This is a genomic window from Methanothermobacter sp., from assembly GCF_049720995.1.
Lineage (GTDB): Archaea > Methanobacteriota > Methanobacteria > Methanobacteriales > Methanothermobacteraceae > Methanothermobacter.
Genome location: NZ_JBNASF010000004.1, coordinates 1 through 86,735, shown reverse-complemented (window position 1 = coordinate 86,735; position 86,735 = coordinate 1). Strand labels below are relative to the sequence as shown.

Annotated in this window: 81 protein-coding genes and 2 pseudogenes; 38 read left to right on the top strand and 45 right to left on the bottom strand. The window is 50.0% G+C overall.

The annotated features are described in order from the left end of the window. Both ACPLJI_RS02530 and ACPLJI_RS02525 read right to left on the bottom strand, forming a co-directional pair. Positions 1-1,188: PAS domain S-box protein (locus tag ACPLJI_RS02530; RefSeq protein ID WP_424741115.1), on the bottom strand; the 1,188-nt coding region annotated here is incomplete at its 3' end. Positions 1,189-1,213: 25 nt separating this feature from the next. Further along, positions 1,214-1,912, bottom strand: a complete 699-nt coding sequence (locus ACPLJI_RS02525) for a DUF169 domain-containing protein (protein ID WP_424731454.1) — start codon at positions 1,910-1,912, stop codon at positions 1,214-1,216. Between the two features lie 315 nt (positions 1,913-2,227). Between ACPLJI_RS02525 and ACPLJI_RS02520 the strand changes: the two genes are divergently transcribed. After that, entirely contained in the window at positions 2,228-2,881 is a 654-nt protein-coding gene (locus ACPLJI_RS02520) for a M48 family metalloprotease (RefSeq protein WP_424741117.1), read from the top strand. A 4-nt stretch (positions 2,882-2,885) separates the two neighbouring features. Here the strand turns inward: ACPLJI_RS02520 and ACPLJI_RS02515 are convergent, their stop codons facing one another. The 7 genes from ACPLJI_RS02515 to ACPLJI_RS02485 all read right to left on the bottom strand — a co-directional run bounded on the left by ACPLJI_RS02515 (position 2,886) and on the right by ACPLJI_RS02485 (position 14,981). Beyond that, positions 2,886-5,861 carry an Ig-like domain-containing protein gene (locus tag ACPLJI_RS02515; protein ID WP_424741114.1) on the bottom strand — a complete coding sequence of 992 codons (2,976 nt, stop codon included), beginning with the start codon at positions 5,859-5,861 and terminating at the stop codon, positions 2,886-2,888. Beyond that, on the bottom strand, positions 5,834-6,343 hold the full coding sequence (locus ACPLJI_RS02510) for a hypothetical protein (protein WP_424731456.1): 510 nt from the start codon (positions 6,341-6,343) through the stop codon (positions 5,834-5,836). Before ACPLJI_RS02510 ends, ACPLJI_RS02515 begins: the two co-directional genes overlap by 28 nt. A gap of 1 nt (position 6,344) precedes the next feature. Beyond that, positions 6,345-7,301, bottom strand: a complete 957-nt coding sequence (locus ACPLJI_RS02505) for a hypothetical protein (protein ID WP_424731457.1) — start codon at positions 7,299-7,301, stop codon at positions 6,345-6,347. Beyond that, on the bottom strand, positions 7,228-10,401 hold the full coding sequence (locus tag ACPLJI_RS02500) for a carboxypeptidase regulatory-like domain-containing protein (protein WP_424731458.1): 3,174 nt from the start codon (positions 10,399-10,401) through the stop codon (positions 7,228-7,230). The genes ACPLJI_RS02505 and ACPLJI_RS02500 overlap by 74 nt, the downstream gene beginning before the upstream one ends. After that, positions 10,349-11,611, bottom strand: a complete 1,263-nt coding sequence (locus tag ACPLJI_RS02495; RefSeq protein WP_424731459.1) for a carboxypeptidase-like regulatory domain-containing protein — start codon at positions 11,609-11,611, stop codon at positions 10,349-10,351. Before ACPLJI_RS02495 ends, ACPLJI_RS02500 begins: the two co-directional genes overlap by 53 nt. 146 nt (positions 11,612-11,757) lie before the next feature. Continuing rightward, a complete protein-coding gene (locus ACPLJI_RS02490) occupies positions 11,758-12,174 on the bottom strand; it encodes a YkvA family protein (protein ID WP_424731460.1) in 417 nt (138 codons plus the stop codon). Between the two features lie 50 nt (positions 12,175-12,224). Further along, on the bottom strand, positions 12,225-14,981 hold the full coding sequence (locus ACPLJI_RS02485) for an ATP-dependent DNA helicase (RefSeq protein ID WP_424741113.1): 2,757 nt from the start codon (positions 14,979-14,981) through the stop codon (positions 12,225-12,227). A 160-nt stretch (positions 14,982-15,141) separates the two neighbouring features. Between ACPLJI_RS02485 and ACPLJI_RS02480 the strand changes: the two genes are divergently transcribed. The 5 genes from ACPLJI_RS02480 to ACPLJI_RS02460 all read left to right on the top strand — a co-directional run bounded on the left by ACPLJI_RS02480 (position 15,142) and on the right by ACPLJI_RS02460 (position 18,544). Then, complete coding sequence (locus ACPLJI_RS02480; RefSeq protein ID WP_424731463.1) at positions 15,142-15,933, top strand: ZIP family metal transporter; 792 nt, start codon at positions 15,142-15,144, stop codon at positions 15,931-15,933. 83 nt (positions 15,934-16,016) lie between these two features. Further along, positions 16,017-16,253: a hypothetical protein gene (locus ACPLJI_RS02475; protein ID WP_424731464.1), complete on the top strand. Its 237-nt coding sequence runs from the start codon at positions 16,017-16,019 to the stop codon at positions 16,251-16,253. Next, a complete protein-coding gene (locus ACPLJI_RS02470) occupies positions 16,216-16,536 on the top strand; it encodes a ferritin-like domain-containing protein (RefSeq protein ID WP_424741112.1) in 321 nt (106 codons plus the stop codon). The genes ACPLJI_RS02475 and ACPLJI_RS02470 overlap by 38 nt, the downstream gene beginning before the upstream one ends. 19 nt (positions 16,537-16,555) lie before the next feature. Next, positions 16,556-16,789 (top strand): cytochrome b5 domain-containing protein, encoded by a 234-nt coding sequence (locus ACPLJI_RS02465; protein WP_424731466.1) that lies wholly within the window; start codon positions 16,556-16,558, stop codon positions 16,787-16,789. Between the two features lie 9 nt (positions 16,790-16,798). Further along, positions 16,799-18,544 carry a thiamine pyrophosphate-dependent enzyme gene (locus tag ACPLJI_RS02460; protein ID WP_424731467.1) on the top strand — a complete coding sequence of 582 codons (1,746 nt, stop codon included), beginning with the start codon at positions 16,799-16,801 and terminating at the stop codon, positions 18,542-18,544. Here the strand turns inward: ACPLJI_RS02460 and ACPLJI_RS02455 are convergent. The 4 genes from ACPLJI_RS02455 to ACPLJI_RS02440 form a co-directional block, all read right to left on the bottom strand. Then, positions 18,537-19,631 carry an ABC transporter ATP-binding protein gene (locus ACPLJI_RS02455; protein WP_424731468.1) on the bottom strand — a complete coding sequence of 365 codons (1,095 nt, stop codon included), beginning with the start codon at positions 19,629-19,631 and terminating at the stop codon, positions 18,537-18,539. The two genes, ACPLJI_RS02460 and ACPLJI_RS02455, sit on opposite strands and share 8 nt — an antisense overlap. A 14-nt stretch (positions 19,632-19,645) precedes the next feature. Continuing rightward, positions 19,646-20,332 carry an ABC transporter permease gene (locus tag ACPLJI_RS02450; protein ID WP_424731469.1) on the bottom strand — a complete coding sequence of 229 codons (687 nt, stop codon included), beginning with the start codon at positions 20,330-20,332 and terminating at the stop codon, positions 19,646-19,648. An 82-nt stretch (positions 20,333-20,414) separates the two neighbouring features. Further along, a complete protein-coding gene (locus ACPLJI_RS02445) occupies positions 20,415-21,290 on the bottom strand; it encodes a substrate-binding domain-containing protein (protein ID WP_424731470.1) in 876 nt (291 codons plus the stop codon). 251 nt (positions 21,291-21,541) lie between these two features. Beyond that, positions 21,542-21,814 carry an ATP cone domain-containing protein gene (locus ACPLJI_RS02440; protein WP_424731471.1) on the bottom strand — a complete coding sequence of 91 codons (273 nt, stop codon included), beginning with the start codon at positions 21,812-21,814 and terminating at the stop codon, positions 21,542-21,544. A gap of 419 nt (positions 21,815-22,233) precedes the next feature. Here ACPLJI_RS02440 and ACPLJI_RS02435 point away from each other — a divergent pair, with 419 nt between their 5' ends. Both ACPLJI_RS02435 and ACPLJI_RS02430 read left to right on the top strand, forming a co-directional pair. Further along, the gene (locus tag ACPLJI_RS02435) at positions 22,234-22,371 is read left to right on the top strand and encodes a hypothetical protein (protein ID WP_424731472.1); all 138 of its coding nucleotides are present in this window, start codon (positions 22,234-22,236) and stop codon (positions 22,369-22,371) included. Positions 22,372-22,386: 15 nt separating this feature from the next. After that, a complete protein-coding gene (locus tag ACPLJI_RS02430; RefSeq protein WP_424731473.1) occupies positions 22,387-23,085 on the top strand; it encodes a hypothetical protein in 699 nt (232 codons plus the stop codon). A 35-nt stretch (positions 23,086-23,120) separates the two neighbouring features. Here ACPLJI_RS02430 and ACPLJI_RS02425 read toward each other — a convergent pair whose 3' ends face one another. The 8 genes from ACPLJI_RS02425 to ACPLJI_RS02390 all read right to left on the bottom strand — a co-directional run bounded on the left by ACPLJI_RS02425 (position 23,121) and on the right by ACPLJI_RS02390 (position 34,840). Then, positions 23,121-23,402: a hypothetical protein gene (locus ACPLJI_RS02425; protein ID WP_424731474.1), complete on the bottom strand. Its 282-nt coding sequence runs from the start codon at positions 23,400-23,402 to the stop codon at positions 23,121-23,123. After that, positions 23,399-23,683, bottom strand: coding sequence for a hypothetical protein (locus tag ACPLJI_RS02420; RefSeq protein WP_424741111.1), 285 nt, complete (start codon positions 23,681-23,683; stop codon positions 23,399-23,401). The genes ACPLJI_RS02425 and ACPLJI_RS02420 overlap by 4 nt, the downstream gene beginning before the upstream one ends. 55 nt (positions 23,684-23,738) lie before the next feature. Then, a complete protein-coding gene (locus tag ACPLJI_RS02415) occupies positions 23,739-25,706 on the bottom strand; it encodes a histidine kinase dimerization/phosphoacceptor domain -containing protein (RefSeq protein ID WP_424741110.1) in 1,968 nt (655 codons plus the stop codon). 42 nt (positions 25,707-25,748) lie between these two features. Further along, positions 25,749-30,620, bottom strand: coding sequence for a DUF3320 domain-containing protein (locus ACPLJI_RS02410; RefSeq protein ID WP_424731477.1), 4,872 nt, complete (start codon positions 30,618-30,620; stop codon positions 25,749-25,751). 97 nt (positions 30,621-30,717) lie between these two features. After that, on the bottom strand, positions 30,718-31,044 hold the full coding sequence (locus ACPLJI_RS02405) for a hypothetical protein (protein ID WP_424731478.1): 327 nt from the start codon (positions 31,042-31,044) through the stop codon (positions 30,718-30,720). After that, positions 31,044-31,355: a hypothetical protein gene (locus ACPLJI_RS02400; protein ID WP_424731479.1), complete on the bottom strand. Its 312-nt coding sequence runs from the start codon at positions 31,353-31,355 to the stop codon at positions 31,044-31,046. The genes ACPLJI_RS02405 and ACPLJI_RS02400 overlap by 1 nt, the downstream gene beginning before the upstream one ends. Before the next feature lie 86 nt (positions 31,356-31,441). Next, positions 31,442-32,356, bottom strand: coding sequence for a ribonuclease H-like domain-containing protein (locus ACPLJI_RS02395; protein ID WP_424731480.1), 915 nt, complete (start codon positions 32,354-32,356; stop codon positions 31,442-31,444). Positions 32,357-32,371: 15 nt separating this feature from the next. Next, positions 32,372-34,840 carry a DEAD/DEAH box helicase gene (locus ACPLJI_RS02390; RefSeq protein ID WP_424741109.1) on the bottom strand — a complete coding sequence of 823 codons (2,469 nt, stop codon included), beginning with the start codon at positions 34,838-34,840 and terminating at the stop codon, positions 32,372-32,374. 254 nt (positions 34,841-35,094) lie between these two features. Here ACPLJI_RS02390 and ACPLJI_RS02385 point away from each other — a divergent pair, with 254 nt between their 5' ends. Further along, positions 35,095-35,460, top strand: coding sequence for a thermonuclease family protein (locus tag ACPLJI_RS02385; RefSeq protein ID WP_424731502.1), 366 nt, complete (start codon positions 35,095-35,097; stop codon positions 35,458-35,460). A 52-nt stretch (positions 35,461-35,512) separates the two neighbouring features. Continuing rightward, positions 35,513-35,758, top strand: a complete 246-nt coding sequence (locus ACPLJI_RS02380) for a DUF5654 family protein (protein WP_424731482.1) — start codon at positions 35,513-35,515, stop codon at positions 35,756-35,758. A 75-nt stretch (positions 35,759-35,833) separates the two neighbouring features. On the opposite strand, the gene ACPLJI_RS02375 is transcribed toward ACPLJI_RS02380, so the two are convergent. The 4 genes from ACPLJI_RS02375 to ACPLJI_RS02360 are packed head-to-tail and all read right to left on the bottom strand — an operon-like array spanning position 35,834 to position 39,817. Next, positions 35,834-37,120, bottom strand: a complete 1,287-nt coding sequence (locus ACPLJI_RS02375; RefSeq protein ID WP_424731483.1) for a hypothetical protein — start codon at positions 37,118-37,120, stop codon at positions 35,834-35,836. A gap of 4 nt (positions 37,121-37,124) precedes the next feature. After that, the gene (locus tag ACPLJI_RS02370; RefSeq protein ID WP_424731484.1) at positions 37,125-37,505 is read right to left on the bottom strand and encodes a hypothetical protein; all 381 of its coding nucleotides are present in this window, start codon (positions 37,503-37,505) and stop codon (positions 37,125-37,127) included. Next, a complete protein-coding gene (locus ACPLJI_RS02365; RefSeq protein WP_424731485.1) occupies positions 37,502-37,999 on the bottom strand; it encodes a hypothetical protein in 498 nt (165 codons plus the stop codon). Before ACPLJI_RS02365 ends, ACPLJI_RS02370 begins: the two co-directional genes overlap by 4 nt. 48 nt (positions 38,000-38,047) lie before the next feature. After that, positions 38,048-39,817: a hypothetical protein gene (locus ACPLJI_RS02360; protein WP_424731486.1), complete on the bottom strand. Its 1,770-nt coding sequence runs from the start codon at positions 39,815-39,817 to the stop codon at positions 38,048-38,050. A gap of 45 nt (positions 39,818-39,862) precedes the next feature. On the opposite strand from ACPLJI_RS02360, the gene ACPLJI_RS02355 reads away from it, so the two are divergent. The 5 genes and pseudogenes from ACPLJI_RS02355 to ACPLJI_RS02335 all read left to right on the top strand — a co-directional run bounded on the left by ACPLJI_RS02355 (position 39,863) and on the right by ACPLJI_RS02335 (position 43,728). Further along, positions 39,863-40,045, top strand: coding sequence for a hypothetical protein (locus ACPLJI_RS02355; RefSeq protein ID WP_424731487.1), 183 nt, complete (start codon positions 39,863-39,865; stop codon positions 40,043-40,045). Next, positions 40,042-40,886, top strand: a pseudogene (locus tag ACPLJI_RS02350) (DUF3578 domain-containing protein); the annotation flags it as partial. The gene ACPLJI_RS02355 and the pseudogene ACPLJI_RS02350, both read left to right, overlap by 4 nt. Positions 40,887-41,087: 201 nt before the next feature. Next, positions 41,088-42,023, top strand: a complete 936-nt coding sequence (locus ACPLJI_RS02345; RefSeq protein ID WP_424741116.1) for an McrB family protein — start codon at positions 41,088-41,090, stop codon at positions 42,021-42,023. A 6-nt stretch (positions 42,024-42,029) separates the two neighbouring features. Next, entirely contained in the window at positions 42,030-42,410 is a 381-nt protein-coding gene (locus ACPLJI_RS02340) for a hypothetical protein (protein ID WP_424731488.1), read from the top strand. Continuing rightward, positions 42,349-43,728: a DUF2357 domain-containing protein gene (locus tag ACPLJI_RS02335; protein WP_424731504.1), complete on the top strand. Its 1,380-nt coding sequence runs from the start codon at positions 42,349-42,351 to the stop codon at positions 43,726-43,728. The genes ACPLJI_RS02340 and ACPLJI_RS02335 overlap by 62 nt, the downstream gene beginning before the upstream one ends. A 25-nt stretch (positions 43,729-43,753) precedes the next feature. On the opposite strand, the gene ACPLJI_RS02330 is transcribed toward ACPLJI_RS02335, so the two are convergent. Continuing rightward, positions 43,754-44,101 carry a roadblock/LC7 domain-containing protein gene (locus ACPLJI_RS02330; RefSeq protein WP_424731489.1) on the bottom strand — a complete coding sequence of 116 codons (348 nt, stop codon included), beginning with the start codon at positions 44,099-44,101 and terminating at the stop codon, positions 43,754-43,756. Positions 44,102-44,112: 11 nt separating this feature from the next. Then, positions 44,113-45,138, bottom strand: coding sequence for a H(2)-dependent methylenetetrahydromethanopterin dehydrogenase-related protein (locus ACPLJI_RS02325; RefSeq protein ID WP_424741108.1), 1,026 nt, complete (start codon positions 45,136-45,138; stop codon positions 44,113-44,115). 258 nt (positions 45,139-45,396) lie between these two features. On the opposite strand from ACPLJI_RS02325, the gene ACPLJI_RS02320 reads away from it, so the two are divergent. Then, positions 45,397-46,158: a potassium channel family protein gene (locus ACPLJI_RS02320; protein WP_424731491.1), complete on the top strand. Its 762-nt coding sequence runs from the start codon at positions 45,397-45,399 to the stop codon at positions 46,156-46,158. Positions 46,159-46,234: 76 nt separating this feature from the next. Here ACPLJI_RS02320 and ACPLJI_RS02315 read toward each other — a convergent pair whose 3' ends face one another. Beyond that, on the bottom strand, positions 46,235-46,882 hold the full coding sequence (locus tag ACPLJI_RS02315; RefSeq protein ID WP_424731492.1) for a heavy metal-binding domain-containing protein: 648 nt from the start codon (positions 46,880-46,882) through the stop codon (positions 46,235-46,237). Positions 46,883-46,898: 16 nt separating this feature from the next. Continuing rightward, positions 46,899-47,225 carry a YbjQ family protein gene (locus ACPLJI_RS02310; protein ID WP_424731493.1) on the bottom strand — a complete coding sequence of 109 codons (327 nt, stop codon included), beginning with the start codon at positions 47,223-47,225 and terminating at the stop codon, positions 46,899-46,901. Between the two features lie 184 nt (positions 47,226-47,409). On the opposite strand from ACPLJI_RS02310, the gene ACPLJI_RS02305 reads away from it, so the two are divergent. Both ACPLJI_RS02305 and ACPLJI_RS02300 read left to right on the top strand, forming a co-directional pair. Then, positions 47,410-47,961: a PsbP-related protein gene (locus ACPLJI_RS02305; RefSeq protein WP_424731494.1), complete on the top strand. Its 552-nt coding sequence runs from the start codon at positions 47,410-47,412 to the stop codon at positions 47,959-47,961. Positions 47,962-48,012: 51 nt separating this feature from the next. Next, complete coding sequence (locus ACPLJI_RS02300; RefSeq protein ID WP_424731495.1) at positions 48,013-48,474, top strand: hypothetical protein; 462 nt, start codon at positions 48,013-48,015, stop codon at positions 48,472-48,474. Between the two features lie 2 nt (positions 48,475-48,476). Here the strand turns inward: ACPLJI_RS02300 and ACPLJI_RS02295 are convergent, their stop codons facing one another. Then, positions 48,477-51,236 (bottom strand): ATP-dependent helicase, encoded by a 2,760-nt coding sequence (locus tag ACPLJI_RS02295; RefSeq protein WP_424731496.1) that lies wholly within the window; start codon positions 51,234-51,236, stop codon positions 48,477-48,479. Positions 51,237-51,499: 263 nt separating this feature from the next. Between ACPLJI_RS02295 and ACPLJI_RS02290 the strand changes: the two genes are divergently transcribed. From ACPLJI_RS02290 to ACPLJI_RS02270, 5 genes are all read left to right on the top strand, one after another. Continuing rightward, entirely contained in the window at positions 51,500-51,937 is a 438-nt protein-coding gene (locus ACPLJI_RS02290) for a hypothetical protein (protein WP_424731497.1), read from the top strand. Positions 51,938-51,992: 55 nt separating this feature from the next. After that, complete coding sequence (locus ACPLJI_RS02285; RefSeq protein WP_424731498.1) at positions 51,993-52,319, top strand: hypothetical protein; 327 nt, start codon at positions 51,993-51,995, stop codon at positions 52,317-52,319. Between the two features lie 20 nt (positions 52,320-52,339). Further along, the gene (locus tag ACPLJI_RS02280; protein WP_424741107.1) at positions 52,340-52,831 is read left to right on the top strand and encodes a hypothetical protein; all 492 of its coding nucleotides are present in this window, start codon (positions 52,340-52,342) and stop codon (positions 52,829-52,831) included. A 266-nt stretch (positions 52,832-53,097) separates the two neighbouring features. Further along, entirely contained in the window at positions 53,098-54,183 is a 1,086-nt protein-coding gene (locus tag ACPLJI_RS02275) for an ARPP-1 family domain-containing protein (RefSeq protein ID WP_424731500.1), read from the top strand. Positions 54,184-54,470: 287 nt separating this feature from the next. Beyond that, positions 54,471-58,928 carry a cobaltochelatase subunit CobN gene (locus ACPLJI_RS02270; protein WP_424730417.1) on the top strand — a complete coding sequence of 1,486 codons (4,458 nt, stop codon included), beginning with the start codon at positions 54,471-54,473 and terminating at the stop codon, positions 58,926-58,928. Positions 58,929-58,990: 62 nt separating this feature from the next. On the opposite strand, the gene ACPLJI_RS02265 is transcribed toward ACPLJI_RS02270, so the two are convergent. Both ACPLJI_RS02265 and ACPLJI_RS02260 read right to left on the bottom strand, forming a co-directional pair. Next, positions 58,991-59,857: an AAA family ATPase gene (locus tag ACPLJI_RS02265; protein ID WP_424730416.1), complete on the bottom strand. Its 867-nt coding sequence runs from the start codon at positions 59,855-59,857 to the stop codon at positions 58,991-58,993. Positions 59,858-59,903: 46 nt separating this feature from the next. After that, positions 59,904-60,497, bottom strand: coding sequence for a CRISPR-associated transcriptional regulator Csa3 (locus ACPLJI_RS02260; protein ID WP_424730415.1), 594 nt, complete (start codon positions 60,495-60,497; stop codon positions 59,904-59,906). Between the two features lie 422 nt (positions 60,498-60,919). Between ACPLJI_RS02260 and ACPLJI_RS02255 the strand changes: the two genes are divergently transcribed. From ACPLJI_RS02255 to ACPLJI_RS02225, 7 genes are all read left to right on the top strand, one after another. After that, positions 60,920-61,249, top strand: a complete 330-nt coding sequence (locus ACPLJI_RS02255; RefSeq protein ID WP_424730414.1) for a DUF2085 domain-containing protein — start codon at positions 60,920-60,922, stop codon at positions 61,247-61,249. A 12-nt stretch (positions 61,250-61,261) separates the two neighbouring features. After that, positions 61,262-61,825, top strand: coding sequence for a zinc ribbon domain-containing protein (locus tag ACPLJI_RS02250; RefSeq protein ID WP_424730413.1), 564 nt, complete (start codon positions 61,262-61,264; stop codon positions 61,823-61,825). 83 nt (positions 61,826-61,908) lie between these two features. Beyond that, on the top strand, positions 61,909-62,454 hold the full coding sequence (locus ACPLJI_RS02245) for a pseudomurein-binding repeat-containing protein (protein WP_424730412.1): 546 nt from the start codon (positions 61,909-61,911) through the stop codon (positions 62,452-62,454). 78 nt (positions 62,455-62,532) lie between these two features. Further along, a complete protein-coding gene (locus ACPLJI_RS02240; protein ID WP_424730411.1) occupies positions 62,533-63,222 on the top strand; it encodes a hypothetical protein in 690 nt (229 codons plus the stop codon). A 133-nt stretch (positions 63,223-63,355) separates the two neighbouring features. After that, positions 63,356-63,538, top strand: a complete 183-nt coding sequence (locus tag ACPLJI_RS02235) for a hypothetical protein (protein WP_147671907.1) — start codon at positions 63,356-63,358, stop codon at positions 63,536-63,538. Positions 63,539-63,547: 9 nt separating this feature from the next. Continuing rightward, a complete protein-coding gene (locus ACPLJI_RS02230; RefSeq protein ID WP_424730410.1) occupies positions 63,548-64,237 on the top strand; it encodes a DUF169 domain-containing protein in 690 nt (229 codons plus the stop codon). Between the two features lie 30 nt (positions 64,238-64,267). Beyond that, positions 64,268-64,477, top strand: coding sequence for a hypothetical protein (locus ACPLJI_RS02225; protein ID WP_424730409.1), 210 nt, complete (start codon positions 64,268-64,270; stop codon positions 64,475-64,477). Between the two features lie 92 nt (positions 64,478-64,569). Here the strand turns inward: ACPLJI_RS02225 and ACPLJI_RS02220 are convergent, their stop codons facing one another. From ACPLJI_RS02220 to ACPLJI_RS02200, 5 genes are all read right to left on the bottom strand, one after another. After that, positions 64,570-65,208, bottom strand: coding sequence for a nucleotidyltransferase family protein (locus ACPLJI_RS02220; protein ID WP_424730408.1), 639 nt, complete (start codon positions 65,206-65,208; stop codon positions 64,570-64,572). Between the two features lie 9 nt (positions 65,209-65,217). Beyond that, complete coding sequence (locus ACPLJI_RS02215) at positions 65,218-66,387, bottom strand: hypothetical protein (RefSeq protein ID WP_424730407.1); 1,170 nt, start codon at positions 66,385-66,387, stop codon at positions 65,218-65,220. Then, positions 66,365-69,373 carry a Mur ligase family protein gene (locus ACPLJI_RS02210; protein ID WP_424741106.1) on the bottom strand — a complete coding sequence of 1,003 codons (3,009 nt, stop codon included), beginning with the start codon at positions 69,371-69,373 and terminating at the stop codon, positions 66,365-66,367. Before ACPLJI_RS02210 ends, ACPLJI_RS02215 begins: the two co-directional genes overlap by 23 nt. 151 nt (positions 69,374-69,524) lie before the next feature. Continuing rightward, a complete protein-coding gene (locus ACPLJI_RS02205; RefSeq protein ID WP_424730405.1) occupies positions 69,525-70,736 on the bottom strand; it encodes a Mur ligase family protein in 1,212 nt (403 codons plus the stop codon). A 20-nt stretch (positions 70,737-70,756) separates the two neighbouring features. Further along, positions 70,757-70,996 (bottom strand): hypothetical protein, encoded by a 240-nt coding sequence (locus tag ACPLJI_RS02200; protein ID WP_424730404.1) that lies wholly within the window; start codon positions 70,994-70,996, stop codon positions 70,757-70,759. Between the two features lie 53 nt (positions 70,997-71,049). Between ACPLJI_RS02200 and ACPLJI_RS02195 the strand changes: the two genes are divergently transcribed. From ACPLJI_RS02195 to ACPLJI_RS02175, 5 genes are all read left to right on the top strand, one after another. Further along, positions 71,050-71,607: a class III signal peptide-containing protein gene (locus tag ACPLJI_RS02195; RefSeq protein WP_424741105.1), complete on the top strand. Its 558-nt coding sequence runs from the start codon at positions 71,050-71,052 to the stop codon at positions 71,605-71,607. 75 nt (positions 71,608-71,682) lie between these two features. Further along, positions 71,683-72,174, top strand: a complete 492-nt coding sequence (gene msrA / locus ACPLJI_RS02190; protein WP_424730402.1) for a peptide-methionine (S)-S-oxide reductase MsrA — start codon at positions 71,683-71,685, stop codon at positions 72,172-72,174. A 52-nt stretch (positions 72,175-72,226) separates the two neighbouring features. Further along, on the top strand, positions 72,227-73,900 hold the full coding sequence (locus tag ACPLJI_RS02185) for a 2-oxoacid:acceptor oxidoreductase subunit alpha (protein ID WP_424730401.1): 1,674 nt from the start codon (positions 72,227-72,229) through the stop codon (positions 73,898-73,900). Next, positions 73,897-74,763 carry a thiamine pyrophosphate-dependent enzyme gene (locus ACPLJI_RS02180; RefSeq protein ID WP_424730400.1) on the top strand — a complete coding sequence of 289 codons (867 nt, stop codon included), beginning with the start codon at positions 73,897-73,899 and terminating at the stop codon, positions 74,761-74,763. Before ACPLJI_RS02185 ends, ACPLJI_RS02180 begins: the two co-directional genes overlap by 4 nt. Positions 74,764-74,839: 76 nt before the next feature. Further along, entirely contained in the window at positions 74,840-75,193 is a 354-nt protein-coding gene (locus tag ACPLJI_RS02175) for a hypothetical protein (protein ID WP_424730399.1), read from the top strand. Positions 75,194-75,349: 156 nt separating this feature from the next. Here ACPLJI_RS02175 and ACPLJI_RS02170 read toward each other — a convergent pair whose 3' ends face one another. From ACPLJI_RS02170 to ACPLJI_RS02140, 7 genes and pseudogenes are all read right to left on the bottom strand, one after another. Continuing rightward, on the bottom strand, positions 75,350-75,859 hold the full coding sequence (locus tag ACPLJI_RS02170; protein WP_424741104.1) for a hypothetical protein: 510 nt from the start codon (positions 75,857-75,859) through the stop codon (positions 75,350-75,352). Positions 75,860-76,336: 477 nt separating this feature from the next. Then, positions 76,337-78,850, bottom strand: a complete 2,514-nt coding sequence (locus ACPLJI_RS02165; RefSeq protein ID WP_424741103.1) for an AAA family ATPase — start codon at positions 78,848-78,850, stop codon at positions 76,337-76,339. 81 nt (positions 78,851-78,931) lie between these two features. Continuing rightward, a complete protein-coding gene (locus ACPLJI_RS02160) occupies positions 78,932-80,188 on the bottom strand; it encodes a DNA repair exonuclease (RefSeq protein ID WP_424731624.1) in 1,257 nt (418 codons plus the stop codon). Positions 80,189-80,197: 9 nt separating this feature from the next. Next, complete coding sequence (locus ACPLJI_RS02155) at positions 80,198-81,721, bottom strand: ATP-binding protein (protein WP_424731623.1); 1,524 nt, start codon at positions 81,719-81,721, stop codon at positions 80,198-80,200. Further along, entirely contained in the window at positions 81,721-82,770 is a 1,050-nt protein-coding gene (locus ACPLJI_RS02150; protein ID WP_424731622.1) for a DNA double-strand break repair nuclease NurA, read from the bottom strand. The genes ACPLJI_RS02155 and ACPLJI_RS02150 overlap by 1 nt, the downstream gene beginning before the upstream one ends. Positions 82,771-82,888: 118 nt before the next feature. Then, the gene (locus ACPLJI_RS02145) at positions 82,889-83,212 is read right to left on the bottom strand and encodes a YbjQ family protein (RefSeq protein WP_424731626.1); all 324 of its coding nucleotides are present in this window, start codon (positions 83,210-83,212) and stop codon (positions 82,889-82,891) included. A 48-nt stretch (positions 83,213-83,260) separates the two neighbouring features. Next, positions 83,261-83,395: pseudogene (locus ACPLJI_RS02140) on the bottom strand (zinc-ribbon domain-containing protein); the annotation flags it as partial. Positions 83,396-83,459: 64 nt separating this feature from the next. Here ACPLJI_RS02140 and ACPLJI_RS02135 point away from each other — a divergent pair. Both ACPLJI_RS02135 and ACPLJI_RS02130 read left to right on the top strand, forming a co-directional pair. After that, positions 83,460-84,743: a hypothetical protein gene (locus ACPLJI_RS02135; RefSeq protein WP_424731621.1), complete on the top strand. Its 1,284-nt coding sequence runs from the start codon at positions 83,460-83,462 to the stop codon at positions 84,741-84,743. Between the two features lie 85 nt (positions 84,744-84,828). Further along, positions 84,829-86,121, top strand: coding sequence for an amino acid permease (locus tag ACPLJI_RS02130; protein ID WP_424731620.1), 1,293 nt, complete (start codon positions 84,829-84,831; stop codon positions 86,119-86,121). Positions 86,122-86,215: 94 nt separating this feature from the next. Here ACPLJI_RS02130 and ACPLJI_RS02125 read toward each other — a convergent pair whose 3' ends face one another. After that, positions 86,216-86,443, bottom strand: coding sequence for a hypothetical protein (locus ACPLJI_RS02125; protein WP_424741102.1), 228 nt, complete (start codon positions 86,441-86,443; stop codon positions 86,216-86,218). A 40-nt stretch (positions 86,444-86,483) separates the two neighbouring features. Here ACPLJI_RS02125 and ACPLJI_RS02120 point away from each other — a divergent pair. Then, a partial coding sequence (locus ACPLJI_RS02120) for a hypothetical protein (RefSeq protein WP_424741101.1) occupies positions 86,484-86,735 on the top strand: 252 nt, incomplete at its 3' end.

The following is an 86,735-nucleotide window of genomic DNA, read 5'->3' as shown; positions in this document are numbered from 1 at the left end:
AGGGTTATCTGTGTAGGCTGACTGAAGTGAGAGGAGGCTTGATATTATCTGGAGGTTGTTCTTGACCCTGTGGTGTATCTCCCGCAGAAGCACCTCCTTCTCCCTGAGGGATTTGATGATCTCCTCCTCAGCCTCCCGGATATCTGTGACATCAACGAGTGAAGCCACTATCATGGTGGTTCCAGGGATGGGATCCGCAGTCATCCTTATGTACTTTATATTACCCCAGCGGTCACGGAACCTGAAGTTATAATTTCTTGGCGCGGCATAAGGGTCCCTCATCCAGAGGCGGTGATACTCTTCCATTCTTCTGAGATCACCCTCCATCAAAAATTCCTTCCAGCTCTTCTTACCCTCTATCTTCTCCCGGGAGTAGCCGCTTAGCCTCTCAAATTCCCTGTTAACCATTAATATTGTGGTGTCATCATCAACTATGGTTGTAGCAGACCCTGTATTCTCGAATATGCTCCTGTATAAACTCTCCTTCTCTTTAAGCTCATTTTCAAGCCTTTTACGCTCTGTAAGGTCCCTATAGACCGCTATCACCTCACCTGATGGGAGGCGGTATACGAAATTCTCCCTCCACCCACATATCCTATCATCACGGTAAAAAGCGAGGAGAAATTTTTCTGCCCTTCCGGCCCTGTATACTCTCCTTAGAACCTCAAGAAGTCCGAAATCATCCACCCCTGGAAATACCTCAGTCACCCTCCTTCCAAGTATCTCCTTCCTCTTAACCCCCTCAACGCGTTCAGCGGCACGGTTGAAATCCCTGATTAGGAAGTCATCACCATTATCCACTGCCTCATAGACAGCCACACAGCTATCGATGTACTCGAAGAGTTTCCTGTAGCGCTCCTTATCAAGGATGATCCTGTTTATGACAAAATCAATGCATCCTTTAAGGTCATCGTCATCCACAGGCTTCTCAATACATCCATAAGGAAAGGTTAAGACAAGCCTCCCCTCCTCCTCAAAGTCGATGAGGTACATGAGGGGGACCCTGGTATCTCCTGGATCCAATTCCCCCACCCTCTGGGGGGTTGTGTATATGATGATCAGATCGGCTTCAGTTTCGCCGGTATCCTCAAGACCTGTGGCAAAATCCACCCTGAAACCCTTGCTCCCAAGTTTTTCCTCTAAATCTGGAAAACCTTCCCCATCCTTTACAAGGAGAATCCTGAACATTCACCTCAGTCCCTGAAGTACTGATTTATTTTTTTGCATCATCCTCCCTGAATAGCTTTCGGGTCCTCATCTCCTCAAGGTTCGAGACGATACGCTGCAGATCACCCCCGGGGATACTCACCATGACCACATCATCCCCCAGGCCCATGTACCTCCTTGAGCCAGCATCCCCGAATCCATAGCTCACCTTCCCTGTGAGGTAGGGGAGCGCCGCCATTGAACTGCATATGGGTCCTGAGTCAGCGCCGATGCCATGTGAACCTGAGTCATAGGCGTTGGCATGGAGGACCTCCATCGCCTGTCTGGCATTGCAGAGGATGAATAGGACGTCGGGCTCATATTCAGCCAGTTTAAGGGGGGCGAATATGAGGGCCCTGAACACCCCATGTTCAATATTCAGGTTACCCCTCCATGAGCGCTGCACAGCCTGTATGTTCCTGTAGACCCCCATGGGCACAAGGAAAGCACCGCTTCGCATGTTCGCAGGAAACTCCGATGGATCCCTCAGCCCAGTGTACCTTGCACCCCCCATGCACTCCTCCTCATCCCTGGTCGCATAGAAGACCTCACCATTCATTGCCTTCACTAGTTTTTCACAGAACCTTGATTTAAACTTCTCCCTTTCAATGCTGGCTGGCTCCCTGACGGACCATTTTATGGCAACAGGTTCATATTCAAGTCTGAGGAGTTCCTTCAGTTTCTTTCTCAGTTCATTATTGTCCAATAGAACACCCCCACTCTTATTGCACATGCTTTTTAATTTTTGTTTGAAACTATTTTAATCATTGCTTCCCTTTGCTAACTTCACACAGATGTGGGGCGAGGTTTTGTGCATTGACATGGGGTCTTGAAATTACCGTGGTTGTTTTACGGAAGTTCTGATGTGCTTAAATTCGAGGTCCCATTCCAGTTTTTAGTAATTCAGATGCTTATCAGAATTCAGATAAGCACATTTCTCTGAAGTTCATGATATTCTTGTTGATGTCTGTAATACCATTCACCTCAAAAGGATACCTGAACTTTATATAGGAGGAATGGCATTAATGGGTGTGCCATAGGATCAGAAAACCCTATAATCATCTTAACGCCAAGGGTCATCAATTTACTCACAGAGGATGAACTGCGATATCTGATCGGTCATGAGGCTGGGCATATAAAAAGTGGCCATATGCTGTATCATACGATGGCAGAGATTATACCTGTGGCTGGTAAAATCCTCGGAACGGCTACACTGGGGATAGGTGGACTGATAAGTACCGGCCTTGAACTGGCACTCCTCTACTGGAATAGAATGTCAGAGTTCACCGCTGACAGGGCAGGGCTCCTGGCATGTCAGGATGAAGATGCCGTGATAAACACCATGATTAAAATATCAGGCGCACCTAAAAGGTTCTACGACAGGATTGACAGAGATCAGTTCATTGAACAGGCAAGGGAGTTTAAGGGGTACGATTATGATGCCCTTGATAAGATAGGGAAAATCATGCTTATAATTGGATCAACACACCCATGGACTGTTATGAGGGCTTCAGAAATCCTTGATTGGGTTGAATCAGGAGCATACAATCAAATTATAGAAAAACACACTGGTTCTCAATTAGAAATCGATTTAAAGTGTCATAAATGTGGAACACCTCTTATGGGTGATGAGAACTTCTGCGGGATCTGCGGATCAAAATTATGGGGGAGATGAGCCCTCACGTATTCCTCCTTCTAAGGGCCCCGTACACCCCGATTATGAGCACTGACACCAGGAGGGACACTGCAAGCCATGTGTAGTCATATCCACCCTCCATGCCTCTGGGTGTAGCGTTAACCATTTCAGCGGGTGGTGCCACAGCCCTAGATGGGACCTCACCTACAGCACCTGAAACATGGTAAGCAGCATGCACTATTACAGTCTCCCAGGCACCGCCGTGTTCACCCTCCTCGGGTGGCTTTACTGGTGAAACCCCCTGTATCATGAAGATCACTGTACTGTAGACCACGTTAACTCCATCGGTTGCCCTCACAACCAGTGTGTAAACACCCGGTGAACTTATGGGTCCCCCACTGTAGAGTTTGCCGTTGAGTGTTGCGAACCATCCCTCAAGGTTGTCATCAGAAACTGATATGATGGGTTTAACCGTACCGGTGTACATTCCACCCCCTGATACGCCTGTAACCCTGATAACCGGTGCCCTTCCATCATATTTGTAGGTTGAGCCGTACTGGTCTATGAGGAGGCTGAAGAATTTATATACACCAGGGGTTATGTTACCGGTCCACTCTGAACCTGAGATGGGGGTTCCGTTCTCATCAAGGACCTCAACGGTTATCCTGTAAGTGTCTGAGTCAACCCCGAAGGCCTGTATCCTGAGCTCACCTATACCTGCAGGTATGACCATGACCTGCGGTTCACTGTAGGGGCTGTTGTAGAATGCACTGTCACCGAAGTCGTTAACTATTCTCTGACCTTCAGGGCGTGTGGGATCATATCCTATCCTGCGGCCGTCAGGTGCGGTTACAAGGAGCGCAACCGGTGAATAGGCGGCCAGGTATATCTTTGAGGGTTTACCCGCCGTGCCCCCCTTTATGAGGGGGAGGAGACGCATTATGTCAGTGTTTGATGATAGCACCTCGGGTATGAAGCTGCCACTCCTTTTAAGGTACTCTGAGGCGTATCTCTCATATACAGCTATTGCAGCGTCCCATGAACTACTATCAGATGTTGGCCAGTTTCTCACTATCCTGGCTATCTTGAGCATGGTATCATAGAAGTATCCCCCTGCACCGTACCAGAGCCTTCCAGCCGCCGCAGGGTAGGTCACGTCCTCAACTGTAATTCTGTCAGGTGATATGAGCCTGAAGGTACTTACCAGTGCCTCCCTGGCATTGTGGAAGCTGTACTCTGCGTCGGAGTATGCTACTGCAACATTTGATGATGCATGGACATCATCCCACCTTGTGAAGCTTGCTATCTTGAAGAAGACCTTCAGTGTCGTCGCCACAATCTTACCGTAGGGGTTTTTGCTGATGACCTCAATAACAGCGTCCTTAATGAGGCTTACAGTGGTTTTACCTATGTGCTCAGCCACCTTGAGGGCTACATCCCTTTTCACAGTGTTTATACTTGCTGATAGGAATTCACTGAGGGCCTCATGTGTACCTCCAGATGTATATGGAAGTATGGCTGTTAACTGTGGCCGGTAGTTCTCTGCAACCCTCAGCTGCCACATGCACTTGAAGACGTACTCCCAGAGCTCCCTCTGGAAGTCAAGTTCTCCATTAACAAACTCTGCTATCTCAAGGACATCACCAACCACACTCTCCTCGAACTTGTTACCGGCCTTCTTTGCCTTCATCTCCCTCAGTTTTTCCACTGCATCGTTTATTTTACCTGCACCTGTGAGTCCCGTTGAGAACCAGGATAGTGCCTGTTCGACACCTGTAAGTGTGGCTGGTGTTGAGCCATCACCCAGTATGAGGGCTATCATGTCCTTTATAACCTCATCATCGTCAGGGATCGGGGCCGGGTCTGAGACCAGCCATGCGAGTCCCCAGAGCAACCATCCGCTCCAGCTTCCTGCACGATCCTCAATCCATTCCCTGGTTGACTGGGATATGAGTTCCGATGATGTGAAACTGGATGTGCTGTAGAAGGCCTTTCTCTGGGCCGCCTGGAATATCATGCGTTTGAGGTCCATATCCCCGATCTCATAGTAGCTGCTTCCAACCTTCTTGATAACATGTATCTCCAGGAGTGTTCCATAGGTTGATACAAGTTCATTCCCTGAGTAAAGGTAGCCCGGGTTTCCTCCAGCGTAGTCAGGCCCCCAGACAAGGTATATGCAGTAGTCCTCTCCACCATACCTGATCGTCTGCCAGAGGACTGGATGTCCACGGGCAGTTGTGAATTTCCATGTGTATGGTTCCATCTTCGGGAGTACAACCCCATAGATCGTCCTTATGTCCTGGCTGATGTATCCTGTGAAGGTCTTGAGGCCCCCCAGTTCACTGAAGGGTGTGAAGTAGGCCCTCTGCAGTATTTGATCATAGCTGGCTGTTCCATTTATGATTCCACCTGCGGAGTTCCTGAGGTGGAAGACCTCTGACCCGAACCTTGCAGTATCCAGGGGAACCTTGAACTGGGCCCATATTGTTGGTTTGAGTTTAACGTCCTCCTCACCAAAGTCAGGGTACACGTAGTCCACTATGGACTTAACAAGTTCAACATGATCTATCTTTGATGAGACAGAGACAGTCATGCCCGCGCTGTTCTGGAACCAGTTTACGGTCTCCCATACGAATATCAACCTCAGGTTGGCTGTGTTAAGGCCCGGGGGTATCTTCACGATGTAGTTCTTCCATATCCTTCCATCAGCCCCCCTTCTGGATGCGATGCTGTTGTCCACAACACCTTTCCAGTTCACCCAGGGGGCTTCATGTCTGGCGTAGAGTATTGCGGGGGGGTCCAGTTTGCTGAGGAGGTCAAATCCAGGGATCCCTTTGGTGTTATTTACGAGGAGATTGTATCCCCGTCCATCGTCGAAGTAGACCAGTATGCCTCCACCCCACCCCCAGTAAACATTATTGATGACCTCTATATCGGTCATCCATAGTGAGAGGAACTCTGCACCAGCTGCATTCATATAGGGTGTTTCTGCTATGGTGAACGCCAGCTGGCCCCCCATTGGGAGTATCCAGTTAGTTGACCTTTCCTTGTGAATGTACAGGAGGTCCCGGGGGGCCCATCCATTGCACAGTAGCCGTGAAGGGCGCTGCTGCCCTGGGTGAAGTAGTATGAACTGTTGGTTTTAAGGTCATGGATGTGGTTTCCTGAGTATACACTGATGTCCGGGATGTAAATGTACCTCTTATCGAAGTTCTGCAGGTCTACAGGTATCCTTTCAAGGTGATAGAATCCCGTGTCCAGTGTGCCTGAGAATCCCCTGCCATCGGTAACTGTAAGGCTCACTGTATGCGGGCCCTCTGTAAAGTTTCCTGTAACCTCATACCTCACGTTACACATGTATGGACTGATGCCAGGTATTATGATGGGCTGTGCTGCTACCGTGGAGCCATCCACCTTGAGTTGGAATTTATCGAATCCTCCATCTGAGTTCTCCTGGACATCAAATATGAGAATCAGTGTTTCATTATCCTCTGAGATCATATCAATACTTTTTTTCCCTGATTTCAGGGTTTCCTGTAAAGCTGGAGAACCTCAGCTCAGATGTTTCCTCGTTACCCGCCCGATCCTTTACCGTGACCTGGAGTGTATGCTGACCATCGTTGAGGAAGCCATATAATCTGGGATTGTATGCTACCTCAATGGATTCAAGGGACGCTGTGTAGCAGTAGCCATATGTGCTTGAACTTACAGGGTCAGAATATGTCCTCCTGCCGTACTCCAGTCTGTCTGTTATGTCAGTTCCGTCAAGGAGGACCCTGAGGTCCTGAGGGACGGGATCAGGTCTCCTGTTGGAGCAGTACATGAGGTAGCCCCTCCAGAGTCCTGAGGGTCCATCTGATACCCTGAAGCTCAGCAAAGCGCCTGGTCTCACGGTGCTGTTCGCTCCTGGGGCTGTGAAGTGGACAAGGGGATTTGATGTGTCAATGAGGATCCTGTAGACCACCCTGCGGAAGTTTCCAAGGATGTCAGTGGCGTTCATCACTATCTCATGGTAGCCGTCGGAGGGGGCTGAGATTTCCACCGTGAAAGTGTTTGACGTGAAGCCAGGTGTCACATTACAGGTTTTTGATGTTGCATTGAAGCTGAAAATTCCTGTAAGGTCATTCAGGAGCCCCCTTATGGTTGTATTTCTTGATTTAAGAACATCAGAGTCTGTTAATATAATTTCAGGTCCTTCAGTGTCGATGATTGTTGAACCATCCAGTGTGTTTGAGAACGCCCCATCCATTCCCACAGCCATGATGGTGAAGTGTATCTCCCCATCCGGTGGGATGAATGGCCCCTGCAAGTTCCTCAACCATCCGCTCCAGTAACCATCTATTCTATCCTCAAATCCTCCAAGCCCAACACTGTTGGATGGTATCTCAAAGCGCAGCGAAACTGACCTGACGGGTTCGCTCACATCTGCGGTTATGCATGTTTTCCCTTCCAGGTACAAATGCAGGCGTCACCCTCAGATTGCTTATGATGGGCCCTGATGTATGGGATACGAAGATCCTCCACTCCACTGATGCGCCGAGGCCCTGATTGTCAATTGCAATGGCTGATAGTGTGTGCCATCCGTGTGTGAATTCAGAGAAAACAGCGTGAAGCTCCCAGTTTCCGGCGTCACCCCTCACCTCTGTTGGGAGTGGGGAACCATCCAGGAATATGCGGGATTCATTTGATGATAGACCATTTCCAGGGTCATTCCTGACAGCCACGGTTATGTTGATCTCTGATGGGCGCCTGAATAAGCTGCCATCTGAAGGTGTAACTGAAACTATCACAGGGGTGTTGCTGGTCACCGGGAAGTACCAGAAGGTCCAGCTGGCTGAAATTTCGTATCCAACATTAACCGTGACAGTGTATATCCCCGCCGCAAGGTCCTCAGGGTTCAGGGGTGTGAAGACAAGCCATGAGCCATCCCATGAAAGCGCACCATCAACCTGGGACATCTGATGACCTGTACCCCTGTAGAGTTTTAATAGGGCACCTGTTGCTCCGGGTCTTCCTCCAAAGATGAGTGCCCTCACATCCATGGTGCTGACGCGTTCATCTGCCAGGGGTCTTCTATCAACGAGGTAGGTGAGAATGTAGATGAGCTCATCCAGGTGCTGGGCGTTACCAACGTATTTTGTGACCTCATAGTGTTTTACCCCATCGATGATCACCTTTATATCGTGGAATCCAACCATGACATCCGTGAATTCAAATCTTCCATCAGATCCCGTTACATATGTTATACTATCATCAAGGACCACAGTGGCCTGCAGTGGCCCTGCCCAGCATGTTACCGTCCCTGAAATGGATGATAACACCAGTGGTTCAAGGGGCTGGTTGTGTTCGATTTCCTCTCCAACCTCCAGGTAGAACCACAGGTCCCCTGCAGGGGCGTAGCCCGGTTTCTCAAAGTAGAGGGTGTACTCCTTCCATGGGTAGAGGGACTGGAACATGTATGAACCATCAGCTCCTGTGAATGTTTCAAGTTGAAATTCAGGGAATTCTCCTCCTAAGCACGTCAGGACAACCCTCGCAGCCTCAATGGGCTCACCTGTAACCGCATCTGTTACAACCCCATAAAAGGCTGAATATGGACCTGGATTGAGTGTCATCTCCAGTAACACAAAGGATATTGGGATGTTCACGGTTTCATGTGCTGACTCATAGGGGTATTTGGTGGCTGTGATGTTGTATACACCTTGTGAGGGGGCCTGAATCTCATACCTTCCACTGGAATCTGTTAGGGCCGATGCTATGGGAAACCCTCCTGTGCTGAGCTCCACCATGGCCCCATCTGCAGGAACGGATGTTCCATCATCCATTGCGAACCATATGTAGCCGTAGATGGAATTCATGAGGTGAAGTTCAAAGTCCACAGGGACCGTTATTTCAGGTGCCACTGTGGTGGCCCTGCTCACGTATATGTAATGGGGGCTTCCGGCGGTGAACACATAGTTTCCTGCCGGCAGATCAAAACTGTAGAATCCATCCTGATCTGTTGTGGTTGATATGTCAGGGTACCCTATCCTTGATGCCACCACGGTTATACCAGCAAGTCCCTGCTGGAGGAAGTTCCTAACATAACCCTGGACCCTTCCTGTCTCCTCAACATCCAGGTTCAGGGTGAATGTGCGGTTCGCGGGTAGTTCCCATGGCATTATATCCACTGTCAGGTTCCTGTAGCCATCCTTTGAGAACACAAGCCTCATGATGTTGGCAGTGGTGTCATAGAGGGTGCATGAGAATCTACCCCATGAATCTGTTCTGGTGTTTGGTTTGTTTCCCCATCTCTCAGGGGTCCCTGAGTTTATGTAGTAGAGATCCACGCTGACGTTGTAGACCGGAACACCCACATCATCAACAACGGTTCCTCCTATCCTGCAGGGCACGGTTCTTGGAACAAGGATTGCGCTGACTGTGAGGTTCTGGTTATCCTCAAGGGTGTACCAGTACCCGTCCCATGCGTAATAACTGTCATGATAAATGTAGATATCCCATTCCTCTGATGGAGGGCACTTCTCGAATACAGCGAGGCCATCAGGACCCGTGCTGCCATCATACCTGTCTGGACCCCAGAGGTAAAGTTCAGCTCCGGACACAGGGTTGCCGTTTATGTCGGTGACATTCACGGTTATGTTTGAATTCCAGCTTTCAAGGTGGATGTCCCTGGTTATGGTGCCCTCACCAATCAGCACGGGTATCTCAGCGTCCCTGTAGTGGGGGAGGTATGTTTTGATGGTCCCTGCAAGACCTGATACAAGCTGCGGGTAACTCGCTGTCATGAAGATGTAGAATCCATTTGAATCTGTCCTTCCTGAAATTGAGGTATATCCAGGATTGGGGTCTGGCCAGAAAATTATCTGCACATTCTTCAGGGGGTTTCCATCGGTGTCATATACGTGACCCTGGAGGGTGACAGGCTGCCCCTTCCTTATGAGCCTGACAGTCACGGATTCAGATCCCCCTCCACTCACAGTTATGTTTCCGCTGACCGGCACGTACCCATAAGGATTGATGTTATAGATCCAGAGGCCATCGGGAAGGTGTGGGAACCGGACGGTACCATCGGATCCACTGACACCATAGAGGTAGCCAGGTCCATTGAGCTGAACACCCACTCCCTGCACAGGGTCCCCGGTCCAGTTCAGTATGGTGAAGGATGCTGAGCCATCATAGTAGCCCATAACGATGTCATGCAGATTTTCGGAGGACATGTTCAGGGTTATGACTGCATGGTAGGGCCTGTATAGTGGGTGATACGCGCGAATGTCATATGTACCTGTATCTGAGGGTCCGACACCATAGAAGAGATAATAGCCTCCCTCATCAACATCTGCGTTCAGCTCAAAGGTTTCACCACTGTGGGTGTAGCTGAGGGTAACATCCGCATACACTACTTCATCATCAGGGTCACTCACACGACCAACCAGTATGGTTTCATGTTCAAGTTCAATGTTTCTCACATCCCCTGCCTCAGGGATGGTGAAGGTCTCAGCGTATGGTTTATACATCCACATCTGCACGGTGAGTGTCACGGGAACACCTGATGAGGACAACCTCGGCACCCTCAAGGGGTGTTCCCCCATCAACCACGACCCCCCTCACCTCCACAGGAAGCCCCAGCCTTATGAGTTCAATGCTGAGGCTGTTTTCACCCTCATAAACCTCAATGGTTCTGTTCTCGGGGGCGTAGAGTGGATGTGAAACATGAACTGTGAGTTCACCTGTATCGACGGCCAGTTTAACTGAACCATCCTCACCTGTGCATCCCTCCATTCCAGCGAATGAGATAATAGCCCTTTCAACAGGCTCCCCGCCTGAGCTGGTGACGTTAACCGTGAGGAGAGCCCTCTCATTCAGGATTATATTAAGGGATATGTCATCACCCGGCTGCAGGGTAAGGTCACTGCTCCAGGGGTGGTAACCATATGCATCCACCCTTATTCCCCTCACAAGGGGGACCTCATCCTCTCTGAGTTCAAAGTAGAAGTTACCATACCGGTCAGTGTACCCTGTGCGGTTCTCACCCTCAAGGAGGATGGTTACAGGGATGCCTGATGGCAGGGTCTTCTGGCCCCTCACAGTCCCCCCGATGGAGGTGAGGTACTCCATTTCAAAATCAACGCGTGATGATTCACCGGGACCCATGAGGATGTTATAAGTCTCTGTGAACAGGTCATCGTTGAAGGCCATGAGAGTAAGATCGGCCTGTATGATTCCAGGGTGTTCATCGAAGTATCTGCCATAGTTTACCATATATCTGCCAGCAGAATCAGTGTAGTTCTCTGCAATGGTGGTGCCCATCTGGTCACGGACCTCAATGATGACGTTCTCCAGTGGCGCTCCTGATGTGTCATGGACGGTGCCGTAGAAGGAGTTGGGGTATGCAAGTTCAAAGTTGACCTCGAGGGGTTCATCCACGTCAATGATAAGGGATGATGAGGTGTAATTTTCGGCTGATGCCACAATTTCATAGGTGCCGGGGGGTAGAATAAGGTTATATGCCCCCGATGAACTGGTGGTGTTCTCTGCAACTGTCAAACCACCATCCATGGCCCTCACGGTTGCATTTTCGATCGGGTCCCCATTCCAGGACCTCACCGTCCCGTATGGGTCAATGTCAGGTGGTGGTATTGTCGAGTCGTTGAGTTCAGCAGCAGAAACAGGACATGTCATTGCCAGAATACCCAGTAGAAGTACAAAAACAGCAAGTCCGGTGTATGAACCCATTCCTGAAGAGAAGAATTCGTAGGTAATATCATTCAAGATTTACCCCCCCTCAGAATTAATATATTCTATCTCACCGTATTTAAAATTTTTTAATTTAACATTAAAAAATGAGTTCATTTAAAACAATGATCCCCTTCATGTAAAAAAACATGGAGTAATAATTAAAAATTAGCCTCGAGTTTTCATCTGAAACCGGCATATGAGAGTATTTCCTCTGTTTTTTCCCCCAGTATCTCCGAGGCCCTCTCAATGCACTCCTCAATAACATATTCAAGGTCCTCATCACCAGCCCAGTACTCCTCCAGGAACCCGTATCCGTGTCTGGATGCAAGCTCATCCACCACCAAAGCACAGAGGTAGACGTCATCTATGTATCCGTGGGGCCCGTAGATCTCCTCGGGTATCACATCGTATGGGGCCACCAGGTAGCCCATGGCGGCGGATATCCTCAGCCTCTCCTCACCCACCAGCTCATCACTCCTCAGCACGTCAGCCAGCAGCCGGAAGAGATCCGGGGCGTAGTCCACTATCAGCTCATATTCTCCACGGTAACTGTTAATATTCTCCCTTAAAACATCATAGAAATGCGTGAAGTCCATAAGAAACACCTCAATCACCCATAGAACTCTTAAAGTCCATGAGGAACGCCTCAATCGTTCATCCCGCAGAGGTTCCTGAATACACACCTTGAGCAGAACCGATTCCTCCGGGGCTCGAAACACTCCCTCCTTATCTTTTCAACTGTATCCTCTATCCTCTCCCTCACAGTGAAGTTGGGGTCAGAATCAAATGATATCCTCATGGAGTCCCTTATGGCATATGCAGAGAGCCTGTCGAAATGGTATCTTTCCCTCAGCGCATACTCGTAGGTCCGTAGCTGGTACTCCAGGGCCATCCTCTCAATCCCCCCATGCTCCCGGGCCTTGAAGTCCACAAGCTCCAGTTCACCCTCAGAGTTCCTGATGATGAGATCAGTCCTGCCCTCTATTATTACATCGTCATCGGGTATGGAGAACGGCTCCTCCACCGAAACAACCTCATGGATATGGTCCCTGGTGTCACGGTAGTAATTGAGGAGTTCCCTTTCAAGGCGCCTCTTTTTCACCTCATCGTCTCTCCCCATGGGTATCCAGCACCTTTCAACGAGTTCCCTTATGAATGCCCCGTTTATGTCCTCTGAATTCTTCATTGCAAGGTGTAGCTCCTCAAGGCACCTGTGGAGTATGATGCCATAGCGCTGCATGAAGGTCTCCGGGTAGACGAAGCCGTAATGGTAGATCATCATGTACCTGAAGGGGCATTCCTCGTAGGTGAAGAGGGCCGAGAAGTTGATCCTCAGCGGATCCTCGGGCCACTCCCTCTCAAGGCACCCCTCGATGGATGTGCATTCACACTCGTATATTCCGCACCTATCCCTCAGCTCGTTGATGTATGGTGAGATCCCCACCTTCCTCGTGTTGATGCGGGGTGCAGTGGAGATGATGAGTGCGTCCTGGGCCCTTGTCATTGCAACGTAGAAGAGCCGCCGGTCCTCATCCTCGGGTTCTCCAGATGAGAGAAGCAGTTCCCTGGGAATGGGCACGAGTTCCTTCCTCTTCTTTTTTCTGCCAGGAAACCTTCCATTTATAACAGAGCAGATGAACACAACCGGAAACTCTAGACCCTTCGCCTGGTGGACGGTCATCACCTTCACTGATGCCGGGTCCTCCAGTACGGCCTCGTCATGGTGGAGGTGCCCGGGGAGGAGGTAGAGGTACCAGAGGATGTCCTGTATCCTTGCCCCTGGTTTTATTGTCTCATACTTATCTATGAGGGAACTCAGCCTTGCAAGGTTGAATATCCTTGCCCTGGCTGTGTCGGTACCATCAAGGATGAGTCTTCTGAGGTAACCTGTCACCTCCAGTATCCTGTAGAAGGCCTGGAGCACAGTCAGTGAACCGTCTTCAAGTTCCTCCCTGATCCTGTTGAGGCCAAGTATCTTCTCTGCATCCTCACCCCGGATACCTGCGTCCTCGAGTTCCTGGGGTGAGCTGAAATCTGAGAGTTTCACATTCCTTTCAAGGGATTCAAGGGCCTCCAGTGTTTCCTTACCTAGATCCAGGAAGTCGCCACGGAACATGGAGATGTTCCACCAGCCACCCCATCTTCCACTGAATTTACCATCGTAATCAGGGGGGTCCACGTAGGCCAGGAAGTAGAGCATGCTCCTTACCTCGTACCTTTTGAGGAATGATCCATCACCGCGGACTATGTAGGGGATCCCCTCACTTCTGAGCTCCCTGAGCACCCTGTCTGCATGGTAGCGAACGCTCCTGAATAGAAGTGCAACGTATCCGTAGTCAGGGATTTTGCCTGTGGATTTGAGTTTCTTTATCAGGGATACTATGTTCCGGGCCTCAGAGTTGACGTCGCGATTCTTCAGTATCACCACGTCTGTCCCGCCATCCCTGACCGGTTTTATTGTTTTCCGGTAGTGCCTCTCCCCCCTCATGAACCTGTCGGCTGTGAGCACTATCCCTGCCCTTGACCTGAAGTTGTCCTCAAGGAACACCACATCTGCATCGTATTCATCCCTGAACCTTATGAAGTTCTCAGGGGTGGCCCCCCTGAAGCCGTAGATGCTCTGGTCCTCATCCCCAACAACGCATATGCTTGATTCGGGTCCTGCTATTTTCCTGAATATCCTCTCCTGGATGGGGCTAGTGTCCTGGTACTCGTCTATCATTATGTACCGGTATTTATTTCTGACAGATTCAAGGACATCTCTGTTTGATTCAAGGAGCATGTAAACCTCCTTTTCGAGTCCAGGGAAGTCTATCTTTTTCTCTTCCCTCAGGGCCTGGAGGTAGCGGCCGTAGCAGGCTGCCATGCCATGGTATCTCCTCTTCTCAGGGTAACGTTTTTTGAGGGCCTCCATGAGTTCATCCGGGTCCACGCAGTTCTCGGTGCACCTGTTGAAGAATTCTATTGCCTCATGGACCTCACCCATCTTCATGAAGCTGTTCAGACCGATCCTGTAGAAGACCGATCTGAGGAACATCAGCTGGGACTCCTCGTCCAGGATCTCAAATCCTGCTCCAAGGTCATGTTCCTCAGGGTGATCCCTCAGTATGGTGCTGCAGAATGAGTGTATGGTTGATATCTGCATGAGTTCGGCGTCCAGTCCAACGCAGTTTATGAGCCTTGACTTCAGCTCATGGGCTGCCTTCTCTGTGAAGGTTATAACGAGTATATTCTCAGGGCTAACCCCCTTTCTCTTAACAAGGTAAGCTGTCCTCTCAACAAGAACCCTTGTTTTCCCGGCACCGGGTCCTGCCACAATTACAAGTGGCCCGTCGGTCTTCTTAACGGCCCTCTTCTGGTTCTCTGTACACGCCTCCCCTTTCCTGCAGAGTGATCCTGTCATCGTGACTGTTTCATAGATTGGGTGGTGAGTATATTAATGTTTTCCCCCCGGGAACAGTGCAACAACCGGTGGTGACTAATTAATGTTTTCCAGGGCACTGAGTTCTCAGGATGTTTTTTTCGTGTAACTTTATTAGGTTACCACAGACATACTCTCTACAATGAACCCTGCAGACCCGATCCTCAACGCATTCCTTGCAACTGTCTTCACCTGGCTCATGACACTTGCAGGTGCGGCCCTGGTCTTTCTGCCTGTAAGGGCTGAGAGGAAACTCCTTGACGCTTCACTTGGCTTTGCAGCGGGTATCATGATTGCTGCAAGTTTCTGGTCGCTCCTGGTTCCTGCAATTGAATTATCAGCCCTCAACGGGTATGCTGAGTGGTTACCGCCGGCCCTTGGTTTCCTTGCAGGGGGGCTCTTCCTTTCAGGTGTGGACAGGATCATGCCCCACCTTCACCCTGGATGCGACCCTGAGGATGCAGAGGGGCTCCCCACGACCTGGAGGAGGAACAGGCTCCTTCTCCTGGCTGTTGCCATACACAACATCCCTGAGGGGCTTGCGGTTGGTGTTGCCTTCGGGGCCGCTGCAGCCACAGGTGAACTTGCAGCCCCAATCACCCTGGCCCTGGGTATAGGCATACAGAACCTCCCTGAGGGGGCCGCGGTTTCCCTGCCCCTCCGGGGTGAGGGCCTATCCAGGTGGAGGAGTTTCACCTATGGCCAGGTATCGGGTCTCGTTGAGATCCTCGGGGGAGTTGCCGGCGCTATTCTGGTTTACTCATTCTCATGGGTCATGCCATATGCCCTTGGCTTTGCTGCGGGTGCCATGATATTCGTTGTAATAGAGGACATCATCCCTGAGTGTCAGAGCGGGGGTAACACGGACCTTGCAACGGTATCCGCCCTTTTGGGTTTTGTTCTCATGATGATACTTGACCTGGCACTTTCCTGAAATTTTTTCAGAAATTGATCTGGAAGGGTATTCACTATCACATTTTATTAGGGATGTTATACATAATATTCAGAGGTGATAGTATGGCCCGGGTTACCCGTGAGATGGTTGAAAATTCAGGTATGGATGTGGATGAACTCGTTGAACTCCTTGTGAAGAACGCCGCGGCGGAACTCACAACCTTCTATTACTACACGATACTCAGGGCCAACCTGATAGGCCTTGATGGTGAGGGGATAAAGGAGATCGCGGAATCTGCAAGGATAGAGGATCGGAACCACTTTGAGGCACTTGTCCCAAGGATATACGAAATTCCATGATATCTCAGGCTGCCCCCCGGCGTACCTCCCCGAGAAGACCACGGACACGATGAAGATACTGGAGGTCCTTGTTGCCGCAGAGAGGTGCGCTGTGAGGCAGTACACCCACATATGCAATATAACAGCCGGTAAGGACCACAGGACCTATGACCTCGCACTCTCGATACTCCACGAGGAGATACAGCATGAGTCATGGTTCTCAGAGTTCCTGGGTGAGGGTCCCTCAGGGCACTTCATGAGGCGCGGTGAAACCTCACCCTTTGTGAGGAAATTCCTTGAATAGTCTCTCCCCGGGTGTTGGAATGAGGGAATTCACCCCGGAGGAGCTCAGAAAATTTGATGGGATTTCAGGTCCCGCATACGTCGCCTTTGACGGCAGGGTCTACGATGTATCAGAGAGCTTTCTCTGGAGGGATGGGCGCCACCAGGTCATCCACAGGGCAGGAGGGGATCTCACCCATGAGCTGGAGGACGCACCCCATGGGAGGGAACTCCTTGAAAGGTTCCCTGTGGTGGGCACCCTCAGGGTGAAGTGAGGGCTTCAGATGGCAGATTTCAGGTGCACGGTATGCAATTACATCTTCCATGAGAAATATGAGGGCGAATTCGACTCCCTGCCGGGTGACTGGCGCTGCCCTGTGTGTAACGCACCAAAGGATGCCTTCGTGAGGCTGGAGTCCAGCTCCATGGAAACCGGGAGGACGGTCTCGGATGTCTTTATAGCACAGCTTGCAGCCTGGGGTGTGAGGTACGTCTTCGGGATCCCGGGCACCTCAACACTGGGACTTGTTGATGCCATACGGAGGAACAGTGACGTGAGGTACATACAGGTGCGCCATGAGGCAGCGGCGGCATTCATGGCATCCGCTTATGGTAAGCTCACAGGGCACCCCGCGGTCTGCATGGCCGTGGCTGGCCCAGGGGCATCGAACCTAATAACAGGGCTCCTGGACGCGGCCCTTGACAGGGCGCCAGTGATAGCTGTGACAGGGCAGGTTGAAACCTACAGGATAGGTACAGGTGCAAGTCAGGAGATAGACCAGCGCAGCCTCTTCGAGTCCCTGACAGTGTACAACATGACACTCATAAGCCCTGATGAGACCCCTGAGATTGTGAGGGAGGCCCTGAAACACGCCATCCTTGAGAAGGGCGTTTCACATATTGACGTCCCGAGGGACGTCCAGACAATGGAGTGCAGTGCAGATGTGAGGCCGCTGGCCGGCTCAATTGCGCCGGTATCCGTGACCGTCCCCAGAAGCCAGTTACAGAATGCTGCATCCTTAATTGATTCTGCAGAGCGTCCAATAATAATCGCGGGCTTCGGGGCGCTTGAAGCCGCTGAAAGTGTTGTTGAACTTGCAGAGAGGATAGGTGCCGGGATTGTAACCACATTCAGGGGAAAGGGGGTTGTTGATAACCATCACCCCCTTTACCTGGGGTGTCACGGGAGTCTCGGGTCCACTGCAGCGGCCGATGCTGTCAGGAAATCAGATCTCCTCATTGTCATCGGGTCGTCCTTCTCTGACCTCACACAGCTACCCCCTGGCAGGATCCTGCAAATTGACACCAACCCCCTCATGATCGCAAGGCGCCACCCCGTGGAGATGGGCCTTGAGGGTCGATCCTCACTCACAGTACCCGGGCTTCTCTCCATGACCCGTGAGAGGAGTAGGGATTCCTACAGGGCAGAGCTCAGGGAACTCAGGGCAGGGTGGCTGGAGCTTCTTGAATCTGAAATTGACCCATCCTCAAGGCCCATAAGGCCACAGTACATAATGGCTGTTCTCAGTGAACTCCTTGATGATGGGGCCATCATAGCCCTTGATGTTGGTGAGAACGGCTGGTGGTTTGGAAGGAACTTCCAGATGAAGGGCACCCAGAGGCTCCTCTTCTCAGGGTATCTTGGTTCAATGGGATTCGGGCTTCCAGCCTCAATTGCGGCGCAGCTTGAGTTCCCTGATAGGGAGGTGGCATGTATAACAGGGGATGGGGGTTTTTCCATGGTCATGGCGGAATTTCTAACCGCGGTGAAGTACAGTCTCCCTGTGAGGGTGTTCATACTCAACAACCGGAGCCTCGGGATGATAATGCAGGAGCAGCGGGTTGAGGGTTTCCCCAACTGGCAGACAGAACTCCAGAACTGTGACTTTGCAGGGTTCGCTGAAAACTGTGGTGGTCGTGGAATCCGGGTCACTGAACCGGGTGAACTGGAGGAGGCTGTTTCAGATGCCCTCAGAACAGATGGACCGGTGTTAGTGGACATTGAAACCGACCCGAGGCGCTTCATCTGATTACATGGACCGCTGATGCCTTGAATTCAAGCCAGACCTCTGAACCTGTGGTGATCCCCATATCATGGAGTGACCTTGCTGTCATGTGGACAGTGAACATCTCACCGCCACACATCACCTCAAGTTCCTGCAGGGAGCCTGAATCACGTATCGCTTTCACTTTACCCTTAAGCTGGTTAAGTGCACTTGACTCCACCCTCCCCCAGGAGACAGTTATATCCTCGGGCCTCACAGTGGCCGAAACCACACCCTCAGCCTTCTCTGACGAGTAGATACTCACACCATCACATTCTATGATTGTTACACCGTCAGGGGTTACCCTCGCCCTTCCCCTGAGGATGTTCTCTGCACCCACAAACTCTGCAACGAACCGGCTCGCCGGCCTCCTGAACACCTCCCATGGTTCACCCACCTGGAGTATCCTCCTGTTGAGTATGGCGATCCTGTCAGAGAGCTTCTGCCCCTGGATGAGGTCATGGGTTGTGAGTACCACTGTAACATCAAGCTCAGCTATGACCTCCTCCATCCTCCTCGTGGATACCGGGTCAAGGCTCGATGTTGCCTCATCCAGGAGCACAAGTTCAGGCCGGTTTATGAGTACCTGGGCAAGGGCCAGGCGCTGCCTCTCACCACCTGATAGTTCAGTGGTTTTCCTTGAGGCGTCCTCAAGGCCCACCAGTTCAAGGACCTCCCGGACCTCCCGGGCCTCTGGTTTCATCCCCCTCACATGGGGGCCGTAGAGGATGCTCTCCCCCACAGTACCGCGGAATACAGGGGTGTTCTGGAATACCATACCCATCCTTCTCCTGACATCAACCTCCCTCTTTTCAGCGACGTTTTCACCCTGAAAGATTATCTCACCCGAGTCCGGCCTTTCAAGGAGGTTGATTATCCTTAGCAGTGTTGACTTCCCTGCCCCTGTAGGGCCTATGATCCCCAGGGTCTCACCATCCCTGACCTCCAGATTCACATCATCCAGGACCCTCACACCATTGTAGACCCTTTTTATACCATGGAGTTCAAGCACGTTCATTTCATCAAACCTCCGGTAACGGTTGTGTGGAGACCGGCTCTGGATGGATTTCATGCACCTTCATTTTATCACCTCTCCTGGAAATGGTTCAGCAGGGTGTTGACGGCGAGGGATATTATGAGGAGTATTATACCAAGGGCTATTGAGAGTTCAAGGTTTCCCCTTGAGGTTTCAAGGGATATGGCGGTTGTTATAACCCTTGTGAAGCCCCTTATGTTACCACCAAGCATTATCGCGACCCCGACCTCTGAGATTGCCCTCCCGAATCCCAGGATTACTGCGGCCATGACCGCGTACCTTGCCTCCTCCAGGACCCTCAGCATAACCTGGAACTCGGTGGCACCCAGGGATCTTGCAAGGTCCCTGAGCTCCGGTTTAACGCTCCTGAGGGCTGTGATGCTGAAGCCTGTTACCAGTGGAAGTATGAGTATGGTCTGGCCCAGTATCATACCGGCAGGTGTGAAGAGGAGGTTGAGTGGACCCAGGGGCCCTGAGCGTGATATGAGGAGGAATACAAAGAGGCCCACGAGTACTGTGGGGATACTGTAGAGGGTCTGTATTATGTTGAGGAGCGCCCTTTTCCCTCTGAATTCCGCTGAGTCAATCATTGCTGCTGCGGGTACCGCAATTGCAGATGCAAGGGCTGTTGATGAGAGGGAAACCATGAGTGTTCTTGCGGTTATATCCATGAGTTCAGGGTCAAGTGATGCCATGAGCTCAAGGGCCCTTATGAATCCTGTGATTATCTCGTTCAATCCCCAGCCTCTCCTTAAAGCCATGAAAAAAAAAATAGTTAAAAGATTTATGGTTTATGAATTAAATATCCCTGTTCATATTTCAGCTTTTTGGTTCAGCCCTTCCGAAGAGGGCTGTGAAGAGTGGCTGGCCGTATTTATCCTTTCCGTACTCTGATATAAGTTTCTGGCATTCATTGCTCATGAGGAAGTCAACGAATTTCTCTGCAGCTGCACTGTTTACACCCTTAACCCTTGAGGGGTTGAGGGGTATTGCTGAGTAGACGTTGAGGAGGGATCTGTCCTCTGTGAGGTATGTTACAAGTTTGATCCTGTCCCTGTAGGCAAGGTATGTGCCTGAATCTGTGAGTGTGTAGGCCCCCTTCTGGTCTGCAATCCGGAGTGTGTCAGCCATTCCGCTGCCGGTTTCAATGTACCATGATGATCCATTGACGGTTGCGTTGTAGTCTGTTATGTTCTTCCAGATCTTTATCTCCCTTGAATTTGTCCCGGAGTTGTCCCCCCTTGATACGAATTTAACAGAGGGGTTCTTCTCTGCGGCCTCAAGTATCCTTCTGAATGCATCCTCTGCTGTACTCGCATTTTTCACACCAGCGGGGTCATTCTCGGGTCCCACGATGTAGAAGTAGTTGTAGGCGAAGGGGTATCTCTTAAGGCCGTAGCCTTCCTCTATGAACTCTTTCTCCCTCTTTTTATCGTGGACTATCACAAGGTCTGCATCACCTCTCTTTCCGCGCTCAAGTGCTATACCCGTTCCACCTGAAACTATCTGCACATCGATATTGGGGTATCTTTTCTCAAATGCAGCCTCAACTGCATCAAGAAGTCCGGTATCCTCAAGGCTTGTTGTGGTGGATATTCTAAGTATCTGTTTGCTTTCATTGTTTAAAATTCCATAAATGGTCGCTCCGGCAATCACCAGAATAAGAGCCACCATGGCAACGTATTTTTTCTCCATACTTAAAACCTCCATTAGCGGTATACATGTATCTATATGCAATATATATACATGTCGATATCAGGTGGGTCACATCACACAAATAAAAAAATGATGCGATGAGAGGCCCTAAACCTTAAACCTTCAAATAAAGGGTGGAGCACTACAAAACCAATTCCCAGATCAGCAACTGCAGTTCCCCATCACCTGTACCCCCCCAAAACCACTACAAAACCAATTCCCAGATCTAAAAAAATGAAATTCAGAAAACCCTAACCCTTATATTTCTTCTCAAATCTTCTCCAGGACCTTGCAATGTAGGGCTCGCACTTATCAAGCTCAGTTAAAAGGCACATCCGTATGGTATCAGTTTTGATCTCATCCTCACCCTCTATCCTTTCTGTAACGGTCTGGTAAACCTTCTCAATGATCTCCCTCTTCTCCTCAGGACTGTAACCTGCATCAATGGCAGCCTTCTCAAGTGCGGCCCGTATCTTTGATGGGTCATAGGACTCCCTTGAACCCCTCCTCTTTATCACATTCATGATGATCACCCTGTATACTATCTTCATCTTTCAATAAACTTTTTTCCCAGTAAAAAAGGAAGAACCTCATAAAGCTTATTCAGAACAGATTACATAGAAATAAGGGTATTCAAAACACATGGTGCTTGAATGACTCCCTTGAAGAGAATATATGAAATGGATGTGCGGAGCACTTGATGAACCAGGAAAAATCACCCCTCTGGCCCTGAGGCAGAGGCCATTGAGTCACTTCAGAAATTCACTGAATCATATTCCACCATAATCAGGAAGAGAAAGGAAATGAGGATCCCCCCAGGACCCTCTCTTTCCAGGTTATATAATCGTGCCGTGAGCCTGTGAAAGTTCACCCACAGATATAAGGCTTATTGAATCAAATAACCCCCATGTGTATGAATCAGTCCTGAGGGGTGCATTCCCTGTTGAAGAGGACCCTACTCAAAGGAGGATATCCCCAGGGTGAATTCAGGGACATCATCTTCAGCGGGACAATGATAGCAGAGGGGAGGGCGCTGGGTGCTGTCATTCCAACCGGCAGGGGAAAAAGCTTGGCAGGATAGCAGAGAGGTTGAAGTATGGATGAATGCAGAGAGAACGGTTCATGGAAGAGGAAGCTGCTTACGGCAATGAGGATATTCCTTGTGGCTATGGGCGTGATAATAGTTGTCTTCGGAGCAGGGGGTACAAAGGTCTTCGGCCTCATGACGCTTCTTGCGGTGGCCGTGGTGTACCTCCCGGCCCTCAGACACCCCGATGGTCTCAGCGTCATCCCTGTTGAGATAGAGATCCTCTTCCTGACCGTGGTTGCACTGGAGTATGTACTTGGCAACACCTTCGGCCTCTACGGGAGGATAGCCTACTATGACAAGTTCATGCACTTCACAGTCCCCTTCATAGTGGCCCTCATCGGGATGATGCTCATGTACACAGCCTACGTATACGGAAAGATAAGGACCAGTCTCTTCATAATGGCTTTCCTCATAATATTCGTGACACTGGGTATAGGGGCCCTCCTTGAACTGGTTGAGTACGGCTACGACCACCACCTCTACAGGCACATAGAACACTTCCTCCCCACTGGCCCAACGCAGGGGTCCCCTGTGATGGACCCCCTGACCGATACCATGATGGACCTTCTCACGGATCTCATAGGCGGTATTCTTGGGGCTGTGACGGGAATAATACTCATAAGGAGGGCCGAGGAGAAGAACTACTGCCTTGACTGGGTTGATGAGATCGCAAGGTTAGAGGGGATAGATGAAGATGAGGACTAGATAGGCATCAGAGCACCCCTATAACTGTAGTAAAACTAGATGGGTTTCAGTATGTCCCTGTTAAGCTCAAATGACGCTGCAAGGATGAATGCCATCATAACTGGAAGAAGGCAGATCTTAACCACCTCAAGCTCAATGAGGGGTATGAATTCCTTTATGAACCTCACAGCTATGATTATGGCGCCACTTACAAGTCCCATGGACACGAATCCCCAGACCCCCGACGCGAACCTCGTGAGCATGTAGTTTCTCACAGAAACCACCGCTGCAAGGGTTATGAATATGAGGGCCGCTGCCTTGAGGAGGATTATTATCATGTCTCAGCCTCCAGCTTTCTGTTGGACCTCACCGAGGCATAGAGGAACACTGCAGCTGCAAGCATGATGAAGAACCACTCAAGGGTTCTCATAAGATCAAATGCCATCATTTCCCTCATAAAACCCAATACAGTTGATACGAAGAGCAGTGAAACCGCGATGGTCATCTGGATCCATCTGCCGTCATGGGCAGAGACCCTCACCATGTAGATCAGACTCAAACCGGTTATAACTGTGGATATGAGCTGGGCCACCTGGAATTCACGTCCATAGGGGATCATGTTATCACCATGTACATATATGTCCCCTGATAATTTAGTCCTTTCCATCACAGCGTCAGGAACTTCTCTCAGGAAAGGTTATCCTGAAAACCGCCCCTCCCTCATTGAAGGCTTCAAGTTCACCATCAAGCTGATCAGCAAGGGCCCTCACAAGGGTCATCCCCAGTGAATCCGATGAACCTGAACTGAAATCCTCTGGAAGCCCCTGACCCGTGTCCCTGTAATCCAGAAGGTACACCCCCTCCCAGAGGTTGAAGCTCACTATGATTCTCCCCTTACCATCAGGGAAGGCGTACTTTATTGAATTTGTGACAAGCTCACTGACTATGAGGGCCACCGGCACCGCCACCTCAATATCGAGGCTCACCTCCTCCACTTTGATGTCTGATACGATACCTGAGGCCCCATAGGTTGAGAGGATTTCGGTTACAAGGCGTGAGATGTATTTCCTCATGTTTATCTCTGAGAGGGTCTCCGACTGGTACAGGCTCTCGTGTATCATGGCCATGGACTTTATACGGGTCTGGCTCTCCTCAAATATCCTGAGGTCCTCAGGGTCTTTTATGTAGGGCTTCTGCAGGTTCAGGAGACTTGATATTATCTGCAGGTTATTCTTTACACGGTGATGTATCTCCCTTATAAGGGTCTCCCTCTCCCTGAGGGCGGATATCAGTGATTCCTCATAGCGCCTGGCCTCTGTAACATCCCTCACAAGTACAGCCCTGAGGCCGGGCATGATACTGAACCTTGAGATCTGAACCACCCTTTCACCCTCTATCAGGAACTCGTCATCCCCACGGGCCTCAAGGATCACCTCAGAGCATATCTCAGGAATCTTCCTTCCCATAGCATCGTCCCTTCCAGTGGATGTTATCTCCTCAAGTGCCCGGTTCCAGTAGATCACGGTATCTGATTCATCGGTTATGGCGATACCATCTGAGATGTTATCGGCAACTCCCCTGAACCTCATCTCACTCTCACGGAGCCTCTCTGTGGCCCTCCTCTGCAGGCTTATATCCGTTGCAATGAATACAAAGCCAATGGGCTCCCTGAAGCGCCCCCTGATGGGGGATGCTGTGAGGAGAACGTCAGTCATCTTTCCGTCCGCTGAGATTATCCGGGTCTCCATTTCAGATGAACTGAAACCCGAGACCAGCTCCCTCAGCATCTCCCTGTCAGATGGCTCAAAGAGGTTCCAGAAGGGTTTACCCCTGAGGTCTCTGGAGCTGTAGGATAGCTTCTCATGGACGCTCCTGCTGCAGCTTGTAATCCTACCCTCAAGGTCCGTTATGATGAGGAAGCTGGGAATCACCTCAGCTATGCTCCTCGCCGCGATGGCAGGTGAGAGCTCCGGAAAATCGTACCTCCAGACACCATAGGCTATTAAGAGCAGGCCAAGGGCCAGCATTGTCTGGGTGAACTCAGGGAAGACCATCCCCATAAGATCCCTGAAAATGAAATCGGTTGTGAAGCTCACAATCAGCGGCACGAAAAGACCTGTGAATATGTAAAGGGACTCCCTCTTCCTGTATCCCTCAGATCTCAGGTAGTCCCTGAATGTGATGGCTGCCGAAGTCAGTGTCACGGTAACGGTCCAGAGCGAGAAGAGTGCAAAGACCACAGGGGGTTCCGGGAGGGCGTAGGTCCAGCCATAATATGTGAGTAGTGGACCGGAAATGAACAGGTTCGTCATGAGTCCCGTTAATATGAATACAATCGCGGGTGCATAGATCACTGCAAGTACCGGTTTACCCACCCTCTTTCCTGTGTAGGTGAGGGCTGTGTGGAGGAGAATCGCCGGGATGATGGGCCAGAGGAGACTAAGCCTCAGCCATATCATGGCATCCCCTGGTGTCGCCACCGTCCGGTAGACGAACTCGGTGAAGGCCATGAATGATACAGCAACACCAAGGTTCGATACGAGCAGATTGAGGTTATTCCGGGGGTTCCTGTAGTAGATGAATACGGATGTGTAGAATGCAATCACAGATGCCAGCAGGGATATGATTGAGTAGGGGTTCATATAAGCCTCCATGCGAATTTGAATGGTTCCGGTATCCGGACGTTACCCTGGTCTGATCTTATCATCCTCAACCACAACCTCACCCCTCCTGGTCATCTCCTCTATGACCTTCCTGATACCTGTGGCAGTCTTCCTGCTGGTATTTTTGAAGCCGAACATCCTTGAGACCCGCGTTACAACCTCATCCATATCTGATGTGGACCTCAGGGCTATCCTCACAGCCTCCTCGATCTCCATGGGGGATATGAGGGAGATGTCAATCCTGCCAGTTCTCCTCCTCACGGTGACAGGCATGGATTCTGTGAGGAGAAGGAAGTCACCGCTTCGCTTGATGTTGCCGTTGTTCTCAGCCATCTCAATTGCAGAGTTTATTATGCTCCTCACCCTTCTCCCTGCTCTTCTAAGCCCACACGACTCCCTTATACGCCTTATAACCTCCTCTACATGCACCGGACCCTCCATTGATACTATCTCACTCACAACAGATGATATCACCGGTGTGGGGTTCTTGTAGAGGTCGTCGGGTTTTTTCAGTTTATCGGTGCTGTACTCAATGTAACTGGCAACGGACTCCCCCCGGGATTCATCAGGAAGTTCCACTGGTTCTGCTGAATCCTGCTCCTCTATGGTTGATCCAGATGAACCCTCCCCAACGGCGGATTCAGATGAAATTTCCTCAACAGTGGATCCAGATGAACCCTCCCCAACAGTGGATCCAGATGAAATTTCCTCAACAGTGGATCCAGATGAACCCTCCCCAACCACATCAGGTGTGTCAGGGTCATGGACCTCAACTGGCCCTTCCTCAACCTCCACCTCAGTAGCCTCATCTGCCTCCCGAGATTTCCTTGTTTTCTCAACTATCTCAGAGAGTCCATCTGCAACCTTCCTCTGTGTCTCATCCCTGTTGCGGTACCAGTCCGAGGACCAGAGGTGGATGATGTTCCAGCCCAGGTTCCTCAGGATCTCCTCCCTGAGCCTGTCACGGTCCCTTGCAACCTCCGCCCTGCTGTACATCTCACCATCGGTGAGGATCCCTGCAATGTACCTGCCAGGATCATCGGGGTCCTTAACCGCAAAGTCAACCCTGAAACCGGCACAGCCAACGCCCCTGTCAACCTCGAATCCATTGTCAACCAGGAACTCGTATACAGAATCCTCAAAGAGGCCCTGTGAGGTGCCTGCAGAATCTGAGTCAAGCACACCTATCTCAGCGTACCTGAGGAACCTCTTAAGTGCCCTGACACCGAAGGGGGTTCCTGGTCCGGTTTTAAGGTCCGATGCCCTGAAGTTGGTGAACACCACACACTTCTCACGGGCCCTGGTGATGAGGACGTTCAGCCTCCTCTCACCCCCCTCCTGGTTCAGGGGCCCGAAGTTGAGGGACATCCGTCCGTTCTCATCAAAGCCGTAACCCACGCTGATAAAGATAACGTCCCTCTCATCCCCCTGTATGGTTTCAAGGTTCTTTATGAAGAATGGCTCATCGGTCTCCTGATTTATGAGTCTTTCAAGCTCAGGATTCTCACGCAACCTCTCCTCAAGGGCCTCGAGGATGGCGTTCATCTGGGCAACAGAGAATGTACCGACACCGAGACTCCTTGATGTGCCGTACCTCATGAAGTGCTCCTCTATGGCCTCAACAACGGCTGCTGCCTCAAGGGGGTTTGATGATGTCCTCCCACGCTCATATACCGTGTCTGGAAGGTACCTGAGGTGGAGTCCCAGTTCATCATCCTCCCTTGAGGGTGAAGGGTACACCAGGAGCCTGTTGTCATAGAACTCCTGGTTTGACACCGCAATGAGGGATTCGTGCCGGCTTCTGTAGTGCCATCTGAGCATCCTGACAGGGAAGCTCCTCTTGCAGAGGTGGAGTATGCTCTCAATATCAGCCGCTGTGGCCACGTCCTCAGAGTCCTCCTCTGATGTAAGCATCTGGTCAAAGAAACTTGTTGGTGGGAGCTGATTGGTGTCACCCATAACCACAGCATTCCTGGCCCTGAGGAATGCCCCCAGCGCGTCCTCTGGTTTAACCTGTGATGCCTCGTCGAATATCACAACATCGAACTGGAGTTCGCTGCTCCTGGGGTCAAGGTACTGTGCAATGGAGAGGGGGCTCATCATGAAGCAGGGCTTTATTCTCTTTATAACGCCACCTGCAAGTTTAAGGAGCTTCCTGAGGGGCATATGCCCCCTCTTACGTGTGAATTCACCGCTGAGGATGCTCTCCTCAGAGTCCGGAGCCGCCCCGCCAAAGACCGTTGGCATGTTACTGTTGAGCTTATATATGAGCCTCTTCCTGTTGAGCTCGATTATCCTTGAGTCAAGCTCCCTGAACTCCCTTATCCTGGCCTCATGCAGGTCACCGATGAAGGTGTAGAGGGCGGGTATATCCCTGAAGGCCCTCTCAAGGAGTGCATCTGCAAGGTTACCCTCCATTGCAGGTCTTATATCATCCATGCTGATTATCCCGGACTCTATGAGCGGTATGAATGCCGCGCCACGGGTCTTCATGCAGAGCCTCTTCTTCTCAAGGTACTGGGACCAGAGGGGGAGGAGGTTGAGGGCATCCCTCCAGGCCTTAACCCTTGACCTCCAGGCACGGAACGGGACCTCCTCAGGGGGGGAGTTGAATATCACATGGGCATGGGTGTTTATCCTTGTCTGTAGCTTTGAGAGTTTATCCTCAAGTTCACCGTGAATTCTGAGGATTTCATTGAATTCAGAGAGAATCCTATCACCATCAAGGCCATCCGAGATGCAGCTGAGTGTCCTCTCTGATATGAGGCCCTTACTGTGGAGGTCCCTGAACCTGACTATCCACTCTGCGGTGGCCCTCAAGTCCTGGATGGGTGGGTTTTCAGGGTTCCACATTGAACCGAAGAACCTCTCAGCCACACCACTGTACCTTTCAAGTTCCCCCCTGAGGCTCATGACATCAATAAGGTTCTCAAGATCCTCCACAATCTCATAGTCATTCTCGGGGGCCCTTCCAACGTAGAGGGCATCTATCTCATTCCTTACCTTTCTGTACCTTCCGCTGAGGAATTTTATCCTGCTGGACGACTCCTTGAGGTACTCCCTGAGCAGTGCTTCCAGATCCGCGCTGTGGACAGATTCATGGAACCTCTCAAGTATCTCCCTCCTGTGTGTGTAGGCCTCAAGCTTATCAAGGAGGGTGAAGGCATCGGCCCTGTAGCGGTCCCAGATCTCCGATTCAAGAACACCAAGGTCGAAGGGGCGTGACTCTGCAACCACAGAGACAACCTCACCGAGCCTCTCAAGGTCCCCGACCGTTTTAACTGGGCTGAATCCGTACCTGTCCTGGAATTCCCTGAGTGCAGCAATCAGTCTATCGGTAACCTTAATTACTGACTCCAGGAGAACCTCAAGTTCCCTTACATCTGAGGGTAGCATCATCCCGGGATCGGTGCCTGACCATGGGTTCTCATGTAGGGGTGGGAGGAGCTCGGCGAGCTTTGCAAGGTTCCTCAGTTCCACGAGGGCCTCGTCCCACTCATCGGGGGTTATGGTCTCAGGTGAGGGTATCCTTACGAATGGGAGGTCCCCATCGAAGTACCTCTCTGAACTCTCCTTCATCCCGAATAACTGGAAGGGTGAAAGCTGTATACTGTACAGCGGCTCATGGAGGGCTCTCCTGTACTCGTTGAGCTCATCGCGCAGTTTCTCCACCCTCCTGAACTCCCTCTCAGCATCAGGTCTCTCTGCCTCGGCCTCCATGAGGGTTGACTCCAGTTCATTGAGGACGTCCTTCTTCCGGGCCTTGTGGGAGTGGAGTTCAAGGCAGAACCTTCCAAGGCCTATGGAGTCCAGTCTGCTCTTCACAACCTCGAGGGCTGCCATCTTCTCACTCACAAAGAGCACGGTCTTTCCCGCGGCCATTAGCTCGGCTATAAGGTTCACTATGGTCTGGGACTTCCCTGTTCCAGGGGGACCCTCAACCACAAGGTTCTTACCGGCCTTGACATCCTCTATAACCGCGATCTGGGATGAGTCGGCGTCAACCACGTGGTAGAGGTCCTCGTAGGGGATGCTGTCTATGTCCACCTCCCCATCGTCCTCATCGATTTCAATGGAGAAGAGGGCCCTGAGGAGGGGGCGCTCAACGATCTCATCCCAGTTTGAATAGGATGCAGGGTCAAGGTCCATGTACATGAGGAACTTGGTGAATGAGAAGAAACCCAGCTGGACCTCATCGGTGACCCCCCAGCCATCCATGGATTTCACCGCATCCTCAACCTTTCTGAGGTACTCTGAGATGCCTGCCGGGCTCTGGGGCATCGTGAACCCGGGTAATTCTATTCCCTCCTCCCTGAGCCTGGCCTGGAGTGACATGTTGGTTATGATCTCACTGCCATCCCAGCGTAGTGAGAATGATGAGCCAGCCCTGCGCCTCTCAAGGACCACCGGGACAAGAATCAGGGGCGCCCTCCTGATGTCAGGCTCATCTGCGGCCATCCACTCAAGGAAGCCCAGGGCAAGGTAGAGTATGTTGTAGCCCTGCTCCTGGATCATCGTCCTGGCCCTCTGGTTGATGTAGAAGAGCCTCCTCTGGAGTTCGGATTCTGTGAGGTCAGTCAGGAGGATATTCTCATCATCGGGTGCATGTTCAGGGTCCACCAGGTAATCACCGGCATCCACCTCACTGTCAGGTTCCTCCATGTCGTTACCATGGTCAATCTCCCCTTCAGGTTCCCTCCTGGGGGCCAGTTTCATCTTACCCCCGTTCAGGACAAGGTAGGTGTATATGTATTCAGGGTCGTGGTTCACAACCTCAACCGTCCTTGACCTTGGCCTGAAGTTCAGGAGCTGGTTTCGCATTGTGAGGTCAAGGAGTTTCTCCCTCAGGTTCTCAAATTCTCTTTCGATGATCTTCCTTGCAGATTTATCCATTCAGATTCTCCCTCAACAGTTATATAATGCACCGAAAGCAGCAGGCCCTCCATTCATGTTTATACTCAGACCATCGGCAGCTGGTTCTGCACTCATCTCAGATCTTCTTCTCCCGGGGTGCTGTTGTGGCGGCAACCCTGTAGAAGACATATACAAGGATGATGTCAACCACCCATATGGTGGCGGCTACTATCTCATCATTCCAGGGTATGGGGTAAAGGAGGTCAATGAGATCCATCACCCGTGTGGTCGAGAACAGTATCATTGAAACAGCGAATACCCTCAGAAGGAGTGTGGTCTCATTGATGTTGGAGAAGAGCATTCCCAGGGCCGCCTCACTGTATCTCAGGTTGTTGAGGAGTATCCTCAATGCAAAGTACAGGGTCAGGATGGGTGGTATCATGATGAGCCATCCCGGAAACATCAGGCATCACCCCCCATAACAGAGGCAAGGAGGCCAACAGCCACAAGGAGGAAGAGGGCGTTCAGGTTCAGCAGGCCCTCAACCACAAATTCTGACTGTCCTCCCACGAATGTGAGGCCCACAAGAACCGTGAAGATCGATGATAGGAATATGGATGCAGATATGATCCTGGACTCGCGCCTCTTAAGGAAGAGCATGGAGACCGCAAGTTCCCTGGACCTCAGCTCTGAGATTATCCTGAGACATGAGATTATTATCATGACCCCCAGGATGAGCCCGGCCAGCCGGTTTACAAGAATCAGGATATCCATGTAGAACACCACCAGATATTATGTTAAAGGGAATATTTATTTATTGGGTTTTTCACTTCCAGAATCCCCATCAGCATCATAACCGTTCAATCAGTGGACCCGGCGTTGATGTGTGAGAGTATAAGGGCCATATTGATTATATCCTCCCTGTTGTGCTCCACCACAGGTACAAGGGGTCCCGGGTTACCTGTTGAGAGGTAGGTGTGGTAGTAGTCAGGCACATATGCCCCTGGAATATCAAGGTCCCTCTTCAGACCCAGGATATGGCTCTCAACCGTGCAGAGCCTGCAGTCAGGGAGTCTGCAACCCCAGAGGCGCCTTGAAACATGGTAGAGGTCAATGTGACACTGCTCCAGCCGGTTACTCAGTTTATGGATCTCTGACCTCCTCCTTATATAGGGGATGTCAAAGCTTGCCCCGTTGAATGTTACAAGAACAGAGTCAGATGGGATGTGCCGGAATATCTCAAGGACGGCGGCCTCCATGGAGGGTTCAGGGGCGAGGCGCTGCCTAACATGGATCTCACCATCCTCAATCCAGGCCATGCCGGTGAGTATCACAGGTTCGTCTGAGAGCCCAAGGGTCTCGATGTCAAGGAAGGTGAACACCCCACCATCAAGGAGTCCCAGTGCACCGAGCACCCTCTCATCTGATGCTGAGGCGTTGAGGTAACACCTCAGGCCGTACACATCCCCTGATTCCATCATGGAAAGGACCCTTGAGGCCTCATGGCTGTACCTTTCATGTGCAAGGAGGTCGGGAACCGTGAGGTACCCCTCAGATTTCAGCCTCTCCTCGGTGACCGGCCCGACACCCCTGAGGAGCTTGAGGTCGGAGAGGATGTCATCCGCTGATTCGCGAACCCTGAACCTCACCCTCCTGCTGCAGGATACCTCAAACGCCTCCTTACCCGCAGCGGTAATCCTGGATGCCCCAATGGCCTCCTCCAGTTCCACCCCCTCGTACTTCATCATGAGGTCTCCTTTCAGTTTCTCAAACATCCAGTATCCCCCATATCAATGCATTCCATTCCTGGCCCTCTCATGGAAGTAATCTGCCATCTCAGCCTCCCCCTGTTCCCTGAGGATGGCCCCCATGAGGTAGCATGCCCCCGCATTGGCGGGTTCCTCCTCGAGGATCTCATGCAGCTTCAGCTTGGCATCAGAGAGCCTGCCCTCACTGCATAGGAGTTCAACCTCCTCCAGGGCATCAGGGGTCTCCCCACTGCTTTCCTCCTCAGCAACCCCCGAGACCCTGCCCATGAGGTGTTCAAGTATCATTACGGCGGCGTCCCTGTGTAGTGGTGAATTGTCGTTACCGCATTTTGGTGAGTAGATGCATGATGGGCACCCGTCACTGCAGCCACAGGATGCTACGAGTTCAAGTGTCGATTTAAGGAGGTCCTCGAAGACCTCAACACCCTTCTCGGCAAGTCCTATTCCACCCTCAAAGCCGTCGTAGATGAATACCGTTGCCTCCTGTGTGTCCTGGTGCCATGGGGTTGACAGTCCCCCTATATCCATCCTGTCACAGAGCACATGGAGGGGGAACAGTGCTATGAGGGCGTGCTCAGCCCCGTGGAGTCCTCCCTCAAATGCTTCATCACACCCGTACTTCCCTTCAACCCTCGCCCTGAGGGTTTCTGGTACTGTGAACCAGAGTGCCCTGGTCCTGAACCTGAGGGGTGGGAGGTCCAGGTCCCTCTTCCCCATGACCTTGCTGTAGCTCATAACCCTGTAACCGGTGTAGTGCTCTGTAACCTCAACCTCCCCGAAGTTAACCTCAAGGCTTCCCAAACGTCTCCTTCTGAGTTTCCTGATCACACTGAGCTCTGTCTCCCTGAGGACTGATGTGTGGTACTCCACGTCCCTCCTCTCAACGGTTATCCTCCTCTTCCGCAGATCAAAGTCCCTCACTATGTAGGTGTTGCCGTGGTTCATGAGCACCGCACCCTCATGGGCCTCCCTGTATGCCTGGGAGCGGCTCATGGTCTCAAGTGTCCGGCCATCACATATCACCGTGAATGTCTCGGATGAGATGTCATCCAGGCCATACCTGAACTGGGGGTCGTCGCTGCACACCAGTCCCCCATGTGAGATTTCAAGTTCGCCCTCTCCCAGCATCTCCCCTGCCACCGCCATGCTGAAGCCGTAGTCCAGGAAGTCGTCCAGGGTGAGTGGTAACTCTGAGGCCGCGCAGGCGGTATGGTTCCTGAGTATTAACCGGTTTTCAGGGTTGATTATGGCGTTCTCATGGGGCCTCTCAAAGATGAATGACGGGTTCTTCATGATGTACTGATCCAGAGGGTTCTCGAATGCCACCAGGATCACAAGGGAATCATTCCTGTTCCTCCCGGCCCTGCCTGCCTGCTGCCAGGTGGATATCATGGTTCCCGGGTAGCCTGATATTATGACAGCGTCCAGTGACCCGATGTCTATGCCCAGTTCCAGGGCATTGGTGGTGGTTACACCAAGGAGCTTCCCGGATCTGAGTCTGGACTCTATCATCCTCCTCTGGTCCGCAAGGTAACCGGCCCTGTAGGATGTCACACGGTCAATGAGCTTCCTGTTTTCCCTGTCAAGCTGTTCACGGGTCCACCGGGTTACAAGTTCAGCCATCTTCCTTGAAACCGTGAAGCAGAGGGTCTGAACACCCCTCAGAACAAGGTAGGTGAGTATGGATGAGGTTTCAAGGTGCGCCGATGGATCCCCCCTCTTACTGCAGGGGTTGTAGAGTACGAAGTGCCTGGCTCCTGAGGGTGATGTGTCCCCTGAGATGACATGGAAATCCAGGCCGGTCAGTTTAGCTGAGAACTCATCTGGGTTGGCCAGGGTTGCGCTTGCAAGGATTAACCTGGGATCTGAACCGTAATGCCTGCAGATCCTCCTTAGCCTCCTTATGAGGAGCGCCACACTTGATCCAAAGACGCCGCGGTACTGGTGGGCCTCATCTATCACCACGTACCTGAGGTTACTGTAGAACCTCCTCCACTGGTGGTGCCAGGGGAGTACACGGTGGAGCTGGTGTGGGTTGGTGAGGACTGCCCGTGAGTTCTCACGTATCCATGGCCTCATATCCCTGGGGGTGTCCCCATCATAGGTTGCCGGGTTCAGTGTGATTCCAAGCTCAGATTCCAGTTGCCTCAGAACCTTCAGCTGGTCCCTTGAGAGTGCCTTGGCAGGGTAGATGTAGAGGGCTGTTGCACTCCCATCAAGGGTCAGGGTCTCCATTATGGGGAGGTTGAAGGCAAGGGTCTTCCCTGAGGCCGTTGGGGTTGTTATGAGGATATTCCTCCCCTCCCTTATGGCCTCAAGGGCCTTGGCCTGGTGGCGGTAGAGTCTGATGCCGTGCCCATCAAGGTACTTCATGATGTTTTCAGGGAGATCATTGACCTCGGCGTATTCAGCGCGCCTTGCTGGGACTGTTTCAATGTGTTCCACAGCATCCCTGAAGCGCCAGTCCTTCGTGAACCTCTCAAGCACCATTTTAACCATGTTAATAGAATTGGGGGACGATCCTATTAAATGTTTTTCAGTTCATGGGTCCATCCCCCCATGATTCAAAATCAATATATACATGTAAACTCATATTATTAACAGTGAAGAGGGGGAGTGTTAATATCAGGAGAGTGGCTGTGATTATCCTTGCACTTGCTGTTCTTGCGGTGGCCGGGTGTGTTTCAGAGGAATCAGAATACCGGGACCTCAGCAATTACTCAGATGTGGGTCCAGATGATTACATAAACTCAGATACAGGTAATGCCTCCGGGAAAGGTGAATATGATGCCAGCGGTGTCTGCACCTACGTTGTTGATGGTGACACCATTGATGTTTCAGGTACGGGGAGGATACGCCTCGTGGGTGTCAACACCCCTGAGAGGGGTGAGCCAGGCTACAGGGAGGCGAAGGACTTCATGCAATCAATGTGCCTCTCAAGGACCGTGCAGCTCGATATAGATGATGCGAAAAGGCATGATAAATACGGGAGGGTCCTCGCTGTGGTCTACGTTGACGGGGTCAACATGAACAGGGAACTCCTCAGGAGGGGATATGCGGAGGTCATGTACATTCCACCATCTGAGTTCAACCCATATGAGTGGACCTGAAATAATAAGACATGAAGAATTAATTAGTATTAAATTTAAGGGGGGTGATAAAATGGGGGAATTCAAATTCGAAGTTCTTAAGACCATGGGTGCACTTATAACCACTGCATTCGGCCTGATAGCGGCTCTTGCCTGGAATGAGGTCATAAAGGCACTGATAACACAGTTCTTTAAGGCAGGCAATGAACTCACAGGACTATTTGTCTATGCACTCATTGTGACCATCCTTGCAGTCATTGCAACGATCCTCATTGCAAGGAGCCTTGCTCATTACGGAATAGAACTGCCTGAAGAGTGAATAACTATCACTATATTCCAGGATCTATACTGAGAGTGAAAATCTAATCAGGGATTACTCTTTCACTAAAAAGACTTAAATTAGTTTCATTTTGCTATTGATCCATTCTATCTGACCATTATTTCCTTTAAATAAATATTCAGATCCTTTAGACAACTTAATATTATTTAAAACCTCCTTAACTTTTTGTGGATTCATGTAGGGAAGTAATTCATCGATGTTTCTAAACTTTGGGGAGTAAACCTTAAATTCATAGCTACATTCCTTCCCATTGAGTCTTAAAAGATAATAGAATACCCCATATTCCTCAATTTTCTCAATAGTATACGTTCCCCTGTCCAAAAGAATTACATCATCATAAAAAAGATTTTTATCGGAACTTCTCTCTCTGGCGTCAAATGCTATTACATCATTAACCATAATTGAGTCAATTGTAAAGGTAACCGGTTTTGTTTGAATCAGAGGTATGAACCAGTTACTATCATTCTCAAGGTATATTATAGGATTTGTAAGTCCACTTCGAAAAATTTGAATTGAAAATTTCTTTTCATTTTCATCAGCATTATGATTAGCCAGGACCTTTTCAAAGATAGTTTCCGGTTCAAAGTTGAATTGGAAAACCGCCGGTAAATCCTGACACATATCATCCTTCTTTACTTCTCCCAGATTAACATATTCCTTTTTATAATTATTTAAACTCTCAAAAACAAGGTTCAAATGGCTTTCGCCATTATTCAGAATAAAATACTCATAAACCAAAGGTACAAATTCCATTGCTCTATATCTATTTATCAATAAATCAACTTTTTTTCGAATTTTATTATCCCAAAAGACTTCATAAGTGGATTTGAATAAACTTATCCTCTTTTTACTATAGTTATTGACTAATTTATCCAAATCTTTGAAATATAAGCACCTGACTTCTTCTTTGCTTTCAGGAGATTTTTTGACTGGAGCCGCACTCACAATCAATGGAATTATATTCTTTATTTTTGCAGGATTTAATCCAACATATTCAAAATACTTTAAAAATATTTTATGCTGATAAAAAAGCTTACCATCGTTATTAACATAATCAAGGGTCTTTTTCATGAGATCTTTATATTCTAGAACCTGAGACTCCACAGATTTAATGGATCTTATAGCATTTTTTAGTTCAAGGATGTAAATATTCTGTTCCTCCTCGGCGAGAACAATGTCACAGTATCTATTCTGCAGTCCAATAACATCTATTGGGAGGGGAAGTTCCTTTGATATTAATCTAAATTCATGATCTGCGCCTATCTTTTCATTTATCATGCCTGAAAGAATTTCAAGGTTTGAATCAACACTTAGGATATCTCTCAGTCTCGTTTCATGCATGATATCATCTCCTGGATTTAAGCCTTTCAATGAAACTCCTTTTTTGGTCAGAGGAAAGTTCACTGTTAAAATAACAGTAATCTGCTAAAAAACATTGAGTGCATTTAAGGTTTTGGCAGAAATCAGAACCCAAAAGAAAAAAGTATCTATTTATCTGTTGTGGATTGAATCCCTCTTCAAAACATGATCTGAGCATCTTATCAGATATTTTCTTGTAATTTCCCGGATCATTTCTTTTGGATACTCCTACAACAGATTCAATTATGGTCTCAAAGGGTGGCATCCCATCTTCTCTAATGAAAAAAAGACCTGTTAGTTGAAATGAGTATGCAACATTAACATCAACTGGAAGAATATCATATTCTATACCTTCAATATCTCTCAAAAAAAGGAAGCTGATTTGTAAGAAATGAATTTTAGAGTATTTAACTCCTTGAAAATCGCTTCAATGTTATTTTTGTGACTTATAATAAAATTCAAGAATGAATCAGGATCATATTTTTTATATACATCAATAAATGCGTCCGTTCTAGAAGCCCCTCTTTTACCGGCAAGTTCGAGATCTTCGCGTGTGTGATATTGCTGATGACCATAGGCCTGAAGAACAGATTGTACCAGTTCACTAGCATGCTCGGATTTGGATAAGAATTCATGGTTAACTCCAAGATACATCAGAGTTACCCAAATGGGGATAACTACCGATGAAACGTCTCTTTGCTGATCAATGATTGTATATGCAAGACGGTTAAGAATCTCAGAAGAATCAAAACTTCCATCTGAGTTCATATTTACTATGATAGGCTCTATAATTTTATTAAATTTATTACAATCTTCATAATATTCAACAATCTTTTCAATCATTTCTCTAATTTCTATCATGATAGTAACATAATTAGTTCATTTATATATAATTAACTTAATTATATACTACCCCTCAGCCCAAATCTCAAATATCTTTCTCTTCACTTCTTCAAAAGCATCATCTCCAAGTACTTTACCATACTTAACAAGATGTCCTCTAAAAGTCCTTAGAATAAACGAAACTATAGCATGCCCTATCATATCCCCCTTAAGACCATATGGTGGTTCTGAGAGGAATCTCAGCTCCTCAACAAGATCAACGTTCTCCTTTTTCGAGAGCCTTTCAACGGTGCCCTCCACCATTGTCGTAACAGGATGGTATGTGCCGGCCTTCAGATTGAGGTCCTCATCCACAATCCATTCGCCATTTGTGTCACGTAGAAGGTATGATAAAAACCTGAATAGACCACTGCTGGATTTCCTCCTGAACTCATCAAGGTTTCTTGAGAGGAAGAATATTTTGAAAACACTTGGATATTCCTTCCCGTTTTTCCAGATGTTTATGTTTCCACGTATCTCAGGTATATTCTCAGGTCCAAGGGGGAAAATCCTTCTTGAGAGTTCACTGTTTATCAGCTCACTGACACCGTAGAGCCTATCACCCACACCTGATTCGCCGTTGAGGTACCACCGGAAACCTGACTGCATCATATCCCCGATCCACGTCGCGATTATCCTCTCTGCGATCCTTCTGTGCTCACCCTCATCCATGGTCTCTGCAAGTGTCATGTGATCAAGCAGGAGCTCAAACCTCTCCCCTGCAAGGGCCACATCCGGGCAGATGACAATGACGTTCCTGAAATCATCAAAATTGATTTTAAAATCTGTGTCGCCGATTTTAAGTAGAATAAGAACATTTACAGACGGGCCGGCTCCTTTGAACTTTTCTGAGGTTAACCCACGATCTGAGGTCGCAAACACTGTGATGAGTTCTCTGAGTGAGACGCCCCTTATGAAACCATAAAGGTCATGGATCCTTTCACCGAACAACCTCTCAGGGCTCTCTATGATCTCATCACGTAATTTCTCCCTTAATATGATCTCATCAGGAGTCAGATCCGGTCTCTCAGTGTTAAATGTTTTGAGGAATGTTATATAGCTGTCAAGAACCTCAGTGGATGGTGTTTTTTTAAGGTGGATAACCCCATCGGCAATATTCACGAGCCCATAATCCTCCAGTTCTTCAATCAAACGCTTTAGTGGTTCCTCCTCCAGTCCAAAAATCCTCAGTGGACATCCAGGGACTTCACCTTTTAAGAGATCATTTATCTTTATTTCCCTCTTTTTCAGCTCCTCTGAAAGCCTGTAAAGGCAGTATGCAACCACATGATGGTCAGGATCATTGAGGTGAACCCTTTTAATCCTCCTGCCTCTTTTATTTCCTCTGAAAGTAACGAGTTTCCCCATCAGAGGGGAATGGTCAAACATGTTAATGATGGCTAAGACAGGGTTTTTCAGGGTTGATTCTTTGAATTCGGGCTCTTCAGCCTTCAGTATAGCTGTAATATCATCCTGACCCAGGTAATCGTCGAAAACGACACTGTCACAGAATATTCTAACTGCAGGGGAACCATGGTACAGTTCTGTCCATATTATCTGCCAGGCTGATTCAGGTTCCATGAAGTAGATATCACGGATTCTCCTGAAGAGGGGCGTTACCCTTTTCTCCAATACGAGCCCGGCGTCCTCAAGCCAGGACCCAACTGCCTTAACCTGGATGGGACCGAGGTTATTCCTTTCAGTCCACTCCTCCCCCCACAGAAAGATGGATGGCAGCCATTCATCCCTCAGACCAAATGTGGAGTATCTGTCAATGCCCCTTTTTGAATTCATCATAGATTAAATACTGGATAATAAAATAAATAAATTTGGGTGGCTTCCTTGATTGAGTATGTTAATCTGAGAATAGTATCTGATGGGAAAGAGATAGAGAGATTTCAGGAGCGAATGAAACGTATTCTTACTGAAAGGGCTGACAGGGTCGTTGATGGTGGAGCAGGCTTCCAGGGGGGTGAAGAGAAGGGAAAGATTTACTGGATATCAGACCTCCAGATAGGTACATGACCCGTTTTATCGAGGGAAGCAGGTACTGGAACAGTTTCGGGACGGATGAACCTGCTGAGGGTGAAAACAGGACTATCGTCTGTGAGATAAACTTTCCTCCTGAGGGTATAGACAGGAGGATCGGGGCTGCCATAGCACGTGACCCCCTTGGAAACCATTACGTGGTGCACAGGGGCAAACTTGGAGGCAACTATAGTAAAAAAATCTTTAAAGAAAGATATCATGGGGAATGGATAAAGGTCATTGATGGTGACCGGGAAGAAGAAGTGGTTTTAATAGGGAAAATTGATGAAAACCTCCCTGAAAAGATAAGGGACTTTGTATATGAGGTTAAAAGGATAAAAGAGATGGAAAACTTTGAACTGAGGGAAAAACTTCAGAGGGTCCTGGGTGAATATAAAGATGCAAGAAGGGAAGAATTCACCGGTCATCCCCTTGCACGATTAATACGCAGAGATTTGCCCAATGAACTTAAAAAGATAGTTTCAGAATCAGATTACTCCATAAGAGGATCCGCTGGACAAGGAAACTGGGCCGTGATACCATGGGTAGCTATAATGGATAAAAATGTAACAGATACTACTCAAAAGGGTTTTACATAGTATATCTATTCAAAGAGGACATGGAAGGCGTGTATTTATCCCTCCATCAGGGAGTAACAGACATTAAAAACACCTACAAGAATGCAGATGAAATACTACAGAAACGTGCAGAAGCTTTAAGAAGCCATATAAAAAATTCGGAGTATCTAAATGAAATTTCATTGGGTAAATCAAGATATGGGCCCTTATATGAAGCAGGAAATATCATAGCAAGATATTATCCCTCCAGTGAACTGCCAGGAAATGACGAGCTGAAATCTGACCTTGAAGAATTTCTGGATATCTACAAAAAACTCAAACCCATCTACAAGGATATCATCGATGAAAACGGTGAGATAATCATCAAGGGCGGGAAAGGAACAGACTTTTACACCTACCTGAACCTCCAGGGATACCACTTCAAACCTGAACTCATTGAGAACTTCCTCCTCTCACTCAAGGTGAAACCCTTCGTGATCCTCACAGGTAACTCAGGGACAGGGAAGACAAAGCTCGCCCAGCTCTACGGCCAGTACATCTCAACCCCTGAGAGGAAGAGGTACCTCATTGTACCTGTGGGCGCCAACTGGACCGAAAAGAGGCACATATTCGGTTACCTGAACATCATGACAGGTAAGTACCAGAGCACCCCTGCACTGGACTTCATAATGAGTGCCTCAGAGGACCCCGAAAATCCCCACATCCTCATACTCGATGAGATGAACCTCTCACACGTCGAACGCTACTTCTCAGACTTCCTCTCTGCCCTCGAGAGTGGTGAACCCGTGCCCCTCCATGACGACCCTGAATGTGATTTCGACTCAGAGATAAGGATCCCTGAGAACCTCCTGGTTGTTGGTACCGTGAACGTGGATGAGACAACCTACATGTTCTCACCCAAGGTCCTTGACCGTGCCAACACCATAGAATTCAGGACCATGAACCCCCGGGAATACCTCCTGGAGGATGAGGAACCTGGAAAACCTGCCGGGGATCTGAAATTCCTGGAGGACCCCCTCAACCATGAAACCCCTGAAGCCAGGGACCTGGGCGGCATCAGGGATGAACTGATCCATGAACTCAGCTTCTTCCATGAAAAACTCCAGAGGGCAGGCTTTGACTTCGGCTTCAGGGTCACCACCGAGGTAATGGAATTCATGCACGCCGCATGGGTATACGAGGGAAGACCCGCAGAATGGGAAAACTGGGAGCGCTACCTGGACGCCCAGATCAAACAGAAGATTCTCCCCAAGATCCATGGTCCTGAGAGGCTCCTGAGGGACACCCTCAATGAATTGAGGGAGCACTGCAGGGGGAGATTCCCTGAATCCGGGGATAAACTCAGGGAAATGGTGGAGACACTCAGGATCCAGCGCTACGTATCATTCATAAGGTAGTTGAAGATGGACTCCGAGGTCATCATAGAGTTTCAGATCGGCACCCTGAAGATCAGGGGCGGCTCGGCCCCCAGGGAGATACCTGAAAGGACCATCAAGGTTAACGGTTACACTGTGAGGCTCATAAACGTCCCTGAGGTTGAAAGGCCGGGTCTCAACCCAATCGAACACTGCCCATACTATGATAACCTCTCAGAGATCATGCTACTTGAGGAGACACAGTACCATGTTCTCTTTGAGGGGTCAGATGAATGTGAGGTCCTCCCCTCCCCTGAAGAGGGATGGTGTCTTCCAGGAGCTGAGATTCAAATTCCAAAAGAAGGCAGTGGGGTTCCTCAACTTCAGGAGCTACGCCGGCAAGTCCTTCCTTGGTGTTTCCTCCGGTGACCTCCATGAGGCGATACCGGTTGAGGTGCGCTCAAGGAAGATAAACTACCATGAACAGTACCCTGCAATGCTCTCAGACCTTTCAGATGAGATAACCTCCCTCATACTGAACTCCGATTCCCCCATATTCCAGAGGTTCACAGTGGATGATCACTCTGCAAGAACACTCTACGAGGACTTCCTCATCCTTGAGCATATATTCAGGCCTGAGAACCTCCATGCTGCGGCAGAGCACATAAATCAGATGTACGCATCGGGTCTCCGGCGGGAGGTGGAGCTGGTGCCTGCGGGACTGGCCGCCACCCTCGACCCTGAGGAGATCATGTCGGTGATTTCCAACCCTGGCAGCATTGAGGGGGGTATCCTCAGGGTGCTCCCCGAGGTGAGGCTCCATGAGACCCCTGACATTCCCGAGAATCGATTCTACAGGTACTTCCTTGAGTCACTTGAGGACCTGATCCTCAGGCTACTTGAAACAGCCCCTGAGGGCTACATAAGGGACTCCCTGTATGGGTTCCTTGATGATATAAGGGGGTTCCTATCGGCCCGATGGCTCATGGATGTGGGTGAACTAAGTCTCCTCCCCCTCAACTCACAGGTTCTCCAGAAGAGGGAGGGATACAGGGATATACTCAGGTACTTCTTCATGCTGGATCTCTCATTGAGGTTCACCTGGGATGAACTGGAGGATACCATCAGGGGCTTTGAGAGGAAGCTCAGCCAACTCTACGAGTACTGGTGCTACTTCAGGCTCATAGGAATACTTGAGGATATAACCGGGGACTCCGTTAACCCATGTGATATCTTCGACCTCGGGGACTGGGGTGTGAGGCTCAGGAGGGGTATGTCTGTGCTGAGGTTCAGTATGGGTGATGTGGAACTCGCACTGTCCTACAACTGGAGGTTCAGCAGGAATACCCGTTGCAGTTCCTATTCACTACCCTTCAGACCGGACTACTCACTCCTCGTGGATGTGGGGGAGTGCACCTATTTCATCCACCTTGATGCCAAGTACCGGTCAGCCGTTAACCCTGAGGACTTCCATGATATCGACCTCCGGGATGCCGGGGAGGAACTTGAGAACCGGTACAGGGATGGGGATGTCTACAAGATGCACACCTACAAGGACGCCATACTCCACAGCATGGGAGCCTACATACTCTACCCTGGCAGCGAAAAGGTGCTATTCAATGAGGAAACTGGAGAGGTTCCATCTGTGGGTGCATTTCCCATGAGGCCCGGGTACTCCAGTGCAGATGAGAGGAGACTCCGTGATTTCATGGAGAGGGCCATCATGAGGATAGCTGAAGAAAAATAAAGGAAGTCTTCAAAAAAAGGGAGTATCATCCGAGAAGGTCACTTAACCTCTCGGAGCTCCTCTTCATCTCTATCCTGATCATTCCCAGGTTCACATCCACATCGGTTATCACGACGAGGATCCCCTCACCGGCATCGATCATGAGGGTCTTACCCCTTTTACCCTCAATCATGACCTGCTCAAGGGGCTCATGCTTTATCTCCTCAGCAGACCTCTCGGCTGTACCGAAGACCGCTGAGGCCATCGCACCCACGAGCTCCGCGTCGATGTCACCTGAAACCTCACTCTCTATTATGAGACCATCCTTTCCAACAACCAGGGATCCGTTAACACCGTTCACCCTTCCAAGGTCCTTGAGTATCCTCCCTATCAACTTCAAACCCCCTATTCAAACATCTTCCTCATGCACCTTCTTATTGTACCCTCAGCTGCACGGTCCCCCATCAGGGTTTTCAGCTCACCTGTGAGGGCCTGGGCAGCCACAAGGTCCGTGTGTTTAATATTGGCGCCCTCTATCCACTTCATGACATCATCGTTGAGCTGGGAGATCTTACTGAGGGCTGCGTCCAGTTCCTCCTGCTCATCCAGGAGGTGCATTGACCTTGCACTTTTCACCAGGAGCTCAGGGTTCATGGCCCTGGCCATTCCATCAACACCTGATGTCTCCACCAGGGATGCCATGGTCTGGAGTGTCATGAGTATCTGCTTCTCAACCATCTCCTCAGGGGCCTTTATTATCTGGGTACCCACATAGTAGTAGTCCAGGACACCAGCAAGTGCCACCGCAGTGACCAGGGAGCCCATATCTGCAACCGCTGAGGTCACATCCGCCGGGACTATGTAGGCCGCCTTACCTGTGCTTTCTGCGAGTTCGGCGCACCTTGCGATCTGTTCATCTGTTGCAATGTCAAGCTCCGCTGTGGGCCTGCCGCCTATAACGTAGTGTTCGTGCTGCGGTGTCCCTGGAACAGCTGCAGGGTGCATTGAGGACACGCCTATATCTGTTCTTTCCATTTTTAATTCCTTTTCGAGGACGTAGTATAGCACCACAGGTGATACCGTACAGGTGTTGGCTATAACCGCCCCCTCTGGTAGCTCAGGGAGTATATCCCTGGCTATCCTTATGGTTCCCTTTCCAAAGGGTGTGAAGAGCACCGCAATATCGGCTTCAGCTGCGGCCTCCTTATCGTTATCTGTGACCGTTACACCTGCTTCCTCCACGAGACTCCAGTGATCATCTTCCAGGACATCCCTTACAGGTTCTGCAAGTGTAACATCATGTCCGGCCTGTGCAAATTCCATGGCCATTCTGCTTCCGCCGTATGGAGCCTCCCCACCGTACCTTTCAGGGAGGTTCAGTTCCTCAGTATACAATTTCTGATTACCGGCACCGTAAACTGTCACCTTCATTGTTATCACTCTTTCATGTGAAAGTCTCCAGAAGAAAAAGTAGATTATGGAAACTCACCCTATTAAAGTTTTTCCATGAATGGGTGGATAATATCATGTTATTACTTGTTCAGGACATCAATATTCTGTTATTACTTATTCAAAACATTAAATGGGGGTTTAATCTGAAAAAATTTCATTTTCCACCGGTGAAAGGTTATAAATAATCCATGAGATAAATTAATATCTGGTCCATGCTTTCTTAAGGGGGGTTCCGATATGAAAGATCTTCAGAAAGGTTTCAGAGTAATGTCTGAGGTTATCATCCTTTTTCTCCTTGGACTCGATGGATTATCACTCATTGTCAGCATATTCCTTCCTCTTCAGCCCGGGACATTCTCAAGGATAGTCATCCTGGACCTCCTCACCAGCATAACGGTTGTGACAGCCTACATCCTCCAGCCAGCTGTCCGTGACAGGTGGAACATTCCCCTTGTGATGATCCCCTTCTACTTCATCGGTGTGAACCTCCTGGGGATGAACCCTGATTCTGTCATACTTGCAGTTCTGAACCTCATAAAGGTTGCGGGGCTTTTCATTGCATTCAAGGACCTGGCAGGGTCCGTTGGAGAGTTCATAAGGACCAGCCGCCTGGGATATGGTCTCGGTCTCTTTGTATCTGTGCTTTTCGTATTCACAATCCTCTTCTACCTGGTTGAGAGTCCTGTGAACCCCCTTGTGAGGACATATGAGGACTCCCTATGGTACGTCCTCCAGACCATCACAACGGTTGGCTACGGTGATATCATACCTGTAACAGTCCCTGGCAGGCTGACCGGTGTGATCATAATGATCAGTGCCATTGCATCCACCAGCCTCATAACCGCGTCTGCAACCTCCACCCTCCTTGAGACCCTTCAGAGGGAGCAGAAGAGGATGGAATCCACACGTAGGGATGAGTTCAGAAGGCTCAGTGATAAGCTGGATGAACTCGAGATGAGGCTTGATAGAATAGAGGATATGCTTGAAAAACGCAGATGAATAGCAACCCTAAAAAGGCGTAAATTAAGCAGGATATGCTTGAAAAACACAACACCTAAAAACACAGAAAAAACCCCTAAGCCTTCACCGCTGTCCCTGTGGCTGTCACAGCGAGAACCTCCCCACCTAGGCCCCTGAGCACCGTGACCTCAACATCGATGTCAACCACCCCCACCGCACCCATGGCCTCAGCATCCCGCAGCATGCGCTCAACAGCCAGCCTTCGAAGTTCAGTGATTTCATCAGGTTTTCCCACAGCCTCCCCGGCGACTATACCGGCCATTTCACCTCCAGCATCATAGCCAAGGGGTATGGTCCCATTTTTTGGCACCAGAAGGTCACCCACACCCTTACCTGCGAGTCCAAGGAGGTATGTTATGACCGCTGCGAGGAGGAAGTTCACTGCTGTGGGGAAGGCCGCCTGGAAGGCAAGCATCAGGCCCCCCACCGTGAACACATTCCACTCGATGGGTTCAGCCGGGAAGAACCAGCCATAGATGTTCACAGCAAAAAAGACCAGTATTGCACTTACAGCACCTGTACTTGCCCCGTACTTCCTCCCTGCAATGTAGGACTCAACGAATCCCGCGAGGAGGGGTGATACTATGTACATGATGTTGAAACCGAATATCACAAGCTGGAACCTGACAGAGAGAATGGCTGATAAGAGGCCCGCTGCAAGGCCCGCTGCAACCGCAACCAGGGCCCACATGTACCTCCCCATGGGCAGCACCCCCAATTCACTCCTCAAGGGACACCGCTGTCCCTGTGGCGGATACGAGGATCGTGTTACCCATTGTACCCCCCAGGTTGTGGTAGTCAATCCTCACCCCTATAATTGCGTCTGCTCCCAGCTTCTCGGCCGCCTCCCTCATGGAGGATAGGGCGAGTTCCCTTGCCCTTGCAAGCTCCCTCTCATATGCTGACGTTCTGCCGCCAACAACGTCCCTCACACCCGAGAAGAGGTCCTTGTATATGTTGGCCCCTATGAGCGCATCCCCCGTCACGATACCATGGTACCTGCCTATAACCTTACCCTCAACGGTATTTGACGTTAACATCAACATCAATAACACCCCACTATCACCCTGTTCTCAGTCCCCATATCCAGGATGTAATGGTTCCTTCAATCACACTGAAAGGCCCCCAACTCCTCAAGACTCGAAACAAGATATCCAGGATGTATCACACCCACTCTATATATCCACAATGGGATACATAGTTAACTGTACAGAGAAAGGGGGGTTTTATATGAGGGAATATTTTTTCCTGCTCCTCATCGTTGTGGCCGTTGCTGTCTCAGGCTGCACCGTCACAACCGAGGGCAACAATACGGTCCCGAAGGTGCCATACAGGACGTACTCTGACAGTGAGATATCATTCAGGTACCCTGCAAACTGGACCTCAGAGAACCTGACGGTTTCAAGTCCAAACAGCATTGCAGCGGTCGCTGACCCATCAGGGGTGGATGAGTCAGGTAACCTTGAGACCCTGGTCATCATACAGAGCATTCCGCTGCCATCAGGGAGGACCCTTAAGGACGTCTATGATGAAACCTACCGGGCCTTTTCAGGGGAACCGGGTTACAGGCTGATCTCTGAGAGAACTCTCACCGTTGACGGTGTAACCGCATATGAGAACATACACACCATCACCGTGGATGGTGTGGAGAAAAAGGAACGTGCGACCTGGCTTGAGAAGAACGGGAAGATCTACGTCATACTCTGCGGTACAACACCCGAGAGGTTTGATTCTGAACAGAGGAACTTTGACCTTATCACCTATTCATTCCAGGTGAAGTGATGAGAGCACTCCAATCATTTCTTATCACTGTATCCGCATCCGGGTGAGGTGATGAGGCTCATCCCCATCCTTTTTCTTATCGTTGTATCTGTATCCTGCTGCACCACAGGCTACAGGGTCTTTGAGAACCATGAGATCATCTTCCACTACCCTGCATCCTGGAGGCAGGTCTCCTTCATTAAACCACCATATGAGGTGGAACGGGGCTATGAGTATGCCGTCACCGTTTCGGAGCCTGGCGGGGACCTCAGGACCATGGTCACGGTCGAAAAGCTGAGGGCTGACTACAGGTTCCCTGCACCCGATAATCTCACCGGAGAAAGAAACGTCACAGTGAACGGTTACCGTGGGGTTGAGTTCATTTACCCTGAAAATGGCAGCATGGTGAGGGTAACAGTGATGGTCACCCCCAGAGGGCGGTATGCCGTGATATGCAGGGCAGATAAGGATGACTTTGAAATGGAGAAGGAAAACTTTGACCTTGTAACATATTCCTTCAGGGTGAAGCAGTGAACCTAAAGGGTCCCATAAAGCCCTGATACATGCTCACACATGGAGTGGAAGGTGCACCACCTGCAGAAATCATTCTTCCTTACAGGGAATTCCTCCCTCCTAACCCTGCCTGCAACTTCAATGAGAACCGCTTCAACATCATCCAGGGGCTCTATCTCATGCCACTCTGAATCCTCGAAGGTGTAGGAAAGGAAACCATCAAAGTCCTCTTCAAGGGCGTGCCTGTAGAGTCCAAGCTGGAGAGAGATGTCCGTTGACTCTATACCCTCCCCTGTCATTGCCTTGAAGTCAACGAGTTCCTGGCCACCATTAGAGTTTTCTATGATGAGGTCTGTCTGACCTGTCAGCATGAAACCATCCCTAAGTATGCTGAATGGTTTCTCTGCAGATATTATCCTGGCTGCACGGGACCTTATATCCTCAATGTAGCGTTTCAGTTTGGATTTGAAGGCATCAAATGCCTCTCTGCTTAAATTTATATCCCTGAGGGTCTCAGATGCCAGTTCATGTATGTAGCCATCGGTTATGGCCTCACCCCTCATGAGGCGCCTGTTTATCCTCCTGAGGCACTCGTGGACCGCCATACCATAGAGCTGGTTCATGGTTGACGGAACATCGAAGCCGTACTCATAGAGCATCATGTACCTGAATGGGCACGTGAGGTAGGTGTTGAGTTCCGTGAAGCTCATCCTGAAGATCTCCATGGATTCAATATCCTCCACCTGGCAGCTGTTCTTTATGACCTCTATTCTGGCATCTTCAGGGTCTATTCTCCCCAGTTTATCGCTTGTTATCCTTGAAGCTGATAGGAGGTCCTCTATGAATGGCGAATACCCCATTCTTCCCCGGTGATTCTCTGTCGCAGAGATTATGAGCATGTCCTGGGCCCTTGTCATTCCCACATAGAAGAGCCTTCTCTCCTCAAGGACATCACCTCTTCCAGTACTCTCTCTGAGCTCATCAGGGATGCAGAGGTCCTCCTGTTCATATCTATTCTTCCTTGGTAGCTTGCCATTGAATACTGAACAGATTACGACAACAGGAAACTCCAGTCCCTTTGCCCTGTGCATTGTCATGACATTGACCGAGAAGGGGTTATCAAGGAGGATCTGGTCGTACTTCTTAACATTTCCATTCATCGCCATCCTCACAAACTCCATGAGGCCCTCCACGGTGGGCTCTGATGATACCCTCTCATAGTCCTTGATTATTGAACTGAACCTTGCAAGGTTGTAGAGCCTCTCCCTTGACTCATCATCACCCCTCTCAAGGAGCCTGTGGGGGTACCTGCTGATCTCAAGGATATCATAGTACCTTCCAAGGACGCCTAGGTCACTGTCCATGAGCCTGTTGAGGGCGACGAGTTTTTCTATATCATCCTGATCGGTGAATCCAGCCTCCCTGAATTCAGTGTGGGTTCTGAGTGACCTGAAGTCCTCCTCATCCATTTCCCTTATGATCTCAATGCTTTCACCTGTTATATCCATGAAGTCGCTCTCAAAGTGTTCGGTGTTTTCAGGGCTCAGTTTCTTTATTATCCTCCGCCTTACACTCCTGGTGTGGTGGAGGAGCTGTATTATGTAGAGTATCTCCTCCCTGTCAAAGAATCCACCCTCACCGTAGACGTTGAATGGGATGCCCTCCCTTCTGAGTTCATTCATTATCTCGGCTGCATCGTGCTTAACGCTCCTGAAGAGGAGGGTCACGTATCCCTGATGGGGTATGACACCGTGGTCCACAAGGGACCTTATTATGCTGACTATGTTGCGTGGCTCATCCTGGTGGGTGGGGTTGTCGAGGATGAAGACCCTGTTTTTTGAGTTCCTCACGGGTTTTATGGTCTTGGGGTAGTCCCTGTACCCCTCCATGAACCTCTGGGTGATGTCCACTATGCTGGGGACTGAGCGGAAGTTCCTCTCCAGCATCACAACCTCTGCATCGTATTTGTCCTCAAAGCCCAGGAAGTTCTCTGGTGTAGACCCCCTGAAGCCGTAGATGCTCTGGTCCTCATCCCCAACTGCGAATATGTTTTTCTCATCACCTGCAAGGAGCTCCAGGAACCTCTCCTGTATCGGGTTTGTGTCCTGGTACTCGTCAACCATGAGGAACCTGTACCTTGACCTGAGATCCTCAAGGATCCCCTTCTCATTTTCAAGGAGCTTTACGACCTGCCACTGCATTCCTGAGAAGTCCAGAACCCTCTTTTCCTCCATGAGTTTGAGGTATTTACCATATGCCTCTGAAGCGACGATATCGATCCTTTTTGAACCATGGGAGCGGTGGTATTCCAGCAGGGCCTCAGGTTCAATCATGTTCTCCTGGCATTCGCTGAAGAAGGCCTGGAGTTTGATGAATCGTTCCCTGGGGATGTTTCTCAATCCAAGTTCTTCCCTTTGGTCGTAGATGAACATGAGCTGTTTCTCCTCATCCAGGACATGGAAGTGGGAACCCAGGGGGTGGTGGTCAGGGTACATGCGGAGTATGCGGTTGCAGAATGAGTGTATGGTGGATATCTGCATCTCCTCTGCCCTTGAACCCACACGCCTCAGTATCCTCTCCTTAAGCTCATCGGCCGCCTTCTTTGTGAAGGTTATCACCACGAGGCTCCCTGGATCAACCCCCCTCCTCTCTATGAGCTGGCCCACCCTCTCAACTATGATCCTTGTCTTCCCGGCCCCTGGCCCTGCAACAACCAGCATGGGGCCGGTGAAGTGTTCAACAGCCCTGCGCTGTTCATCTGTGAGTTGGATCTCCCCGTCCATTCACTCCACCACCTGGATGTTACTTCTATGGTATCCATTTACATTTATAGTTTTTCTGTTGAATAAGGGCGTATTACAAGTTCACCTTGATTTAGTTAAGCAATGCTCCAGGTATTTAATTTTCCATGTGAATCCTGGAGATACCGGCGGGATACCCGGTATCAGCATTCTTCCTGGCTCAGATGTGAACAGCTGAAGATGGAAACATCAGGCCGGGTATCGGCGCCAGTGTAATCGACCTCAGGAGGTGGAGGGGGTGTATATTGTCATCGGTGATGGGTGCAATATGCTGTGTCACCGAGAGCCTCCCAGGAATTGCCATCGACCCTAGAGCACACAGAAGTGGTAGGCTGGATCGCATCAGATCCATGGGTGGGGTATCAGAGTGTCATGTTATTGGGGGTGAGAACGCATTCTTAGTCTCAGAAAAGGCTGCGGCAAGTAGCTCAGGGACCATAGAAACTCCACTCTACGCCATACTGGGTATGGTTTTCAATTTTCCCACTCCCTGGAGCCGGTTAAGGGTAGCAGCAGTTGAGGACGTGACACTCACCCCTATTTTTTATGAATCTCAGAAAAGGGTTTTGTTACATTTTTTAATCATAGGAGTTAATAACCGAATTCTTTTCATTAACATAACCGAAAAATTTTATATGAATTATATACATATACAGTTCTACATAAAGAGTTGTTTTATTTAGAATATTCATGTATATTGAGGTGAATGACCTCCTGCTCTCTTTTAGAGGTGGTATATTGGACCTATCTGAAAGCATGAAATATAATGATGAGGCAGAGCGAATCCTGAAATCAGGATACACAGGCCTTGAGGGATGGGAGAAGTTCCTGAAACATCACCCCTCCCTCCTGAAAACCCCCATGGGACGAAAAACAGCGGAAGACATCCGGATAAAATACTTCACCGACTGGACGTCCCACATACGGTTACGGGATATGATCCTCTTCGAGGCCTTCAGGGAGATCCTGGAAGAGCCTGGGGAATATGATGCAGAGGAAATGAAGATGGAAATGAAATTAAGGTACCCCCACTTCTTTGACCTCAAGGAAAGCCCTTTGAGGTGAGGAAGGTTGTGGAGGCCACAGTGAATGACCTCGAAGACCCCCAGAGCGGCTGGATGAAGACCTCCCTGAAGAAACTGCTGGAGGCAAACCTTGGAATTACAGGTAACACGAGGGCAAGCCCCTCAGCAGTATCCCACGGTATTCTATCCCTCATATCAGACTACCTTGAGGGGGCAGAGGATAAGAGGAGGTTCATCCTTGGACTCTTCAGATGGGAGTACGACATCTTCACACCCACGATTATGATGGATGATGAGAGGGACGTGGATGCCCTTGAATACCAGGAGACCCTGAGCTCATTCATATCAGACTCCAGAAAATGCTTTAAACTTTTCAGATCACTTGTAAAAATCCTTGATACCACATTACCACAGTTTCAGGTCCTTGCAGAGCTCTTAAGGGTTGCCATGTCCCTCACACCTGAATCGACAATGGCATGGCTTCAGAGGGTCTGTGAAACATACGATGTGCCTGTTGAGGACCTGAGGACCGCCCTCAGGGATAACAGCTGATATACCCTCAGAATACCTTTATTTTTCTTATTAAATGCTTAGAAGCTCTCAGAGAATAAATCCAGAATCAAAGGGCGTCCATGTGAACACTTAAAATCTTTCAGAATACCACATTTAAATGCAATTATTTTATTAAACATATATTTCACTCATGTTGAATAAAATATTTTAGATTATCCAGTAAAAGTATTTATATTCAATAATTTACATATACTATTCTAGAGTCAGAGTGAATTATCTGGCTATTAACATTGAGAGGTGATGTTTTGGATGAGATAGCTGAGAGGTGGCTTGGAAGCCTGGAGTTCCTCAAACCCCAGGTTTCAGGTCAGATGGAGGTCATCCCGCTAAGGGCACCTGAGGGGAGCCAGAACTACATTACACTCAAAGAGGCCATGAGCAATGACCTCATAAGTATAGGTGAGGTTGACGAATATGGCTCAGTAACCAAGGTACTTGCAGTTAACCGGGCTGCTGAACCCGTACTCATAATTGATGGGGAGGAACTTGAGGGTGCCAAGCAGAACCGTGTGGCCAACGCCACCGTTCTGGTGCCTGAGAAGTCAGAAACCATAATACCTGTAAGCTGCGTGGAGCAGGGCAGATGGTCCTACACCTCAAAGGAGTTCAGGGACCCTGAAAGGGTCGCTGCACTCAATGTAAGGGTTACCAAGACAAGGACAGTGACAGAGAACCTTGAGAACCTTGGAAGAAGGGCTGAAATAGATTATGCCGTCACAGATGAGAATGTCATCCGTGACAACTTTGAGGATATCCGGGAGACCAACATCGGAAACCAGGAAGAGTTACTGCAGGTTTACTGCGCACGCCAGAGCAGCGTATGGGATGAAGTTAACAGACTACACAGGAGGACAGGCTCAACCTCAAAAACAGGTGCGATGGCAGATGCCTACAGAAAGAAGAGAAAGACACTGGAGGAATTCAAAAAACCATTCAAACCCGTGAAGGATCAGAAAGGAGTTCTTGTTGCAATCAACGGTAGAATTGCGGGATTTGAATTTATATCAAGAAGCTCGGTCTACAGGGAACTCCATGATAAGATAATAAAGAGCTATGCAATCGAGGCCATGCTCCATGATGAGGCCACATACGACCCTGTGGACCATGAGGACTTCATTGAGAGGATCATGAACTCAGATGAACACCGTTACCCATCCCCCGGCTACGGGATAGACCACAGGTACACCTCCGAGGGTCTTGTGGGCTCAGCCCTCACACATGCAGGTGAGGTCATACACTCGGTGTTCTTCAACCTACAGGATGATAGCGGGCGAATTAGAGGCTACAGGGAGAGGGCCGAGACCATGATGAGAAACAACAACTACATTTAACTCCAATCATCTTTTATTATCAGTGAACAACTAAAAAATCCCTGCTGAATAATCTGAAACCCCCATTAACTTCTTTTATTGTCACTGAACAGCTGAAAAGCCCTGCAAAATAACTGAAAACCCATCAACCTATTTATTATCATCAAAGGCATTTAACGTGACCATCCGGGTGAGCATATTTAAAATTTTTTTAAAATAATTAAAGTTAATTTTAAATATTGCCTCCCTTAAAGTAAACCTGAATAGAATTAAAGGGAGGTGAAAATATTAAAGGATTCATCACAGTAATGGCAGTGATACTCGCAGTTGCACTGACAGGCACAGCCAGTGCAGCGGAGGTTTCAGGACACATAAAGGAGATCTACAATGAAACATCAGGAGGGTACACCACACTACAGGACGCGCTGCCAGTGAAGAATGCCACAATCACCGTGATATACAATGGTTCGGTTCTCAATGAAACATTAACAGCAGCAGAAGGATCCTACAGGGTTACATTCAGTGACAGATTCCCTGTTGAGGTGAGGATAAGCTACCACACCTACCGGCCGGTGACATACACCATAAACTCCAGCTGCACCCTGAACCACACATTCATGCCGGATATAGCCATCATAAGCTCGGTCCCTGAGAAGGGACGCCTACTGAAGTCAATGGATAATAGGAGGATAATCTACCATGACATGTGGGATCCGTCATCAGCGGCAAACGACTGGATAATGGAGTACGTGAACTTCGCCTACCTGGACATGGCAATGCCCGGGACAGGCTGGGGTGACTCCTGGTACCCCTACCTACTGAGGAGTCCCGCGAACCAGAGGAACATGATAGCGGCGGGCTTCGGTTACCCAACAGACACAGACAGCGACCCCTACGGCGGAACCGGACTGAACCTCCTGGGCGGAACACCTGGAAATGACACACCGGATACAGTGGAGAACACCTACGTTGCAAGTTACTACGCCCTTGCATCAGGAGGGGCAACCAGGGAGAACCTTGAGAACATGATAAAGTACATACAGTATCTCCTCGGCGAGACAACCTTCAACCCGGTTGAGAACAATCAGGGACCGGTAATGGCAGCCCCAGACTGGGGACTCTACCACCCTGACTGTGGGGTGATGAGTGTGGTTGCAGAAAGATCCAGAATAAAGGCCTGGATAGAGGGCAACCCTGGATTCATTCCACCATATGACAGCCTCAGGTGGATGGACCAGAACTTCTCATCCTGGGCAGAGAACCAGAGGGCGGATGTCTACAGACAGTTCGAGGAATGGTACACAGCAAACAAAAACATAAGAGGACCCTTCCTGGTGGTTGTAAGCTATGGGTCATCACCCACAGTGGACGCCATAATCAGGGAGGCGGAGAGGCATGGAAGGGCCATCTTCAACCTCTACCAGGGCGCCACAAACCCTGCTGTGAGTTCACTCCTTGAGGAGCTCACACTGGGAGTTAACGGTAAGGGGCCCCTGAACCGCAGCATAGACGCAGTCATATCCCTCTATTCCTGGTCACTGAACTACGCCAACCTGCCATCAGGCGGAGCGCTTGCAGAGTTTGAGAGGATCAACATCCCCGTGATCAAGGGGGTGCAGCTCTACAGCAACTCAAGCCTCACAAACCCCATGGGCGCCCAGTACGAGTGGACCTGGCAGTTCACGATACCCGGATTCGAGGGTGTCTTCTCACCCATCGTTGTATCCTGCACCGATGCATCTGGGAATGAGATCACACTGCAGCCTGGAGTGGAGAAGATAGTTAAAATCGCAGATGGATGGGCTAAACTCAGGGAACTTGACAATTCAGAGAAGAAAATCGCGGTGATACTCTACAGCTACCCGCCAGGTAAGGATGGGTTTACGGCATCATATCTTGACGTCTTCAGGAGCCTCCACGATCTCCTTGTTAAGCTCAATGAAAGTGGCTACAGGGTCGAAAGGATACCCGGCGTGGATGAACTCTACAGGATCATCTCAGAGTTCGGTAATAAGGGTACGTGGGCCCAGCCACTCCTTGAAAGGTATGTGATGGAGCACAAGGCGGAACTGCAGGCCAGCGGGCAGCTTCTTGATGTGCAGAAATACCTGGAATGGTTCAGCAAACTCCCCGAAAAACTCAGGTCAGAGGTCACATCAAAATGGGGGGCCGCACCAGGCAACATAATGACGGTGAACGGCAGCATCGTGATACCTGGTATAATGCTGGGGAACATCTTCGTGACGGTCCAGCCAGCACGTGGCTGGGACGAGGTCACAGACTACCACAACCCCTACCTGCCACCGCACCACCAGTACATAGCCTTCTACAGGTGGATGGAAAACGTCTTCAGGGCAAATGCAATGATACACCTTGGAACCCACGGGACACTGGAGTTCCTCCCAGGAAGAATGATAGGGCTCATGGAGGATGACTGGCCATTCCAGCTCACAGGAATACCAAACATCTACCCCTACATAGTCTCCAACCCGGGGGAGGGTATGGTGGCAAAGGACCGCAGCTGCGCCCTCATCATAGACCACATGACCCCTGCCATGGTTGAGAGCGGCCTCTACGGTGAACTCATTGAGATACATGACCTCATCCACCAGTACGAGAACGCCCTCAAGGTTGGTAACAGCCAGATACTCCCGGCCCTTGAGTCCCAGATCAGATCGAAGGCTTCAGAGATGGGATTCAACATGACAGGCAACTTCACAGATGCCCTTGAGAGGCTTCATCTCAGTCTCCATGAGATAGAATCAGACATAATCCCCCTGGGACTCCACAGCCTTGGAAGGGTGCTTGAGGGTGATGAGCTGGTGGAAGAGGTGCTCACCATAGCATCATCAAGGTCCGAGTTCCTGGAGAACATCAGAAAAACCCTTCACCCCTCAAGGCCAGCCTACAGTGAAATGCTCAAGGACCCCCTGAGATACAGTGACGATATAGCCTCGGTTAAGGACCTTGCACGGACATGGATCAGGAACATAATAAACGGGACTGTCCCTGCAGGTATAAACAGTGCGGACCTTGAATTCATCAATGAGACGATCAGGAAGATACGTGGAAACACCGAATGGCAGAGCCTGCTTTCAGCCCTTGGAGGCGGCTTTGTGAGGCCAGGACTTGCAGGTGACCCTGCATGGTGTGATGTGCTTCCAACCGGAGCCAACTTCTACGCCACCAACCCCAGGAAGATGCCAACAAGGGCCGCCTGGGAGACCGCTAAGAGAATCACAGACACCCTCCTTGCAGAGTACTACATGAAGCACGGCAGATTCCCTGAACTCATCGGAATGGTGATGTGGGGTACCGAGCTTCTGAGGACCGATGGGATTGCCATCGCAGAGTTCATGTACCTCCTTGGGGTCAAGCCCCAGTGGAACACCAACGGCGACGTCAAACCTGAACCTGTCCTGATGGATGCATCAGAACTCAGGATCACGGTGAACGGCGTTGAGATACCAAGACCACGCATCGACGTATTTGTAACTGCCGTTACCGGTAACCAGCTCTGGATAGACCTCATGAACGCCGCTGTTAGGATGGCTGCAGAGGCAGATGACACCGAAAACTATGTTAAGAGGCACTACAGTGAATGCGGCTCACTGGACCGTGTATTCGGACTCAGGGGCCTTGTACTTGAGGGTACAGGCGTATCAGATATGACACCGGCAACCTCAAGGTGGAATAGCAGCGCTGAACTTGCAGATGTCTACCTCTCAAGGGTCTCCTATGCCTGGAGGTCAACCCCGGGGGGCGTGGATATACAGCAGAACAGGGGCACCTTCCAGTACCTCCTGGGTAAGGTGGACCTTGTTACGCAGAACCTGGACAGCACCTGGAGGCTCACTGACACAGACGACTACTATGACTGGTTCGGTGGAATGGTCCTTGCATCACGCCACCTCGGCGGCAACCCTGATACCGCACTGGTGGATATACGGAACAGGAACACGGTTACCGTGAGGACCGTTGCAGAGGAGATCGAAGTTGAGGTGAGATCCCAGCTGCTCAACCCGCGCTACATGGACTCACTCCTCAGCTCACCCAGCGGCTGGCTGGAATACGCCTCAAGGTACAGGAACCTCTTTGGGATTGCAGTTACAACTGGCGCTGTGAGCAATGAACTGTGGGACCAGGTTGCCAGAAACCTTATTAGTGACCGTTTCCGGGTATCAAATGACTATGAGGCTGTTGCAACACAGTCAATGATCGCATGGGTCCTTGAGGCTGCAAGGCGGAACATCTGTAATGCAGATAAGGCTGTTCTGAGGGACCTTGCAAACCGTTACATTGAACTTGCAGGGCAGTACGGGGTTGTGTGCTGCCACCATACCTGCGCAAACATTGTCTTCAATAACTGGGTTGTTAAGGTCTCCTCCATCAACCAGGCGTCCCTCAAAAGGTTTGCCGCAGCCCTTGCAGCTGCAACAGGCGCATCAGTCAGCATACCGGGAGGAGGTTCAGAGAATCCAGTCCATTCAGATTCAGACAGCAACGGTGAGAGCGCCGGGAGAACAGGACAGAGACCCTCAGGTTCATCAGGCGCATCATACAGTGAATCATCAGGTTCCATGGGTGAAAGTCAGGGCCAGACGCCCGCAACTGAAACAGGAACTGGGGCTGAATCAGGTAAAGCCTACGAGGTTTCAGCCTCAACCAGGAGCGGATCATCAGAGAGTCAGGTGCCGCTTTACGCGCTCCTGGGCGTTGTGAGCCTGGTTTTGCTTGTTGGATTCGGTTACTGGAGGGGTAGATAACCCCATTTTATTTTTTTTATTGGATGGAAGCTAGATACATCCCGTCTGATCCTAAATGGAAGCTAGATACATCCAGTCTGATTCTCAAGTTCAACAATGACCCTTCTGAGGAGCTCTGAACCGAGACTCCATTCATCCCCATGAAGCTCAATGAGGCCCCGGAGTTCAAGTTCCTCAAGTTCTCTGCTGCTGGCAGGTATTTCATCTCCTCCAAGGGGACCTTCCTTTAAAAGACTCAATATATCCTTTTCCCCACGTGTTAAGCGGTTCAGTTCAGCGATCCATGGAAAGGCTATCTGCTGAAACTTGGCATTGAAGTTCTCCTCAAGGAGCGCGGGACCATATATGACTCCATCTGATAGCACATTCAGGAAGCTGTCAATGAATAGAGGCATGCCCCCTGTGACCTCATGGATGTATTCTATTCCAGACCTGACGGCCCTGAAACCCGGTGCCTTGAGCCTGATGTACCTCTCTGTATCCCTTTCTGTGAGGGGTGGCACCTCAACAACAGACATCAGGGGGAGTTCCTCCTGAATATCTCTGATAAGTCCTTCACTGTACCTCACTGCCACCGCACACCTCATATTATGCATCTGTGACATCTTCCATGCATCTGTGAAGGCAGATTTTTCAGGTGGCGCACCGTCAAGGAGTACATTCCACTCCACGGTTCTTGCAAGAACCGTTATCCTCCTGAAGTCTGGTATGCCCTCATGGGTCTTCCTGACATCGGTGCACCTCATATCAATGAAGGTGGTTCTATTGGGGTTCTCCTCATGGATTCTCCTGAGAATAGCGGTTTTTCCTGAGCCCATCTTACCCGTAACGACCACAAATCCCGGGTCATTGAGGGCTTCCTTAATTTCCCTGATCTCCTTTTCCCTTCCAAAAAAATCCTGCGTTGTGTTTAAGGAGATTATGGGCATTGAGGACACTTTAGTTCCTTATAGTAGATGTGTCCATTAAAATGATTTAAAGGACTGCAAGCTCGCCTGCAGAGGTTATTTCAAGTTTTTCACGGTCTATGAACCCCATGTCACGGAGTTCTCTTATATGGTTGTAGGTCATCCCCCTGCTTATACCTATCTTGACTGCAAGGTTCTTAACAGATGTTTCACCGGCCTTGAGTTCCTCAAGGACCTGTTTTTTTGTCTTGGATATTCCGAAGCTCAGTATGGGGAGGTCTATGAGTTCGCTGTCCTCCTCGGTCACGTACACTATGCGCTGAACATCATGGTTCCTGGCGTAGCAGCCGAAGAGTGCGCCGAGTGCCTGGGTTTTTCTGCCCCCGCTTATGTTAACCACGACACGCCTTCCATTGGCCCTTTCCTCATCTATGATCTCAACCATATCCCTTGCAATGGTGACAACATCATAAAGGCTTGTCTCAAAGGTCGTTATCTCAACGAAGTTACCCAGAGTGTCTCTGAGGACCTGTTCGACCTGTTCCTTCTCCCTTGGCGCCTTATCTTCCTTGAGCAGCACAACCTTCTTTGGTGAGAACTGTGTTATGCAGAACATCACCGGTTCAATGGAGTATATTGTGGATATAAGTGTTGTATCCATTATTATCACTTCCCTTAAGTTTTCCTATCACAAAGATCTGTTCAGGGAAAACAATTCATTACATATGGTGTTATCTTATTCTGATTATTCTATATATATTTTCCTCTAAACAGATTGACATTCAGAAATGGCTCCTTTTTTATTCTGAATCACTGGATATCCTGCAGGGTGTCATTGAAAAGATGGATATTACCCATTACATTACACCAAAATTGCCCATACCCTTCATGTGATGCGTGGCTTATCATGATTGCGCCATCATATGTCATGAGGTATAATGAAGTTAATGGATGGTGGCAGAGAATCCATGATGGAAAATTGTCCTACTATCATTAAAAAATTTATTAATGTAAATGAAAAAAGTAAACATTTAAATACAATACCATGCTTACTGAATAATTAGTAGAGATGGTGCTGTCCATATGAAGCTAAGGTACTTGTGCCACAGGAAACCAGAGAGAACATTTTCAGTAAGAGGTCACTACTTTCCTGTATGTTCAAGGTGTACTGGAATCTACACTGGTGCATTCGCATACTTCATATACGCTTACCTCACAGTGATTGAATATGACATCACTCTGATAATCTCAGCATTCATTATGATAGTTCCAACATTCCTTGATGGATTCACACAGCTACTCGGTTACAGGGAAAGCAACAATGTTCTGAGGTTCTCAACAGGTGTTCCTGCAGGTGTAGGTCTTGGAATAATCACAAAGGCAATTAAGTACTTCATATGGACAATTCTATAGGAGGTAATTGTTTTGAAATGTCCTGATTGTGGAACAGAAAACAAGAAAGACTCCAAATTCTGCGCAAAATGCGGAAAAGAATTTGAAAGTATCAAAAGCAGCTGGTGGAGTAAACTGGGATCAAAGTCCAAAATAGGGCTCATAGGAGGCGCATGCTGTATAGGAATCGTCCTTCTTATCTTTATAACCTCCATGGGGACACCTGACGAATCAACAGATTACACAGGCGAAGTTACAGGCACTTACATGACCAGCGCAGAGATAAAAGAAAAGGCTAAGGAAGTAAGCATATCTGAACTCTACAGCGGTTCCATAGCAAAGGGAACACCCGTGAAAACAAAGGGTTATGTTGTTCAGTCAAGTTCAGACAGCATAAGGGTATGCCCCATAGGATCCTATGACAATGATATTATGGTAGAGGGTGCATTTGACGGTATCTACGAAAACGATGAGGTCATAATTTACGGCATATACAGTGGTTCAACCACATATATTACCGTTACAGAAGCCGAAAGAACCATACCCCTCATATCAAATGCCATTGTTGAAAAGACAGGTAAGAGGTACAGCGGATAACCTCTCAATATTCTTCTTTAAAAACAATATTCATTTTTTTAAAAAGTATAATTGAATTTCGCTGGTGCAAAGGGGGTGTTTATATGAATGAAAGGAATATACCTATTTTAACTGCCATGACATTTTTCCTTCTTGCCGTAGCTGTTGTTATACAGTTCATACCCCAGAGCATGCCTGTAGAGACAAAAGATGCAGTGGTTGAAAAAACCTCAGATGGATACCAGCTTAACCTTCAGGCTGTTCTTGAACTTGCAGAGATGGACTCAGGTAACGGTACAGTGACGTACAGGGGATTCAACTTCACAGGCCCCCAGCTACTGTACATCTTTGCAAGGGGGATTGTGATGCTGGAAGCCAATGAGACAGGAAAGATTCATGTGAGTGAATACGGTGGACCTGAGGACCCCTATGGATTTATGGATACCGTCACCCTTACAAGGAGCGAATACACAGATATGGCGGAGCGCACATACACCTGGATGGACGCCAATGGCAGAAGCCCCAACCATGTTGGTATCTATGTTGAGGGATCCCCCGACATAACACCATCACTTGCAAGGAAGATCTTCAGACAGGTTCTTGTTGAATACAGGAGAACAGGGACTCTACCAGAAGTTATAAATGTCTGAATAACCTTTTATTTTTACAGGAACCTAACATCGTTGAGTGAACAGAGTTCTTACGATCAATACCAATGGAAGTTCACCATGCAGAGAAAATTGATCCTCCCATTTATAATCACCGGAGCTTTAATCACTTTTTACCTTCTGAACCCCTCCTTCCACAGTACAGATAACAGGAACGAAGCTGTGGTTCTTGGCTCAGATAAGATGGGCACAGTTGAGAAACTTGGACCCTACGGTAACAGGGACTCAGAGGTGAAAATAGCCTACATAACAGGGGTCCACCCCCTGGAGAGGGACTCCCACAGGGCAATACTGCAGGCCCTTGAGGAGAACCAGGAAAAACTGAGGTACGTGTACTTCGTATACCGGGTCAACGTTACACTTAACCCTGAGGACTACGAAAGGGGGAGGATGGCGGGACAGCTCCTTGCACGAAGATACGTGGTCCCAGATGTAGCCAGGGGCAACTACAGCCTGGCAGTTGATGTGCACTCCAACAGGGGCAACTATGGTATGAAGAGGTTCGTTTTCACACCACTCCCCCATGAGCAAAGCAGATTGATAGCCCTGAAACTCGCATCCAGAATCAGCTGGCTATCCTACCACTTCCCTGAGTCACAGACAAGCCCCGCCTATGTGACTGAACCCATAATTCAGGGGGGAACACCGGCCATACTCTATGAGAACTACATGTACCAGGACTATTCAAGAACCCTGGAACATGCCCGGGAGTTTGTAAGAACCCTTGACTCCACTGACATCCCATCATAAACTTAAGAGATCCTCCTCTACAGAACAGCAAAAAACTCAGGGAAGCAGAAGATCAGTACCGGGTCATGACAGGAACACCGGGACCGAGAAATTAATATAACTCTTTTTTACATAATATTACATTGTGGTTCTGATGATACACTACAGAATGGATCAGCCAGAAAGGGTGAGGTGCAGTGTCTGCGGTGGAGTTGCAGATGAGGTTGAGGAGACATACCCTGAATCAGGAAACTTCATCCTGGTGATCTACAGGTGCCGCGACTGTGGCCATCTCGAGAAACGCCAGTACGGTAAACCCGTGAAGATTATTGATTGAGGTGATCTTGTGGTTGATGTATGCGCTGTGAATGGATATGATGAGATATCAGAAAAGCTGAAAACCCTCCTTGGACTTGAGAAGTCCCCGGTGGCGATAAAACTCGTTCTAAGGGAGGATGACCTTCCGGAGGGTGTTGAAAAAATAGAGAAGCCTGCAAGGCACTGTGAAATGGTCCAGATGGCTGCTGCAGGGAAATCATTCTATGCAACGGCGGAGGCCCAGGCATGCAAGGGTGGTGCAGATGCCCTTGGAATAGATGAGGCGCCAGAGAAGGTCAAAACAGGGGAGTTCTACTACAACCTTGGTCGCTTTGCAAGCTTTGCATCCGCCAAGAGAACCTTTGATGGGATACCCTCCCTTGACCTCAGGTTCTACGCCGCAGTGTACGCACCCCTTGAGGATGCAACCTTTGACCCTGACGTCATAGTGATCATCTGCAACCCTGCCCAGGCAATGAAGATCTCACAGGCCCTCGTATACACCCTCGGTGGCCGCGTGGAGGCTGACTTCTCAGGTATACAGTCACTCTGTGCAGACGCAGTTGCAGGGCCCTACATGAGGAAGAGGCCAAATATAACCATGGGGTGCAGCGGTTCAAGGCAGTACGCCGGTGTAAGGGACGACGAACTCATCGTGGGACTCAACGGCGAGAACATAGGGTGTGTTGTCAATGCCCTTGAGGCCATAAGCCAGTAGGCTCAATCCAAAAATAAAGGGGGTGATACTGTGGTTGAGACAAAGACCTTCAGGATCCTTGAGGATGTTGCTGACCTCGAGGAGAAGATAAAGAAGTATGAGGGTGAGGCAGACCAGGAGCTTGTTATAAACTGGATCTATGACACCCTTGAGATCCTCAGGAACGTGGGTAAGCTCCTTGAAGAGATTGAGGATAGACTGGATCTTCTTGAAGAGGAGACCGAGGAAAAGGAATTCTAGTGTACGGTCTCCTATTTTTCTTTTAAATCTAGTTTTAGACCCTTCCTTCAGCTATTTTAACTCCACTATTCTGAGGTAATCACAGCAGTGGTTTAAACCCCAGGATAACCCCTTATTCTGAGGTAATCACTGTAGTGGTTTATATTTACAAGTTCAATGGGGTCTGATGCCTCAACACCGTACAGTCTGATGCCATCATCCACCATCAAACGCAGCAGCGGATTTATGTTGCCATCACCCAGGGGGAGATATTTTTTAAGGACCTCTGAACTCGCTGCAAGGGGCATCCCGAGGCCCTCAGCACTCTCAAGCCAGCCACTGCTTCCCCTTGCAAGTACCGAAACCGTCTCATGATCCGCATGTTCACTGATTCTCCCCATGGTCCCGGGGGATACCGCCGGCTGGTCACCTGCCACGCAGAGTATGATTTCACCCGAAGCAGCGAGAACACCATTTAGGAGTGATGCTGATAGTGGAACCTCAGCAGGATCGTTCCTCACAATCTCCACATCCATACCTGATATCGCCGCCTCCACCTCCCCTGCATGGTGGCCTGTGACCACGATGCACTCATCCACACCTGCCCTGAGCACGGAATCCACCGTCTTTTCTATTACAGTAACTGAGTTGAGGGGGAGCAGTAATTTGTGGATGGGTTCAAGGCCGAGTTCCAGCATGTCCCTGCACATACGGCTACCCCTCCCTGCCGCTGTAACAACCGCTGAGACCAATCCCACCACCTATGCCGGTTCAAGCCTGTAGATTCTGGCGTATATGGTTGTACCTGCACCTGAACCCGTCGTCCACATCTCAATGAGTACAGGGTACCTTCCGGTATTTCTGACCTTTATCCCGGTCGCCGGGTTGAAGCCGAATAGAACCGCATGGAACTCCCATGTCATGCCCCTGGGGAGGGGCATCCCTGCATCAGTTACAACGGCCCTGAGTGCCCTTGCAGGTGGACATGAGCCGTGGGAGGCGTATCCGCCAGGGGCCTCAGGGTCCCTTGATGCAGTGAACCTGACTGTCTCCTTACCTGAACCCTCACTTCCAGGTGGAATCACAGTGCCATTCCATGCCTCAGCGAATGCCCTTGCATTGAAGGCCCTCCTGTTATCATCGTACTGGGGGTATGAGCCCAGGTAGCTCACTGCAGTTGATACCAGGACCTTTCTGTGGCCCCCTGTGTACACCATTACAGGCGCCCCTGAGGGGTAGTTCTCCATGTAGTCAAGAACATCCCCACCAAAGAGTTTCTCTATCATCCCTGGTGGAACAGGGAGTCTGCCGTCGCTGAAGTTGGATAGCTGGTAGTCCAGGACTATCTCGTCCCCCTCGTCAGCCCTTCTGAACCAGCTCTTTATCCTGTTAACGGATCTGTACCTGTGGGGGACGGTGCTGTTACCTATACTATCTGCCGGGACAAATCTAACCTTCCTTCCGTTCTCAATGATATCCATACCATTCTCTCTCTTCACACCATAGGTGTAGGGTGTCTTGTAGGCCCAGAGGAAGACCGGTGGCTCCTGCACCACCAGTTTATCCCCTGAAACCCTCAGCACCCCCGGACCATCCACAGTGGATCTCCCTGATGGGTCTATCCCTGAGGTCATCTCAGATATCGGGACATGCACAGCCCCTGTGAGGACCGCCTGGAGGAGGTTTCCAGGGTCCATGTAGTTGAATTCATCAAGCAGGTAGTCCGGGTGGAGTATGAGAGGGACGCTCCTCACCCGGGATTCATCGATAACATCCTGACCCTTCAGTACCGTGCTTCCAGGCTCAAGGGCAGCTATCTCCCCCGGGTGCTGGGGTTCAACGCTTCCCTCGATGTATGCACCCGATGCTGTTATGATAGCCGCCAGAATCACCAGCAAAATGATGTGTTTAACTGATATAATCCTCTGCATATCTGAATCCCCCCTCACCTATTATGAGTACAGTGTCATCTGGTTCTGCAATTTCAAGGGCCTTATTTACAGCCTCCTCAACCTGTTCACGGTTAGCTCCAAGGGTCCCGGACCCTGCACGTTTTCTGCTGGATTCTATATGGACCACCCTCTTACCCAGGATATCTGAGGCTCTCCTTGCAGCATAGGATGCCGGTATAACGGTGTCGGCATCCTTCAGGAGTGATGCGATTTCCAGATCACCATCTATTCCACTCTCAGATGCCACGGTGTTCACGACTATCAGCCTTCCGCCGGTACCTTTGAGTTCCTGCATCACAGCCCTCACACCGGCCGGGTTGTGGGCGTAGTCAAGTATAACCCGTGGTGAGTCCATCAGCCTCTGGAACCTTCCCCTCACACCACCAAATGACTCAATTCCCCTTACTATATCATCCATATTCACGCCAAGGGACCATGCGGCGGCAGCGGCTGCCAGTGCATTGTAGACATTGAAGATCCCCGGTGCCCTGAGTTTCACATCCCTCATTTCGGATCCAATTACCAGTTTGAATCCTGTGGCTGATGCCTCCAGGGCCATAACCTCAGGCTGGGGTCTCCGGTAGCCGCAGACACACAGGTAATCCCCCAGGTGCCCCATGGTTCTGCGGGTATATCTGAGGGGGTTGCCACATCTGGGGCATTCCCTGCCCTCAGGCATGACCTGGGATGACTCCATGCTCTGGATGCCATAGAGCACAGCTCTCTCCTCCCTCAGTTCCTCTGCGAATGATGCGACGATGGGGTCATCGGCGTTGAGTACCAGAACCTCCGCTGTATCAATGATCTCCCTCTTGCATTCAATGTAATCAGAGAACCTCCTTCCACCTGAAAGGTGGTCCCTTGATATGTTGGTTATGACGCCCACTGAGACCCCTGATAGAAGGGCTGATTGCCTTATCTCACCCATCCTCCCGAATGTCCCTATCTCAACCACAGCCACGTCCCCAGGGAGTCTTGCCTGGAGGGCCGGTACCAGTTCAGTGTTGCCCTGTATGTTGAGGTGGTGCTCTGGCACAGTCTTTCCGGCAGCCCTCATTATGGATTTTAGGATACCCGTGGTTGTGGTCTTTCCATTTGTCCCTGTGACCCCCACCACAGGTTTATCAACGGGGCACATGTTCAGGACGTCCTCAACACCTATCACATCAGCGTTGAGGTCCCTGATGAGGTCAAGAACCCTCCTGTTATTCTCCAGGGCTGGTGTGATGGCTATGGTGGACGCGCCCCTGAGGACCTCCATGCTGTGACCCCCCAGGTCAAGTTCTATTCCCTCACCCCTGAAGACATCCTCGAGGGGTGTACTCTCCTTCAGATCCGAGACAACGACCCGGTAACCCCTTGCCCGGAGGTTCCTTGCCATGAGGCTTCCCACATTCCCGCAGCCTCCAAGAACAACCGTGAAGTCCCTCATTGACTCTATGGCCCTCTCAATATCATCCCTAACATTGTCATATGCGTTGACAACCCCGGGGCCGAGGTGGAGTACCGTATCCCCCTTTTCGGCGATTTCAAGTGCCCTCCTTATGCTATCATATACACTATCGGTCTTTATGGTTTTACCCCTGCCAGCGCCCCTTTCAACCTCAGAGGCCGCTTCCATGTCAATCTTACCTGTTGTCTCATTTTTACCGCTCACAATCAATACATCGGCTTTTTCACCAAGTATCTGACCTATCCTGTACTTGTCCCTCACTGTGAGGGTGTCGGGGTTATCCAGGCTTATTATCAGCCTCCCCTTGAATTCAATGCCCTCAAAAAGTTTCTCCATACTCTCAGGGTTGTGTGCTGCGTCCATGTAAACAGGGACCCCCTCAACCCGATCTATGAATTCAAATCTACCCTTTATACCCCTGAATTCCTCTATTGCATTTTTGATGTCCTTAATGTCAAATCCGAGTACCAGTGCAACGGTTATGGCTGCAAGGGCGTTCTCCACGTTGAAGAGGCCCGGCACCCTGAGTTTTATCCTCTCTGTGAGGGGACCGGCATGGACCACCCCCTCATGTTCCGCGCAGTTCAGGGATCCGCAGGTGCTGCAGAGGGCCGTTGGTATCTCTGATACCTTCAGGGTGAACTCTGAGCCCTCAAGACCCCTGAGGTCTATATCCGATGCGCTTACCTGTGGTTCTGCTGAGCCGCTGAAGGTTCTATCCATGAACTCAACTGTCCTTCCATTCCCCAGCCCATAAACCACACTTTTAACCTCAAGGTCATCCAGGAGCCCCGCGATGACCGGGTCGTCCCCACAGAGTACCAGAACACCTCCTGGAGCTATGAGGTTCTTTATTGAGAAGTTCCTCTCAATGTATTCATCGTAGTCCCTGAACTCATCCATGTGGTCTGGTGTGAGGTTTGTCACTACCCCGGCCACTATCTCAAGGCCATCAGCCATCCTTATGGTTCCATGTGGGAGTTCAAATACGGCCATGTCCCTGCTGTTCACATCACCATTCACCACGAGTTCAACAAGTCCCTCAATTACCAGTGAGTCCTGGATTGATGAGAATGACACCGTCCTGTGGCGTGATGAGAGTATGTGGTCTATCATGTTGGTGGTTGTTGTCTTCCCGTCTGTACCTGCAACTCCCACCATGGGGATGCCTATGAGCTGGTTGAGGACCCTACCTATGTCTGAGGTTGTTATGTGGATCAGATCCTTCTCCACACTCCCCAGCATATCACGTACAGGTGCATCAGGGGGTATGCTGGGGGATACGAAGACGGCATCTGCCCATAGCATGTCCTCAATCCTGTGACCCCCAAACCTGAATCTCACACCCTCATCTTTCATCTCATCTATCCTCTTCCTGGCCTTTGGGGGTAGTTCATCCAGTTCCCTGACGTCATTTACAAGTACACTGTTTCCAAGGTGTCTCAGCAATCTTGCGGCGGGTCTGCCAGCGTTTCCAGCTCCAAGCACAAGCACTTTCATGTTCGTGATCAATTTATGCACCCATAGATCTGTTTTAATTTAAGGTATGCATGCCATGAAGTAATAGTTTATGATCAATCCAGGTTTCCTGGCTTTTAGAGAAATATGCAGTCCAGTTATTATTATGGTTATTCATATATACCACTTACGCAGGTGATGCTGTTCATTCACAGGAGGAGATCTCCTCGAGTTTTTCCTGGACCGTGGCTATCCTGTCCTGCCCGTTTCCACCCACGAAGATTCTCCTGTATTTCCTGGAAAACTCAAGGACCATCCAGGGGATTTTCTCAGGTTCATCAACTGTTATGACCTCTGATGGGATTTTAAGACCCTCAAGGTATTCCATTACCATGTCAACCGTGTCCTCAAGCCCCGGGAATATCACAAGGACCTCCGGGGGTGACTCTGCGACCTCATCAAGGATGTGGAGGCGCCACTTCTCTGACCTCCGGGGTGTTCCGATGAACATGACATCGAATTCTGATTCTGAGAGTACGGCCCTCAGGGCATGGGGGTTGTCGGTTTTACCAGCAACAACGGATGCCCCGTTGATGATGAATGACCTTATACGACCCCTCACAGGTTCGAAACTGGCAAGTCCATCCCCTATGATATCCTCTGGAACACCCAGATACCTGAGGGCCTCTGATGCCGCCCCTGCGTTCAGTCTGTTGAATCCGCCCTCAACCCTCAGGGGCCCGGTGTACTCACTGTAGGTCCTGAGACTGGAGGGGACCTCTTTGAGTTCTTCATCTGAATCCCCGGGGCCGATTACAGCATCCCTTCCCCTCAGGAATTCTGCCATTGCCATTCTGTAGTTCTCCATTGAACCGTGGAAGTCCATGTGGTCCTCGCCAAGGTTTGTGAGGACAACGAGGTCAATGTCAAAGCACTCTGATGCGAATTCCAGGGTCATATCGCAGACCTCAACCACAAGGTAGTCAAATTCCTCCTCAGATGCCCTTAAAAGGAGTTCTGTGTAGCCATCAAATCCTCCGCCAGCATTCCCGCCAAGAAGTACCCTCTTACCTGCACATTCAAGTACATGTGCTATCATTGTGGCGGTTGTGGTCTTGCCGTTGGTCCCTGTGACCGCGATGGTTCTGGGTTTTCTGTGGCCCTCAAGGACCCTGCAGAGGAGCTTATCACTGAACCGCTCCATGAGTTCAGTTTTTATCATTGATGGGCTGATTACAACCGCATCTGCAGCCTCTATTTTCCCTGTATCATGAAAGCCAAGGTCAAGGTCAACCCCCTCAGGGTTTACAGGGATTTCACGCCGTATGTCACTTGCATATACGCTGTGACCCCTTCTCTTCAGTGACTCAACTGCCCTCAAACCTTCAGCTCCAAGTCCCAGCACCGCAACCCTCATTGGTTCACCGATCTTAACTTTTAATCGTCCCCTGAATCATCATCGGAAACCCCGTATTCCTCCTTGAGCTGGGATATTATATCCTCGTTCTTTGACACCTCTGGCCTGAGAGGTTTTTCCTCTTCCTTCCCTGACCTCTTGCGTTTACCTATAAATAAAATCAGTATGATGACCGCTGCAACCGCAAGGGTCACGGCCGCCGCAGTTAATATAACCTCCATGCTCACAGGCGGAGTTTCAGAAGCTGCCCCGGGTCCCATTGTCACACCTCAGTTTTATATAAATAATCATACAATATATATCTTACATGATAATGAAGGATAGAGGTGGACAGGGGGGTGCAGAGTACATACTTCTTTTCGCAGCCATCATAATAATCGCGGTTGCAGCCCTCTACATATACAGCTCCTACTTCAAGGTCCCGGGTAACGAGACAGTTGAGGTGAAGCTCACAGTAACCAATATAGGTCCGTCGAAGAGCAAGTTCATCTATGAGGCCAATAACACCACAGATGGGGGCAGCCGGCACATCATATCAGGGGACCCTGGAAACTACTTCTTCCTCCTCCAGCCAGGATCAAGCAGGACCTTCAACCTTGGACGGATGAGCGCCGGCACCAGTTTCACGGTGGAGGGTGGTGTCGGTGACCCCATGGGAGGTGCTGATGACCTAAAGGGCATAGGCCAGAGGGGAAGGTGGACACTGAAGATTGGAAACCAGACCTACTCCTGGACCATCAGCGGCCCCTTTGACTACCGTAAGAACCCCACTGGAAGTGTAATCATGTCGTTCTCAATAGCCGGAGGTGGCGGCTCACCCTTCAGGTTCACCGCAGACCAGGCCCAGGTGCGTGGTAACGTATCAGGGTAGGTGACATGAATGGCCTGAAAGACCCGATATACCAGGGAGGGGGCCATATAGTAACGTATCAGGTAGGTGAAATTTATGGAGAGATATAAGAAGGCCACCTTCGGTGCCGGATGCTTCTGGGGAGTTGAGGACGCATTCAGGAGAGTCAGGGGTGTTGTATCCACCCGTGTGGGGTACATGGGCGGCCACATGGAAAACCCAGCCTATGAGGATGTCTGCACCGGACTTACAGGACACGCTGAGGTTGTTGAGGTCACCTTTGACCCTGCTCTTGTAAGCTACAGCGAACTCCTTGATGTCTTCTGGAGCATCCATGACCCCACAAGCCTCAACAGGCAGGGCCCTGACGTCGGTGAGCAGTACCGGTCAGTGATATTCTACCATGACGATGAGCAGAGGAGGCTGGCGCTGGAGTCAAGGCGGAAACTTGAGGAGTCTGGAGGGTTCGGTGGAAGGATTGTGACGGCAATTGAACCGGCAGGTACCTTCTATGAGGCCGAGGAGTACCACCAGCAGTACCTTGAGAAGAACAGGGAGCGAAGATGCTACCTCAGGAGGCTCCTCTGATGGGGCCACCTGAAAAAGAATATGAAAATAGAGAATGGGGGTGAATGTTTAAATGAAGGAGGTCATGGATGATGTTGCACTGGTCCTCTGCGGTGAGGCCGGGCAGGGGATACAGACCGTTGAGGCACTCCTTATAAGGGCCTTCATGGCCACAGGGTACCATATATTCTCCTCCAAGGAGTACATGTCCCGTGTGCGTGGCGGTGAAAACTCCACCCTGATAAGGGTTTCATCAGAGCCTGTGAGGGCATTTGTGGACCGTATCGATGTCCTCTTTGCCCTGAGCCCCGGGGCAGTGGACCACCTGAGGGAGAGAATCAACGGGACACTGATTATTGCAGATGAGAGCTTTGGTGAGGAGGATGCCGTGGGCCTGCCCATACTTGAGGAGGCTGAGAAGCTGGGGGGGCGGATATTCGCCAATGTTGTGGCTGCAGGCGCCGCAGCCCGTCTCTTCAGGGTCAGGGAGAGTGTCTTTGATGATGCCATAAGGTCACTCTTTGAGCGCAAGGGGCCCGAGATCCTCAATGCAGACCTCATGGCTGGAAGGAGAGGTTACGAACTGGGTGAGGAACTCAGGGACCACCTGAGAGTCTCCGTTGACCCTGACCCCTCTGTCAGGGAACACGTGATCCTCAATGGCACTGAGGCCGTGGGTATCGGGTGCATAGCAGGGGGTTGCAGGTTCATGTCCTCCTACCCAATGACCCCCTCAAGTCCCCTCCAGATATTCATTGCAGAGAATGCAGATGAATTTGAGATGGTATTTGAGCAGGCTGAGGATGAGATTGCAGCCATAAACATGTGCCTTGGGGCGTCATATGCAGGTGCCAGGTCACTTGTTGCAACCTCTGGGAGTGGATTTGCCCTGATGGAGGAGGCCGTAGGTCTTGCTGGTATGATAGAGACTCCGGTGGTGATATATATCGGTCAACGTCCGGGACCGGCGGTTGGGCTTCCAACGAGGACAGCCCAGGAGGACCTGAACCTGGCCCTCTACTCCGGACCAGGGGAGTTTGCAAGGGCCATATTCGCCCCCGGAAAACTGGAGGATGCCTCTGAAATAGCGGCCCATGCCTTCAACCTTGCAGACAGGTACCAGATACCTGTCTTCATACTCTCAGACCAGTACCTGGCGGACCTCTACTACAATCTCCCTGAACCTGAAATCAGAGTGGAGCCGGAGCATCATATCATTGAGACGGATGCCGGCTATCGGAGGTTCAGCTTCACAGAGGACGGTATCTCCTCCCGGGGGATTCCAGGTTACGGCGAGGGGCTTGTGCGTGTTGATTCAGATGAACATGATGAGGACGGCTTCATAACAGAGGACCTCAATATAAGAAGGAGAATGGTTGAGAAGAGGAATCTGCGCCTTGAAATGCTCAGGGATGATGCCATTCCCCCTGAGGTCTGGGGTGATGACTCCAGTGCAGTTATATGCTGGGGTTCAAACTACTGGCCTGTGAGGGAGGCCATCGGGTCATCCGATGCTGAGGTCACCATGGTGCACTTCAGTCAGGTCTACCCCCTGGCACCTTACACCCGTGAGCTTCTCGGCTCATTTGAGGTGACAGCCACCATTGAGAACAATTACCGGGGACAGTTTGCTGATCTACTTGAACTTGAGGCCGGCTTTGAGGTTGACCATCGTCTCAACAAGTATGATGGTATGCCCTTCAGTGTTGAAGAGATAAGGAAATTCATAGGGGAGGTTCTTGCATGAAACCCGGGGACTATGACCTTGAGGCAGACGTGGCCTGGTGCCCTGGTTGCGGTAACTTTTCGATTCTCCGTGCCCTCAAGATGGCACTTGCAGATCTTGATATACCACCTGAGAAGCTGGTTCTTGTCTCAGGTATAGGTCAGGCAGGGAAGCTCCCCCAGTATCTCAGGTGCAATTACTTCAACGGTCTTCATGGGAGGTCCCTCCCGGCTGCTGTGGCAATAAAGGCTGTGAACCCGGAGCTCACCGTTATTGATGTGAGCGGTGATGGATGCATGTACGGTGAGGGCGGCAATCACTTCATGCATGCCATCAGAAGGAACCCTGATATAACAAATATAGTCCATAACAACATGGTCTATGGTCTCACAAAGGGGCAGGCCTCCCCCACCAGTCAGCCCGGCTTCAGGACCCCTTTGCAGGTTCAAGGTGTATTTGAGGAGCCCTTCAACCCCCTTGCGGTTGCCATTGCCCTGGGGGCCACCTTCGTTGCCCGGGCCTTTGCTGGTGATATTGAGAGGACAGGGGAGATTCTTGCTGATGCCATCAGACACCATGGTTATGCCCTTGTGGATATATTCCAGCCCTGTGTGACCTTCAACCGTGTCAATACATTCCAGTGGTTCCGTGAGAACACCTACTACACTGACCATGACACATCCGACAGGATGCTTGCCTTTGAGAAGTCCCTTGAGGGTTACGGTTCAGGGAAGTTTCCACTGGGTGTGATCTACCGTTCCGATGGTGGAAGGACATTTGAGGAGAACCTCAGTGTATACGGTGAGGACAAAACTCCACTTTGGAGGAGGAGTCATGATCCTGGTAAGCTGAAGGCCCTCCTTGAATCAAGGAGGGTGCTCTGATATGCATTTTAATTGATGCTACCTTCAAGTATTATGCCGGAGAATCCGTGAAGTGGGTGATGCTGGAGAATCTGATATGGAAGTCAGGCTTTACATAACAGAGGGTGACATTGAGGACTACCGTGTCTTCAGACAGAAACTTGACCTTTCAGGTCACAGGTGGAGAAAGACGGATCTCGAGGATGCAGATGCTGTGATAATCCTTGCTGGTCTCTGGGGAATCATGAAGAAAAAAATAATGGATGATGTGAAGAGGGCTGTGAAACTCTCTAAGCCCATAATAACCGTGAGGCCATATGGTCTTGAGAATGTGCCGGTGGAGCTTGAATCTGTTAGTTCCGAGATCGTTGGCTGGAACCCCCACTGCATAGGGGGAGCCATTGAGGATGCGGTTAACCCCGAGGATAAGAATCAAACCCTGAATGATTGATACGGCAACCAGGGTGAAAACCAAAGTTATTGAAACACCATAAAATCAAACCTTGACACAGCAACCAGAGTAAAAAACCAAAGTTATGGAAACATCATGATATGATGAATCCAGAGATAAGAATCAAATCTGAAAAAATAAAGGGGGTTGGCCTCTTTAGGCCGATGATTTAACCACAAACATGCCGGGTTTCCTTGATGTGGGGTGGTATATCTTGTTGTAGCCACTGTAGTCATAGTCCACCCAGCTTCCGCCACTGTACACCTGTACTGTGCGGTGTCTTGGGGACATGCTAGTGGCGTACTGTATTATACGCACCTTCTTCCCGGCTGATGTGAGTCTTTTATATAAGTATTCACTCATAGCCCAGCAGTCCCCTATGTTCGGGTCATAGCGGTACGTGCTGGTGCTGTAGGCTGCCCGTACCCTCTTCTTCTTGTAGTACTTATATCTGGAGTACCTCTTTTTCACACTGGTACGGTATGTAGCCCTGACCTTCTTCCTGTAGGTCTTTTTATATTTCTTGTACTTGTATGCGGCTTCAACCTTCACAGGTTCCGCCTTTATGGTATGTGTTTTTGCCACTATTTTTGCGTTTTCTGTTTCAGTATTTGTTGCCTCACTGATGGGCACTGAACCCACCGTGAACATCAGTGCAAAGAGCACTGTGACTGCTTTGAATCGCGTAATTCTATCGCCTCCATGTCCAATACTAACCCTTCAGGTCGCTTAGGACACTGAGTCAATTGTTACATCATCATAGTATATAAATGTTTCCATGAAATAAAAGCTCTGAGAGCTCCTTTAATCAAAAAAAGCCACCAGAATCCTTTTCTAATATCAGTATATTCTCTGAGAATCCATCCCATTTTATTTGGAGATAGGGATCCTCATGGAATCCCATTTAAGGTTTGGGGGCAGAGGGGCTCCCCGATAGAATGGAGATTCAGAAGATAAATCCTGTATAAAGAGCCACTTATAGAGCTTATTTATGTTAAAAGAAGAACCAGAATGTTCAACAAATTAAAAGCAACATTAAAATGGAAATTTGAATTTAAAATGATTTTAAAGACTTATATAAATCTAAAGGACTCTTCAAAGTCTCAAAAATCGAAATAAAGGTATCTATGGGCTTTTAAAAATTTAACCCGCCTGCTGGATGGCTGATAATCCATCGGACTTTTCAACCCGGTATATGTGGTCTGCAAGGTTTTCAAGTTCCTCCTCATGGGATACCAGGATTATCTGTCTGGCCTCAAGTTCATCGAAGATGTCCCTGAGTTTGTAGAGCTGCTCCTTGCTGAATCCATCTGTTGGTTCGTCCAGTATGAGTATATCTGACCTCACATCGGTCAGGGTCTGTACCACCATGCTGATGGCGAGTCGGTATGCAAGCGCTATGCTGGTCCTCTCACCACCACTGAGGTACTCAAGGTTCTGTTCGTAGCCGTCCTGCTCCACGATGGGTGTGAAGTCCTCGTCAACCCGCACCGATTTATCCGGGTCATCCACCAGGACCCTGAACCATTTCTGGAACCTCTCATTGAACTCATGGTTTATCTGTGCCATCACATGGGTCTCAATGTCACTGAGGGCAGGGATGAAGTAGGATTCAAGCCAGGTCACATGGTCCTTCAGTTCACTGGCCCGTTTTTTGAGTTTCTTCTTTTCATCAATTTCAGCCTTAAGCCTTTCGATCTGATACTGTTTTTCCTCGATTTTCCCCTCAACTGATCCTATCATCTGTTTCTTCTCATCCTTTGATTCTTCACGTTTACGAAGCCTTTCACTGATCTCCTGTATACTGGCCTCCACCTTCTCCCTGTTTTTGAGTGCCTCCCTGTTTTCCTTTATTTCCGCTTCCCTTTCAGCGATGGTTTCATTGTTTTCTCTGATCTTCTGGAGGTTCTTTCTGTATTCCTCACTGGTTTCAGGGTTGAGTTCAGGGATTCTTCGCTGGAGTTCCCTTATTCTTGAATCTGTTTCCGAAAGTCTGCCTGAACATTCCCTCTCCCCCTCACGGAGGGCTTCCAGATCCCCGTCAATTCTTCTGAAACGGGATTCCACATCCTTCAGGTCACTGATTATCCTTTCATTTTTGTTTATATCTGATTTAATCTCCCTGATTTCCTTCTCATTGTTCTCAAGGTTCCCCTGCTTTTTAGCGCATTCGGCTTTCTTCTTCCTGAGGTCCTCAGTGAGTTTACTGAGTTTTTCCCGGGACCCTGTGTATTCTCTTACACGATCGAGGAGTCTGTTTTTATTTTCGATTTTCGCTTTAAGCTTATTTATGCTGGATTCAACTGACCTTTTCCTCTTCCGGGCATCTCTGAGTTTATCGTCTATGTACTCAGGGTCCACGTCCTGGTCACATGTGGGGCAGACACCAATATCTTTGATGGACATGTAGTCCTCTATCTTCCCGGATATGGCGCCCAGCTCCCGCTGGAGCTTCGATACCTCGCCCTCAAGTTCAGCTATCTCAGCTTTCACCTCATCCTCAGTGCACCGTGGATCCTCAAGGGACTTCAGTTTCCCTATCTCTGATTTGAGGCCGCCAATCTCACCCTGAATTGTGGTGATTTCAAGTTCCATATTGTTTCTGATATCTGAGAGGATCTCAAGTTGATTACTGAGGCCTTCAAGCTTGGTAGAAGCATCTCTGAACTTTTCGTAGTCCTCTCTGAGGGATTCTCTTTCATCCTTCATCTCTTCAATATTCTTTCTGAGTGAATCAAGTTCCTCCTGAAGCTCCTCCCTCATCCTCCGGCACTTCTGAAGTTCATCCATGGATTTCCTATAATTCTCCTCTATCTCCCTGTTTCTCTCCCTGAGACGATCTGAGGATGAAATCAGGGTTTTAATTTCATTCTGAAGGGATTCTATCTTATCTTCCGCTGCCCGGATCCTGTTTTCCTCCTTCTGGAGTTCTTTAAGTTCCAGTTTCAGCTGGCTGATCTCTGCTTCGATTTCCCTGATTTCAGCGTCAAGCTTTTTCCTCTCAGATTCCATTTTCCCCTTCTCACTGATAATATTCCTGAGTTCCCTTTTCTTATCCTCCAGGTCGTAGGATTTATTCTCAAGGCTTTCTGCGGATCTTCTGATTTTCCCGGAAAGCAACTTGGCATTATCCGCTGCTCTGCTGTACTTCTCAAGGTCGAAGGCCTTCCTTAGCCTTTCAAGCCGGTCCCTGCTCCCGGTTTCTATTATGCTCTTCATCTGCTCCTGTGGGGTGAAGACCGCGTAGCGGTATATCCTGCTCCTGGCCCTTGGATTCAGGGGTTCCCTGTAACCCAGGATGTTAAGTACCTCGGCCTTCAGTTCCTTTGCAGATAGTTTCCTTCTGCCGGTGGGTGTTCTGATGTAGAGTTCCCCCTGCTGCACCCCTGAGGGGGTCCTTTTAAGTTCCCTGTAGATCGTGTACTCTGCACCATCAACCGTGAAGGTGAGTTTGACCGAACCTGAATTTGATGTGGCCCTCAGAAGACTGTCACCCCTCTGGTCACCCAGCCCGAAGAGTGCGAATTCTATTGCAAGTAGAAGCGTCGTCTTACCTGAACCTATATCCCCCTCAAAGAGGGTCACTCCATCATCAAACTCGACGGTTCCTGATTCATAGCTCCTTATGTTCCTGAGTTCAAGTGAATTGATGATCAAAGAGCATCACCACGGGATCAGTTATCATCATCTGGATTCAACCAGCTGGGGAGGGAGCCAGCACCCTCATCCATCCTGAAGTCATCGGTTATCATCATCTGGATTCACTCCCATAACAGCCTCTGCTTCCTCAATGATTCTCCTCTCATATTCGCCCTTATTTTCACCGGGGGCGATCTCGTCCTCAAGTTTCCTGAGGAGCTCAACCGCAAGGGAATCGCCCCTCTTCACGAGATTGGTGTTTCTGATGTCGAGTCCTGCGAGTTTCTCCCTGAAGATCCTCCTCTCAAGTTCAGGGATGTCGCTCTCGGCAACCCTCACCTTCTGTATCTCACGGGTGCTAAGGCCGTGCCTGTTGATCTGGACAACAAGGGCACCCCTGGATTCAAGTTCCCTCCTTATCCATGCTGAATCTATGTCCGAGCTCCTCCCGGAGCTGAGCTCACCCCTGATCTTTAACATCACAACCCTGCCCTCAACATCGTGTTCCCCCATTTCTCTACGTATTAGGAGGAATGCGTCCTGGGAGTTCTTACCTGTCACATCACATTCTATGTATTCAAATTCAGCGGGCCTTATTGCCCTGAACTGTGGGGCCTTTGCCCTTTCCCTGAATTCAACAAGGTAGTACCCCCTCTCCTCTCCCCTGGCGTTCTCCTCAAGGTCACCTGCGTATGAACCGAAGAGTGCCCCAGGGTATACTATTGGGCCGTAGCCCTCCTCCATGTAGCAGCCCCTCCTGTGGACGTGGCCCCCTGCATAGTATTCCAGGCCACGGGGAAAGAGGTTGAGGTCGATGGAATCCATCTCTGCAAGGTCCACGGGTTTGAACTGGGTTATGGCGCTGTGGAACAGGAATATCCTGAAGCCGTCCTCGGCCTCAAGGGCCTCCCTGTCAAGGTTCCTGAAGTAGTCAACCTCCAGTGCCCTTGACCTCCCTGACAGGCCCGTGATCTTTGCCCCGGTCTTCTCATCCACCGTGAAATCCAGTCCCAGCTTCTTTCCGGGGATGGGGCGCACAACCTTCTCTATGACCCCCGCGGTTTCCAGTATGTCTATCATGGAGGTGTTTGATGGGCTGTAGTCGTGGCTGCCATAGTTGACATAGATGGGGACCCCCTCATCCCTGACCCTCCTGAGTTCCAGTGTGGCCCTCTTGACGGTCTCCATGTTCGGGATGTTGGAGTGGAACAGGTCCCCGGCTATTAGCATGAAGTCGACATCATTCTCCAGCGCATCATCCAGGGCCATCCTGAAGGCCTGGAATTCCAGTTCCCGGAGTTCAGGCTGTTTCTGTGCCCCCAGGTGGCAGTCTGACAGGTGCGCGAATCTGTACATCAGTTCACCTCACCCTATGAATTCAATGTCCCCATCATCATCCTCATAATCCGTGGATTCAATGAACTCCTCGAAGAGGGGTATTTTCACCGGCACCGCGAACTTTGTGAATATGCTGCTCACTATGGCCTCACCCTTATCCAGGCTGGCTATTGCCCTGTTGTCATCTGAGAGGTCCTGGGAGGCACTTCCTATTATCTCAGCCCTCTCCTGGGCCATCTCATTCCCCAGGATTATCTTGGTGTTCATGTTTGCAAGGACTGTCCTGGGAATGAGGCTCACAAGCTGGGTTATGGCTACGAGGCCTATGTTGAATTTACGGCCCTCCCTTGCGATGGTGCTGTAGATGTTGTTTCCCTGCCTTTCAATGACCTCCTTTCCAAGGACACGGGGGGCCTCCTCTATCACTATCCCTATGACGGGTTTTCGCCTGAGCTCCCCGGTGGATTTGTACTTCTGGTACCTCCTGAAGATCTCACCTGATATCACACTCCCAACAAGGAGTTCAGCCTCACCCATGAGCCTGGATGTGTCCACCACGACTATCCTTCCATCCTCCAGGTGTCCTGCCATGTCCCTTATGGCTGACTCACCACCCACATCCCGGAATACACCTCCACGGGACTTTATCTCACCTGTGTCCTCATCCAGGTAAACTCCGAGGATAACATCAAAGACCCTTCGAAGGACGCTCAGTGTTCTTGGATCCACGTTTTCAATTCTTTCCCCTTCAACGATTTTGATGATCCATTCATCACGGTGGCTGTGGTGGTACCTTGCAATTGCCTGCTCCTGTGCCTGTGTGAATGGTATTATACCCTCAAAGTGCTCCGGTCTCAGGGACCTCAGATTTATTGCCAGGGTGTTTCCGCCGACCGGTGCGTCGGGTGAGTAGTAGACCACATTGCCTGATGGGTGCCTCCCGAGGCCAGGCTCGTTCCTCCCATAGTACTCGTCGTGGGGGTCCAGTACCAGCATGCCCACACGGTCCATATCTGCCAGGCTCCAGAGCATGACCTTCACCAGGTTACTCTTACCCCTACCGGTGGTTGCAGGTATGAGGATGTGGTGGGTTATGGCGTCCAGGGCGTCGATGTAGACTGGTGTTTCAAGGACCTTTGAGCCGCTCCTCACATTTCCCAGGAATACCGGGTTGCGGGGCTTTTCAAGGAAGGCAAGGTCCCCATCCCTTATCCTCTTGACCTCCCTGAAGAAGCCCGGCAGGCGTTTGGGTAGCATCGGCTCCCCATCCCTCACATGGAGTAGGGGGCGGGCCTCTGCGATGATGTAGTTCCGTAGTTCCGGTTCAAGGAACTCCACGTCCCCCCTGTAGCCCTCAAGGTTGAAGCCGGATGCAAGTTCCCTCATCCCCTGGGGTATCTGGGACCTGTATTTCAGGTCCTTGACCTGGAGTATCGTGTAGCCGTCCCCCTCAGCGACGAGGAGGTCGCCCAGTTCTATGGGTTCACCTGATTTCTGCCTTATGAGTACCGCGGCTGTTTCGCCACCTATTATCTGACCTGCGATTTCCATCAATCCTCACCTGCATACCTGTTAAGTGTATCGTGGTAGTCAAGACTTTCTGTCTCATCCTTTATTCCCTTAAGGATCTTACCATCACTGACCTGTGATAGGACTCTTCTCCTGTAGATTTCAACCTCATCTGCTGAGACACGGGCCCTCATGTCCACGTCCACCAGACCGTAGGGGTAGCCCGGGAAGCATGCGTCCCCTGCGTTCAGCAAGAGGGCGGATGTCACGTCCAGTGTTTCATTGGATTCACATTCCCCCAGGATGTCCATGCGGAATATCCTCCCTGCGGGGTTCAGCTTAACCGCCGTGAGGGTGGTGGGCCTGTCGGTCCTGATGGCTATGGGGTGGTAGCACCAGGCCCCCTTCAGGCCCTGCTCTGATGCGAGCCTTCCGATGGCTGAAAGGAGTGAGAGTGAAGTGGTGGTGTAGAGGGTGCAGGTCTTTGAGAGCCCTGCCACGTGGATGTCCCCTGCCCTGTCCCCGAGTTTACTGATGTGGCTGTTTTCCTTCTCGAATGATGCCTGCAGTGATCCGTCCCTGACCAGAATATCTCCTGCATCCAGTTCATCAAGGGCCCCCAGTGCCATGCTCCACTCTGCAAAACGCCTGGGGAGGCCCTTGAGGGTTGACTCATCAACAGTGTCAGTGTCTTTAAATTCAAGGTGCATGTCATCCTCATCAGGGAGGAATTCCAGGTACTCCTCCCTGATGGGGTGTATCTGGAATCTGCACATCTCCTCCTCCGGGTTTATGGTCATAACAGAGAAGAACTCAATCCTCGCTGGCATCTCAGGCTGAACCCTCTGAGCCCCCCTGAAGAGGCCCAGGGCAACCCTGTTTAGGTGGACTGATATGCCCGGTCCCTCCAGTATGGGGCTGTTGCCGCCGTCTATGAAGGCCATGAGACGCTCCTCTCCCCCCTCAATGGGTATGAAGTTATCTGTGCTGAATTCATGCACCCTGTATTTCGCTGACCTGAAGTAGGGTCTTCCGATCCCTGAGCTCACCCTATTCTCAAGGGTCTGTGCAATACTATCAAAAATGTCCAATAAAAAATCCCCCATGTAAACGTTTAATATTGAATAATAAATAAATGTTATAAATAGTTTGTGGTCTTTAATTGAATGGTCGGTCATCTGCCCGATCAGGGGATATCCCGGGCTGTGCCTACTCCTCTGGCTCAACGATGACGGCTGTGCCGTAGGCAAGGATCTCCTGCATTATGTCGGATATGGAGTCTGAGTCGAACCGGACACTTATAACCGCATTGGCCCCCAGTTCACGGGCATGGTCAAGCATCCTCTCAAGGGCCTCCTCCCTTGAGTGCTCCATCATGGTGACGTACTCCTTGATCTCACCACCCACAATGGACCTTAATCCGGCACCTATCTGACCTCCAAGTCCCCTGCTTCTCACTGTTAGCCCGTAAACGAATCCAAGTGTCTTAACCGCTCTGTATCCCGGGACATAGTTGCTTGTAACGTATACCACGTCACCATGCTCCTCGACTGCAGGCGCTCCTCTTCGCTCCTCAAGCCTCGTGCCGCACTCGTCACAGAAATTTGATTCTGCCCCATACTCCTTCCCGCAGTTTGGGCAGAATTTTTCTGCTGAAGTCGTGGTTCTGGAAGCTGGAGCCACCTCACCTTTCTTCTCGGCCAGTCTTCTCTTCATCTCCTCACTTGTAACCATAATAACACCACAATTATTTTTATTTCAGAGGTATAATAAGGTTACCATGAAATCTGCCATGCCCGACGATGGGAGCGGAATGTTCAAAGGGTATATCCCAGACCGGCTTCTGCCATACATCCCCCTCATCATCATAGCGGTGCTTCTCATCCTCAAACCATACTACCTCTTTCCAACCCATGGTGACATTGACTTTCACCTTGTGAGGGCAAGGGAGATAATGATTGAACCGCTAAGAGGTCTTACATGGGACTACCTGGTTTACTATCCCGCCGGGAGGCCCCTGGGACATCCGCCCCTGCTTCATGTTATACTCGCCGGGCTCTGGACCCTGGGTGGTGTCAGGTTTGCCCATTCCATCATGTGCATGCTGCAGATACTTCTCACGGTATTCACGGCCTCATGGGTGGCCTCCAGGTGGTACGGGAGGAGGGCCGGTCTCATCGCAGGGGCACTGGTACTCGCATCTCCCCGTCCAGACACCCTCTCAGTTATAATGCCGGCAGCCTACATACCTGTCCTCCTGGTCCTCACAGTATATCTGCTATCAGAGGACCGTCTCTCTGCAGCGGTGACAGGGACACTTGCACTCTGGACCCATTTCATAGCACTCATAACAGTGGGTCCCGTGGTGCTGGCAGATGGTGTTAGGAGGAACCTCAGGGTGCTCACGGTGCTCCTCCCATCCCTCATATTATGGTGGGCATACTTCCTCACAGCAAGGGGAGCCCCATCTGAGCCTGTGAATGGCGGTTACTTCAGTATCGGCTGGCTTGTGTTCCTCATACTGCTGTACTTCGGGGTCCCGGGACTCTACCTTGTGAGGGGAGGGAGGGAGTTCAGACCCCTCATGGCCTACATTCTCATGGTGCTCACTGCGGAGGTCCTCTTTGATGATTTATCAAGGGGGCTGCAGTACGTTGCACTCCCACTGGCGGTTGTGGGTGGATACACAGGTTCAAGGTTACTTGAGAATCCATCAGGGGCTTTGAGAATGGTGACGGGGATCCTCATCATCTCATCAACCATGGTATTTGTCGAACAGCTCCTTCTAACAGATATAGGGTGGTCTGATGTGGATATACCATTCGAAAACCGTTACTATCCCCTCAAGGAGTACATTGATACCCATACATCCCCTGATGATGTGGTGTGGGCCTCGGGTTCAGTTGCAGATAAGGTCGCCTGGATGACCGGGAGGAGGGTCTCCAATGGTCGCTATGGCCCCCCACCTGGATTCCAGGAGACATTTCAGGATGTGAATATCTATGAGGAGAATGGAAAATTCATAATAAGGAATAAAGATAATGAGACAATTCAGATCATCTAACCAAGTAGTGTTTTACCTATACCTTGAGATATCAGATCATCTAACCAAGTAGTGTTTTACCTATACCTAAATAACCAAGGAAAGCATGAAACCCCAGCTGCGGAGGGAGCTGTCCCTCTTTGACACGGTTAACCTTGTAATCGGGACCATAGTGGGTGCCGACATTTACATCGTGGCAGCCTATGGTGCCGGTAGCCTTGGCCCGGCCTCAATACTGGCCTGGTTCCTGGCCGGCCTCATGGCTGTTATGATTGCACTTGTATTCTCTGAGGCCTCCGGCATCCTCCCTGTCACCGGGGGCCCCTATGCCTATGCAGGTGAGGCCCTTGGACGTTTCGCGGGTTTCCTAACCGGCTGGTCCCTCTGGATTTCCTCGTGGATCGCCATAGCGGTGTTCCCCATAGCCTTCGTATACTACCTTGAATACTTCATCCCCCTGAATTCCATCTGGGAGGCCGTCATCAAGGTCCTCTTCATAGTCTCACTCACACTCATAAACATCGCCGGTGTTGGGAGGGCCGGTAAGGTGAATGATGTACTGACGGTCCTCAAGGTGGCACCGGTGCTCCTCCTTGCAATCCTTGGGGCAGTGTACCTTGCCCTCCACCCGACAACCCTCAGCGGCAATTACACCCCCCTGGCACCCATGGGCCTCGGGGCCCTTGGTGGTGTGACTGTCCTGGTGTTCTGGGCGTATGTCGGGTTTGAGCTTGTAACGGTCCCTGCAGATGAGGTTAAAAATCCTGAAAGGAACATACCCCTGGCCATAACCCTTGGGATGGTCTTTGTGATGCTATTCTATCTCCTCACCAATGCCGTTATCCTTGGACTTGTACCCTGGAGGGTGCTTGCAGCCTCAACCGCACCCCTCACGGTTGCCGGCTACAGCCTCATGGGTGGACTTGGGGCCCTCATACTCACTTCAGGCGCTGTTTTCTCGATTGCAGGTTCAGAGGAGGCAGGGATGCTCACGACTGCAAGGCTGCTCTTTGCCATGTCCAGGGATGGGTTTCTGCCACGTGCCCTGTCCAGGGTGCACGGGAGGTTCGGCACACCCCACGTCAGCATCCTCATCCAGAACCTCACGGCCCTTGCAGCTGCACTCACAGGTACAGCGGCCGGGCTCATTGAACTATCTGTTTTAACCCTTTTACTCCCCTACGCAACAACTTGCGTTTCACTGGGAATACTCCGGAGGAGGGAGGGGGCTGCTGTTCCGGTGAAGAGTGTCCTGGGTGTCCTTATCTGCATTTACCTCCTCCTGAATACCACAGCAGGGACCCTCATTGCTGGAGTGCTCCTCATCACCGGGGGAGTACCATTGTACCTTATATTCAGATGGAGGAACTCAAAGAATAATAAGGGATGCAGGAAATAATGTTTTCAGAGGGGGATCTCTGAACATCTCTGTAAGTTCCTTCAGCGGATTTCTCGGTGTCACCGTTTTCATGGTATTCACACTGTCCTCAGTCTCAATGTATCCAGGGACCTATAACCCCCTGTACCAGTGGCTCAGCAATCTGGGGAACGTGAATCTGAATCCATATGCAGCTGTATTCTTTAACCCGGCTGCATTGTAACGGAATAATACTGATACCCTTCTTCATGGGTTTATCCACCTGGAAGCCTATCTCCACATGGAGGAGGGTTCTAACCTCTGGAATTGCCCTCGGTATTTTCACATCATTTTCCCTGATCATGGTGGGTCTATATCCTGAAAACCATATCAGAGAGCATACAGTGGCTGCTTCGGGAGTCTTCGGGTCCCTGTTTCTGGTTGTAATGCTGGTGACCCTAGTTCTCCGGGACCAGCCCCTCTTCCGGCGACCTGTGATCTGTTACTGCCTTCTGGTGGTTGCAGTGAACCTCCACTTCAATTATGTTTTCTCAGGAAACAGGGACATTCTGGCCGTGTTCAACCCTTCAGGGACCATCCCCGGACTTGGGACATTCTGGCCGTGTTCAACCCTTCAGGGACCATCCCCGGACTTG

Coding starts and splice junctions, on each gene's coding strand:
- ACPLJI_RS02425 (WP_424731474.1), bottom strand. CDS start 23,402: ATGATAATAATCCTCCTCAAGGCAGCGGCCCTCATATTCATAACCCTT.
- ACPLJI_RS02420 (WP_424741111.1), bottom strand. CDS start 23,683: ATGATCCCCTATGGACGTGAATTCCAGGTGGCCCAGCTCATATCCACA.
- ACPLJI_RS02310 (WP_424731493.1), bottom strand. CDS start 47,225: ATGTTGATGTTAACGTCAAATACCGTTGAGGGTAAGGTTATAGGCAGG.
- ACPLJI_RS02215 (WP_424730407.1), bottom strand. CDS start 66,387: ATGCAGAGGATTATATCAGTTAAACACATCATTTTGCTGGTGATTCTG.
- ACPLJI_RS02320 (WP_424731491.1), top strand. CDS start 45,397: ATGAAAGATCTTCAGAAAGGTTTCAGAGTAATGTCTGAGGTTATCATC.
- ACPLJI_RS02300 (WP_424731495.1), top strand. CDS start 48,013: ATGAGGCTCATCCCCATCCTTTTTCTTATCGTTGTATCTGTATCCTGC.
- ACPLJI_RS02235 (WP_147671907.1), top strand. CDS start 63,356: ATGATACACTACAGAATGGATCAGCCAGAAAGGGTGAGGTGCAGTGTC.
- ACPLJI_RS02445 (WP_424731470.1), bottom strand. CDS start 21,290: ATGGAGAAAAAATACGTTGCCATGGTGGCTCTTATTCTGGTGATTGCC.
- ACPLJI_RS02515 (WP_424741114.1), bottom strand. CDS start 5,861: ATGGGGGGCCAGCTGGCGTTCACCATAGCAGAAACACCCTATATGAAT.
- ACPLJI_RS02405 (WP_424731478.1), bottom strand. CDS start 31,044: ATGTTTCCGGGATGGCTCATCATGATACCACCCATCCTGACCCTGTAC.
- ACPLJI_RS02160 (WP_424731624.1), bottom strand. CDS start 80,188: ATGTACAGATTCGCGCACCTGTCAGACTGCCACCTGGGGGCACAGAAA.
- ACPLJI_RS02315 (WP_424731492.1), bottom strand. CDS start 46,882: ATGGGGAGGTACATGTGGGCCCTGGTTGCGGTTGCAGCGGGCCTTGCA.
- ACPLJI_RS02410 (WP_424731477.1), bottom strand. CDS start 30,620: ATGGATAAATCTGCAAGGAAGATCATCGAAAGAGAATTTGAGAACCTG.
- ACPLJI_RS02465 (WP_424731466.1), top strand. CDS start 16,556: ATGAGGGAATTCACCCCGGAGGAGCTCAGAAAATTTGATGGGATTTCA.
- ACPLJI_RS02125 (WP_424741102.1), bottom strand. CDS start 86,443: ATGATCAGGGAAAATGATGTGAAAATACCGAGGGCAATTCCAGAGGTT.
- ACPLJI_RS02185 (WP_424730401.1), top strand. CDS start 72,227: ATGAAGGAGGTCATGGATGATGTTGCACTGGTCCTCTGCGGTGAGGCC.
- ACPLJI_RS02180 (WP_424730400.1), top strand. CDS start 73,897: ATGAAACCCGGGGACTATGACCTTGAGGCAGACGTGGCCTGGTGCCCT.
- ACPLJI_RS02155 (WP_424731623.1), bottom strand. CDS start 81,721: ATGGAAATCGCAGGTCAGATAATAGGTGGCGAAACAGCCGCGGTACTC.
- ACPLJI_RS02305 (WP_424731494.1), top strand. CDS start 47,410: ATGAGGGAATATTTTTTCCTGCTCCTCATCGTTGTGGCCGTTGCTGTC.
- ACPLJI_RS02360 (WP_424731486.1), bottom strand. CDS start 39,817: ATGATGAATTCAAAAAGGGGCATTGACAGATACTCCACATTTGGTCTG.
- ACPLJI_RS02485 (WP_424741113.1), bottom strand. CDS start 14,981: ATGACAGGATCACTCTGCAGGAAAGGGGAGGCGTGTACAGAGAACCAG.
- ACPLJI_RS02200 (WP_424730404.1), bottom strand. CDS start 70,996: ATGGGACCCGGGGCAGCTTCTGAAACTCCGCCTGTGAGCATGGAGGTT.
- ACPLJI_RS02255 (WP_424730414.1), top strand. CDS start 60,920: ATGAAGCTAAGGTACTTGTGCCACAGGAAACCAGAGAGAACATTTTCA.
- msrA (WP_424730402.1), top strand. CDS start 71,683: ATGGAGAGATATAAGAAGGCCACCTTCGGTGCCGGATGCTTCTGGGGA.
- ACPLJI_RS02460 (WP_424731467.1), top strand. CDS start 16,799: ATGGCAGATTTCAGGTGCACGGTATGCAATTACATCTTCCATGAGAAA.
- ACPLJI_RS02440 (WP_424731471.1), bottom strand. CDS start 21,814: ATGAATGTGATAAAGAGGAGGGGTTCAAGGGAGTCCTATGACCCATCA.
- ACPLJI_RS02325 (WP_424741108.1), bottom strand. CDS start 45,138: ATGAAGGTGACAGTTTACGGTGCCGGTAATCAGAAATTGTATACTGAG.
- ACPLJI_RS02455 (WP_424731468.1), bottom strand. CDS start 19,631: ATGAAATCCATCCAGAGCCGGTCTCCACACAACCGTTACCGGAGGTTT.
- ACPLJI_RS02240 (WP_424730411.1), top strand. CDS start 62,533: ATGCAGAGAAAATTGATCCTCCCATTTATAATCACCGGAGCTTTAATC.
- ACPLJI_RS02375 (WP_424731483.1), bottom strand. CDS start 37,120: ATGCATGAAACGAGACTGAGAGATATCCTAAGTGTTGATTCAAACCTT.
- ACPLJI_RS02340 (WP_424731488.1), top strand. CDS start 42,030: ATGGACTCCGAGGTCATCATAGAGTTTCAGATCGGCACCCTGAAGATC.
- ACPLJI_RS02480 (WP_424731463.1), top strand. CDS start 15,142: ATGAACCCTGCAGACCCGATCCTCAACGCATTCCTTGCAACTGTCTTC.
- ACPLJI_RS02430 (WP_424731473.1), top strand. CDS start 22,387: ATGGATGAATGCAGAGAGAACGGTTCATGGAAGAGGAAGCTGCTTACG.
- ACPLJI_RS02260 (WP_424730415.1), bottom strand. CDS start 60,497: ATGGATACAACACTTATATCCACAATATACTCCATTGAACCGGTGATG.
- ACPLJI_RS02380 (WP_424731482.1), top strand. CDS start 35,513: ATGGGGGAATTCAAATTCGAAGTTCTTAAGACCATGGGTGCACTTATA.
- ACPLJI_RS02135 (WP_424731621.1), top strand. CDS start 83,460: ATGAAATCTGCCATGCCCGACGATGGGAGCGGAATGTTCAAAGGGTAT.
- ACPLJI_RS02490 (WP_424731460.1), bottom strand. CDS start 12,174: ATGGACTTCACGCATTTCTATGATGTTTTAAGGGAGAATATTAACAGT.
- ACPLJI_RS02175 (WP_424730399.1), top strand. CDS start 74,840: ATGGAAGTCAGGCTTTACATAACAGAGGGTGACATTGAGGACTACCGT.
- ACPLJI_RS02295 (WP_424731496.1), bottom strand. CDS start 51,236: ATGGACGGGGAGATCCAACTCACAGATGAACAGCGCAGGGCTGTTGAA.
- ACPLJI_RS02365 (WP_424731485.1), bottom strand. CDS start 37,999: ATGATAGAAATTAGAGAAATGATTGAAAAGATTGTTGAATATTATGAA.
- ACPLJI_RS02130 (WP_424731620.1), top strand. CDS start 84,829: ATGAAACCCCAGCTGCGGAGGGAGCTGTCCCTCTTTGACACGGTTAAC.
- ACPLJI_RS02195 (WP_424741105.1), top strand. CDS start 71,050: ATGAAGGATAGAGGTGGACAGGGGGGTGCAGAGTACATACTTCTTTTC.
- ACPLJI_RS02265 (WP_424730416.1), bottom strand. CDS start 59,857: ATGCCCATAATCTCCTTAAACACAACGCAGGATTTTTTTGGAAGGGAA.
- ACPLJI_RS02415 (WP_424741110.1), bottom strand. CDS start 25,706: ATGAACCCCTACTCAATCATATCCCTGCTGGCATCTGTGATTGCATTC.
- ACPLJI_RS02270 (WP_424730417.1), top strand. CDS start 54,471: ATGGCAGTGATACTCGCAGTTGCACTGACAGGCACAGCCAGTGCAGCG.
- ACPLJI_RS02395 (WP_424731480.1), bottom strand. CDS start 32,356: ATGTTTGAGAAACTGAAAGGAGACCTCATGATGAAGTACGAGGGGGTG.
- ACPLJI_RS02400 (WP_424731479.1), bottom strand. CDS start 31,355: ATGGATATCCTGATTCTTGTAAACCGGCTGGCCGGGCTCATCCTGGGG.
- ACPLJI_RS02245 (WP_424730412.1), top strand. CDS start 61,909: ATGAATGAAAGGAATATACCTATTTTAACTGCCATGACATTTTTCCTT.
- ACPLJI_RS02475 (WP_424731464.1), top strand. CDS start 16,017: ATGGCCCGGGTTACCCGTGAGATGGTTGAAAATTCAGGTATGGATGTG.
- ACPLJI_RS02205 (WP_424730405.1), bottom strand. CDS start 70,736: ATGAGGGTTGCGGTGCTGGGACTTGGAGCTGAAGGTTTGAGGGCAGTT.
- ACPLJI_RS02390 (WP_424741109.1), bottom strand. CDS start 34,840: ATGGTGCTTGAGAGGTTCACGAAGGACTGGCGCTTCAGGGATGCTGTG.
- ACPLJI_RS02510 (WP_424731456.1), bottom strand. CDS start 6,343: ATGATCTCAGAGGATAATGAAACACTGATTCTCATATTTGATGTCCAG.